Origin of the sequence: Sphingopyxis sp. A083 (assembly GCF_001468495.1) — a bacterium.
Taxonomy (GTDB): Bacteria; Pseudomonadota; Alphaproteobacteria; order Sphingomonadales; family Sphingomonadaceae; genus Sphingopyxis; species Sphingopyxis terrae.
In genome coordinates this window covers 109,527-223,660 of sequence record NZ_LNSK01000005.1, presented here as the reverse complement: position 1 = coordinate 223,660, position 114,134 = coordinate 109,527, and the positions used below count along the sequence as shown (strand labels likewise).

The 114,134-nt window shown below is 64.4% G+C and carries 109 protein-coding genes, 1 tRNA gene and 1 pseudogene (2 of these 111 cut by a window edge); 75 read left to right on the top strand and 36 right to left on the bottom strand.

Features of this window, described 5'->3' with window-relative positions; all coding sequences use genetic code 11:
* On the top strand, positions 1–116 hold the final stretch of the coding sequence (leuC, locus tag ATE59_RS11620; RefSeq protein WP_058812534.1) for a 3-isopropylmalate dehydratase large subunit. It extends 1,312 nt beyond the left edge of the window; the window shows 116 of its 1,428 coding nt (coding positions 1,313–1,428); its start codon lies off the left edge, out of view; the stop codon is at positions 114–116.
* Here leuC and leuD read toward each other — a convergent pair.
* Positions 113–691: a 3-isopropylmalate dehydratase small subunit gene (gene leuD / locus ATE59_RS11615; protein WP_058812533.1), complete on the bottom strand. Its 579-nt coding sequence runs from the start codon at positions 689–691 to the stop codon at positions 113–115. The genes leuC and leuD overlap by 4 nt on opposite strands.
* Positions 692–822: 131 nt before the next feature.
* On the opposite strand from leuD, the gene ATE59_RS11610 reads away from it, so the two are divergent.
* Both ATE59_RS11610 and ATE59_RS11605 read left to right on the top strand, forming a co-directional pair.
* On the top strand, positions 823–1,329 hold the full coding sequence (locus ATE59_RS11610; RefSeq protein WP_003049460.1) for a MarR family winged helix-turn-helix transcriptional regulator: 507 nt from the start codon (positions 823–825) through the stop codon (positions 1,327–1,329).
* A 74-nt stretch (positions 1,330–1,403) separates the two neighbouring features.
* Positions 1,404–1,979, top strand: a complete 576-nt coding sequence (locus tag ATE59_RS11605) for an NADPH-dependent FMN reductase (RefSeq protein WP_058812532.1) — start codon at positions 1,404–1,406, stop codon at positions 1,977–1,979.
* 2 nt (positions 1,980–1,981) lie between these two features.
* On the opposite strand, the gene ATE59_RS11600 is transcribed toward ATE59_RS11605, so the two are convergent.
* Entirely contained in the window at positions 1,982–2,419 is a 438-nt protein-coding gene (locus tag ATE59_RS11600; protein ID WP_058812531.1) for a MarR family winged helix-turn-helix transcriptional regulator, read from the bottom strand.
* 417 nt (positions 2,420–2,836) lie between these two features.
* Between ATE59_RS11600 and ATE59_RS11595 the strand changes: the two genes are divergently transcribed.
* The 6 genes from ATE59_RS11595 (at position 2,837) to ATE59_RS11570 (ending at position 9,719) form a co-directional block, all read left to right on the top strand.
* Positions 2,837–4,471 carry a long-chain-fatty-acid--CoA ligase gene (locus tag ATE59_RS11595; RefSeq protein WP_058812572.1) on the top strand — a complete coding sequence of 545 codons (1,635 nt, stop codon included), beginning with the start codon at positions 2,837–2,839 and terminating at the stop codon, positions 4,469–4,471.
* A 123-nt stretch (positions 4,472–4,594) separates the two neighbouring features.
* On the top strand, positions 4,595–5,722 hold the full coding sequence (locus tag ATE59_RS11590) for an alpha/beta hydrolase (protein ID WP_058812530.1): 1,128 nt from the start codon (positions 4,595–4,597) through the stop codon (positions 5,720–5,722).
* Positions 5,723–6,703 carry a phosphotransferase family protein gene (locus ATE59_RS11585; protein WP_058812529.1) on the top strand — a complete coding sequence of 327 codons (981 nt, stop codon included), beginning with the start codon at positions 5,723–5,725 and terminating at the stop codon, positions 6,701–6,703.
* Complete coding sequence (gene eno, locus ATE59_RS11580) at positions 6,700–7,998, top strand: phosphopyruvate hydratase (RefSeq protein ID WP_058812528.1); 1,299 nt, start codon at positions 6,700–6,702, stop codon at positions 7,996–7,998. Before ATE59_RS11585 ends, eno begins: the two co-directional genes overlap by 4 nt.
* The gene (locus tag ATE59_RS11575; protein WP_058812527.1) at positions 7,995–8,915 is read left to right on the top strand and encodes an NAD(P)-dependent oxidoreductase; all 921 of its coding nucleotides are present in this window, start codon (positions 7,995–7,997) and stop codon (positions 8,913–8,915) included. The genes eno and ATE59_RS11575 overlap by 4 nt, the downstream gene beginning before the upstream one ends.
* Positions 8,916–9,026: 111 nt before the next feature.
* Positions 9,027–9,719, top strand: a complete 693-nt coding sequence (locus tag ATE59_RS11570; RefSeq protein ID WP_058812526.1) for an alpha/beta fold hydrolase — start codon at positions 9,027–9,029, stop codon at positions 9,717–9,719.
* A gap of 88 nt (positions 9,720–9,807) precedes the next feature.
* On the opposite strand, the gene ATE59_RS11565 is transcribed toward ATE59_RS11570, so the two are convergent.
* Positions 9,808–10,965 carry a 5-methyltetrahydropteroyltriglutamate--homocysteine methyltransferase gene (locus ATE59_RS11565; protein ID WP_443029279.1) on the bottom strand — a complete coding sequence of 386 codons (1,158 nt, stop codon included), beginning with the start codon at positions 10,963–10,965 and terminating at the stop codon, positions 9,808–9,810.
* On the opposite strand from ATE59_RS11565, the gene ATE59_RS11560 reads away from it, so the two are divergent.
* Positions 10,946–12,511, top strand: a complete 1,566-nt coding sequence (locus tag ATE59_RS11560; RefSeq protein ID WP_058812524.1) for a long-chain-fatty-acid--CoA ligase — start codon at positions 10,946–10,948, stop codon at positions 12,509–12,511. The two genes, ATE59_RS11565 and ATE59_RS11560, sit on opposite strands and share 20 nt — an antisense overlap.
* A gap of 21 nt (positions 12,512–12,532) precedes the next feature.
* Here ATE59_RS11560 and ATE59_RS11555 read toward each other — a convergent pair whose 3' ends face one another.
* Positions 12,533–13,030, bottom strand: coding sequence for a DUF3237 domain-containing protein (locus ATE59_RS11555; protein WP_003049493.1), 498 nt, complete (start codon positions 13,028–13,030; stop codon positions 12,533–12,535).
* Between the two features lie 125 nt (positions 13,031–13,155).
* Here ATE59_RS11555 and ATE59_RS11550 point away from each other — a divergent pair, with 125 nt between their 5' ends.
* From ATE59_RS11550 to ATE59_RS11540, 3 genes are read left to right on the top strand one after another with little or no spacing between them, the layout of a single operon-like run.
* Positions 13,156–15,399, top strand: coding sequence for a TonB-dependent receptor (locus tag ATE59_RS11550; RefSeq protein ID WP_003049496.1), 2,244 nt, complete (start codon positions 13,156–13,158; stop codon positions 15,397–15,399).
* A gap of 13 nt (positions 15,400–15,412) precedes the next feature.
* A complete protein-coding gene (locus ATE59_RS11545; protein ID WP_058812523.1) occupies positions 15,413–15,910 on the top strand; it encodes a nuclear transport factor 2 family protein in 498 nt (165 codons plus the stop codon).
* Positions 15,907–16,617, top strand: a complete 711-nt coding sequence (locus ATE59_RS11540) for a glutathione S-transferase N-terminal domain-containing protein (RefSeq protein ID WP_003049501.1) — start codon at positions 15,907–15,909, stop codon at positions 16,615–16,617. Before ATE59_RS11545 ends, ATE59_RS11540 begins: the two co-directional genes overlap by 4 nt.
* 60 nt (positions 16,618–16,677) lie before the next feature.
* Here ATE59_RS11540 and ATE59_RS11535 read toward each other — a convergent pair whose 3' ends face one another.
* The gene (locus ATE59_RS11535; RefSeq protein ID WP_058812522.1) at positions 16,678–17,445 is read right to left on the bottom strand and encodes an SDR family NAD(P)-dependent oxidoreductase; all 768 of its coding nucleotides are present in this window, start codon (positions 17,443–17,445) and stop codon (positions 16,678–16,680) included.
* A 104-nt stretch (positions 17,446–17,549) separates the two neighbouring features.
* Here ATE59_RS11535 and ATE59_RS11530 point away from each other — a divergent pair, with 104 nt between their 5' ends.
* The 7 genes from ATE59_RS11530 to ATE59_RS11500 are packed head-to-tail and all read left to right on the top strand — an operon-like array spanning position 17,550 to position 22,996.
* On the top strand, positions 17,550–18,845 hold the full coding sequence (locus tag ATE59_RS11530) for a spinster family MFS transporter (protein WP_058812521.1): 1,296 nt from the start codon (positions 17,550–17,552) through the stop codon (positions 18,843–18,845).
* Complete coding sequence (locus ATE59_RS11525) at positions 18,842–19,729, top strand: SDR family NAD(P)-dependent oxidoreductase (RefSeq protein WP_058812520.1); 888 nt, start codon at positions 18,842–18,844, stop codon at positions 19,727–19,729. The genes ATE59_RS11530 and ATE59_RS11525 overlap by 4 nt, the downstream gene beginning before the upstream one ends.
* A gap of 10 nt (positions 19,730–19,739) precedes the next feature.
* Positions 19,740–20,135: a nuclear transport factor 2 family protein gene (locus ATE59_RS11520; RefSeq protein ID WP_058812519.1), complete on the top strand. Its 396-nt coding sequence runs from the start codon at positions 19,740–19,742 to the stop codon at positions 20,133–20,135.
* 12 nt (positions 20,136–20,147) lie between these two features.
* Positions 20,148–20,795, top strand: a complete 648-nt coding sequence (locus tag ATE59_RS11515; RefSeq protein ID WP_058812518.1) for a carboxymuconolactone decarboxylase family protein — start codon at positions 20,148–20,150, stop codon at positions 20,793–20,795.
* Positions 20,792–21,706 (top strand): SMP-30/gluconolactonase/LRE family protein, encoded by a 915-nt coding sequence (locus tag ATE59_RS11510; protein WP_058812517.1) that lies wholly within the window; start codon positions 20,792–20,794, stop codon positions 21,704–21,706. The genes ATE59_RS11515 and ATE59_RS11510 overlap by 4 nt, the downstream gene beginning before the upstream one ends.
* Positions 21,707–21,759: 53 nt before the next feature.
* The gene (locus ATE59_RS11505; protein ID WP_231737311.1) at positions 21,760–22,383 is read left to right on the top strand and encodes a glutathione S-transferase family protein; all 624 of its coding nucleotides are present in this window, start codon (positions 21,760–21,762) and stop codon (positions 22,381–22,383) included.
* Positions 22,384–22,402: 19 nt separating this feature from the next.
* Positions 22,403–22,996 carry a VOC family protein gene (locus tag ATE59_RS11500; RefSeq protein ID WP_058812516.1) on the top strand — a complete coding sequence of 198 codons (594 nt, stop codon included), beginning with the start codon at positions 22,403–22,405 and terminating at the stop codon, positions 22,994–22,996.
* 63 nt (positions 22,997–23,059) lie between these two features.
* Here the strand turns inward: ATE59_RS11500 and ATE59_RS11495 are convergent, their stop codons facing one another.
* From ATE59_RS11495 to ATE59_RS11485, 3 genes are all read right to left on the bottom strand, one after another.
* Positions 23,060–23,530 carry a hypothetical protein gene (locus tag ATE59_RS11495; protein WP_058812515.1) on the bottom strand — a complete coding sequence of 157 codons (471 nt, stop codon included), beginning with the start codon at positions 23,528–23,530 and terminating at the stop codon, positions 23,060–23,062.
* Between the two features lie 164 nt (positions 23,531–23,694).
* The gene (gene bfr / locus ATE59_RS11490; protein WP_003049525.1) at positions 23,695–24,177 is read right to left on the bottom strand and encodes a bacterioferritin; all 483 of its coding nucleotides are present in this window, start codon (positions 24,175–24,177) and stop codon (positions 23,695–23,697) included.
* Positions 24,178–24,276: 99 nt separating this feature from the next.
* Entirely contained in the window at positions 24,277–24,450 is a 174-nt protein-coding gene (locus ATE59_RS11485) for a (2Fe-2S)-binding protein (protein ID WP_003049527.1), read from the bottom strand.
* 197 nt (positions 24,451–24,647) lie between these two features.
* Between ATE59_RS11485 and purS the strand changes: the two genes are divergently transcribed.
* Positions 24,648–24,878 carry a phosphoribosylformylglycinamidine synthase subunit PurS gene (gene purS / locus ATE59_RS11480; RefSeq protein ID WP_058812514.1) on the top strand — a complete coding sequence of 77 codons (231 nt, stop codon included), beginning with the start codon at positions 24,648–24,650 and terminating at the stop codon, positions 24,876–24,878.
* Positions 24,879–24,900: 22 nt separating this feature from the next.
* Complete coding sequence (purQ, locus tag ATE59_RS11475; protein ID WP_058812513.1) at positions 24,901–25,566, top strand: phosphoribosylformylglycinamidine synthase subunit PurQ; 666 nt, start codon at positions 24,901–24,903, stop codon at positions 25,564–25,566.
* Here the strand turns inward: purQ and ATE59_RS11470 are convergent.
* Positions 25,528–25,917 (bottom strand): hypothetical protein, encoded by a 390-nt coding sequence (locus ATE59_RS11470; RefSeq protein ID WP_058812512.1) that lies wholly within the window; start codon positions 25,915–25,917, stop codon positions 25,528–25,530. The two genes, purQ and ATE59_RS11470, sit on opposite strands and share 39 nt — an antisense overlap.
* 5 nt (positions 25,918–25,922) lie before the next feature.
* Complete coding sequence (locus ATE59_RS11465; protein ID WP_058812511.1) at positions 25,923–26,669, bottom strand: queuosine precursor transporter; 747 nt, start codon at positions 26,667–26,669, stop codon at positions 25,923–25,925.
* Positions 26,670–26,741: 72 nt separating this feature from the next.
* On the opposite strand from ATE59_RS11465, the gene ATE59_RS11460 reads away from it, so the two are divergent.
* A tRNA-Arg gene (locus ATE59_RS11460) sits at positions 26,742–26,818 on the top strand.
* Here the strand turns inward: ATE59_RS11460 and ATE59_RS18390 are convergent.
* The 6 genes from ATE59_RS18390 to ATE59_RS11425 form a co-directional block, all read right to left on the bottom strand.
* Positions 26,777–28,432 (bottom strand): recombinase family protein, encoded by a 1,656-nt coding sequence (locus ATE59_RS18390; protein WP_443029280.1) that lies wholly within the window; start codon positions 28,430–28,432, stop codon positions 26,777–26,779. The two genes, ATE59_RS11460 and ATE59_RS18390, sit on opposite strands and share 42 nt — an antisense overlap.
* 174 nt (positions 28,433–28,606) lie before the next feature.
* Positions 28,607–29,047 (bottom strand): recombinase family protein, encoded by a 441-nt coding sequence (locus ATE59_RS11440; protein WP_003042433.1) that lies wholly within the window; start codon positions 29,045–29,047, stop codon positions 28,607–28,609.
* A gap of 3 nt (positions 29,048–29,050) precedes the next feature.
* Positions 29,051–29,251 carry a hypothetical protein gene (locus tag ATE59_RS17850; RefSeq protein WP_156000995.1) on the bottom strand — a complete coding sequence of 67 codons (201 nt, stop codon included), beginning with the start codon at positions 29,249–29,251 and terminating at the stop codon, positions 29,051–29,053.
* 125 nt (positions 29,252–29,376) lie between these two features.
* Positions 29,377–31,170: a hypothetical protein gene (locus ATE59_RS11435; protein WP_003042436.1), complete on the bottom strand. Its 1,794-nt coding sequence runs from the start codon at positions 31,168–31,170 to the stop codon at positions 29,377–29,379.
* On the bottom strand, positions 31,167–31,499 hold the full coding sequence (locus tag ATE59_RS11430) for a hypothetical protein (protein WP_003042439.1): 333 nt from the start codon (positions 31,497–31,499) through the stop codon (positions 31,167–31,169). The genes ATE59_RS11435 and ATE59_RS11430 overlap by 4 nt, the downstream gene beginning before the upstream one ends.
* Positions 31,499–32,188, bottom strand: a complete 690-nt coding sequence (locus ATE59_RS11425) for a hypothetical protein (protein ID WP_003042443.1) — start codon at positions 32,186–32,188, stop codon at positions 31,499–31,501. Before ATE59_RS11425 ends, ATE59_RS11430 begins: the two co-directional genes overlap by 1 nt.
* 334 nt (positions 32,189–32,522) lie before the next feature.
* Between ATE59_RS11425 and ATE59_RS11420 the strand changes: the two genes are divergently transcribed.
* Entirely contained in the window at positions 32,523–34,997 is a 2,475-nt protein-coding gene (locus tag ATE59_RS11420; RefSeq protein WP_040589534.1) for a MobA/MobL family protein, read from the top strand.
* Between the two features lie 60 nt (positions 34,998–35,057).
* On the opposite strand, the gene ATE59_RS17845 is transcribed toward ATE59_RS11420, so the two are convergent.
* Positions 35,058–35,363, bottom strand: coding sequence for a hypothetical protein (locus tag ATE59_RS17845; protein WP_156000999.1), 306 nt, complete (start codon positions 35,361–35,363; stop codon positions 35,058–35,060).
* A gap of 581 nt (positions 35,364–35,944) precedes the next feature.
* Between ATE59_RS17845 and ATE59_RS11415 the strand changes: the two genes are divergently transcribed.
* The 8 genes from ATE59_RS11415 (at position 35,945) to ATE59_RS11380 (ending at position 46,148) form a co-directional block, all read left to right on the top strand.
* Positions 35,945–36,232: a helix-turn-helix domain-containing protein gene (locus ATE59_RS11415; protein ID WP_003042447.1), complete on the top strand. Its 288-nt coding sequence runs from the start codon at positions 35,945–35,947 to the stop codon at positions 36,230–36,232.
* A gap of 109 nt (positions 36,233–36,341) precedes the next feature.
* Positions 36,342–36,602: a hypothetical protein gene (locus tag ATE59_RS11410; protein WP_003042449.1), complete on the top strand. Its 261-nt coding sequence runs from the start codon at positions 36,342–36,344 to the stop codon at positions 36,600–36,602.
* Between the two features lie 560 nt (positions 36,603–37,162).
* A complete protein-coding gene (locus ATE59_RS11405) occupies positions 37,163–38,317 on the top strand; it encodes an HlyD family secretion protein (protein WP_003042451.1) in 1,155 nt (384 codons plus the stop codon).
* Positions 38,318–38,339: 22 nt separating this feature from the next.
* Positions 38,340–40,505, top strand: coding sequence for a peptidase domain-containing ABC transporter (locus tag ATE59_RS11400; RefSeq protein ID WP_003042454.1), 2,166 nt, complete (start codon positions 38,340–38,342; stop codon positions 40,503–40,505).
* Positions 40,502–43,318, top strand: coding sequence for a M16 family metallopeptidase (locus ATE59_RS11395; RefSeq protein WP_003042456.1), 2,817 nt, complete (start codon positions 40,502–40,504; stop codon positions 43,316–43,318). The genes ATE59_RS11400 and ATE59_RS11395 overlap by 4 nt, the downstream gene beginning before the upstream one ends.
* A gap of 150 nt (positions 43,319–43,468) precedes the next feature.
* Positions 43,469–44,446: a 3'-5' exonuclease gene (locus ATE59_RS11390; RefSeq protein WP_156001003.1), complete on the top strand. Its 978-nt coding sequence runs from the start codon at positions 43,469–43,471 to the stop codon at positions 44,444–44,446.
* A gap of 267 nt (positions 44,447–44,713) precedes the next feature.
* Positions 44,714–45,178: a hypothetical protein gene (locus tag ATE59_RS11385; protein ID WP_003042461.1), complete on the top strand. Its 465-nt coding sequence runs from the start codon at positions 44,714–44,716 to the stop codon at positions 45,176–45,178.
* A gap of 121 nt (positions 45,179–45,299) precedes the next feature.
* Positions 45,300–46,148: a hypothetical protein gene (locus ATE59_RS11380; RefSeq protein ID WP_003042464.1), complete on the top strand. Its 849-nt coding sequence runs from the start codon at positions 45,300–45,302 to the stop codon at positions 46,146–46,148.
* A 101-nt stretch (positions 46,149–46,249) separates the two neighbouring features.
* Here ATE59_RS11380 and ATE59_RS17840 read toward each other — a convergent pair whose 3' ends face one another.
* A complete protein-coding gene (locus tag ATE59_RS17840; protein WP_156001005.1) occupies positions 46,250–46,516 on the bottom strand; it encodes a hypothetical protein in 267 nt (88 codons plus the stop codon).
* 542 nt (positions 46,517–47,058) lie between these two features.
* Between ATE59_RS17840 and ATE59_RS17835 the strand changes: the two genes are divergently transcribed.
* The 12 genes from ATE59_RS17835 (at position 47,059) to ATE59_RS11330 (ending at position 64,292) form a co-directional block, all read left to right on the top strand.
* Positions 47,059–47,760 (top strand): hypothetical protein, encoded by a 702-nt coding sequence (locus tag ATE59_RS17835; protein ID WP_156416778.1) that lies wholly within the window; start codon positions 47,059–47,061, stop codon positions 47,758–47,760.
* A 160-nt stretch (positions 47,761–47,920) separates the two neighbouring features.
* Positions 47,921–48,682, top strand: coding sequence for a hypothetical protein (locus ATE59_RS17830; protein WP_156001009.1), 762 nt, complete (start codon positions 47,921–47,923; stop codon positions 48,680–48,682).
* Between the two features lie 127 nt (positions 48,683–48,809).
* Positions 48,810–49,283, top strand: coding sequence for a hypothetical protein (locus ATE59_RS17825; RefSeq protein WP_156001011.1), 474 nt, complete (start codon positions 48,810–48,812; stop codon positions 49,281–49,283).
* 365 nt (positions 49,284–49,648) lie between these two features.
* The gene (locus tag ATE59_RS11370) at positions 49,649–51,457 is read left to right on the top strand and encodes an ATP-dependent nuclease (protein WP_156001013.1); all 1,809 of its coding nucleotides are present in this window, start codon (positions 49,649–49,651) and stop codon (positions 51,455–51,457) included.
* On the top strand, positions 51,454–53,217 hold the full coding sequence (locus ATE59_RS11365; protein WP_003042472.1) for a UvrD-helicase domain-containing protein: 1,764 nt from the start codon (positions 51,454–51,456) through the stop codon (positions 53,215–53,217). The genes ATE59_RS11370 and ATE59_RS11365 overlap by 4 nt, the downstream gene beginning before the upstream one ends.
* A 763-nt stretch (positions 53,218–53,980) precedes the next feature.
* Complete coding sequence (locus ATE59_RS11360) at positions 53,981–56,281, top strand: TonB-dependent receptor (protein WP_058812510.1); 2,301 nt, start codon at positions 53,981–53,983, stop codon at positions 56,279–56,281.
* 23 nt (positions 56,282–56,304) lie between these two features.
* Entirely contained in the window at positions 56,305–57,945 is a 1,641-nt protein-coding gene (locus tag ATE59_RS11355; protein ID WP_058812509.1) for a carboxylesterase/lipase family protein, read from the top strand.
* The gene (locus ATE59_RS11350; protein WP_058812508.1) at positions 57,942–59,501 is read left to right on the top strand and encodes an AMP-binding protein; all 1,560 of its coding nucleotides are present in this window, start codon (positions 57,942–57,944) and stop codon (positions 59,499–59,501) included. The genes ATE59_RS11355 and ATE59_RS11350 overlap by 4 nt, the downstream gene beginning before the upstream one ends.
* A gap of 48 nt (positions 59,502–59,549) precedes the next feature.
* The gene (locus ATE59_RS11345; RefSeq protein WP_003038903.1) at positions 59,550–60,242 is read left to right on the top strand and encodes a TetR/AcrR family transcriptional regulator; all 693 of its coding nucleotides are present in this window, start codon (positions 59,550–59,552) and stop codon (positions 60,240–60,242) included.
* Positions 60,243–60,335: 93 nt separating this feature from the next.
* Complete coding sequence (locus ATE59_RS11340) at positions 60,336–61,235, top strand: SDR family NAD(P)-dependent oxidoreductase (protein ID WP_058812507.1); 900 nt, start codon at positions 60,336–60,338, stop codon at positions 61,233–61,235.
* A gap of 70 nt (positions 61,236–61,305) precedes the next feature.
* Complete coding sequence (locus tag ATE59_RS11335) at positions 61,306–62,970, top strand: MFS transporter (RefSeq protein WP_058812506.1); 1,665 nt, start codon at positions 61,306–61,308, stop codon at positions 62,968–62,970.
* Positions 62,967–64,292, top strand: a complete 1,326-nt coding sequence (locus ATE59_RS11330) for a glycoside hydrolase family 1 protein (RefSeq protein ID WP_058812505.1) — start codon at positions 62,967–62,969, stop codon at positions 64,290–64,292. Before ATE59_RS11335 ends, ATE59_RS11330 begins: the two co-directional genes overlap by 4 nt.
* 276 nt (positions 64,293–64,568) lie before the next feature.
* On the opposite strand, the gene ATE59_RS11325 is transcribed toward ATE59_RS11330, so the two are convergent.
* Positions 64,569–65,864, bottom strand: a complete 1,296-nt coding sequence (locus ATE59_RS11325) for a PA domain-containing protein (RefSeq protein WP_058812570.1) — start codon at positions 65,862–65,864, stop codon at positions 64,569–64,571.
* 168 nt (positions 65,865–66,032) lie between these two features.
* Here ATE59_RS11325 and ATE59_RS11320 point away from each other — a divergent pair, with 168 nt between their 5' ends.
* On the top strand, positions 66,033–67,637 hold the full coding sequence (locus ATE59_RS11320; protein WP_058812504.1) for a carboxylesterase/lipase family protein: 1,605 nt from the start codon (positions 66,033–66,035) through the stop codon (positions 67,635–67,637).
* 89 nt (positions 67,638–67,726) lie between these two features.
* On the opposite strand, the gene ATE59_RS11315 is transcribed toward ATE59_RS11320, so the two are convergent.
* Positions 67,727–68,053 (bottom strand): DUF423 domain-containing protein, encoded by a 327-nt coding sequence (locus ATE59_RS11315; RefSeq protein ID WP_003038888.1) that lies wholly within the window; start codon positions 68,051–68,053, stop codon positions 67,727–67,729.
* 83 nt (positions 68,054–68,136) lie between these two features.
* On the opposite strand from ATE59_RS11315, the gene ATE59_RS11310 reads away from it, so the two are divergent.
* From ATE59_RS11310 to ATE59_RS18335, 6 genes are all read left to right on the top strand, one after another.
* Positions 68,137–69,351: a glycosyltransferase family 4 protein gene (locus ATE59_RS11310; RefSeq protein WP_058812503.1), complete on the top strand. Its 1,215-nt coding sequence runs from the start codon at positions 68,137–68,139 to the stop codon at positions 69,349–69,351.
* 9 nt (positions 69,352–69,360) lie between these two features.
* A complete protein-coding gene (locus ATE59_RS11305; protein WP_058812502.1) occupies positions 69,361–69,912 on the top strand; it encodes a sigma-70 family RNA polymerase sigma factor in 552 nt (183 codons plus the stop codon).
* Complete coding sequence (locus ATE59_RS11300; protein WP_058812501.1) at positions 69,905–70,624, top strand: anti-sigma factor family protein; 720 nt, start codon at positions 69,905–69,907, stop codon at positions 70,622–70,624. The genes ATE59_RS11305 and ATE59_RS11300 overlap by 8 nt, the downstream gene beginning before the upstream one ends.
* 152 nt (positions 70,625–70,776) lie before the next feature.
* On the top strand, positions 70,777–71,340 hold the full coding sequence (gene ahpC / locus ATE59_RS11295; protein WP_003038877.1) for an alkyl hydroperoxide reductase subunit C: 564 nt from the start codon (positions 70,777–70,779) through the stop codon (positions 71,338–71,340).
* Positions 71,341–71,476: 136 nt separating this feature from the next.
* Positions 71,477–73,060: an alkyl hydroperoxide reductase subunit F gene (gene ahpF / locus ATE59_RS11290; protein ID WP_058812500.1), complete on the top strand. Its 1,584-nt coding sequence runs from the start codon at positions 71,477–71,479 to the stop codon at positions 73,058–73,060.
* A gap of 94 nt (positions 73,061–73,154) precedes the next feature.
* Positions 73,155–73,283 (top strand): hypothetical protein, encoded by a 129-nt coding sequence (locus ATE59_RS18335; RefSeq protein WP_255266001.1) that lies wholly within the window; start codon positions 73,155–73,157, stop codon positions 73,281–73,283.
* Here the strand turns inward: ATE59_RS18335 and ATE59_RS11285 are convergent.
* A complete protein-coding gene (locus ATE59_RS11285) occupies positions 73,280–74,188 on the bottom strand; it encodes an AraC family transcriptional regulator (protein WP_058812499.1) in 909 nt (302 codons plus the stop codon). The two genes, ATE59_RS18335 and ATE59_RS11285, sit on opposite strands and share 4 nt — an antisense overlap.
* A gap of 96 nt (positions 74,189–74,284) precedes the next feature.
* Between ATE59_RS11285 and ATE59_RS11280 the strand changes: the two genes are divergently transcribed.
* Complete coding sequence (locus ATE59_RS11280; RefSeq protein ID WP_058812569.1) at positions 74,285–75,028, top strand: SDR family NAD(P)-dependent oxidoreductase; 744 nt, start codon at positions 74,285–74,287, stop codon at positions 75,026–75,028.
* A 119-nt stretch (positions 75,029–75,147) separates the two neighbouring features.
* On the opposite strand, the gene glpD is transcribed toward ATE59_RS11280, so the two are convergent.
* Positions 75,148–76,668: a glycerol-3-phosphate dehydrogenase gene (gene glpD / locus ATE59_RS11275; RefSeq protein WP_058812498.1), complete on the bottom strand. Its 1,521-nt coding sequence runs from the start codon at positions 76,666–76,668 to the stop codon at positions 75,148–75,150.
* A 187-nt stretch (positions 76,669–76,855) separates the two neighbouring features.
* Here glpD and zwf point away from each other — a divergent pair, with 187 nt between their 5' ends.
* From zwf to ATE59_RS11220, 11 genes are all read left to right on the top strand, one after another.
* Positions 76,856–78,259, top strand: coding sequence for a glucose-6-phosphate dehydrogenase (gene zwf / locus ATE59_RS11270; protein WP_058812568.1), 1,404 nt, complete (start codon positions 76,856–76,858; stop codon positions 78,257–78,259).
* A gap of 96 nt (positions 78,260–78,355) precedes the next feature.
* Positions 78,356–80,197, top strand: a complete 1,842-nt coding sequence (gene edd / locus ATE59_RS11265; protein ID WP_058812497.1) for a phosphogluconate dehydratase — start codon at positions 78,356–78,358, stop codon at positions 80,195–80,197.
* A 171-nt stretch (positions 80,198–80,368) separates the two neighbouring features.
* Positions 80,369–80,989: a bifunctional 4-hydroxy-2-oxoglutarate aldolase/2-dehydro-3-deoxy-phosphogluconate aldolase gene (gene eda / locus ATE59_RS11260; protein ID WP_058812496.1), complete on the top strand. Its 621-nt coding sequence runs from the start codon at positions 80,369–80,371 to the stop codon at positions 80,987–80,989.
* Positions 80,990–81,191: 202 nt separating this feature from the next.
* Complete coding sequence (locus tag ATE59_RS11255; RefSeq protein WP_231737308.1) at positions 81,192–82,739, top strand: HAD-IB family hydrolase; 1,548 nt, start codon at positions 81,192–81,194, stop codon at positions 82,737–82,739.
* A 109-nt stretch (positions 82,740–82,848) separates the two neighbouring features.
* Positions 82,849–85,200, top strand: coding sequence for a glycerol-3-phosphate 1-O-acyltransferase (locus tag ATE59_RS11250; protein ID WP_003038848.1), 2,352 nt, complete (start codon positions 82,849–82,851; stop codon positions 85,198–85,200).
* A 140-nt stretch (positions 85,201–85,340) separates the two neighbouring features.
* The gene (locus tag ATE59_RS11245) at positions 85,341–86,909 is read left to right on the top strand and encodes a wax ester/triacylglycerol synthase family O-acyltransferase (RefSeq protein ID WP_231737305.1); all 1,569 of its coding nucleotides are present in this window, start codon (positions 85,341–85,343) and stop codon (positions 86,907–86,909) included.
* A 21-nt stretch (positions 86,910–86,930) separates the two neighbouring features.
* Positions 86,931–88,379, top strand: coding sequence for a DUF3336 domain-containing protein (locus tag ATE59_RS11240; RefSeq protein WP_231737302.1), 1,449 nt, complete (start codon positions 86,931–86,933; stop codon positions 88,377–88,379).
* Entirely contained in the window at positions 88,376–89,227 is an 852-nt protein-coding gene (locus ATE59_RS11235) for an alpha/beta hydrolase (protein WP_003038842.1), read from the top strand. The genes ATE59_RS11240 and ATE59_RS11235 overlap by 4 nt, the downstream gene beginning before the upstream one ends.
* Before the next feature lie 109 nt (positions 89,228–89,336).
* On the top strand, positions 89,337–90,272 hold the full coding sequence (locus ATE59_RS11230) for an alpha/beta fold hydrolase (protein ID WP_003038839.1): 936 nt from the start codon (positions 89,337–89,339) through the stop codon (positions 90,270–90,272).
* 147 nt (positions 90,273–90,419) lie between these two features.
* Positions 90,420–91,421, top strand: a complete 1,002-nt coding sequence (locus ATE59_RS11225) for an NAD(P)H-dependent glycerol-3-phosphate dehydrogenase (protein WP_058812493.1) — start codon at positions 90,420–90,422, stop codon at positions 91,419–91,421.
* Positions 91,422–91,571: 150 nt separating this feature from the next.
* Positions 91,572–91,910 carry a hypothetical protein gene (locus ATE59_RS11220; RefSeq protein ID WP_003038837.1) on the top strand — a complete coding sequence of 113 codons (339 nt, stop codon included), beginning with the start codon at positions 91,572–91,574 and terminating at the stop codon, positions 91,908–91,910.
* 160 nt (positions 91,911–92,070) lie between these two features.
* Here ATE59_RS11220 and ATE59_RS11215 read toward each other — a convergent pair.
* Positions 92,071–92,601: pseudogene (locus ATE59_RS11215) on the bottom strand (TlpA family protein disulfide reductase); the annotation flags it as partial.
* Here ATE59_RS11215 and argH point away from each other — a divergent pair.
* The 7 genes from argH (at position 92,573) to ATE59_RS11185 (ending at position 98,575) form a co-directional block, all read left to right on the top strand.
* Entirely contained in the window at positions 92,573–93,970 is a 1,398-nt protein-coding gene (gene argH, locus ATE59_RS11210) for an argininosuccinate lyase (protein ID WP_231737298.1), read from the top strand. The pseudogene ATE59_RS11215 and the gene argH overlap by 29 nt on opposite strands.
* Before the next feature lie 3 nt (positions 93,971–93,973).
* On the top strand, positions 93,974–94,234 hold the full coding sequence (locus ATE59_RS11205) for a hypothetical protein (protein ID WP_003038829.1): 261 nt from the start codon (positions 93,974–93,976) through the stop codon (positions 94,232–94,234).
* Positions 94,235–94,250: 16 nt separating this feature from the next.
* Positions 94,251–95,510, top strand: coding sequence for a diaminopimelate decarboxylase (gene lysA / locus ATE59_RS11200; RefSeq protein WP_003038827.1), 1,260 nt, complete (start codon positions 94,251–94,253; stop codon positions 95,508–95,510).
* A gap of 153 nt (positions 95,511–95,663) precedes the next feature.
* On the top strand, positions 95,664–96,440 hold the full coding sequence (locus ATE59_RS11195) for a precorrin-2 dehydrogenase/sirohydrochlorin ferrochelatase family protein (RefSeq protein ID WP_058812490.1): 777 nt from the start codon (positions 95,664–95,666) through the stop codon (positions 96,438–96,440).
* A 74-nt stretch (positions 96,441–96,514) separates the two neighbouring features.
* Entirely contained in the window at positions 96,515–96,661 is a 147-nt protein-coding gene (locus tag ATE59_RS18010; protein ID WP_162928309.1) for a hypothetical protein, read from the top strand.
* Positions 96,662–96,711: 50 nt separating this feature from the next.
* Positions 96,712–97,710 (top strand): HEAT repeat domain-containing protein, encoded by a 999-nt coding sequence (locus tag ATE59_RS11190; RefSeq protein WP_058812489.1) that lies wholly within the window; start codon positions 96,712–96,714, stop codon positions 97,708–97,710.
* Entirely contained in the window at positions 97,676–98,575 is a 900-nt protein-coding gene (locus ATE59_RS11185; protein ID WP_156416777.1) for a transposase, read from the top strand. Before ATE59_RS11190 ends, ATE59_RS11185 begins: the two co-directional genes overlap by 35 nt.
* A gap of 17 nt (positions 98,576–98,592) precedes the next feature.
* Here ATE59_RS11185 and ATE59_RS11180 read toward each other — a convergent pair whose 3' ends face one another.
* The 9 genes from ATE59_RS11180 to ATE59_RS11140 form a co-directional block, all read right to left on the bottom strand.
* The gene (locus tag ATE59_RS11180; RefSeq protein ID WP_003038820.1) at positions 98,593–98,883 is read right to left on the bottom strand and encodes a putative quinol monooxygenase; all 291 of its coding nucleotides are present in this window, start codon (positions 98,881–98,883) and stop codon (positions 98,593–98,595) included.
* Between the two features lie 50 nt (positions 98,884–98,933).
* Entirely contained in the window at positions 98,934–99,518 is a 585-nt protein-coding gene (locus ATE59_RS11175; protein ID WP_058812488.1) for a carboxymuconolactone decarboxylase family protein, read from the bottom strand.
* Between the two features lies 1 nt (position 99,519).
* The gene (locus tag ATE59_RS11170; protein ID WP_003038814.1) at positions 99,520–100,701 is read right to left on the bottom strand and encodes an acetyl-CoA C-acyltransferase; all 1,182 of its coding nucleotides are present in this window, start codon (positions 100,699–100,701) and stop codon (positions 99,520–99,522) included.
* Positions 100,702–100,771: 70 nt separating this feature from the next.
* Positions 100,772–101,230: a MaoC family dehydratase gene (locus tag ATE59_RS11165; RefSeq protein ID WP_082657397.1), complete on the bottom strand. Its 459-nt coding sequence runs from the start codon at positions 101,228–101,230 to the stop codon at positions 100,772–100,774.
* Positions 101,231–101,325: 95 nt separating this feature from the next.
* Positions 101,326–102,477, bottom strand: coding sequence for a mechanosensitive ion channel family protein (locus ATE59_RS11160; RefSeq protein ID WP_058812565.1), 1,152 nt, complete (start codon positions 102,475–102,477; stop codon positions 101,326–101,328).
* 33 nt (positions 102,478–102,510) lie between these two features.
* A complete protein-coding gene (locus ATE59_RS11155) occupies positions 102,511–103,533 on the bottom strand; it encodes a DNA topoisomerase IB (RefSeq protein WP_058812487.1) in 1,023 nt (340 codons plus the stop codon).
* A gap of 58 nt (positions 103,534–103,591) precedes the next feature.
* Positions 103,592–104,719: an acyltransferase family protein gene (locus ATE59_RS11150; protein ID WP_058812486.1), complete on the bottom strand. Its 1,128-nt coding sequence runs from the start codon at positions 104,717–104,719 to the stop codon at positions 103,592–103,594.
* Positions 104,716–106,074 (bottom strand): putative O-glycosylation ligase, exosortase A system-associated, encoded by a 1,359-nt coding sequence (locus tag ATE59_RS11145; RefSeq protein ID WP_058812485.1) that lies wholly within the window; start codon positions 106,072–106,074, stop codon positions 104,716–104,718. Before ATE59_RS11145 ends, ATE59_RS11150 begins: the two co-directional genes overlap by 4 nt.
* Complete coding sequence (locus tag ATE59_RS11140; RefSeq protein WP_003038799.1) at positions 106,067–106,252, bottom strand: hypothetical protein; 186 nt, start codon at positions 106,250–106,252, stop codon at positions 106,067–106,069. The genes ATE59_RS11145 and ATE59_RS11140 overlap by 8 nt, the downstream gene beginning before the upstream one ends.
* 104 nt (positions 106,253–106,356) lie before the next feature.
* Between ATE59_RS11140 and ATE59_RS11135 the strand changes: the two genes are divergently transcribed.
* The 3 genes from ATE59_RS11135 to lepA all read left to right on the top strand — a co-directional run bounded on the left by ATE59_RS11135 (position 106,357) and on the right by lepA (position 110,750).
* Entirely contained in the window at positions 106,357–107,580 is a 1,224-nt protein-coding gene (locus tag ATE59_RS11135; protein ID WP_058812564.1) for a TIGR04063 family PEP-CTERM/XrtA system glycosyltransferase, read from the top strand.
* Between the two features lie 45 nt (positions 107,581–107,625).
* Positions 107,626–108,552 (top strand): hypothetical protein, encoded by a 927-nt coding sequence (locus ATE59_RS11130; protein ID WP_058812484.1) that lies wholly within the window; start codon positions 107,626–107,628, stop codon positions 108,550–108,552.
* A gap of 374 nt (positions 108,553–108,926) precedes the next feature.
* On the top strand, positions 108,927–110,750 hold the full coding sequence (lepA, locus tag ATE59_RS11120; RefSeq protein WP_058812482.1) for a translation elongation factor 4: 1,824 nt from the start codon (positions 108,927–108,929) through the stop codon (positions 110,748–110,750).
* Between the two features lie 9 nt (positions 110,751–110,759).
* Here the strand turns inward: lepA and ATE59_RS11115 are convergent, their stop codons facing one another.
* Positions 110,760–111,110, bottom strand: coding sequence for a helix-turn-helix domain-containing protein (locus ATE59_RS11115; protein ID WP_003038791.1), 351 nt, complete (start codon positions 111,108–111,110; stop codon positions 110,760–110,762).
* Between the two features lie 179 nt (positions 111,111–111,289).
* On the opposite strand from ATE59_RS11115, the gene ATE59_RS11110 reads away from it, so the two are divergent.
* Positions 111,290–111,916 (top strand): GNAT family N-acetyltransferase, encoded by a 627-nt coding sequence (locus tag ATE59_RS11110; protein WP_058812481.1) that lies wholly within the window; start codon positions 111,290–111,292, stop codon positions 111,914–111,916.
* A 240-nt stretch (positions 111,917–112,156) separates the two neighbouring features.
* Here ATE59_RS11110 and ATE59_RS11105 read toward each other — a convergent pair whose 3' ends face one another.
* The 3 genes from ATE59_RS11105 to ATE59_RS11095 form a co-directional block, all read right to left on the bottom strand.
* Positions 112,157–112,432 carry a hypothetical protein gene (locus ATE59_RS11105; RefSeq protein WP_003038787.1) on the bottom strand — a complete coding sequence of 92 codons (276 nt, stop codon included), beginning with the start codon at positions 112,430–112,432 and terminating at the stop codon, positions 112,157–112,159.
* A 184-nt stretch (positions 112,433–112,616) separates the two neighbouring features.
* The gene (gene sciP, locus ATE59_RS11100; protein ID WP_003038785.1) at positions 112,617–112,916 is read right to left on the bottom strand and encodes a CtrA inhibitor SciP; all 300 of its coding nucleotides are present in this window, start codon (positions 112,914–112,916) and stop codon (positions 112,617–112,619) included.
* 2 nt (positions 112,917–112,918) lie between these two features.
* On the bottom strand, positions 112,919–113,302 hold the full coding sequence (locus tag ATE59_RS11095) for a hypothetical protein (protein ID WP_003038783.1): 384 nt from the start codon (positions 113,300–113,302) through the stop codon (positions 112,919–112,921).
* 144 nt (positions 113,303–113,446) lie between these two features.
* Here ATE59_RS11095 and mnmA point away from each other — a divergent pair, with 144 nt between their 5' ends.
* Positions 113,447–114,134: the 5' portion of a tRNA 2-thiouridine(34) synthase MnmA gene (mnmA, locus tag ATE59_RS11090; RefSeq protein WP_040589047.1), read on the top strand. 455 nt of this gene lie beyond the right edge of the window; 688 of the gene's 1,143 nt are visible here — the first part of the coding sequence; the start codon lies at positions 113,447–113,449; its stop codon lies beyond the right edge, outside the window.

The window sequence follows — 114,134 nt, the reverse complement described above, 5'->3', positions numbered from 1 at the left end:
ATAGGCAGGGGCGCGGCGGCCGCACCCATCTGATGAGCCCCGCGCTCGCGGCGGCGAGCGCGATTGCCGGTTGCATCGCCGATCCGGCGATCCTGACCGATGAAGGATCGGGCTAGGCCGCCGTTTCGAAGCGGGTGATCGCGGCCTCGTGCCGCAAGGTGCGCGCGATGTCGTCGCGTCCGTCCAGCAGCGTGCGGCGATCGTCGGGGTCGATGGCAAAATCGATGCCTTCACCCGACGCCAGCGTGAGACGCTGCTCGACGAGGTCGACGGTCATCGGCGCGAATTGCGCGAGCGCGACCTCGTCGCGGAGCCGGTCGCAGATTGCGGCGGGCAGCCGGATCAGCAGCAGGCCGTTTTTGCGCGCATTGTTCGAAAAAATATCGCCGAAGCTCGGCGCGATCACGCAGCGGATGCCGAAGTCGCGGAGTGCCCACACCGCATGTTCGCGCGACGAGCCGCAGCCGAAATTGCGGTCGGCGATCAATATCTGCGCGCCGCGGGTTGCGCCGCGGTTCAGGACGAAATCCTCACGCTCCACGCCATCGGGCGTGTAGCGCAATTCCTGGAACAGATGCCGCCCCAGTCCGGTTCGCGACAAGGCTTTCATGAAGCGCGCCGGAATGACCATGTCGGTATCGAGGTTGGCGATCGGCAGCGGCGCCGCCACGGCAGTCAGCCGGTCGAACATCCGATTATCCTTTCCATAACTTAGAAAGCTAAGTATATGGGTTGCCCCTCCCTGTCCAATGATATTGGTATATCGAAGCATATTGCCGGGCAAATCATAGGCCCCTAAGGTTCGGGAAAAGGGGAAGAGAATTGGCGAAGAAGACCCAGACGTTTCGGCATCCGGCTGAATATTACACCAATCCCGAAAACAGCATCGGCTATCTGGCGCGCATCGTCTTCCGCTCCTTTTCGCGGCTGCTCGAGCGCGGGACGCTGACCTATGATGTGTCGGCGGGGCAATGGCGGTTCCTGCGCCAGCTGTGGCGCGAGGACGGCATTACCCAGCGCGAGCTCAGCGAGCGTGTCGGCATGCGCGAACCGACGACGGTGGTCGCGCTCAAGGGGCTGGAGAAGGCGGGCTTCATCACCCGCAAGAAGACGTCGGACGACCGGCGCAAGACCTTCATCCATCTGACCCCGCACGCCCGCAAGCTCGAGCTGATCCTCGCGCCGATGAATGCCGAGGTCCATGAAATCGCGACCCGCGGCATGACCGATGAAGAGGTCGAAACGCTGCAGGCGCTCATGCGCCGCGTGATCGAGAATCTGGCCGACGAAACCGCCAAGCTGTCGACGCTGTCCGACATCAAGGCCTGACCCCTTTCGCAACGGGCTTGCGGACGTCCGCGATAATAGGTTAGTATTCTAATTATTATCGCGGGGAGGGTAAATTGCCGAAAATTGCGGTTGTCGTCGGAAGCACGCGCGAAGGATCGTTCAACCGGGCGCTGGGCAGGCTCGCCATTCGCGCGCTCGAGGCAGAAGGGGCCGAGGTCACCGACGTCGATCTCGCCGGCTACGACCTGCCGCTCTATTCGGCCGCGATCGAATCCGGCGCCTTTCCCGCCGATGCCGAGCGGCTGAAACGGGTCTTTGCGGCGCAAGACGGGCTGTTGTTCGTCTCGCCCGAATATAATGGCTCGGTATCGCCGCTGCTCAAAAATGCGATCGATTGGGCGTCGCGGCCGACCGGCGACGAGGGGCTTGTCGCGCTCGTCGCCTATCGCGGCAAGGCGGCGGCGATCATGTCGGCCTCGGTCAGCCCGTTCGGCGGGTTGCGCGGCCTGATCCATCTGCGCCAGATCCTGTCGACGGTGCAGGCGCTCGTGATTCCCGAACAGGTGCTGATCCCCAACGCGCATGCCGCTTTCGACGAGAGCGGCGCGTTGAAGGACGCGCTGCCCGCATCGCTGGTCGACATGACGGCGATGCGGCTCGCCAAGGTGGCGGCCGCGCTCGCCGCCTGACCCTAGACCGGGCGGCGTTCCTTGTTGTCGCCCCAGTCGGCCTCGAGCGTCGCGAGCAAGGCGTCGAAGCGGTCATGGCCAAGCCGATCGGCCAGCTGGTCGGCGAGCTGATCCATCGCGCGCTGCGCGTCCTGACGCATCCGGGCGCCCGTTTCGGTGAGCGAGACGATCATGTGCCGCCGGTCGTCGGGATCGGGCGCCAGTTCGACCATGCCCAGCTTGACCATCTGGTTGATCGTGCTGTGAATCGCCTGCCGCGAGACGCCCAGATTGCGCGCGATGTCCGACGGGCGCACGATGCCGCTGACGATATTCGTCATCACCATCGATTGCGGGCGGCTGATGTCGGGCCAGCCGCGATCGTGCAGCCGCGCCTGCAGTCCTTCGTCGAGCCAGCAGAAGCGTTGGAACAGAGCGATGATAAGCTGGTTGGTGCGCATGGAGTGACGCGATATTCCCCGTTTTCGGCGGCACGCCGATGGCGCGCACGCTAGGGTCAGGACCCATTGATTCCACGATCGAGGCGGCGAAATGGCGAAGATATCGGGTTCGGGCGGGTGCAGCGGGTAGCATCGCTACTCGCAAGGCCGCGCGGGCCTGAGATCGAAGCCATTTCGGCGTCCCTGCGGGATTTGACCGATTTTGCCCACGGCGTCGTCGAAAAGTTTCGAAATATATTCATATTCCTTCGCCTTTTCTCCTCGCCCTGAGCAAAATCGCTTCAAACCTCGAACGCGGAATTAATGGGTCCTGACCCTAGAAGAAGCGCGGGGGCTAGGCAAGGCGGGGTTGAGCGTGTAAAGACAAAATACTTAGTATACTATGTTTTTGGGATGAGCGAGGAAGAGGCGCCGCCGATGGACGGATTGATGCAGAATGTCCCGCTGACGGTCGACCGCATTTTCGACCATGCGGCGGCCTGGCACGGCGCGCGCGAAGTCGTGTCGCGCGACGCCGAAGGACGCGTCACCCGGTCGACCTATGCCGCGATCCACGCCGATGCAAAGCGGGTGTCGAACGCGCTGGTGGCCGCCGGGATCAAGCCGGGCGACCGCGTTGCGACGATGGGGTGGAATGGCGCGCGGCACCTGGCCGCCTGGTATGGCGCGGCGGGGATCGGGGCGGTGCTTCACACGCTCAATCCGCGGCTGTTCATGGAGCAGATCGCCTATATCGCCAATCATGCCGCTGACCGGTTGCTGATTGCCGATCCGGCGGTGGCCGATCTGGTCGGCGAATTGCTGGCGCAGGTGCCGTCGATCGAGCAGGTGATCTTTTTCTGCGATCGCGCTGCGCTGCCGCAAACACACTATCCCGCGCTGGCGTTCGACGACTGGATCGCGGGCTATCCCGCCGAACATGACTGGGGCGGGTTCGACGAAAACAGCGCCTGCGGCCTGTGCTACACCAGCGGGACGACGGGCAATCCCAAGGGCGTGCTCTATTCGCACCGCTCCAACTATATCCACATGCTGATGACGCTGCAGCGCGATGCGCTGGCCTTGTCGGCGCGCGACACGGTGCTGCTCGTCGTGCCGATGTATCATGCCAATGCGTGGGGCGTCGTCTATTCGGCGCCCGCGGTCGGTGCGAAGCTGGTGCTGCCCGGACAGCGGATGGACGGCGAATCCATCTATAATCTGATCGAGGAGGAGGGCGTGACCTATTCGGCCGCGGTGCCGACGGTGTGGCAGATGCTGCTCCAATATATGCAGGAAAATGGCAAGCGCTTCACGACGCTGGAACGCGTCACGATCGGCGGGTCGGCGTGCCCCGAATCGCTGATCCGCACCTTCCGCGACGATTATGGCGTCGATGTCATCCAGGGGTGGGGGATGACCGAAACGTCGCCGCTCGGCACCGTGTCGGTCCCCAATGCCTCGGTCGCGGCGAAGGGGGACGACGCGCAGATGGCGTACAAGCTCAAGCAGGGGCGGTTGCTGTGCGGGCTGGAGATGAAGCTGGTCGATGATGCCGGCCACCGCCTGCCGCACGATGGCAAGACGCCGGGGCGGCTGATGATCAAGGGGCCGACGATCGCGCGCGGCTATTTCGGCGGGGAAGGCGGCGATGTGCTCGACGATGAGGGCTTTTTCGATACCGGCGATGTCAGCACGATCGACGGCGAAGGCTATATGCAGATTACCGACCGCGCGAAGGATGTGGTCAAATCGGGCGGTGAGTGGATCAGTTCGATCGAGATAGAGAATATCGCGACCGGCCATCCCGCGGTTGCCATCGCCGCGGTCGTCGGCATCGCGCATCCCAAATGGGACGAACGGCCGATCCTGCTCTGCGAGCTCAAGCCGGGCGCGCAGGCGCGCGCCGACGATATTCGCAGCTATCTGGATGGCAAGATCGCCAAATGGTGGATGCCCGACGATATAGTGTTCGTCGACGCCATCCCGCTCGGCCCGACGGGCAAGATCGACAAGAAGGCGATCCGCGCCGGGCTGGAGGGGTATGAACTGCCCTTCGAGGTGAGCCGTTAATATGTTTCCCACGCTCGTCATCCCGGACTTGATCCGGGATCCATTCTCGCGACGCTGGTTAAATGGATCCCGGATCAAGTCCGGGATGACGATTATGAGATATAACAGGCAGGAGAGAGACTGATGGACCCGAACGGGATTGCAGGACTGGACGCACAATTCATCGGCCGCACGTCGCCGACCGCGCCGCGGATTCAGGCGGGCGGCCATCCCTGTCAGGGCATCTATTGGACCGAGGCGGGCAAGCGGCCCAAGGTCGCGATCATCGCCACCCATTATAATGTCGATTTTTCCGAACATTATATCGCGCCCTATTTTGCCCGCGCCGGTTTCGGCTTTCTTGGCTGGAATACGCGCTATCGCGGGTTCGAGGACCAGTTCCTGCTCGAACATGCCATCCTCGACATCGGGGTCGGGATGAAGTGGCTGAAAGAAGAGGCCGGGGTCGAACAGATTGTGATCCTCGGCAATTCGGGCGGCGGCTCGCTGATGGGCGCCTATCAGGCGGAAGCAATCGCGCCGACCTTGACCGACCGGCTGCCGTCGATCGGCCAGGATGCGCTGGCGCAGCTCATCAAGGGCGATCTCTATATCAGCTTCAACGCCCACCAGGGACGTCCCGAAGTGCTGACCGACTGGATGGACGCGTCGGTGATCGACGAGAATGATCCGACGCTGACCGATCCCGAGCTCGACCCGTTCAATCCCGACAATGGCCCGCCCTATTCGGACGCCTTCATCGAAAAATATCGCGCCGGCCAGCGCGCGCGCAACCAGCGCATCACCGACTGGGCAAAGGCCGAACTCGCGCGGCTAAACGCGGCGGGAATCCCCGACCGCATCTTTCCGATGTTCCGGTGCTGGGGCGATATTCGCTGCGTCGATCCGGCGATCGACCCGTCGGACCGCAAGCCCAACTGGTGCTATCGCGGCGACCCGGCAATCGCCAACCGCACCCCCAGCATCGGCCGCGCCAATACGATCAAGACCTGGCTCAACATGTGGAGCCTCGAAACATCGCCGTGCCAGGGGCAGCCGCACCTCGCCAAGCATGACACCCCCGCGCTGGTGGTGCAGGGGCTCGCCGACACCGGCGTTTTCCCCAGCGATGCGCGCAAGATTTTCGACTTCCTCGGCACCGCCGACAAAAGGCTCGAACTGATCCCCGGCGCGCATTATTTCGAGGATTCGATCGAGGAACGGCAAAATGCCGCCGATCTGGTCAGCGGCTGGATCCGGGAGAAGCTGTAAGTGGACACGGCGACCGCCGATATCATTGCAGGATTGCGCGCGGCCGGGCTGGCGGGCGAGGGGGAGGTCGTCCTCGAGCCATTGACCGGCGGCGTGTCCTGCGACGTGTGGCGGGTCGACGGCCCGGCGGGGCCGATCGTGGTCAAGCGGCCGCTCGAACAATTGCGTGTCGCCGCCGAATGGCACGCGCCGGTTGAGCGCGGCGCGAGCGAAGTGCGCTGGTTGCGCCGGGCGCGCGGCGTCGATCCGCATCTGGTGCCCGAGGTGCTGGCCGAATTGCCCGGCCACGGCTTCGCGATGCGCTTCCTGCCGGATTGTCCGGTGTGGAAGGATGAATTGATCGCGGGCCGCGTCAATCCGGCGTTCGCGGCGGCTGTCGGTCGCGGCATCGTGGCGGTCCACGCCGCGACCGCGAACAGCGCCGCCGACCGCGACGCCTTTCCGACCGATGCGATGTTCCGCGCGCTGCGCGTCGATCCCTTTCTGCTGTTCGTGGCGCAAAAGGATGCCGAGCTTGCGTCGGCGCTCTACGCGCTCGCCGACGACCTCTCGTCGCGCAAGGTGGCGCTTGTTCACGGCGACGTCAGCCCCAAGAATATCCTCGTCAGCGCAGCCGGGCCGGTTTTCCTCGACGCCGAATGCGCGGTCTATGGCGACCCGGCGTTCGATCTTGCCTTTTGCACCACGCACCTGCTGTTGAAGGCGGTGTGGCTGGGCAACGGACGGCTCGGTGAGGCGGCGACGGCGCTGGTCGAGGCCTATCGCGCCGGCATCGATTGGGAAGATGCCGACGCGCTGGCGCTGCGCGCCGGAAAGCTGACCGCTGCGCTGCTGCTCGCGCGGGTCGAGGGCAAATCCCCGGCGCCCTATCTGACCGATCCCCATCACAAACAAATCGTGCGCGATCAGGCGCGCGCGTTGCTGCTCGCGCCGACGCCCATCGATGCGCTCGTCGCAAACTGGAAAAGGACCAAGGAATGACGTCGCCTATCGCTTCGGTTACCGGGCGCCAGCTTTGGGATTCGCGTGGCCGCCCCACGGTCGAGGCCGAAGTTACCCTCGAATCGGGCGCGGTTGGTCGCGCCATCGCGCCAGCCGGGGCCTCGCGCGGCGCGCATGAGGCGATCGACCTGCGCGACGGCGGCCCGGCCTTCGGCGGCTATGGCGTCAATGGCGCGGTTGCCGGGATCGGGGCCGAGATCGCGCCCGCGCTGATCGGCATGGATGCGGGCGATCAGGCGGCGGTCGACAAGGCGCTGTGCGCTCTGGACGGCACCCCGAACAAGGCGCGGCTGGGCGCGAACGCCGTCGTTGCGGTGTCGATGGCGGTGCTGCACGCCGCCGCCGCCGACGCGCGGCTGCCGCTGTGGCGCTACCTCGCGGGCGACACGAAAGTCCGCATCCCGCTGCCTGAAATCCAGATCTTCGGCGGCGGCGCCCACGCCGGGCGGCGCACCGACGTGCAGGATTTCATGATCATGTGCCCCGCGGCGGGCAGCTTTCGCCGCGCGCTCGAAATCACCGACGATGTGTATCGCACCGCGGGTAGGCTGATGGAAGCCAAGGGGCCGCTGTCGGGGGTCGCCGACGAAGGCGGCTGGTGGCCGAATTTCGCCTCGAACGAGGATGCGCTCGATACGCTGACCAAGGCGATCGAGGCCAGCGGGCACCGCGCCGGCGAAGACGTCTTCATCTCGCTCGACATTGCGGCGAACGAACTCGGCGATGCGTCGGGCTACAGCCTCGCGCTCGACGAGGGGCGGTTGACGAGCGAGGACATGGCGGCGCGCATCGTCGAATGGGCGGGGCGCTATCCGATCCTGTCGATCGAAGATCCGGCGGGGCAGGATGACTGGACCGCGATGGCGGCGGTCACCGCGGCTATCGGCGACCGGGTGCAAATCATCGGCGACGATGTGCTCGTCACCAATGCGGCGCGCGTCGAGCGCGCGGGCGATGCAGCGGTGTGCAATGCGGCGCTGATCAAGGTGAACCAGGTCGGCACCGTCACCGAAGCGAAGGCCGCGCTCGACGCCGCGGTCGCGCGCGGCTGGGGCGCGATCGTCTCGGCACGCTCGGGCGAGAGCGAGGACGTCACGATCGCGCATCTGGCGACCGGCTGGGACGCGGGGCAATTGAAGGTCGGCAGCTTTACCCGCTCCGAGCGGATGGCGAAGTGGAACGAGATGCTGCGGATCGAGGAAGCGATGGGCGCCGATGCCGAATTTGCCGGCTTTTCGGCCTTTGCGGGGTCGATCGGGCGGGTCGCGGCATGATCGTTCTCCACGCCCGCCCAAGCCCCGGCTTCCGCGCGGCGGTCGATGCCATCTTCGGCGCGGGCGTTGTTACCCATGTCGATGAAGCCGCACCGCTCGACGCGGTGGCTGGCGAGATCACCGCGCTGCTCCATGTGCTGACCCCCGTTACGGCCGATTTCATCGCTTCGGCGCCCGGGCTCAAGTTGATCCAGAAACTCGGGGTGGGCGTCAACACGATTGCGCTCGACGCGGCGCGCGAGCATGGCGTCGCGGTGTGCAACATGCCCGGCACCAACAGCCAGGCAGTCGCCGAAATGGCGCTGTCGCTGATGATGGCGGTGCTGCGCCGCACCTGTTTCTTCGATGCGCGAACGCGCGCGGGAGAAGGATGGACCGCCGATCCGTCCGAACTCGATTCGGTGGGGGAGGTCGGCGGGCGCACTGTGGGGCTTGTCGGGTTCGGCAATTCGGCGCAGCTGCTCGCGCCCGTCCTCGCCGCGCTGGGGGCGCGGGTCGTCTATACGGCGCGGAGCGAGCGCGACGGGCCTTATGAATTTCTGCCGCTTGGCCAGTTGCTCGCGGAGAGCGATATCGTCTCGCTGCACATGCCGCTCACCGAAGAGACGCGCGCCAGCATCGACCCGTTCGCGATGAAGCAGGGTGCGATACTCGTGAACACCGCGCGCGGCGAACTGGTCGATGAGGAGCGGCTGGTCGCGGCGCTGACCGCGGGCCATCTGCGCGGCGCGGGGCTCGACGTGTTTGCGGAGGAGCCGTTGCCGCGCGGGAATCAGCTGCTCGGCCTGCCCAATGCGGTGCTCGCGCCGCATATCGCATGGCTTACGCCCGAGACGCTCGTGCGCAGCCTGACGGTGGCGCATGAGAATTGCCGCCGGCTGGGGGCGGGCGAAGCGCTGCTGCATCAGGTGGTATGAAATATTTCGTCATTGCGAGCGAAGCGAAGCAATCCAGCGCGGTTTACGCCTGCTATGGATTGCCGCGTCGCCTTCGGCTCCTCGCAATGACGACGCTTTAGGATTGACCCCATGACTCTTCCGATCGTCCTCATCACCGGCCAGCTGTTGACCGATGCCGTGTGGCAGCCACTCCTTGATGCCTGGACCGACCGCGAGGTGATTGTCGCCGACAACCGCAGCGACGATACGATCGCGGGCTTCGCGCAGCGGCTGCTCGACAATAGCCCCCCGAAATTCACGCTGGTCGCACACGCCATGGGCGGCTTCGTTGCCTTCGAGGTGATGCGCCGGGCGCCCGAGCGGGTTGCGAAGCTGGCGCTGATCTCGACGCTCGCCTCGGCCGATGGTCCAGCGCAGACGGCGCGGCGGCAGGGCTATATCGATCTCGTCGAGAATGGGCAGTTCGATCAGGTGGTCGAGGAGCGCATCCCGATCCTGTTTCCCGAAGAAAAGCGCAGCGACGCGCGCCTGCTCGGCATTGCGCGGAAGATGGCGGCGGACACTGGTGCCGACACCTTCCTCGCCCAGCAGCGCGCGATCATGGCGCGCATCGACAGCCGCCCACTCCTCGGCGAGATTGCGGTGCCGACCTTGCTGATCTGGGGTGATAAGGACGGCATCACGAGCCGCGCGCACCATGACGAGATATTGGACGCGATTCCGGGCGCGAAGCTCGAGGTCATCGCGGGGGCAGGGCATCTGCCGATGGTCGAGGCACCGGAGTTGGTGGTGCCGTTGTTGGCGGATTTCATCGACCAATAATTTCCTGTCATCCCCGCGAAAGCGGGGACCCAGAGCGTGCGTCAACTGAGCTAGCCCCTGGGTCCCCGCTTTCGCGGGGATGACAATATTACTTCAGCTCCGCCCTAACCAGCGCCGCCCCGTCGACCATCGCCTTTAGCTTGGCCTGGCTATGGTCGCGGCTGTGATATTTCATCCCGCAATCAGGCGCGATCCACAGCCGTTCGGCGTCGACATAGCGCAGCGCCTCGCGGATGCGTCCTGCGACCACCTCGGGCGTCTCGACCTCGGGGATCGACAGATCGAGCACCCCATACATGATCGTCTTGGTCGGCAGTTCGGCGAGGATCGCGGGGTCGAGCCCCGGCTGCGCCGCCTCGATCGAAATCACGTCGATCGCCGACGCTTCGAGTTCGGCTAGGAAATCATAAGCTTTGGGCTTCGGCCCCGTTGCCCCCGCGCTGTGGTGCACCATCGCATAGCCGAAGCAGATGTGGAGCGCGGTCGTGCCGCCGACGCCATCGAGCGCGCGGTTGATCGCCTCGATCGCATAGGCGTTCGCCTCGGCGGCGCGCGCCTGCAGATAGGGTTCGTCGAGCTGGACGACATCGACGCCGGCCGCGAAGAGGTCCTTCACCTCGGCATTGACCGCATCGGCATAGTCCATCGCGAGCGATCTGAGGTCGGGATAATAGCCATTCTCGGCCTGCTGCGTCATCGTGAAGGGGCCGGGCAGGGTCAGCTTGACCGGCTTGGTCGAATGGCGACGGAGAAAGGCGGCGTCCTGCGCCTCGATCGGCGCCACGCGGCGGATCGGGCCCGAGACGAGCGGCACCGGATTGGCGTTGCCGGTGCGGTCGATCGCGGTGCCATGCTGTTCGGTGTCGATCCCCGACAGCGCGGTCGCGAGCCGGTTCGAATAGCTTTCGCGGCGCATCTCGCCGTCGCCGACGATGTCGATGCCTAGCTCTTCCTGATCGCGGATCGCCATCAAGGTCGCGGCTTCCTGCGCATCCGCCAGCCAGGGTTCGGGGATGCGCCACAAAGTCTCGGCACGCACGCGCGGCGGCAGGCTGGCCTTCAATCGTTCGCGGTCGATCAGCCAATCGGGTTGGGGGTAGCTTCCGACGATCGTTGTCGGCAGGATGGGGTGATCGAACAAGGCGGATCCTCTCGCTTTTTTGCTGGCCAAGTATTTGCTTAGTATTCTATCTAATTCAAGATCAAAGTGACGATGGGAGAGCGAAATGATCGATCTGGAGGCCATTCGGACGCTGGCCGATATTCCGGCGGCGCAGGCGCGCGCGCGTGGGCGGGCGGTCGCGGTCAAATATGGAGATCGCGAAACGAGCTTTGCCGAGCTTGATGCGCGGTCGAACCGGGTCGCGAACGCGCTGCTGGCGTCGGGGGTCGCGCCCGGCGACCGGGTTTCGGTGCTGACCAAGAACCACGACGCCTGGTATCCGCTCTTCTTCGGTACCGCGCGTGCGCGCGCCTGCCTCGCGCCGATCAACTGCCGCCTCGCCGCGGGCGAGATTGGTTTCATTTTGGGCGACGCCGCCCCGAAGCTGCTCTTCGTGGGCGAGGATTTCTTCGACACCGCGCTGGCCGCGGTCGCCGGGCTCGCCGACAAGCCGCGGTTGGTGGCGCTTTATGGCGCGCACCCGGACTTTGAAGGCTTCGACGCCTGGCTCGGCGATGCGGCCGCGACCCCGCCCGCCGACGCGCCGCAACTCGCCGACGATGTGCTGCAACTTTACACGAGCGGCACCACCGGGCGGCCAAAGGGTGTGGTGCTCGCCAACAAGAATTACCGCCGCTTCCTCGAAATGGCGACCGAGGTCGACGGCTTCGCCTATAGCGAGGACGAAACGGTGATGATCGTGATGCCGCTGTTCCATGTTGCCGGGACCAATGTCAGCTTTTCGGGGCTGGCGCAGGGCGGGCGGCTGGTGCTGGTCAAGGATTTCGCCGCGGACGATGCGGTGCGGATGCTGACCGAGGAACGCGTTGCGCACGCCTTCCTCGCGCCCGCGATGATCCAGATGATGCTGCAACAGCCCGCCGCAGCGACAGGCGACTATTCGGCGTTGCGGTCGATCGCCTATGGCGCCTCGCCGATCGCGGAGGATGTGCTGCGCCGCGCGCGCACGACCTTCGGCTGCGATTTCGTGCAATTCTATGGCATGACCGAAAGCTCGGGCGGCGGCTCCTACCTCTCGCCCGCCGCGCACGACCTGCCCGGCAAACTTACCTCGTGCGGTCAGCCCTGGCCGCAGACCGAGATGGCGATCCTCGATGGCGAGGGGCGGCCGCTCGGCGACGGTGAGATCGGCGAGATCGCGATCCGCGGCGACATTGTGATGAAGGAATATTGGAACCGCGCCGAGGCGACCGCCGAAACCGTGATCGGCGGCTGGCTGCACACCGGCGACGTCGGCTATCGCGACGCCGACGGCTTTTACTTCGTCCACGACCGGATCAAGGACATGATCGTGTCGGGCGGCGAGAATGTCTATCCGGCCGAGGTCGAAAGCGCGATCATGGGCTGCCCCGGTGTCGCCGATGTCGCGGTCATCGGCGTGCCCGACGACAAATGGGGCGAGGCGGTCAAGGCGCTGATCGTCCCCGCGCCCGGCGCCACGGTCGAGCCCGCCGATGTCATCGCATGGGCGCGCGAGCGCATCGCTGCCTACAAGGCGCCGAAGAGCGTCGAGACGATCGACGCGCTGCCGCGCAACCCGTCGGGCAAGGTGCTGCGCCGCGAACTGCGCGCGCCTTATTGGGAAGGCCGCGACCGCGCTGTGGGCTAGGGCCCCGACTCTAGGGGCGCCCTACAATATTTCGTGGATCACATGGCGCACGCCGAAGTCGGTGCGCTCTCCCACGCCGACGGCGAGCAGGCCGTTGAGCCAGTCGTATCGGGGACTCGCGGTCTCGAACACGGGCGCGATTCGCAGATAATAAAGTGCGGGATCGACATCGGGCGCGGCAGGGTCGGCGAAGGCGGCGCGGACGTCGTCGGGGATCAGGCTGCGCCCCGTATAGCTGAGGTAGATGAGCGCGCCGTCGTCGGTCTGCCACACCGCGCGCGCGTCGAAGGTGCCGACCGACGCCGCCTCGCCCAGCCGCCCGCTGCGCGACCAATTGCCGCCACCCGGAAGAACGATGCCGTTGATTCGCGGTCCGAAAAATCGTCCGCCGGTGATATAGCCGAGCCGCTGGTCGCCGAACGGCGAGGCGCCGATCCCGATCAGGCCGCCCCCCACCTCGAACTCCACGGTGCACAAGGGGCGGCTCGCAAGCGCGCTCTGGCGATTTTCGTCGGGCATAATCGGGAATCCTCTCTTGAAACTCTGGACAAGTATAAAACCATTAGTATACTAAGGGTCAATCAGATTGACGGATCGGACGAAGAAACCGGTACCGTTGCACTAGGCTCTATGGGAGGGTGAAGATGAAGGCTCGACATTCGAATCTGCTCGCCGGCGTCGCGACGCTTGCGATGCTGGCCACCGCCGCGCCGGCGATGGCACAAACCGCCGACGATGGCGCCGAAACGGCCGCCGGGGCAAGCGGCAGCGGCAATGAAATCATCGTGACGGCGCAAAAGCGCGCCCAGAACATCCAGGATGTTCCGATCTCGATGGAAGTCGTCAGCGGCCAGCGACTCGACGATTTCAACTCGAACGACATCAAGGCGGTGATGAATTACACGCCGAACGTCTTCGTCCAGTCGACCGCGGGCAATGACGTGATCTACATTCGCGGCTTCGGCTCGCCGCCGGCGAACTTCGCGTTCGACCAGTCGGTCTCGCTCTATGTCGACGGCGTCTACGCCGGCCGGTCGCGTCAGGCGCAGGCACCCTTCTTCGACCTCGCGCGCGTCGAGGTGCTGCGTGGTCCGCAGGGCGCCCTGTTCGGCAAGAACACCGCCGCGGGCGCGGTCAGCGTCGTGTCGGCGGGGCCGACCGACCGCTTCGAAGGCAAGCTGACCGCCAATTATAACTTCGATTTCAAGGGCACCGATTTCTCGGGCTATCTGTCGGGGCCGCTGACCGACACGCTGAGCGCGCGCCTTGCGATGAAGGTGCTCAACCAGCAGGGTTATATCCGCAATCTCGCGACCGATCATGACGATCCGGAGATCAAGCAGCAGCTTCTCCGCCTGACGATGAAATGGGAACCGTCGGCCAATTTCGATTACACCGCGAAGGTCGAATATGCGAACCGCGATGTCGTGGGCGGCATCACCGTGTCGAGCCCGCTGACCAGCGCGCAGGATCCGCACCTCACGCGCTATCTCGACAAGTCGGCGCTCGGCGATGAAGGGACGAAGACCAAGTCGGTCATGATATCGGGAACCGGCAACATCGCGATCGGCGACTATACGCTGACGTCGGTGACGGGTTACAGCTGGTTCAACGCCAATATCGTCAACGGTTTCGATCAGACGATCCCGGGCGGCGGCGGCGCGTTTACCAACAATTCGGTCTACAACAGCTTCCCCGAGCGCTTCGAGCAATTCTCGCAGGAAATCCGCCTGCTGTCGCCGACCGGCCGCACCTTCGACTTCATCGTCGGCGCTTATTATGACCATGGCAAATACCGGCTCGACCAGCTGCAGGGCTTCAATATCGCCGACCTGTTCGGTTCGCCCTATTTCGGCCGCATCGACAGCCGCTTCAACCAGACCTCGGAAAGCTGGTCGCTCTTCGGACAGGGTACGCTGAACCTTGCCGACACCTTCCGCGTGATCGGCAGCCTGCGCTACAGCCACACGAGCAAGGACGCCGATTTCGCTTCGCGGCTGGTCTATGGCCCGTTCGCGATCCGCCCGATCTCGAGCGCGGACGGTTCGCTCAGCGAAGGCAATGTCGATCCGTCGGTCACGGTGCAGTTCGACGTCGCGCCGCGCATCATGCTCTATGCGACCTATGGCCGCGGTTCGAAGTCGGGCGGCTTTGTGTCGAATACCTTGGGCACAACGGACGCGACCTTCGCATTCAAGCCCGAGCGCTCGACCAACTATGAAGCGGGCGTCAAATCGACGCTGTTCGACGGCAAGGTCGTCGCCAACGTCTCGGTCTATGACACCCAGTTCAAGAATCTGCAGGTTTCGGTCTATCAGCCGGCAAGCTCCAGCTATCTGACCGGCAACGCCGCGAGCGCGACGTCGAAGGGCATCGAAGGATCGCTTGCGCTCTATCTGTCGCCCAACCTCGATATCACCGCATCGGGTGCGTATCAGGACATCAAATACGACGATTATCCGGGGGCTGCCTGCCTTGCGTCGCAGCCGAGCACCTGCACGCCGGCGACCAACAATCTCGCCGGCTATCGTCTCGCCTACACGTCGAAATGGACCGGCAATGTTTCGGCGCACGGCCGCGTGCCGCTGGGCGACGATCTGAAGCTCGACATTACGGGCGTTGCGGCGGGCCGCTCGAAATATTTCGACTCGGACAATCAGAGCCCGATTTTCGGCATCCAGAAAGGCTATGTGAAGCTCGACTTGCGTGTGCAGCTTTCGGATGCGGACGAGCGCTGGTTCCTGGCCTTCGTCGGCAAGAATCTGACCAACGAGCTGACGACGGGCAGCGCGTTCAACCTGCCGGCGCCGATCACCGCGGTTCCGCGCGCGATTCTCTACCTCGAACCGCCGCGCAACCTGTCGATCGAAGCCGGCTTCAAATTCTAGCAGTCCCACTAGAATGCCGACGGACGCGACCGCTATCGACGCTTTCCTTGACCGGGAAGCGGCGGTGGCGGTCGTGACCGCTTATGCCGCCGCACTCGATGCGCGCGACTGGGGCGCCTACCGCGCGCTGCTCAGGGACCGGATCGCGATCGACTATGGCGCGATCGGGTCGATCGTCGCGACAATCGATGCCGATGAATGGACGCGCCGCTGCGGCGCGCTCGAGGGTTTCGACGCGACCGCGCACCGGTTGCACAATTTGCGCGCCGAGATCGAGGGCGATCGCGCCGTGGTGACGGGTATCGTCGATGCCGCGCACTTCATTGCCGTCGATGGCGTCGCGCTGATGGGCGACCTGGTCGGTCATTACACCCACCATCTGATCCGCGACAGGCGATGGCGGATCGCGGGTGTCACGCTCACCGTTGCGGGCTACCCGGCGGGGAAGCCCGCCTTCGACGCCGCATTTGCCGCCGCCCGCGCCCGTTTTGCCGAAAGAGGAATTGCATGATCGAGGTTTATTTCACCCCCACGCCCAACGGGCACAAGGTTTCGATCATGCTCGAAGAGACGGGCTTGCCGCACCGCCTGCTCAAGATGGATGTGCTCGCGGGCGATCATCTGACCCCCGACTTTCGGCGCATCAATCCCAACGGACGCTTGCCCGCGATCGTCGACCATGAACCGATCGGCGGCGGGGCGCCGCTGCCTGTCTTCGAAAGCGGCGCGATCCTGCTTTATCTTGCCGAAAAGAGCGGCAAGTTCCTGCCCGAAAATCCGCGCCGTCGCAGCCAGGCGCAGCAATGGCTGATGTGGCAGATGGCCAGCTTCGGGCCGATGCAGGGGCAGGCGCATCATTTCATCCGCTACGCACCCGAAGGCCAGACCTACCCGACCGAGCGCTACCGGAACGAGACGGTTCGCCTGCTCCACGTTCTGAACGGACGGCTGTCCGAGGCGGACTATCTGGCGGAGGAATATAGCATCGCCGACATGGCGGCCTGGCCCTGGGCGCGCGCGGTGCAGTTGATCGGACTGACGCTCGACGATTATCCCGCCGTTGCCGACTGGTTCGCGCGCGTGGGCGAGCGGCCGGCGGTGATTGCCGGGACCGACGTCAAAAATGCCGCCAATCTTGCGAGCGCGCGGCCGGTGCTGACCGAGGAGCAATGGTCGAACCTGTTCGGCAAGAATATGCTCGCCGCACCGACGCGCTGACCTCCTGCGCCATTGCGAAGAGCGAAGCGACGCGGCTTCGCCCGCAATGACGAGCGTGGATCAGACCGTATCGGCATGACCCCACTGATATTCGATCTTTCCGGCGAGCCGCCGCACCGCGAGCCAGTCGCCCCCGGCCAGGCCGTCGTCCTCGATCAGCGCGATGACGCCGCCCGCGATATCCTTGGGTTCGCACGCTTCATTATTGGCGAGCACCTGCTCCATCCACTCCGATTTGCCGCCCGCGCCCGTGGTGTCGAGGATCGGCGTATCGACAAGGCCCGGCAGCATCCCCGCGACGCGGACGTTGCATTCGGCCTTCAGCGGCGCGCAGCAGCGCGTGAACATCATCACTGCCGCTTTGGTCGTCGCATACATCGCATCGTAGAATCCGGTGCCGAGCGCGACGGTCGACACGGTGTTGACGATCACCCCGCCGCCGCGGCGGCGCATCGCCTGCACGGCGATCTGCGTCGCGGCGATCAGCGAGGTCACATTGACGTCGATGATCCAGCGGATGCGCGCCGCGTCGACGTCGGGAAATTGCGGCAGTCCCGATACGACCCCGGCATTGTTGTGGAGAATGTCGACGTCGCCATGCGCCGCGAACCAGGCTTCGGTCGCGGCGATGTCGGACAGGTCTAGGCGGTGGACCGTCGCCCGCGCGCCCGCCGCCTCGACGCGACCCGCCGTTTCGCGCAGGTCGATATCGTTGACGTCGACAAGTGCGATCGCGGCGGCACCGCGCTCGGCAAGCGCGACGGCGGTGGCGCGGCCGATGCCGCTCGCGGCGCCGGTAACGATGGCGGTTTTACCCTTGATATCCATTGCTCTCTCCCGTTCGATGTCGCCTTACCGTAAAGCACATTGACAGATAAACTTAAATACCTAAGTATTTTGACCCGACAAGAATCACATGTTTGGGGAGAGCCATGACGCAAGCCACCGCCCTTGATGCGGGCGCCGCGCCGGCCGACCGTTCGATCGCCGTCCGCCGCAATTTTGCGCTCGCGATGCTGTTCCTGGTTGGCACGATCAACTTCGTCGACCGTCAACTGCTGTCGGTGCTCGTCGAACCGATCCGCGCCGATATGCAGTTCAGCGATACGCAGTTCGGCTTGCTCACCGGCCTTGCCTTCGCGCTCTTCTATGCGGCGATGGGCGTCCCCGTCGCGATGATCGCCGATCGCTGGAACCGGGTGAAGCTGATCGGTATCGCCTGCGTGGTGTGGAGCGGCTTCACCGCCGCGTGCGGCATGGTGTCGAACTTCTGGCAACTGGCGCTGATGCGCTTCGGCGTCGGCGCGGGCGAGGCGGGGGGCACCGCCCCGTCGCTGTCGGTGATCGCCGATTATTACCCGCCAGATCGCCGTCCGCTGGCGATCGGCCTCTTCACGCTGAACGGTCCGTTCGGCGTGTTCGTCGGCGCCGCCTTCGGCGCCTGGGCGGCGGCCAACATCGGCTGGCGCAATGCCTTCCTGGTCATCGGCGTCGTTGGCGTCCTTGTCGCGCCGCTCTTGATCTGGCTGGTCCGCGAACCCGCGCGCGGCGCCATGGACAAGCAGCAGACGGCCGACGAAGCGCTGCCCTTTCGGCAGAGCCTTGCGATGTTCGTGCGCCGCCGGTCGCTGCGCATGGTGATGGTCGGCAGCGGCCTTGCCGCCTTCGTCAGCTATGGCATGCTCAACTGGATCCCGGCCTTCCTGATGCGGACGCAGGGCATGCCGCTCGATGCGATGGCGACCTGGTTCGCGCCCGCCGCCGGCATTACCTTCGGGATTGGCATCCTTGGCGGCGGCTGGCTGGTCAGCCACGTCGCGAAGCGATCGCCGCGCGCCTATGGATCGATCCCCGCTTTGGCCACCGCCGTCCTGATCCCGAGCTTCGCCGCGGCGCTCCTCGTCGATAGCTGGCAAGTGTCGCTTGCGCTGTTGATGATCCCGATGGCGGCCTGCACCGCCTATGTCGCCCCGGCGCTGGCGCTGGTGCAGAATCTGACCCCGCCGCGCAGCCGCGCAACGGCCGCGGCGGTGCTGATGCTGATGTTCAACATCGTCGGCCTCGGCCTCGGTCCGCTGTTCATCGGCGTGGTGAGCGATCACCTCAAGCCGGCCTATGGCGACGAGAGTCTGCGCTGGGCGCTGCTAGCCATTCTTCCCTTCGCCGTCGCCGCAGGGCTGGCCCAGTTCGCGATGACGCGCCACCTCGATCAGGATTTCGCCGAATGACCGATGTTGCAGGCAAGACGGCGTTCGTCACCGGCGGCGCCAGCGGGCTTGGCCTCGCGACGGCGCGGGCGCTGGCGGACAGGGGGGCGCGGCTGGTCCTCGCCGATATCGACGGAGCGGGCGCGGAAGCGGCGGCGGACAGCCTGCGCGCTGCGGGGGCCGAGGCGATCGGGTTGCAGCTCGACGTGACCGACGAGGCAAGCTGGGCCGATGCCGGTGCTGCCGCGCAGGCTTTCGGCCCGGTACGCATCCTGTTCAGCAATGCCGGTGTGGGCGGCGGTTCGGGCCCGTTCGAGGATTATGACACTGACGTCTGGCGCTGGAACTATGCCGTCAACGCCCATGCGCATCTTTATGCCTGCCGCACCTTCCTCGGTGCGATGAAGGCATCGGGCGAGGCGAGCCACCTCGTCATCACATCGTCGATGGTTGCGATCGTGCCGCCGCCGATCTCGGTCGCCTATATCAGTTCGAAATATGCGACGCTCGGCATCGCGATGGCGCTGCGCAACGAGCTTGCGGGCACCTGCGTCGATATTTCGGTCCTGATGCCGGGGATGTCGGCGACGCGCATTGTCGAAGCGACGCGCGATCTGCGCCCGGCGCAGGTCGAGGTCGGCCGCGCGGCGGCGACCAGTCAGGCCATGCAAGGCGTGCTTGCGGGCGGGATGGACCCGGCGAAGATCGGCGCGCGGGTTGTCCGGGCGATCGAGAATGGCGACTATTGGATTTTCACCCATCCCGAATGGAAGGCGATGGCCGAACTGGTGACGCGCGACATGCTGACTGCCTTCGGCGAATCCGCCGATCCGGATTACAAGGGCGACGATATCGACGGGCTGATCGCGGCCAATGGCGGCCGGATGTTCGGCGCGCGGATTTGAGGAGAGACTGATGAACGAACAGGACGACATTCGTGCGATGGCGACGCGCTTTTTCGACGCGATCGAGCAGGGCGATATCGAAACGATGCAGAACAGTTTCACGCCCGATGCCGAGATATGGCACAATACCGACGAACTGATCGTGACCCCGGCGCAGACGGCGCAGACGCTGACCGGGATGGTCGCGCGCATCAAGGACCGCGAATATGCCGACCGACGCCTGACCACCTTTCCGGGGGGATTCGTCCAGCAGCATGTGCTGAAGGGGCGCCGCGTTCACGACGACGGCCCGGTGCGCCTGCCGTGCGCCATCATCTGCGAGGTAGAAAACGGCCGGATCACGCGCCTCGACGAATATTTCGACAGCGCGCACGTCGCCGAATTCCGCAAATTTGCCAACGCCTGAGGAGTCCCTTTCATGCCCGTCTTGCGCCAGGTGCCCCGGTCCGAAGTGACCGACGAGATCGTTCTCGCTTATTATCAGCGCCTGTTCGGCGACCGCGACCCGGTGGCCGAACCCGGTACCGCGACCGGCACGCCGGGCGATTGGTGGACCGTCTATGCGCTGTCGCCCGACATCTTCAAACATGCGGTCGACGGTTTCGCGGTCTATCGCAATCCGGCGCGTTCGATCGACCCGGTGCTGCGCGAGCTTGGGCAGACGCGCGCGGGCTGGGTGAAGGGCAGTCAGTTCGTCTTTTCGCAGCATTGCAAGTCACTGCGCGGTCTGGGGGTCAGCGAAGAGAAGATCGCATCGATCGCCCATTGGCAGGTCGCCGACTGCTATAACGATCAGGAACGCGCCGTCCTCGCCTATGCCGATTGCCTCAGCCAGGCGAACGGCCGCGTCCCGACGGCGGTGTTCGACAAGCTCAAGACCTTCTGGAACGACGAGCAGATTTTCGAATTCACTTACATCACCTGCCTTTATGACATGCACGCGGTCATCACCCGCGCGCTGCGCATGGAATTCGACGCGCGCGAAGATCCGATCGTCGAGGTCGCGGCCCCCGAAGGCTTCGATGCCGCCGACTTCCTGAGCGCGCCGCGATCGAAACCCGAATGAGCGACTTCGGCGCGCCCGAGGTCGTCGCCACCGGCCTGCGCTTTCCCGAAGGGCCGGTGCCGATGCCCGACGGGTCGGTGCTGCTCGTCGAGATTGCGCGCGGCACGCTGACCCGCGTCGCCCCGGACGGAAGCCTGTCGGTCGTGGCCGAGCCTGGCGGCGGGCCCAATGGCGTGGCGATCGGTCCTGATGGCGCTGCCTATGTCTGCAACAATGGCGGGTTCCAGTGGACCCGGGCGGGGCCGCTGCTCTTTCCCGGTCATGCCGCGCACGACGCCGCCTGCGGCTCGATCCAGCGGGTCGACCTCGCCAGCGGGGCAGTGACGACGCTCTACGACAGTTTCGAGGGCGAGCGGCTGAAGGGGCCCAACGACATCGTCTTCGACCGCTCGGGCGGTTTCTGGTTCACCGACCATGGTCAGGTGCGCGGCAGCGGCCGCGATCATGGCGCCATCTACTACGCCGGCATCGACGGCTCCTCGATCACGCGCCAGCGCGCCGAGATGATCGGTCCGAACGGCATCGGCCTCTCCCCCGACGGCGGAACGCTCTATGTCAGCGAAACCATGACCGCGCGCGTCTGGGCGATGGAGGTGGTGGCACCGGGCCAGCTCGCGCCGCCGCCGCCGTGGGCGCCGGGGCGGTTCGTCGGCACGCCGCCCGCCTTCCGCCTGCTCGACAGCCTTGCGGTCGAGGAAAGCGGCCGCATCTGCGTCGGCACAATGGTCGAAGGCGGCATCACCATCTTCGATCCCGATGGCGGCGGGTCGGAGTTTCTGCCGCTTCCCGATATCGGCGTGACCAACATCGCGTTTGGCGGGGCCGATCGGCGCGACGCCTATATCACCGCCTCGACCACCGGGGCGCTCTACCGCGTCCGCTGGCCGCGCCCCGGACTGGCTCCCGTATAATCGTCAATTAAGTTGACGGTTATACGGGAAGCTGCTAGAAGGATCATGAGAGGATGGCCATGAAATTCTACAATAGCGTCGGCCCCAATCCCCGTGTCGTGAAACTGTTCATGGCGGAAAAGGGGATCGAGTTGCCGCAGGTCGAGGTCGATCTGCGCGGCGGTGAAAACCGGCGCCCTCCCTATAACAGCAGCGTGAACCCGGCGGGGCAGACCCCGGCGCTCGAGCTCGACGACGGCACGGTGCTGACCGAGATTACCGCGATCTGCGAATATCTGGAGGAGCGCTTTCCCGATCCGGCGCTGATCGGCACGACGGCCGAAGAGCGCGCGGTGACGCGGATGTGGACGCGGCGCGTCGACCTAAAGATTTGCGAACCGCTGACCAACGGCTTTCGCTTTGCGGAGGGGCTACCGCTGTTCGAACCGCGCATGCGCTGTCTGCCCGAAGCCGCGGCGGGGCTGAAGGCGGTGGCGCAGGACGGGCTCAAATGGCTCGATCCGCTCATCGCCGATCGCGCGTTCATCGCTGGCGACCGGCTGACGCTCGCCGACATCATGCTCTTCGCTTTCCTCGATTTCGGCGCAAGCGTCGGTCAGCCGCTCGACCCCGAAAACAAGAATATCCTGCGCTGGTACCAGGGCATGAAGGCCCGGCCCGGCGCCAATTCGAACTGAGACGCAAAGGAGACGGATAATGGCAGAAGCAAACAAGGAATTCGAATTTTGCGGGGTCAACCACCTCGCGCTTGTGTGCAAGGACATGGCCAGGACGGTCGAATTCTACCGCGACATCCTGGGCATGCCGCTGACCAAGACGATCGACCTGCCGGGCAATCGCGGCCAGCATTTCTTCTTCGATATCGGCAACGGCGACAGCCTGGCCTTCTTCTGGTTCGACGGTGCGCCCGAAGCGGTGCCGGGAATCTCGGCGCCCGAAGCGCTGCCGACGCAGGGCAATTTCATGTCGGCGCACGGATCGATGAACCATATCGCGATCAACGTGCCCGCCGAGCGCTTCGATGAATATTACGACCGCCTCGTCGAAAAGGGCGTCAAGGTCACCAAGATCCTGAACCACGACAATTCGCCGACGCAATCGTCGGACGAGATGAACGACGATGTGTTCGTCCGTTCGGTCTATTTCTTCGACCCCGACGGCGTGTGCCTCGAATTTGCGGCCTGGACCAAGGTGTTCGACGACAGCGACGTCGCGCACGACCCGGTCCGTGCGGACGGAACGAAGGTCGAAGGCATGATCACCGCACGCAAGCCGGTTCCCGCCGAATAAGCCGAAATAGCGAAACACTCCTCGGGCCCGGCCGCTGCGCCGGGCCCATTTTGTGCCCGAGCGCTAATCATTCGGCGCGCGGCGCGGCGCCTTGGCGCGGAGGAAATTGCCGAGCGCGACGAACAGCATTTCGCGCGCGTCGCCGCCCAGCATTTCGGCGCTGAGCCAGTCGAACGCCGCGCGGTCGTCGCGACCGGCGGCACCGACCAGCGCCGCGAGCAACGCTTCGTCGAAGCTGGCTCGCGGGCAGCAGGGCGGGGCGACCGCGAAGGGGTCGGGCCAGCAATGACCGATCGCCTCCACGACGAGACGGTAGCGGCGCGCCGCGAGGATGTTGCCGCAGCGCCGTTCGAGTTCGGGCATCGGGTCGCGCTCGCTGCGATGGCACAGCACGCAATAGCGCAGCGCGAGGACCGCCTGCGCCGCATCGACCGGCAGGTCGCGCACGAACGGCTGTTCGGTCAGGCGGCGGACGAGCGTGCTGGTTTCCATCATTCCTCCCATCGACGGCCCAAATCCGCGGCGCATCGGCATGCAGCCCGGTTCCTCCGAAAAAGATGCCGGCTGCCGCAGGGCCGCAGCAGCCGGCAGGAGGGGACTGCGTAAACAGTGCTATTGATAATCAGTCGCAAAAACAAGCGAAAAATGAGGCGCCCGCAGGCGCCCCCAAAAATCCTCGGATTTTGGCCGGTCCGGCGTCAGTCGTCGCCGGCGGGCTTCGACTGGAGCTGGACGTAATTTTCCATTCCCATGCGCTCGATCATCTCGAACTGCTTTTCCAGCTCGTCGACATGATGCTCTTCGCTTTCCAGAATGTCGGCGAACAGATCGCGGCTGACATAGTCGCGCACGCTTTCGCTATGCGCGATCGCGTCCTTGAGCAGCGGGATCGCTTCTTCCTCGAGCGCGAGGTCGGCCTTGAGGATCTCTTCGACCGTTTCGCCGACGCGCAGCCGTCCGAGCAGCTGGAAATTGGGCAGGCCGCCCAGAAACAGGATGCGGTCGGCCAGCTTGTCGGCGTGCTTCATCTCGTCGATCGATTCCTCGCGCTCGAAATGCGCAAGGCGCGCGACGCCCCAATTGTCGAGCATGCGATAGTGCAGCCAATATTGATTGATTGCCGTCAGCTCGTTCTTGAGCGCTTCGTTGAGAAAATCGATGACCTTGGGGTCGCCCTTCATTGTCCGTCCTGTCCTTGTCGGGTGGGGTAAGAAGACAGGATTATAGGCGCCCGGACCCGTTCAGGCCAAGCCGAAAAGTGGCGGAAATCTTGGAAAAATTCAGGCGGTCGCAGTAATGTCGCTGATGATATTGCGAGCGAAAGGCAGGCATTGGCCGCATTTGGGTTTGCGACCCAGTTGCGCATAGGCGGCCTTGGCGCAGCGCAACTGGCCGTCCTTTGCGACGTCGCGCAAATCGCGTTCCCTTATTGCGTTGCAGACACAGACGACCATGTGCGAATCCTTCTCAACAAGGCTGATCTAGGGATGGTGCGAGGGATTCGCAACAGGAAAGTTGCGAGCGGTTCGCATTTCCCTGATGCGGCCGATTTGCCGCGCTGGCCCCTTGCCCGCGCGGCGATTCGCGGGCATAGGCGCGCCCATCCTCCCCGGCCCGAACCCGCCCGGCCGAAACATGAAGGTACGCGCCCATGAAAGTGAATGTCTATGTGACGCTCAAACCCGGGGTGCTCGACCCACAGGGCAAGGCGATCCATCATGCGCTCGAAGGGCTGGGCTTCGGCGGCGTGGCCGATGTGCGCGCCGGACGCTTCATCGAACTCGACGTGGCCGACGGCACCAGCGATGCCGATCTCGACGCGATGTGCGCAAAGCTGCTCGCCAACACGGTGATCGAAAACTACCGCATCGAACGCGCCTGACCGCCGCGAAGGAGCCTTGCTCATGAAGACCGCCGTCATCGTCTTTCCCGGCTCCAACTGCGATCGCGACATGGCCGTCGCGCTCGAAACCGTGACCGGCGTCAAGCCCGCGATGGTTTGGCACCGCGAGACGGCGCTTCCGGACGGCACCGATTTCATCGCGCTGCCTGGCGGCTTTTCCTATGGCGATTATCTGCGCTCGGGCGCGATGGCGGCGCGGTCGCCGATCCTGCGCGCCGTCGCCGACGCCGCGGCGCGCGGCGTGCCGGTGCTGGGCGTGTGCAACGGCTTTCAGGTGTTGACCGAGGCACAGTTGTTGCCCGGCGCGCTGATGCGCAACGCGGGCCTCAACTTCGTCTGCCGCACGGTGCCGTTGACCGTTGCCAACAGCCAGTCGCTGTTCACCGCCGCCTATGGCGCGGACGAGACGATCCATATTCCGATCGCGCATCATGACGGCAATTATTTCGCCGACGCCGACACGCTCGACCGGATCGAGGGCGAGGGGCGCGTCGCTTTTCGCTATGCCGACAGCGTCAACGGTTCGGCGCGCGCCATCGCCGGCGTGCTCAACGATGCGGGCAATGTGCTCGGCATGATGCCGCACCCCGAACGCGCGATCGACCGCGCGCATGGCGGCACCGACGGGCTACGCCTGTTCGAGGCCGCGCTCGGCGTTCTCGCCTGATATGACCGCTTGCGCTGGCGCGTCGGCGCGCGGCTCCAGCCAGCGGCCGACGATCAGCAGCATCGTCGGCCAGAACATCGTGTTCCAGATATCGTGCCAGTGCGCCGCGTCGGGCTGGATCGCCGAGCGGCCGATCTCGGCCTGAAGGTCGAGCCATTCGCCGCCGCACGCCATGACAAGTACCGCAACCCAGGCGATCAGTCCGCCACCGCGCCGCCGCCAGACCAGCCGCACCGCCAGAAACAGCGCCAGCCCGAAATAGATATGCAGCGCATCCTTGCCGAGCCCGACCGAGGAGACGATCGACAGCTTGTGCTCCTCGAACAGCGCGGCGAGCAGGGTCAGCGTCACGCGGGTCAGACCTTGGCGCGGAAGGGGGTAAAATCGGTTCCCTCGTCAAACACGTCGACGCCCTCGCGGCGCTTGAGCGTGCCGACCACCAGATAGGTGACGGGGGTCAGCGCCGCCTCCCAGGCGGTTTTGATGAACCATTGCGACAGCACGACCTGATAAAGCTGCTCGGGCGGCCAGCCGGCGAGTCCGTAAAAGGCGAGCGGGTAGAAGATCAGGCTGTCGAGCCCCTGGCCGACGATCGTCGACCCGATGGTGCGCATCCACAGATGCCGGCCCTCGGTCCACAGCTTCATGCGCGCGAGGACATAGCTGTTGGCGAATTCGCCGACCCAGAAGGCGGTCATCGAGGCGATGACGATGCGCCAGCTGTTGCCGAACACGAATTCATAGGCTGCTTGCCCCGGCCAGTCGCGCGCCGGCGGCAGCGCGACGACGACCCATGCCATGAACGCCATGAAGACGAGCGCGGCGAACCCGGTCCAGATCACCCGGCGCGCCCGCGCATAGCCATAAACCTCGGTCAGGACGTCGCCGATGATATAGCTGATCGGAAAGAAGAGCACGCCAGCGCCAAAGGCCCATTCGGTGCCCCAGGGCAGGGTGACATAGCTCGGCTTCGATGCCCCGATGATGTTGCTGAGCAGCAGGATCGCGACAAAGGCCGCCATCACCAGATCATAATAGCGGAACTGGTGCACGCTGGCGGCGCGGACGTGCGCGGGATGGGCGGGCGGCGGAGACTCGGTCATCGCCGCATTGCTTAACCGGCTTTGCAGCCCTCGCAAACCACGCTATTCGCGCGATCCACAGCCTTGGTGCACGCGCCCGTAGCTCAGCTGGATAGAGCACCCGCCTTCTAAGCGGGTGGTCGCAGGTTCGAATCCTGCCGGGCGCACCATTTCCGTTCAGCTTTGGGCACTGGGGCCGTAGGCGTCTGCGAAGCGATCACTGCGCGCTCGAGAGCAGCGTTTCGCCCCATGATGCGGATTTCACGATCACCGACCTCCACTTGGTCCACCAGCAGGTGGACGTATTCTCGACGCACCTTTTTGTCGGGGCCGCGTAGCTTGCGATTCAGCAACTCGCCAAACTCTGCAACCACAGCAGGCGTTATCCGGCGATCGCTCGCGTCCAGTTGGCGTTCGAGCACGACAATGTCAGCTTTCGCGCTGACGCGCTGAGCGCGGATATTGGCCAACTCGGTCGCAACCTGTGGGTCATCGGGGCTGAGAACCTCGTTGCGCACGAGCTTGATGACTCGGGCACTCTCGCCCTCAAGCTGGGTCAACCGAGCGCGAAGACGCTTGAGGTCGGTCTCACGCTCAGCGACTGCTGTCGCTGAGCGATCGAGCCACGTCTGGAGCAAAGCGCTCAGTCGCTCAGGTTGAGTCAGATGCTCGGACACCGCGTTGACTACAATGTCATCGAGCGCTTCCATCGGAATGCGGCGGCCTGGGCAGGCGTCGGGCCCCTGTTTCACGCGCGCCGAACATGCGTAATAGCGATACCGACCGGACTTGCCGGTGCTGGTCATCATCCCGGCGCCGCAGCCATCGCCACCGCAGCCGCACGTGGCGCGCTCGGTTAGAAGATTGGTATTGGTCTTGACCGCGGCCTCTCCCATGCGAGGATCGCGATCGGCCATCTGTTTGCGGACGGCGTAGAATACGTCCTCGCTGACGACTGGAGGCACCGGGATCGGCACCCATTCGTTCTCGGGCCGGGCTTCGCCTGTGCGCGAATTGCGTCGGTTGAAGAGGACGTAACCGATGTAGGCGGTGTTCGTGAGAATTCCGTGGACGTTAGAGACACTAAAGCGCTTCCCCCGCAGCCGCTCGCCACGATCGTTGAGCAACTGTGCCAGCACCGTGAGGCCGATCGGACCTTCTGGAGTGCCATTGTGATAGGTGTCAAAGATCCACCGAATGAGATCGACTGTTTCGGGGTCATGCTCGAGCCTCTTGCGGTCCTTGCCCCCGTCCTGCGGCACAACGAACGTCCGGAAGCCGAGCGGTGGCGTCTGACCGTTCCAGTAGCCCCGCACCGCATTGGCGAGCATTGCGCGGCGCACATGCTTGGCGTTCTCGGCTGAATGATATTCGTCAAATATCGCCAACATCGCAACGGCCATATCGGAGGCGGGGTCGTCTCCGAAGTTCTGGGTGATCGAGAGGATTCTTACGCCGCGGCGCTTCAGGCGCTCGCGATATTGCATGAAGTCGAGCGCATTTCGGAAGCCGCGCGACAAGGAGTGAACGAGGACGATATCTGCCGGCCGGCCCTCGCTATCGACCATCGCAATCATTTCGCGGAAGGCGCGACGCTCGTCCGTGGTGGCACTGCCGGACTCGGAGAAGACCCGCACCCGCGTTGCCCCATTTTCCTCAATCCAGCGATCGGCGGTCGCGATCTGATCGGGGAGCGAAATATCGTTCTTCTCCTGCCGCGTGGTCGACACACGGGCATAAACGACGACCCGCTTGCCCTCAAACGATGTCCCTGCCGCTACCATGGCTCATTTCCTTTCGAGCAGGGCGGCGAATTCGCCGCCGAAAAGCCGGTCGATTAGTGCGACTTCGGCATCCAGTATCGCCCTCCGGTTCCGCTTCGTTTCACCTGTGGCCAGCACTGGCGATGATGGCGTCATTGCACCAACATTCCGTCCGGGCCACTCAGTGGGGGCCGGTCACTTGGGATTCTCCGCAGATTGATATTCATCAAATATCGCCATCATCGCAATGGCCATATCGGAGGCGGGGTCGTCTCCGAAGTTCTGGGCGATCGAGAGGATCCTGACGCCGCGGCGCTTCAGGCGTTCGCGATATAGCATGAAGTCGGTCGCATTTCGGAAGCCGCGCGACAAGGAGTGAACGAGGACGATATCTGCCGGCCGGCCCTCGCTATCGACCATCGCAATCATTTCGCGGAAGGCACGACGCTCGTCCGTGATGGCGCTGCCGGCCTCGGAGAAAACGCGCACCCGCGTTGCCCCATTTTCCTCAATCCAGCGATCGGCGGTCGCGATCTGATCGGGGAGCGAGATGTCGTTCTTCTGCTGCCGCGTGGTCGATACCCTCGCATAGACGACGACGCGCTTGCCCTCGAACGATGCCCCTGCTGCTATCATGATTCATTCCCTTTCGAACAGGGCGGCAATCTCGCACCCGAACAGCCGGTCGATCAGTGCGACCTCGGCATCCAATGTTGACCATGAATCGCCGAGGGCCGTCGTGACAAGCCTCTCTGTGCTTTTTGTTCGCGCGGCAGCCATCGAAGACAACGACTGCGTCGTGGCCGATGGTTGGTGAGAAGAGGAAGAAGACTGACCCATGCGTCGGTCGTGCCGATGTCAAGGTTCTGGCTCAGCGGGGGGCACTCGCGAATCTGGCGCAAGTGCTTCGCTGATCGCGGATGCTGTATGGCTAGCTGCCGCCGATTAGAGCGGCACCCAGACTGTTACGGCTTCTTCTTCGTGCGGAGTAGTCGCGCCCACATTGGATCCGTTGATAGTGGCGATACGCGCTGCCCTTCAAACTGAGCGCCCATAGAGGCCGCGGTAAAAGGCGTCATTCCAATCAGAGATCCCGGAAGCGGCGATTTTCGATTGTGGCCAATTGCTCCGTGATGCGCCTTGATCCCGTGTTGTTTGGCGAGCTTGGCCAAGATTTCTGGTGGTGTCCCTGAGGGGCGTTGCCGTAAGGGAAGCGAATTGCCGTGCAGCGCTTTGCTGTGTTCGCGCACAGCCACTTTCTCAAGCTTAAGATACTGTGCGATATCGTCGCCGACATCATCGAGCCACAGATGCGCCTGACTGCGCGCAGAATAACCGAGCTCGCCGGGTTTCGGCAGCCCGCCTATCTCCGCGAGAGCTTTCTCTTGAAGCGAAAGACCAGACTTGGCGCCTAAATGGTTGTCAATCGTCAACGGCTCGATCTGCTTGGGGAGCCACTCCTCAAACCGAAACTCCTTCTTTTCTGCCTTCGACAGAACCTCGCCCAGCAATGCCTTGGCGGCGGGCCGACTCGCTTCGGCGGTCCAGCGGAACCGGATGGCTGTGATGGCGCGGGCCACGGGGTTCGCCTTACGGAAGTTAGTCGCAACGGGCAATTGGGGGCCGGAAGGTCGGTAACACCGATTCCATTCGCGGGCGGTTTCGGCTATCTCGAGCAGCCGCACCGCGGCGTTAAGCCGCCAGGCGACCCCCCAGAATATGCTGGTTCGCCGCGGTTGGATCGAGCTTCCTTTCCCCTTGCGGGGTTCGGGCAGAAATTGCGGGTGCGCTGCAAAACCGGCGCGCAGGGAATTCGCCTCAACTTCCGTTGAGGGTGCAATATCGATGCCCTCTAGCTCGCCTGCGACGAGCGCAATATGCGACGCTGCTGTCTGCACCCACGCCTCCATGGCTGGGATGTCTTCAGCCTCGATAATGCTATCTGGCAGCCCGAGTGCCAGCGTTTGGAACGGGGCGTAGCTGATGGCGCGACTGGCGGCGACCGTCTTCCCCGGTCCGAAACTGGTGCCGACGCGGTCGAGCAGCTTCTTGGTGGTGAGTTCGGTTTCGCCATCGAACGCACACTCGACGAGGCCGGCATGGTTCATGGCCGTGCGGGCCAGCTCCGCATACAAAACGGCTGTATGGAATGGAGGGAGATAATCAGCTTCCTCATCACGCCACATCTTGCGCACCATTTTGGGCCAAGGGTAACTGACAATGTCAGGGTCATATGTGAGTGCCGCTTTGAAGTTCTTGGCCAGAACCAGCCGGAACAAGTCGGGGTCGTGCCGACGCAGCTCATCAAACCATAGGGCGAGATCACGGGGTGGGTGACCGATCAGAGTCATCAAATAGCGCGATGACGGGCAGATGCCATGGCAGTTTGAAACGAGATACGGATTGTCACCGATCGGATCGCCCGCGTCGCTTGGCCGGACGAGGCTTTGCCGCCATATGCCAGCGAGCAGTTCCTGGACGGTCATGCCCACGTCCAAGATGGGCAGCATGTTAGGCGGCAGTTGCGAGTCATCGAGCAGATGGCGATGAGCTATACGGGCCATGCCTGTCCCGTCTGTATCAGGTTTGGTGGTTGCGTTCATGATAGCTCGGCTCGAAGCAAACGGGGCCGATCTGTCACCACCTCGCCGAAGCGGCTCCCAATAGTCCCAACCGCGACGCACGGCGCAGCCGGCATCAATCGCGGGGTCGATGCCCGCCTGCTGCACGTTGTTTATGAGGTCGGAGATATAGCTCATGTGGTGCTCGATTCTCCGTCTATATGGAGCAGAGAAGGTAAATTCCGGATTTCGGCGCGCAGGGCTTTCAGCTCCTGTCCGATGATCGCGTCTTGATCTGCAAGCCATTGCTCCTGCGCCCCGAGCAAGGCTTCAAGATTGGCAGCATGCGTCGCGATGTAGTCCCAAATCTTAGACGCATCTTGTTGGTTGGTTTCCAGTTCGGCTTCGGCTCGCTGGATGACCTCGATTTCGATCTCGATAATCTCGACGAGGTGGGCGTAGTCGCTGAACCGCTGGTAACGGTCGCCGACGCTGATGTCGCGGGGCTGGTCAAGGATATCCGTCATCACACCGTCTCTTCGCCAAGGACCGGCGCGCCAGCATCGTCGTCATTCTGGTCGGTCGGGTTCAGGCTTGTCGCCGAAGGCAGCACCTCGTCGGCGAGCCGCGGGTTGCCGCCGTGCCTGGCAATCCAATCATGCGCCTCGCCGCGATTCATCCGAACCGGCGGTTCGACATCTTGCGCCGCGGTGATGCGCGTGATGAGAAAGCCCTGGCCGCGGGTCGGCGGCTTCTTACGCCAGGTTTCATGCTCGGGATGCTCGCGCTGCCAAGCCGCGAACGATGCGTTCTCTGACGCATAGTCGCGCCTAGCGCGCTCAAGAAGAAACGTGTCGCCCTTGACGGTCCAGTCGGAGAGGTTTGCCGCAACCGCGGCAACCTCGATCGCGAGGTTGGAGGCTCCCGGCATCCCTTCGGCGAACGGCGCAAGCGCCTGCACATAGTCTTGGAACGGAAGCCCACGCAGGTACACGCGCGCTGATGCCATTTCCCCGTTATAGCCCGCCTCTCGATCGAGCCAGGCAAGCGACATCCGGTGCCATGTCTCACTCTTCGTGGTAGACGAGAGCAGGCGCCCCTTGGCCGTCCGGGCGGCGCGCTTTAAGCTCGCGAGCTTTTCCTCCAGCTTCTTCTGGGCGGCGAGTGCTTCCTCATACTCGCGCCGGCGGCGCATCTCTTCGCGGTCATAATCCAAGTCATTTCTCCTCGTTCGTGATCGAACGGGAGGGGTATGGATAGTGCAACGCCGCCGCTCAGCGGGGGGCACTCGCATCCGCTATGAAATCGCTGCGCCGGAGATCGGCCATGACTGCGCAATTGTTGACGTGCTCACTCAACATAATTCCCGGATGTTCAGCATCCGAATGGAGTGCTCCCCGCCGAAGAAGTGGCCGCGGAGTGACAGATCGAAATTGAGCACAGGAAGAGAAGTAGGGGGGTGGGAGTGCGAAAGAAACGTTGACCGGGGTCAACAGGCCCATGGCTTTCGTCCCACCCCCCTCTTTCAAGTGAGCAAAATGGCGCAAAGCATGCAGTTGATCGGCGAAGATGGCGTAATGGCCCAAGCCGATGCGCGGGCCTTCGCCATGCTCATGGCGCCGAACCGCACCGCGCGCCGATTGATGGCAGCGGACCGCACGATCGCAGGCGCGATCAATCGCGTTGCCACGATGCGGCGCAGGCGCGAGGCCGGGGCCGAAAGAGCTTACGCCATCGCTGACCGAGCGTTGCAGCGCGAGCTTGCCGAAAGCATTGCACCGGGTTGGGGGCGCACGTTTCGGGTAAAGATGCAAAGCCCGCCATTCAGATCGGCATCCGACCGTAAAATCAGCAGATCGAAAATGGCGCCTTCCGCTGCTCGCCCGCTACGTCGATATCAAACCCCGCTGATCGATGCTCGCGGCCGTGTCGCGCTTTATATGAACGTCACCTACAAGGGCTTCAACTCGAAGGGTTGGCGTTCCGGCCTTGCCGCAACCCACGTTGAGTATATTTTTCGCGATGGGTCGCTCGAAGAGGGCGATGTTCAGTTGGCCCATCCGATCAGCAACATGGGTGAGAGCGTCGAAGAAATCGAAGCGGCCTGGCGCATGCTGGAGGCCGTCGAGGAAGGCTATCGGGCCAACGCCAAGGTCCAGTATCGTGTGGTGCTGAACTTGCCGCATGAACTGAGTGCCGGGCAGCGCCGTTCGTTCGTATACGAGTTCTGCGAACGAACTTTTGGTCGGCTCGGTTTGGCCTACGCTGCCGCTCTCCATGTGCCGGACGAATTGAGCGATCAGCGCAATGTTCACGCCCATATCGTGTTTTCGACCCGGCCCTGCGAACGCACCGAATCCTATCAGTGGGACGTCGCGGAGGAGAAGGTCAACGGTCTTACCGACAAGGCGGGCCTGTTCCGGCTGCGCGCACTCTGCGCGGCGCATATGAATCAAGCCTGTCGCCACGCGGGCCTAGCAACACGCTTCACGCATCTCAGCTATCAGGCGCGCGGTTTGAATGCCCAGCGCCAGGAGCGGGTGGGGCCGCAACGCATGGCGGCATTTGACCGCGGCGAAACAGTCGCGGTGATCGAAAGCAACGCTCGCATTGTGACGCTCAATGAGTTGGGCGTCGCGACCGACAGCACCGCCAAAAAACTTGTCCTAGCCGAGCGTGAAACCGCGCTGCTGGCGCGTAGCGTCGAGATCGCGGCGAGACGGCGCAATCTTGCCGCGCAGCGCGATACGCTCGCCGAACTTACGAGACGTATTCGCGCCGTCACTATTCCCTCGCGTCGCCGCCCCTTACCGGACGTCGCAATCGTCCGCGACATTGCGTCGGGCGCTGCCAGTATTCGAACGGCAATTCAGGCACGGGCCGATCATTACGTGCCAAAGGGCCGCGCCGACGTGCAGAGCATCGCGGCCACCATCAGACGGATGATGGCGCACCGGAATTTGTTGGAAGCGCGCCGCACAGGGCTGGACCAAGCGGTGGAGCAGCTTAGGGCTTTGCGGCGGCGGCTGGATCAGAAACGGCTGGCCACCGCGGCTGCTACCGCAGTTGCGGCCAACGAAGCAGGTCGCGCGGTTTTGCTCGGGGCGAAAGTTGCGCCATATCAGACTGGCAAGCTCGGACTTGAGTTGGATTTATCGCGGCTCGATGCTTCCGAGGCCGCACGTGTGCAGGCTATGGATGACAATGCCCGCCGCGCGGCGCTCTCGGAGCGCCATCGCAATGATCGTCGACGTGCTGCAGATATTGCAGCGGCAGCGGCAGCGGAGGCCCAACAGGCGCAGCACCAGCGAGCATGGATTGATTTCGTGGAGGAGCTCCGCCTGAGGCGGCGCTACATTGCGATCAAGGACGGAAAGCCGGTGTGGCGTCCCGCAATGCTTGGCCGCCATGGACTTGAACCCTCCGCAATCCTGCCGACAGAACTCGAGCGTGATATTCAGGAAATTCTGCAGCGGCAGAGTAGTGAAATCTCCCAGATTTCTCAATATTGCGCGTCGTCACCGGGCAGCATCCGCAAGGTCGGAACTAAGTGGGCGGTCACTGAAAGCGCACCGCCGCAAATTCGCGACCTTGTAAGAGCTTGGGAAGAAGAACCCATGGTCCAGGCGGCACTAGAACGTCTGGCGAATATGCCACCTCAACCCCAACTTAATCCGGTCGCCACAACCTTGCCGTCACGTGCACCATCTAATGAAATGTCTGCAGTCACACCTGATCGATCAACGACGGGCAGCGCGGGAATTCCTGGGGACGGACGTCCTTCTGCAGCTGAACGGTCCAGTAGCCCTCCAACGCCGCCGCAAAGCCTGTCGCCCTACGAACTGATGCTGGTCGCCGCGGCCGAAGCGCGTGCGAAGCACGATGCACGATGGCGCCGTTCACGGCGCCTCGATATGCCGGATACGTTGATTGCGCTGGGTTCGTCGGGCGAACGAAAGCCTGGTCCTAAAGGGCCGAGAAAGGGCCTCCGCCCATTTCCGCCTGACATAGATTTCGGGCGGTAAACAACCGGACCTCATTGACCGTGCGCTATGACCAGAGCCGCTAATTGGGGGGGGGGGGGCTCATTCAGGAATTGCTGCTGCTCGTCCCGTGGCTCTACTCTCGGCGATTGCCTGTTCGCGGGCGTCGCAAAGTTTGATCGCCGAAATTTTGAGTCCCCAGACACCCCTATGAAGAGCTGGGCAGAAGCACTCTAGATCGTCCCCTTCCAGATACCACACAGCGATGGGGCAACTGGTGCAAGCGGCTTCTGGCTCATGGATCGCATAGCGCGGGTTATCACTCTCCCGGTCGGCCTCCAGCATTTTGAGCGTGGGACTGACGTGATCGCTCGAAAGCGGTGCGAATGATCCGCGGTCAATGGTCATTACTTGCCGTCCAACTCCTCGGTGTCCGCGTGCTTATCGGCAATCGAACTTAAAAGTCCGTTTCCCATTCTGACGGTTCACGCATGTGACCGGGATGGAAAAGCGGCCGCGACCGCGTGTTCTGCAACTGAGCGATGGCTAGGAAACAGGGCGTCGCGCCACGACGATCATCGGCTACATCCCCAGAATGTTTCGCGATTACTATTCGCAACCGATGCCGTCCCATACAACCGTTGGTGTGCAATCGAAGGATTGACCGACGGGGACGACCCCGGCGGATAGAGCAAGCCTAAATATCCTTGCGGTTCTCATCATTCGGGCCATGGCTCTTCAACGCCCCAGTCGCCCCAGAAGCAATAGTTTTGCGGCCGCCCGTCGGTCGATATCCCATGGGGCTGGACTTGTTCGACCAAGGTCGCCCCACCAGCGGCGCGGTTCGACGAAGATGTTGAGACAGGTCGACGATAGCGTGTTTCAAAGTCAACCCTCGGTGGAATCGGGCGAAGCGGCCATTATCCGACTTCCAGTCGCTGTTAATTTTCTGTTAATGATAATCGGGGTCGCTCCTCTGGGGAAAAAACATGTCAAAAATCGTCTCGCGCGACGCCTATCTGGCGCTCGCGAAAATCATAGAGGATGCTCGCCGCGATGCCGGTCTCACACAAACAGAATTGGGCGCGCGCATGGGGGTCGGGCAAAAGTTCATATCGATGATCGAAATCGGAGGACGACGAGTCGATGCTCTCGAACTGCTGGCATTTGAGCGCGCGCTTGGATTGGAGAAATTCGCGCTTTTGAAACGCGTATTGATGTGCGGGGATCGTCGAAAAGCTCAGAGCTCCACGGAAATTCGATCCAAAATGGCGTAAATATAGAGGGTAGATTAAAATGTTCTATTGACTCGGTTTGAGACTCCCTTAGCCTCCACGGCATCGTCAGGGAACTGCCTGTCGGTGCAACTGCGAAAGGGAGCAGCGCATGTCCTATGTAAATGATCAGGCACAGTTTTCGCCCGCTGGCGAAATCCAGGAATTGAGCTTCGATGAGATCGAACAGGTCGATGGCGCCAAGGCCACGGTATCGACAGTACTCGCCGTGGGGGCAGCTATCACCGGCGGCGCAGCGCTCGTACTGGCTGCTCCTGCAATTGTCGGAGTGACGGGAACCGCCGCTGCGGTATATGGTGCGACCTCTGCCGTTATGGCTCTTGGGTCGGCGCTCGCGGCCCTGAGCGAATAATTTGCGTGAAGCTGGGAGTGGCTGCGCCACTCCCAGTATAGCTTGGAGCTTGGTATGGCAAAAATAGTTGTAAAGAGTTTCTTTCGCGCACAGGAGTTTAATTCGAGATTTGAATTTAACCCCATGTCGTTTGACGCTTTATTCCTTTTTTTGATTTCCGCTTTTTCGGTTTTTGTTTATCCAATGGAACTCCCTGTAGAGAGCCCCATCTTAATAAAGGGGATTATGGTTAGCATAGGGTCTATATTTGTATTGGGCTTGATTTGCTCCATATCCGCCTTGCCGCGATCCGGAAAAAGTGAAAAGTTGAATGATGGAAATATCGTGGTCGCCAATTTCAAATATTATATATTGCTGTGCTTTGGACTCATCATTCTGTCATTTTTCATTCAAAGACTTATTTCTTAGGCTATTCGCCCCCTGATCGCCGCAAGATGCTTCGATGCACTTAATCCTCTTTGTTTCATGAATTGGTGGTTCGGGATTTTTCGTTGTTCCGTCTAGAGGTTCTATCCCAACGAGCCGAACATCTTTCGGGGGACGTTTCTATAGCGGTGCCAGTGCCGTGGCAGAGCATCGGCTATCTGCTGTTTGGCGGCGTAGCGGTTGCCGTCGCCTTCCTGTCGCTTGCGAGCTATTCGCGTGTCGAAACCGTCACCGGCACGATTACGCCCGACAAGGGCGTTGCGACGATCCTTCCAACACGCAGCGGCGTCATTTCATCCTTATCGGTCCGCGATGGACAGACGGTCGAAGCAGGCGCCGAACTCGCGTCGATCCGCGCCGAGGAAGACAGCGCGAGCGGCGTTTCGACGGCCGCGCAGATAGCGGCGGCCGTTGCCAATCAGGACGCCAGCCTTGCCGCGCAAATGACTGCCGCCAATGCCGCGTCGGACGCTCAGCTTCGCCAGCTGGCTGCGCAGCGTTCTGGCCTCACCGCCGAGATCGCCCAGCTCCAATCGCAAATCGGCCTGCAACGCGACCTGATCGAATCCGCGCAGAAGGATTATGACCGCGCCAGCAAAATCGCTGCGCGCGGTTTCATCAGTCAGCGCGACTTGCAGGTGCGCGAAGAGACATTGCTCGCCCGGCGGCAAGGCTTGTCGCAATTGACCCAATCGCTCGCGACGAAACAGTCCGCCCTAGCGGAAGCAGAACGTAGCGCGGCACAGGTGAGCGCGCAGGCGCAGGCGCAACATGCCGGCATCGCGGCAAGCCGAGCCGAGGTTGCCCAGCAAGCGGCGACCACGGCGGGATCGCGCGCCTATGTCTTGCGCGCACCTGTCGCGGGTAAGATCACGGCGCTCACCGCACGCATTGGACAGCCCGCCAGCACCCAGACTCCGCTGATGACCATTGTGCCGGCGGGGTCGGTGCTGCGCGCCGAACTGGCGGTGCCGAGTGCCGCGATCGGCTTCGTCAAGCCGGGGCAGACGGTGCGCCTGTCGGTCGATGCTTTTCCCTATCAGCGTTTCGGGACGGTGAAGGGGAAGGTGCTGACCGTCGCGACGAGTTCGATCGGCGTAGACGGTCCGGGCGGGACAACGATCCCCGTTTACCCCGTCATGGTTGCGCTCGACCGGGCGGCGGTATCCGCATTCGGCCGCGATGAACCCTTGGTGTCAGGAATGACGCTTTCCGCCCGCATCGTGACCGAGAAGCAATCGCTCCTCGAATGGCTGTTTGAGCCGTTGTTCGCCGTGCAGCGGCGATAGGCTGGGCACGGGGGCAAATATCATGCTCGATCTTGGATTCCTGACCCGCGCGCGGGTGCGCCTCGTGCGCCAGACCGAGATCGCCGAATGCGGCCTTGCATCACTGACGATGGTCGCCAATTACCACGGCCTCGACATCGACCTTGGCAGCATGCGCCGCCGCTTCGCGCCGAGCTTGCGCGGTGCAGCGCTCCGTTCGCTGATCGGGATCGCCGACAAGATCGGGCTGACGCCGCGCGCGGTTAAGCTGCCGCTTGAACAACTCGCCAACCTCCACGTCCCTTGCATCCTGCATTGGGATATGAACCATTATGTCGTGCTCGAACGGGTGAAGGGCGATCGGGCTCTGATACACAACCCCGACGGGCGTTCGAGGTGGATGCCGATGGCCGAGGTGTCCGACCACTTCACCGGCGTCGCGCTTGAGCTTCGTCCGAGCGATAACTTCGAGACCGGCAAGCAGCGCGAACGGCTCAAACTGTCGCAGCTCTGGCGGCGCATGACGGGCATGAAGCGCGCGCTCGCACAGGTGCTCGTGCTCAGCCTCGTCCTGCAAGCCTTCGTGCTCGCCTCGCCCTATTATATGCAGATCGCGATCGACAATGCGCTGCCCGCGCTCGACAACGACCTGCTGACCGTGCTCGCACTCGGCTTCGCTCTGTTCACACTGATCAACGTAGGCGCGACGCTACTGCGTTCGTTCGTGCTGCTCGTCGCGGGCACGTCGCTCGGGTTCGGGCTTGCCTCGAACATTGCGCGACGCCTGTTCCGCTTACCGATCGACTGGTTCGAGAAGCGGCACACGGGCGATATCCTCTCGCGCTTCCAGTCGATCCTTCCGATCCAGAATATGCTGACCCAAGGCGCGGTCGCCGCGATCGTCGATGGCGGGATGGCGATTCTGACGCTCGCGCTGATGGTCTGGTATAGCCCGCTGCTCGCCTTCGTCGCGCTGGTGGCCTTCGCGCTCTACGGCCTGGTCCGGTTTGTTTCCTTCGCCTTCGAACGCGAAGCGCAGGAAGCCGCGATCATCACCGGTGGCAAGGAGCAGACGACGCTGATCGAAACGCTGCGCGGGATGACGACGCTGCGCCTGTTCGGCCGCGAGACCTTGCGCCATGCCCTCTGGCAGACGCGGCTCACCGATGCCGTGAACGCCGACGTGCGCGTCGCGCGCATTGCCATCTGGCAGCAAACCGCGAATATCCTGATCTTCGGGATCGAGAATATCGTCACCATCTGGCTCGCGATCGGCTTCGTGATCGAGGGCGCGGGCTTTAGCGTCGGCATGGTCTTCGCCTATATGGCTTACAAGACCCAGTTCATTCAGAAGGCGGCGGCACTGATCGACCAAGGCATCGCCTTCAAGATGCTCGGGCTGCATCTTGAACGCCTGTCGGACATAGCCTTGTCTGACGAAGACAAGAGCTTCGGTGCCAGCGCCGACATCGAGACGCCCCTTAAGGGCCGGATCGAACTGCGGGACGTCTTTTACCGATACGCCCCGAGCGATCCGCTCGTCCTCGAAGGCGTCAATCTCACCGTCGAGCCCGGCGAGCATGTCGCGATAACCGGCCCTTCTGGCGGCGGCAAATCGACGCTCGTCAAGCTGCTGCTCGGACTTGTCGAGCCCGATAATGGCGATGTCGTCGTCGATGGCCTTCCGCTCGCGCGCTTCGGCTACAAGAGCTTCCACGGCCAGGTCGCGGCAGTTTTGCAGGAAGATAGCCTGTTCGCGGGCACGCTCGCCGACAATATCGCGCTGTTCGACGAGGCGGTCGATATGGAGCGGGTGGTCGCCTCCGCCGTTGCGGCGTCGATCCATGATGATATCGCGAAAATGCCGATGCAATATGAAACGCTGGTCGGAGATATGGGTTCGACACTTTCCGGCGGTCAGAAGCAGCGTGTGCTGCTCGCACGCGCGCTCTACCGGCAGCCCAAAATCCTCGTCATGGACGAGGGCACCGCGCATTTGGACGCGGCGCACGAGCAAGCCGTCAACGCCGCCATCGGCGCGATGGGTATTACCCGCATCATCATTGCGCACCGCAAGGAAACGATCGAGATTGCCGAGCGCATTCTCGTGATGGTCGCAGGCCAGCTTCACGAAATCCCGAGAGAGCAACTTGCCCCCCGACCCGCTTTGCCGGAGCAAAGCGACACCAGCGAAGGACCGTCCGAATGAAATATATGAGCCGCGCGACACTCGCCGCACTACTGCTGCTGAGCCAGCCTGCATTCGCTGACGAGGCTCCCCAGCGGCAGGACGATAAATGGGTCCAGGATTATACGGGTCGGCAAGCCGATCCCGCCGTCCGCTTCGGAACACTTCCGAACGGCCTGCGCTATGCGATCATGCGCAACACCACGCCGGCTGACGGTGTTGCGATGCGGATGCGGATCGGCTCGGGGTCGATCGAGGAACGCGACGAGGAACGCGGCCTTGCCCATTTCCTCGAACATATGGCGTTCCGCGGCAGCACCAATGTTCCCGACGGCGAGGTCGTGCGCATGTTGCAGCGCCTCGGACTCCAGTTCGGTCCCGACACCAATGCCGCCACGTCGCAAGAGCAAACGGTGTATATGTTCAACTTCCCCAAGGCCGACGCTGCCTCGCTCGACACGGGGCTTATGCTGTTCCGGGAGATTGGCGGACGCCTCAAGCTCGACGACACGCTCGTCGAGGCCGAAAAGGGTGTGATCCTGTCCGAAGAGCGGCTGCGCGACACGCCGCCTTATCGCGCTCTCAAGGCCAACCTCGGCAATGCGCTCGCCGGAACGCGCGCTGTCCAACGCTGGCCGATCGGCACCATCGAGACGATCAAGGCGGCGACCGGTGAGCGCTTGCGGCGCTATTACAACGCCAACTATCGTCCCGACAATGCGACGCTGATCGTCGTCGGCAACATCGACCCGGCAAAGGTCGAGACGGAGATCAAGGCGCGCTTCGCCGACTGGCGACCGGCAGGGACCGGGGACGATATCGATCTCGGCACGCCCGCCCCCAAAGGATCGGCCGCCGAGCATGTCGAAGCGGGCACGCAAGACCTTGTGACGCTGAGCTGGATCGGACCGGTTGATCGTCGGGCGTTTACCGAAGCGGTCGAGCGCGAGCGCTTCATCCAGCTTGTCGGATTGACGGTGCTCAACAATCGCCTCGCCGACCGGGCTGCCAAGCCCGGAAGCCCGTTCGTCGCGGGACAGGCGGCGCAGGTTCCCGCTCTCGTCGGCACGGCATCGCTCACCCAGATTGCGATCGTCGGCGCGCCGGACAAGTGGCGCGAGGCGGTCGATGCCGTCGCCGAGGAGCAACGCCGGCTCGTCGAGACAGGGATCGGTGCGGCCGAACTCGAACGTGCGAAGACGGTGCTTGGCACCTATTTCGAGACGCTGGCGTCGCAGGCGGCGACGCGCGAAAATGCCAAACTCGCCGATACGCTGCTCCAGACCGTGAACGAAAGCGCCCTGTTCACCAGCCCGGCGCAAGACCTGGTGCTCGTCAGGGATGTCCTTTCCAAGCTGACGGCCGACGAAGCGACCACCGCGCTGCGCGCTGCCTTCGTGGGCAAAGGACCGATATTGTTCCGGTCCGCGCAAACAGGACCGGCTACCGTCCCGGTCCTGAGCGCTGGTCTTGCCCAGGCCTATGCCCGCCCGCTTGCGGCGCAGGCGCAACAGGCCGCGATCGTCTGGCCCTATACGGATTTCGGCAAAGCCGGCACGGTCTTGTCGCGGAGCGAGGATGAACAGCTTGGCACGACGCTCGTGACCTTCGCCAACGGCGCGCGCCTCCTCGTCAAGCGCACCCCGTTCGAGGAAGGCAAGATCAGAGTTGCTGCCTGGTTCGGCGCCGGCCGCAAAGGCGCGCCCGCTGAACTCGCGCGCGCCCTTTGGGCGGTCGATCTTTTCTCGGTCGGCGGGACCGGCAAGCTCTCCACCGGCGATGTCACCCAATGGGCGCAGACGAGCGGCAAGTCGATCGCCATCGCTGCCACTGCTGATCGCGGCGGCTTTGCGCTGACCGGCACCACCCGTCCTGCCGATTTCGAGAGTCAGATGGAACTTCTCGCCGCCTTCGCCAGCGATCCGGGGTTCCGGCCCGAGCTTGGCGAGAAGATAGCCGCGGTCGCACCAATGGTTGCGGGACAGGTCGAGGCCAATGCCGGTGCCATGTTCAACCTCGAAGTCGATCGCGTCACGACCGGGGGCGATACGCGCTTCGCCTCGCTGCCTGCCCCGGCGGACCTTTCAGCCACCAAGGCCGACGATGTGGTGACGCTGCTGCGCCCCGCGCTCGCCGGTCCGGCCGACGTGACGATCGTCGGGGACATCAGCGTTGATGACGCAATTGCAGCGACCGCGAAGACCTTTGGCGCGCTCAAAGTGGAGAATCGTCCGGCAAGCACCGATGTGCACATTGCACCACTTGCCGCGCGCAACACCCCTTATGTCGTGACCCACAGCGGCCGCGCCGATCAGGCCTTCTATGGCGTCTATTGGCCGATGCCCGATTATCAGGCCGACCCCGCGCTCAGCTACACCGCCGATGTCGCGTCGGCCATCCTCCAGTCGCGTCTCGTCGATACAGTGCGCGAGAAGATCGGGATTACATATTCGCCGCAGGTCTCGTCGCTCGCTTCGCTGCAATTGCCGGGACAAGGCTATATCGGCGCGGCCATCGAGACGCCCGAGGCGAACTTTACCGCTTTCCGCGCGATTCTCGATCAGGAACTTGCCGCTATGGCTGCCAAGCCGGTGAGCGACGACGAATTCGAGCGCGCGCTTCAGCCCTTGATCGAAAGCGCGACGAAGCGGCTCGAAAACAATGAATATTGGATCGGCCGTCTTCCGCTTATTCTCCGCAATCCCGCGTTGAAGCAGTCGGTGACGGATGAAGTTTCTGGCTTGCAAGCGGTGTCGGCTGCCAAGGTTCAGGATATGATCCGCCGCTTCGTCACAGTCAAAAAGCCGCTCGTTGTAATCTCCAAGGCAAAATGACGAATTGCTCCGCTGCGTTCGATGGACGAACGCAGCGGAGCAATGACCCGGAGCGCCAGCCCCGCTGCCTTCGGATGATCGGCGCAGCGTGCTATCTGCTCTGAACTGAAGCCTTGTATCGCCTTATGGCGGATCACGCATGTGACCGGGATGGAAAAGCTGCCGCGACCGCGTCTCCTGCAGCCGGGTGAAGAGGGGAGGAAAAGCCTCGCCTCCGCTCGGCGGGTAGCAAACAGGAGAAAATCCATGACCATCGATAACGACGCCGCCTCGTTCGAGGCGGCGCTGCGGCTCTGCGCGTCGTGCGCGGATGTCTGCATCCTTCGGCGCGTGCGGCCGATTGCCGAACTTGTGAACGACGGACCGCCGATTGGACGGACGCGGCGCATTGCGATCGTCGATACCGAAACGACCTCGGTCGATGTCCAGACCGCCGAGGTCATCGAAATCGCTGCTGCCGTGGTGCTGGTCGACGACGCCGGTGAAATCCGCGCCATCGAGACAGCGCTTCGCGGCCTCCGCGATCCCGGCATTCCGATCCCGGCCCAGGTGCAGCGGCTGACCGGCATATCTGACGACAACGTGGCGGGACGGGCGCTGAATGTGCCGCGCTGGGAAGCACTGCTCGGCGGGTCTGACCTGATTGTCGCGCACAACGCGGCCTATGATGCTCCCATTGTTGAACGCCTGTTGCCCGGGATCAAGGGGCATGCCTGGGCCTGTTCGATGCGCGAAATCGATTGGGCGGCGCATGGGTTCGATGGCGCAAAACTCGGTCACCTCCTCATGCAGATCGGTCACTTCAGCACCGGGCACCGGGCGGACGCCGATGTGATCAGTCTCGCGCATCTGCTGACCTATCGTCCGGACGGCGCGCGCCCGCTGATCGCGGAGCTGCTTGCGCGGGCAGCGCAGCCGTCGCTGCGGATCGAGGCAACGGGCGCGCCGTTCGACAAGCGCCATCTCCTCAAGGCGCACGGCTATCGCTGGGACGCGCGCGAGAAGGTATGGTGGCGCGAGATCGCCGAAGCTGCGCATGAGACCGAGGTTCTATGGCTTTCGCGCGATGCGGAACTCCGCGCAACGCCGCGCGTGACCCAACTCAGCTGGCACACTCGTTATCGGTAAGGGGACGGCCTCGCTGCTCAGGTCGCGCGAGCAGCGAGGCCAGCGGGCGTTCAAATCCACAACGCTCGCATGAACAGGAGGTCGCAACCTCGCCGTTCCCACAGCCGCTTAGCCTCCAATTTTCAAAATCCGGTAAATCAACAGCCTGCGGCCATTGCTGGCGCCTGCAGGCGCAAGCCTCCGCCGATGCGGCGGGATTGAGCACCGTGAGAGAGCGGAAAAAGGCTCCGGCCAAAGCGGCCGTCACCCAAGAGTAAGGAATACAGCATGAACGACACCATGATGCAGGCGCTGCAGCAGGAGAAACACGCCTGGGCTCTGCGCCACGAAATGGGCTTCCCGGCGGACCACAAGCTAACGCCGTCAATCGAATTCGGCACCGGCGGCGCGATCGACGGGTGCATCGTGCGTGAACTGGTTCTCCGCGCGATGGAGTGTGACCAGGACATTATTTATGCTGGTTCGGCACATGTCGGCATGTCCGGGCCGCGTGAATATCTGGCAGTTATGCGCAACCAGCATTTGATCCACATCTTTCGATGCCGACCCTGGTCGGGCGACAGCAATGCGCCGGTCATCCTCGTGTCGGAATGCGGGAAAGTCACGATCCGGCTCGGCAGTGATGGCGCGTTCGAGTGTCTGGCGGGAGCGCCCTCCGACATCGCGGTCGGACATTGTCGAGCCTTGGCTCGCATCGAACACGTCGCCGCCGAGACGCGCTCTCGGATCTAGACGCACACGTCCCAGCCGCGCGCCAGCGACAAATAATCGGGGCCGGTGCCGGCACCCAACATTCTCAACCCACTTAACATCGCGGCAGGCCGAGCCTGCCGCGCATTCCAAGGAAATTTCTATGAAATACGAACCCCGTATCGGCGTTGAACGCCGACCGCGCAGCTATATCGTGCTCGACGTCGAGTCCGCCGTCATCGATGAAAGCGGTCATCGCCGTTACCAGGCCACAGAGCGATATAGCCCCGGCAACGACAACAACCAGCCCGCGCGCCGCGGCTATACCCGCAGCGAAGATCCGCTGACTTGCCCGCGCTGGGTGTTCCAGACCATCGTCACCGCGTCTGTCATGGTGCTGACCGAGCATGCCGACGGTAATCTGGACATCGCGCAGTTCGTTACCTTGAGCCAGCCGGACCATGACGAGCGCGCAATCGTGGCCGGCCTGTTCCAGTTGCTGCAGACCTGGCCAGACGCCGAGCTCGTGACGTGGGCGGGGATGGTGCACGACATTCCGCTGATCATGATGGCGGCCTACAAGCATGGCCTGACCCTTCCCCGCAGCTGGCGCTGGCTGTCGTTCGGCGGCAACGATCCTGCTCGCCACCTGGACTTCGCTCGCATCGTGACCGGGGGGTTCAAGATGAAGCCGATCCATCTGGCCGAGGTGTTGGCAGCGCTCGATATCCCGGCCAAGATGACGGCGCCGGCGTTTGCAGTCACGGGACTCATTTATGCGGGCGCGTGGGACTCCGTGCAGGAAGCCTGTGAATGCGATACCATTGGCGTTTCGTTGCTACTCGCACGCTGGCGGCGGTGCCATGATGGTCGCGCCGATATCAATGTCGCGACGGATCGCCTCCTTCGCCGGATAATCGAATTGCGCGAGGGGCGTGGCTATGTCGCAGAACTGCAAGCGCGGCGACGACGGTTTCTGTGGGAATCGGTCCGCCGGGTTTTGGCGGCCTAGGTCAAAGCACCTTCGAGACGGTCACGCTCAGATCTCATGAACCTAAAGGCTTCTCCTGCGGTTGAGGTATTCAGGCTTGGGGGGGTGGCTCTTCGGAGCGCTCAGCATCGCGCCATCGAAGGCCGCAAGTTGCTCCCCAAGCACTGAATCGTCGCCGAGCCATTATCGGCAAGAGAAGGAAATGCGGCACTCAGGTCGCCGAAAAATCTCTGCGTCTTGTAAAGCTGAATGTAGTCCTTCGTGTATTTATTGCTACTACTAAGCCGGCCATAGGTCGCTCTAGGCGGCGCGATGTCGGTCACGGCTGCTGCCGGCGCTGCTTGTTCGCCGCTCGATTTGGCCGAACCATTCGCCTCTTTCTTTGCCACTTGCGTCTCCCTTAAACGTGTTCCGGATCATCGAGGGACGACGTCGAGAGCGGCCCCCTTAGCCCTTTGGGTAACCGCTTTGCGGCGGCTGTCAACGACGGCGCGTAGAACCTGCGCAAATGATCGACATGTAAATTGCAGCCATTTTGGAGTTATTATCGTCAACCTTATTTACTGTTCTCGCCGGTGTTTTTGGAAAAGGCGCAGAAATGCGACGTTGCAGCGCGGTTAATATTCTGTTCGCTCCGATCTCCGGACCAATGCATAATGAAAATCAGCAAGAAATTGCGGTTGCATGATTGGCGGGTTGTGGCATCAACCGTATGTCGGGGTAGGGAATCTCGGCTGATTCCACATGCTTATCGTCAGGCTAAGTCTGGCGATTGTTAGCGTGTGCCTGAGGGGCGGGGGCGGTGCGATGCAAGTAATTCTGCGGGTCCTGTTGTGAAGAGCAAGGCCGCCACGTCCGCCTTGGTAGCAGTGCCGCCAGCGGCGCCTAAACTTGTTTGGAAAAGCGGCGATGATCGCAAAGGATTGACGGTATGAGGCGGCGCGACCTGATAGGGGCGATGGCCGCATGCGGCTTGCTTGCGGCTTGCGGCAGTGAGCCCGGATCATCCGGGGCGGCAGGAAAAGGCACTAATACGCTACGTTACAAGATGACGGTTGAGGTGGACACCCCTCATGGCATCAAGAGCGGATACGCAATCCGCGAACTAACAAGGCGGAGGCCTTCTGACTCCCTAGGAATTGGTCAAGATCGTGGGTCAACGAAATTGCGTGGTGATGCCGTGGTCGTTCGCCTTCCCGATAATAGGGAAGTATTCGCATTGTTAACTGGTGTGTCTGGAGATGTGAACTACTCAACACAAATTATCTACTGGTCTGAATTGTGGGGAAAGCCGGAAGGGGCTTCGTTGGAGCTTTACCCAGCGATACCGAGGATGGACAGTTTAGACAGCGGAAATGCGCTGCCCATGCTGGTCCGCTTCGCAGTCCAGAACGATTCGCGAACGGTTGAGCAATTGAGACCCGAGGAGTTTGAAAGAGTATTTGGTGCTGGGGTGAAGATAAGGAGAATTTCGGTCAGCATAACTGCCGATCCAGTCACCAATTTCCTGGAGAATCACCTAGAAGGTCTGGGCATTAATAAGAACGAGAGTCTTGACGGGGATTTTCGACCTACGACCAGACCAACTTTGGCTCAGAAGCTTGGGTATAACGATTTTACTAGGGAGCAATAGAGATGAATAGGGATCTGTTTATCACTATTCTCTCTATGGACTCATATAATCGAGGCTATGGACAATCTATCAGAGAGGATAAGCTTCGGGGTAGTCGGGTCGGGGAGGAAATTGGTCACGTTGCAGCTGCTAACTGTCGCGTGGCTGGAGGATTTGGTGCATGATTTCCCGCCGAGGCTTCGCCTGCTCGATAGCGTTGATTTTGCCGCTTCTGGGAATGTCTGCCTGTGACCAGCCAATCGACGCTGGCCAGTTTGCATCATTTTATGAACCTTATCGTTTTCGTCTTGTCATCAACGTGGAAACGCCGGACGGTCCTAGGGTTGGCAGTGGAGTCATCGAAGTAAGATGGTCGGATTCCAGCTTCAAGGTAATCGGAGAAGCTGTACCCATTGATTTGCCGAACGGAGAGACATTGTTCGTTCTGCTCCAATCGCGAGGCGACGTCGATTGGGCAAGCAAGTCGGTGACTTGGATTCCGGAGGATTTGCGTAAGTCGTGGGCCATGCCCAAATCCGAAGGCGGTCCACCTGCAAGCGAACGCGGTAAATTCTTCTGGCACAATGTGGCCGCCTTCCGTGGCACAGTTCCAGTCCCGAGAACGAGGAAGTTGCCGTCATCAGTTGTAGAAAACTATCCTCTGATTGTGCGTTTTGCGGACGCAAACGATCCTTCGACAATAGCAGAAGTTGACCCAGATAAATTTTCTAAAAGTCTTGGTTCTGGATACAGTCTTGTGAGTATAATTGCGACGTTTACGGATGCTCCAGTTTCTACAGGGATTCGCAAACGCCTTCCATGGATTGATGATTATGATCGTCGAGACGCTCGTCTGAATGGAAGTACGAGCGTAGCGATTGCGACTAACGACTTGGCCGACAATCTTGGTGCTGGCGCGTTTAGTGTAGGAACTCCCCAATGAACCGCAAAGTTTTTCTGTCGATATTGGCGATGGATGCCTATGCGCAGATATTCCATATCGTATGACGAGTATCCATTCAACATCTTGTGAATTCGTCATTGTTTGCCCCCAACGATAATTGCCTCAGGTGACTTATGCGCCTCAACCTCCCGGCGACTTTGTGCTGCATCATGTGCCGGCCGATGGAGGGTATTCTGAAAAGCAATCCGACATTAACGTCGCCCTGTCTGTCATCTGCGACGGAGAGGATGACGTTTACGATGGCGCATTCTTGCTTTCGGCGGATTCCGATCAAGTGGCGACAGCAAAATTCTTCAAAGCTCGCTTGGAAGAAAAGGGCAAAAGGCTTTTTGCAGCGATCCCACCCGGTCAGACCTATCCGCCTGACTACAAAGGGCTTGGCGTCCCGCGTCGAAACATCTCGCTTCCAATGATCGAACGATGTGTAATGGGCGCACAGGTCGAAGGTGCTAATGGACTTATCAATCGCCCGCCGGAATACGACCCTCCGGCCGATTGGGTTCATCCAGATGATCGCCCGAAAGGGAAGCCGCCTAAAATCCCGGCTGGGACCAAGTGGCGCACCGTCGCCAAGGGCTAAATTCAAACTAATACAACTACCGTAGCGACGGCGCACTGGCGCAAGCTTGAGGAGCGCGTGGGCACGGGTGTGGGCAATCCCTTTCCGCTGGTTCTTGTTAGTCTTCCCTACGATATGGTCTCTTTTGGGGGCGGGCAGGAGCTTCTCGCCGAAGCCGCGATGCTCGAGCAGACACACCCTGAGACGGCGGATGGCCTGAACGGCTGGCGGTTGACCGCACCGCACCCGGTCGGGGTTGGGAAGGTTTGCGAATGGCGCGCAGTTGAGTTGTGGCGACTTTGGTGAACGTGCTTGTCTTGCTGCCGCTCCTAATTCATTCACATAGCATCGGGGCGTCACGTCGCCGTCGAGCGGTCGGGGTGAGGATGATGCGGGTAGCGCGGATCGTAATTCAGAATTTTCGCACCTTCGCGTCGCTTGACGTGAATGTCGCTGATGATCTGTGCTGCATCATCGGCGAGAACAACACCGGCAAGACTGCTATCCTGCGCGCGATCCAGATTTGTCTCGACAATATGTTGCCGTCGAGTTTCCGGTCATTGCTGCGCGAGGACATCCACTCCGCGATCGATATCGCCGAGCCGAGCCAAGTTCTGATCGGCATTGAGCTGACTGGGTTTGAGGGCAGGGTGAACGAGGAGGCACTGGTCAGCACCTGGAAGACGGCCGCGGATCGTGCGCGCATATTCTACCGCTTCCGCCCGCGCCCGGCTGTCCGGGAGCAGCTTGCGAGTGGTGACGTCATACCCGGCACTTTGACCCTTGAGGACTATCAATGGGAAATCCGCGGCGGCGGTGATCCTGCGATCGACCTCACCGAGATTGCCTGGAATGACGAGGGGATCGGCGAGTCCGTGCGCTTTGCTGACCTGCAATCCTACCTACTCGTCCAACTCCCCGCGCTCCGCGATGTCGAGAATGATCTACGCAATCCACGCCAGTCACCGCTTATCCGCTTGATCGAGGCGTTCGAGATCGATGCGGCTGAGCAGGATGCCCTGATTGCCATGCTTGACCAGGCCAATCATGCAATCGCGAACTCGCCGACGATCGCCGAGATAGCAGGAGCAATCGACACGCGCTTCAAAGATGTCTCCGGCCCCGCGTTCGAGATGGACGCCACGCTCGGTCTATCCGCCGCGACCTTCCGCGCGATTATTCGCAACCTGAAAATCATCTTGTCGGACTTGTCGCTTACGTCGTTCGAACCCGGCCGAAACGGTCTTGGCATGAACAATATCCTCTACATCGCGATCCTGATGGAATATCTCCAGCGGCGGATCGCACTCAACCGATCGGCCGGCCAACTGATCCTGATCGAGGAACCCGAAGCGCATCTCCATCCTCAGTTGCAATTCTCGCTGATCGCGGCGTTGCGCGCGATCGGCGTGCAGACAATCCTGACCAGTCACAGCACGCAGGTGACCTCACAAGTACCGCTGAGCAGCATCATATCCCTCACCAAGCGAAATGACGCGACCATTGCTGCTGGCAATCTTGCGCTTAATGCGGCGCTGAGCGCGCCAGAGATTGCCGATCTCGAACGCTATCTTGACGCAACAAAGAGCGCATTGCTCTACGCCCGCAAGGTCATGCTGGTTGAAGGACCAGCCGAGATGTTCCTGATCCCGGCACTGATCGAGCAGGTGCACGACGTGAAGCTCGAGCGGCTCGGCATTTCGGTTATCGCAATTCATGGCGTCCATTTCGGCGTCTATGCCAAGCTGTTCCGCGCTGGCTCCCTTGAAAAAAAATGCGCCATCGTGGCCGATGCTGATATGAAGCCTTCCGACGCAGAAGACTTCGATCCGGAAACCGACGCGCCCGACCTCGTGGCGCTGCAAGGCGATTTTGTGTCCACATTCGCGGGCGCTACGACTTTTGAACGCGAGTTGGTATCGGTCGGGCGTCTGCCGATGCTGATTGAGACCGTTCGTGCTCTCGGCGCGCCGCAAATCCTCGCGCAAATGGAGAATGGGCTTGAAAGGCTTGCGCTCGGGGGAATGGGCATCGCTGACGAAACGGCACTGCGCGTTGAACTGGGCCGTATTACGCTCAACACCGCCAAGCGTTTTGGCAAGGCCCGTTTCGCGCAGATAGCATCGCGCTACGCTAATCTTGCGACCGATCTGCCGCCTTACATTGAGCAGGCCTATGAGTGGCTCATCGAATGATCGGGCTGACACCCGAACAGCGCGAGGCGGTCGAACATGACGGCAATCTGTTGCTCACGGCTTGCCCGGGCAGCGGCAAGACGCGCGTCATTCTCGCTAAGCTGCTGGCGCTGGCCGATCAGGTGGTGGGCACATCCCAGTTCATCGGCTGCATCACCTATACTAATGCGGCGGTCGACGAGATCGAGGCCCGGTTGCGCACCTATGGCAACAATGTGATCGCAGACCGCTGTGAAATTTCGACGATTCACGCATTCTGCCTGCAATTCATCCTGCGTCCCTATAGCTGGCTCATTCCCGAAGTGCCGACATCGTTTCAAGTGCTGTCCCGCGAGAACAGCTTGTTCGAACAGATCGTAACGGCGGTCGAGGATGCGTTCGGCCGCATGCCAGCCGGACAGGTGTTCGAGGATTATGAATCGCTTCGCATTGACGTGAACGGCGAACCCTGCGGTTCGGGTATAGAGACGGGCATCGTCACTGCCGAATCCGCCGCTCTCTATTGGGAGTGGGTCCGCGCGCACGGATACCTCGATTTCGCGATGATCCTCTACTATTCATGGAAGATTATCGAACAGCATCCGTTCGTCGGACGCGGTATCGCGAGTCGTTTTGCTTGGCTGCTGATCGACGAATTCCAGGACACCACCGACATCCAAATCGCCATCTTCGGTGCTCTCCGAAATTTTCTCCACACCCGTTTCTTTCTTGTTGGTGACCAGAACCAGTCGATCATGCGCTTCGCCGGCGCTCGTCCCGAACTCGCAGAACAGTTCGGCGATCAGATCGACGCGCACCGAGATACATCGCTGACCGGCAACTTCAGATGCGGGACGGCGATAGTCAGCGCTGCATCAACACTCATTCCGACCGTTCCGGGTATGCAGTCGGCGGGCGATGCAGCCCAGCTCGAAGCGCAAGTAAACTATGTCCATGTCGCCCGGCCGATCGACGCCATCACAGATTATTTCCTGCCCGCCCTCCAGGATGCCGGCATCCCGCTCGGCAAGGCCGCGATCCTTGCGCCATGGTGGACGCATCTCATCCCCGTCGCTCGTGTTCTCCGCGAATTCAACGTTCCGGTCTTCGGTCCAGGTGCGCGCCCGTATAAGCGTCGGCGTCTGCTTGCCGGACTTGCCGAGCAACTTGGAGCCTGCGCCGAGGCGGGCAATTACCTCGGGGTTCCTGGGGTCGAGCGGGCACTGTTCCGGCTCATCGGTGATCTCACCGGGAACTCGCGCTACGATATGTTCAGCTATCAAGGGCGTCGCGTGGCGCTTGGCATGATCTATCTTGCTCGTGAGCTTGCCGACCAGCATCTGGGCGGTGTCCCTTGGCTGCGCGCCCTCGCCCGCGAGGCTGGTGACTATCTCGAGCACGAGGAATGGTTGCCGGCCAGCGCCAAACAGCCGCTGATCGATTCCGCCGAGGAAATGCTGTCCGATATGCAGGCCAGCAAGGTCGATCTTGCAAACCTGCTGATCTCCGATATGGGGCTGTTCGCCAATCCCGAGCATGCGCTCAAGCTGATCACGCTGCACAATTCCAAGGGGCGCGAATTTGACGGGGTCGCTCTGATCTGCATGAACTATGGCAGCATCCCGCATTTCTCGACATCAACGCAGGAGGCGTATGACGAGGCGCGACGGCTATTCTATGTTGGCTTGACCCGCGCCAAACGCATCCTTGTCATCGCATCCGATCAGTCTCACTGGAAGAACACACCAACCCCGTTTATCTCGGAGGCAGGCCTTGGATGAGCGCCTGCCCTGAGCCGAGCGGTCCCCGCGCCGGAAGGTCCATGCGAGTGTGGTCTAAATTTGACCGACAGGTAACAACAAAGCGCTTGTGGGCGTTGGCCAAGCAGCCCTCATAACGCTCTTGCAAGCAGAATTTCCCAACGATCTGAGTGCCCATCGCTTTGACGTCGGGTGCGCCATTTTCCGTTGCTCTTTATGGTGCGACATTGCCGCTCGCGGTCGGCTACGACATTTTCGTTCCGACCGGAAACGACCGATTGCGGACATCTTCTTCATCGTCATCCCGGACTTGATCCGGGATCCATTCACTCAGCGTCGGAATAATGGATCCCGGATCCAGTCCGGGATGACGACTGAGGTGAGCCCAGCGTGTATATGTGTTCCCCGGTGAAGGCCGGGGCCCATGGCTTTACGGCACCGACGTCAGCGTTCGACGCTCTGGACCCCGGCTTTCGCCGGGGTACACAAAGCGGCTCACCGCAACGCCCGCTCTCCACCCCGTTCGAGACATTCAGGCGCCGCCGCCAGTAGGGGGTCCCCCCGGCCTGGCGGGCATTAGCGACGCGGCATTGATCATCCTCGCTACGCCGGGCGCGCCAATCCCTTCCCATATTCAGGTATCGCAACGGCGCTCGCCCGCCTCACCGTGCGGCATTTCATTTATTCACGCACATGTGAGTGAGTGTTGACATCGCAGCGGACCGCGGTCATAAATCCGCGGCAGAGACGGCTTCGATAAGGCCGTCCAGGAGGGAGAGGTTTCATGAAGGCACCGTTGCTCGTGTCCGCTTCGGCGGTCGCCCTGTTCGCGCTACCCGTTGCTGCCCAGGCCCAGTCGTCCGACGCGCCGCCGCCCGCCGACGAGGCGGCACGGGACGGCGCGCGGCCCAGCGAAGATATCATCGTCACCGCGACGCGCCGTAGCGAGCGGCTGCAAGACGTGCCGCTCAGCGTCACGGCGTTCGGCCAGCGCGAGCTCGATGATCTGGGCATCGTCGGCTATGAAGGTATCGCGCAGAATACGCCCGGCATCGTCGTCAACCGGCCGACGCAGAATTTCAACAATTTCACTGCCCGCGGCATCAACACCAACGGCTATTCGGCGGGGCTGCAGAGTGCGGTCGCCATCTATGTCGACGAACTGCCGATCTCGGCGAACGGCAATTCGACCATCCTCGATCCCAATCTCTACGATGTCGAGCGCGTCGAGTTTCTGCGCGGGCCGCAGGGGACGCTGTTCGGATCGAACTCGCTCGCGGGTGCGATGCGGATCATCACCAAGAGCCCCGACCTCAATGCGTTTGCCGCCTCGGCGAGCGTCGATCTGGGGCTGACGGGATCGAGCGCGCTGCGCCAGCGCTACAATGCGATGGTCAACGTGCCGATCATGCAGGACGAAATGGGTCTTCGCATCACCGGCTATTATCGCAACGAGGACGGCTGGGTCGACAATATCGGCACCGGGATCAAGGATTCGAACAGCCTTGAAGCCTATGGCGGCCGCGCGATCCTGCTGATGCGGCCGAGCGACCGGATGAAGGTAAAGCTGCTCATTTCCTATGAGAACAGCAAGCCCGCCGATTCGGGCCTGATCAATCCGACGCTTGGCAAGTTCGTGCGCAATTCGGACCGGCCCGACCTGTTTCAGGGCAAGCTCACCAACTATAATCTCACGGTCAATTACGAGTTTGATTTCGCCGAGCTGATCAGTTCGACGACGCTGTCGACCTATGATGCGTCCTTCTATGTCGACCTGGCCGGCACCTATGCGCAGGCTTTTCCCTTCGCGCTCGACGCCTATGGCTATGACGATCTGTTCGTTCAGGAAACGCGGCTCGTCTCGCGCGGCGACGGGCCGTTCCAGTGGGTCGCGGGCTTCTTCTATTATGATAAGCGCCGGAGCGTCGATTTCGCCTACCGGTCGAGCCCCGAATATCTGGCGGCGAAGAATATCGTCGGGCTGCCCGACGAATATTATCAGCGCTTCAACAGCTATACCGACCAGAGCGAGGTCGCGGGCTTCGGCGAGCTGACCTACAAGTTCAGCGACAAATTCTGGATCACCGGCGGGCTGCGCTACGGCAATACGCAGGTGCAAAGCTTCACCCGCGGCGGCGGCTACAACAGCAATTACCTGACCATCGCCTATTGCCTTTCCTTCCCGGCGGCGTGCGGCTTTTATGTGCCGCCGCTTGCGATCACCTCGATCCCCTATGCCGAGGGGCTGAAGGTTTCGGACGACCGCCTGTCGTGGAAGGCGAGCGCGTCGTGGAAGCCGAGCGAGGATCTGACGACCTATGTCACGGTATCGACCGGCTTCCGTACCCCGGTTGTCAATGCGCGCGCCGGGCTGGTGAGCACGATCGATCCCAATGATATCGTCATCCCCAGCGGCGCCCGTTCGGACAGCGTGACCAACTATGAGGCTGGGCTGAAGGGCCGGTGGCTGGGCGGCGATCTGACCGCCAATCTTGCCGCCTACTATATCGACTGGAAGAATATCCAGGTCCAGGCGAACCGCGTGTCGGATTCGATCCAGTTCGCGACCAATATCGGCGGCGCCGAAAGCTATGGTCTGGAGTTCGAGATCATGGCGCGGCCCATCCAGGGCCTCAGCCTCGCGGTCAACGGATCGTTCAACGAGGCGAAGGTGACCAAGCTGACGGCGGTCGAGGCGGCCATTTCGGGCGCCGAAGTCGGCACCCGGCTGGCCTCGCCCCATTTCCAGGGCTCGGCGACGCTGCGCTATGATTTCCAGATGGCCGGCAGCAACAGCGGCTTCGGCGCGGTGAACGTGTCGCATGCGGGGTCATTCCCCAACCAGTTCCCGAACGTGCCGGGCAAGCCCAATGTGGTCAGCCCGACGTTCGATTATACCGAGGCCTGGACCAACGTGAACCTTTACGCGGGGGTCAAGCTCGGCGCGCTCGGGCTGACCGCCTATGTCGAAAATCTCTTCAACGACAGTTCGATCACCTACGTCCATCCCGAAGCCTTCCTCGACGGTCGCTACGCCCGGATGCGCCCGCGCACCGTCGGCGTTCGCGCGGACTATCGCTTCTGATCGGCCGGAGCAGGAGAGACATCATGCCCCGCTTGCGGATCTGCGCGCTCGCGCTCTCGCTTCTTCTCCCGGCCCCGATCGCGGCGGCGGCGGACGCCGATCCGGTGGTCGCGGCCCCCGCGGGTAGCGTGCGCGGCGTTGTGGAACGCGACGTCCGCATATTCCGCGGCATTCCCTATGCCCAGGCCCCCGTCGGGGAGCGCCGCTGGCGCCCCCCGGCGGCGGCGGCGGACTGGGACGGGGTACGCGACGCGAGTCAGTTTGGTGCCGCGTGCATGCAGCCCAAGCCGCGCGCCGGGAATATCTATGCGGGAAGCTTGCCCGCGATGAGCGAGGATTGCCTGTCGCTCAACGTCTGGGCGCCCGAAAATGCGAAAAATGCGCCGGTGTTCGTGTGGATACACGGCGGATCGCTGATGTCGGGATCGGGCGCCGAACCGCTTTATGACGGCAGCGCGCTGGCGCGGCGCGGGATTGTCGTGGTGACGATCAACTATCGGCTCGGCATGTTCGGCTATTTCGCGCACCCGGCGCTCAGCGCAGAGGCGCCCGATCATGTGTCGGGCAATTACGGCCTGCTCGACCAGATTGCGGCGCTGCAATGGGTGAAACGCAACATCGGCGCCTTCGGGGGCAATGCGGCAAATGTCACCGTCGCGGGCGAATCGGCCGGTGCGCTCAGCGTCATGTATCTGATGACGGCACCCGCTGCGCGCGGCCTGTTCGCCAAGGCGGTGGCACAGAGCGCCTATATGGTGTCGGCACCCGCACTGCGCGACCGGGTCAACGGCATGGTTCCGGCCGAAGAGCAGGGGAGTGATCTGGCCGCCAAGCTTGGGGCGACCGACCTTGCGGCGCTGCGGGCGCTGCCCGCCGAGACGATCGCCGACAAGGTGCCGACGACGGGCTATTTCCCCTTTCCGGCGATCGACGGCAAGACGGTGCCGCGCCAGCTCGTCGACAGCTTCGATCGCGGCGAACAGGCGCCGGTGCCGATATTGGCGGGTTTCAACAGCGGCGAAATCCGGTCGCTGCGCTTTCTCCTGCCGAAGCCGCCGGTCGATGCGGCCGCTTATGAGGCGGCGGTTCGCGCTGGCTATGGCGAGTTCGCCGACATGTTCCTCGCGCGCTATCCGGCCAAGACCATCGACGAAAGCATGCTCGCGGCGACGCGCGATGCGATGTACGGCTGGACCGCCGAGCGGCTGGTTTCCGACCAGGCGGCGGCGGGCAAGGGCGCCTATTTCTATCTCTTCGATCATGGCTATCCCGCGACCCAGGAGTGGAATCTCCACGCCTTTCACGCGTCCGAACTGCCCTATGTATTCGGCACCGCGTCGCGGACCCCGCCGTTGTGGCCGAAAATTCCCGACACGCTGGCCGAGCGCAAGCTCAGCGAAGCGATGGGCGATTATTGGGCGAGCTTCGCCGCGACCGGCAAGCCGCAGGCCAAGGGTTGGCCGGACTGGCCCGACTATGCCGACGATCGCGGCTTTCTGCATTTCGCGGACACACCGCGCGCTGGCCATAATCTCTTCCCCGGCACCGCGGCGCTGCACGAGGCGGTGGTCTGCCGCCGCCGCGCGGCGGGCGATATAGCGTGGAACTGGAACGTCGGCATTATCGCGCCGCCGCTGCCGCCGAAGGCCGAGGGGTGCCAATGATCGACGGTTCGATGCAGTCCTATGCCCTGACGCTCGACAAATTCCTCTCCCATGCCGCGAAATGGCATCCCGGCGCCGAAGTGGTGTCGGCGGGACTGGACGGCGGCGTGCGGCGCATTGCCTATGCGGCGCTTCGCGACCGTGCGCTGCGCGTTTCAGCGGCGCTGGCGGCGCTCGGGATCGCAAAGGGCGCGCGCGTCGCGACGCTGGCCTGGAATACGCAGGGCCATGTCGAGGCGTGGTACGGCATTATGGGGATGGGCGCGATCTGTCACACGCTCAACCCGCGCCTGACCCCGGCGCAGCTCGGGTCGATGCTGCGCCAGTCGGAAGCGTCGGTGCTGCTGGCGAGCGCCGACCTTCTGGGTCTGGCACGCGACGCGACGCGCGGCCTCGGCGCGCCGCCGCGCATCCTGCTGCTCGACGAAGCCGAAGGGGAGGATGCGCTCGAGCTGCATATCGCAGGGGCTTCCGCCGACGTTCCGTGGGGCGATTTCGACGAGAACACGCCCTCGGGGCTGTGCTTTACATCGGGCAGCACGGGCGCGCCCAAGGGCGTCACCTATACGCATCGTGGTTGCTATCTTCACACGATGCGCCAGCTTCAGGCCGACGTCCTCGGCATTACCGCGCGCGATGCGGTGATGCCCGTCGTGCCGATGTTCCATGCCAATGCGTGGGGAATTCCCTTCACCGCGCCCGCTGTCGGCGCCAAGCTGGTGCTGCCCGGACGGCACAGCGACGGCGCGCATCTTGCCCGGCTGATCCGGGCCGAAGGCGTTACCGCGGCGGTCGGCGTGCCGACGGTGTGGCTGGGGCTGGTCGAGCATCTGGAGGCCGAGGGCGGCGAGGTGCCGACGCTCGAGCGTATCCTGGTCGGCGGGTCGTCGATGCCCCCGGCGCTGATGGACCGGATCGAACGGCGGCTGGGTGTCGAGGTGCAGACGAGCTGGGGCATGACGGAGTTGTCGCCGCTGGGGACGGCGGCGCTGCCGGGCGACCCGGCACGGCGACCGGATCTGTCGGGGCGCCCCGCGATGGGCATCGACCTGCTGCTGACCGACGGCGATGGGCGGGCGCTCGCCGAGCAGCGCGGTGCCGAGGGGCATTTGCGCGTGCGCGGCGGTTCGGTCGTCGAACGCTATTTCGGGCAGAGCGAGCCGGCGACCGATGCCGATGGCTGGTTCGACACCGGCGACCTCGCGCGGATCGACGCTGGGGGCAATCTGACCATCACCGGGCGCGCCAAGGATCTGATCAAATCGGGCGGCGAGTGGATTAATCCCGCCGAGATCGAGGCGATCGTCGCAGGGCTGCCGCAAGTGTCGCTCGCCGCGGTGATCGGACGCAGCGATCCGAAATGGGGCGAGCGGCCGATCCTGCTCGTCGAAACCTGCGACGATGCGATCAGCGACGCCGATCTTCTGGGTTCGCTCGATGGCCGCGTCGCATCCTGGTGGGTTCCCGATGCCGTCGTGCGTCTGGCCGCGATGCCGCTCGCGCCGACGGGCAAGATCGACAAAATGCAATTGCGGGCGGAATATGGACAGGTGTAGGCCCACGCGGTCGCACCCGATTGAACGAAGCCCCGGAAGGAAGTGAATTTGGCGTCGAAGGCAAAGACTGCGGCAAAGCGGCCATCGAAGGCGGAGCAGCGCGCCGAAATGATGGAGCAGATTCTCGACGTCGCCGAACTTCTGTTTTCGAAGCATGGCTTTCACGGCGTCACGCTGAAGGATGTCGCAAAGCAGGTCGGCGTCCACCACACGCTGCTGAACTATTATTTCGACGACAAGCAGACGCTGTTCGATGCCGTTTTCGCGCGCCGCGCCGTCGTTACGATCGACCGGCGGATGCAGGCACTCGACGATTATGAGCGCGCAGCCGCGGGCAAGCCGACAGTCGAGGGTGCGCTGCACGCCTTTCTCGACACCGACCTCGACCTCTATATCCAGGGCGGCGAGGGGTGGAAGAATTACGGGGCCTTTGGCGCACAGGCGTCGAACAGCCCCGAAGGCGCCGAATTCATGGACAAATATTTCGATCCCGTGGTCTTGCGGCTGATCGACATATTGAAAAAGGCGCTGCCCGACGCGGCCGAGGAAGATATTTTCTGGGGCTATCACTTCGTCACCGGCGCGCTGATGCTCACGCTCGCGCGGACCGGGCGTATCGATAAATTGTCGCACGGCCTGTGCCTGTCGGACGATTATGAAGCGGTAAAGCACCGGATGGCGCGTTTCATGGCGGCGGGTTTCCGCGAAATTTGCGAGCAGCGAAAGCAGGATAGGGGCTGACAGGCCGATACGCCGCAGTTCGATGGGGATTCGCGGTACGCATAACTAAATTCACTCACTAGTGAGTTATGATTTGAAAGCGAGAGGGCGGCGATGAAGAGGGACTTGCAGGACCGGGTGGCGATCGTGACCGGAGCGGGCGGCGGGCTGGGCCGCGCCCACGCGCTGATGCTGGCGCGGCACGGCGCGCGCGTCGTCGTCAACGATCGCGACGCCGCCGCCGCCGAAGCCGTGACAGCCGAGATCGTCGCATCGGGCGGGCAGGCGATCGCGGCGCCCGCTTCGGTCACCGACACCGCTGAGGTCGCGGCGATGGTCGATGATGCGACCGCCGCATGGGGCGGCATCGACATATTGATCAACAATGCCGGCATCCTGCGCGACAAGAGCTTTGCGAAGATGGACATCGATGATTTCCGTCTGGTCGTCGACGTCCACCTGATGGGCGCCGCCATCTGTTCGAAGGCGGTGTGGGACCAGATGCGCGCGCGGCGCTTCGGACGCATCGTGATGACGACCTCTTCGTCGGGGCTCTACGGCAATTTTGGCCAAGCCAATTACAGCGCTGCAAAGATGGCACTCGTCGGCCTGATGCAGACGCTCGCGCTCGAAGGCGAGCGACACAATATCCGGGTCAATTGTCTGGCGCCGACCGCGGCGACGGCGATGACCGACGGCGTGCTCGCGCCCGAAGCGCTGGCGCGGCTGGCGCCCGAGGCGGTGAGCCCCGGGCTGCTCGCGCTGGTCGGCGATACCGCGCCGACGCGCGCCATCCTCTGTGCGGGGGCCGGGCATTTCGCGAGCGCGCATGTCACGCTGACCGACGGGCTGTTCGTGGGCCGCGGCGAGGATGCGGCCGCGCGCGTGGTTTCGGAATGGGACCGCATCACCGATCGCCGCGGCGAGGTCGTGCCGGCCCATGGCTTCACGCAGGCCGAGCGCGAACTGGCGAATGCGGGTTTCACGGCGCCGACGATGGCGGTGCAACGCTGACAATCCCCGGGGCGTGGCGGACGGGCCGGTCAAGAGCCCGCCGTCGCTGCCGGGATGAAGGGAGAAGGATATGACGACCGACAGCCAGGCCGCGCCCGAAGCGGGCAAGGGCCAGAATGAGAAGCTGGTGATCGCCGCTTCGTCGCTGGGGACAGTGTTCGAATGGTATGACTTCTATCTCTATGGCCTGCTCGCCACGGCGCTTTCGCATCACTTCTTTTCGGGGGTGAACGAAACGACGGGCTTCATCCTTGCGCTGATGGCGTTTGCCGCGGGGTTTGCGGTGCGGCCGTTCGGCGCGCTCGTCTTCGGCCGCGTCGGCGACATCGTCGGCCGCAAGAATACCTTCCTCGTCACCATGGCGATCATGGGACTGTCGACCTTCGCGGTCGGCTTTCTGCCCGGCTATGACACGATCGGGGTAGCGGCACCGATCATCCTGATGCTGCTGCGTCTGTTGCAGGGACTGGCGATCGGCGGCGAATATGGCGGCGCCGCCGTCTATATCGCCGAACATGCCCCGCCCGGAAAACGCGGCCTCTACACCAGCTTCATCCAGACGACGGCGATGATCGGGCTGATCCTGGCGTCGACCTTTGTCGTGTCGCTGCGATTGTTCATGGATGCCGATACCTTCAACGCCTGGGGCTGGCGGCTTCCCTTCATCTTTTCGATCGTGCTGCTGTCGGTCGCGCTGTGGATACGCCTGCAGCTTGAGGAAAGCCCGGTGTTCCAGCGGATGAAGGCGGCCGGCGCGACGTCGAAGGCGCCGCTGAAGGAGGCCTTTGGCGAATGGCGCAATTTGAAGATCGTGCTCATTGCGCTGTTCGGGGCGGTGGCGGGGCAGGCGGTGATTGGCTTTGCCGCGCACCTTTATCCGCTCTTCTACCTCGAACGTATCGCGCGGGTGGACGGCGCGACCGCCAATTTCCTGGTCGCGACGGCGCTCCTCATCATCATTCCAAGCTTCGTCTTCTTCGGCTGGCTCAGCGACCGTATCGGCCGCAAACCGATCATGATGACCGCCTGCGTGATCGCGGTGTTCGTCTATTTCCCGCTCTACAAGGCGCTCGTCGTTGCCGCGAATCCCGCGATGGCCGCGGCGGTCGAACGCGCGCCGGTCACGGTCATTGCCGATGCCGGCGAATGCTCGTTCCAGTTCGACCCGATCGGCAAGAACAGCTTTGACCAATCGAGTTGCGACATCGCCAAATCCTATCTGGCAAAGAACGGCATCAACTATGCCAATCGCGATGCGCCGGCGGGAAGCGCCGCGTCGGTGCGCGTCGGCGACCGCGTGATCGCCGTCGCCGACCCGGTGGGGCTCGACAAGGATGCTCGGGCGGCGGTGGTCGCCGCCTTCGGGCGCGAGGCGAAAACGGCGCTCGATGCGGCGGGCTATCCCGACAAAGCCGATCCGGCGCAGGTCAACAAGACGAAGGTGATTCTGATCCTCTGCGTCTTCGGGCTGCTCGCGACGATGGTCTATGGCCCGCTCGCCGCGCTGCTCGTCGAGCTGTTCCCGGCGCGCATCCGTTACAGTTCGCTGTCGCTGCCCTATCATATCGGAAACGGCTGGATCGGCGGCTTCATGCCGACGATCGGCTTCGCAATGGTCGCGGCGACGGGCAATATCTATCAGGGGCTGTGGTATGCGGTCATCATTGCGGCGGTGACCGCGGTCGTCGGCATCCTGTTCCTGCCCGAAACCTACAAGCGCGACATCGAGGCATGAGCGGGGGCGATGCCATTGCGCGCCGCGCGCTGATCCAGGGGGCGGTCGGCGCCGCCGCTGCGCCGGTGCTGCTTGGCAACGCCCCGGCGCCGGCGCGGCACAAGCCCGCGCCGAAGGGCTTTCTGTGGGGCGCGGCCATCTCGGCGCACCAGAGCGAAGGGAATAACACCAACAGCGACGCCTGGCTTGCCGAAAATATCGAACCGACGCTGTTCAAGGAGCGGTCGGGTGACGCGTGCGACAGCTATCACCGCTACGATCAGGATTTCGCGCTCGCGCAGCAACTCGGGTTGAACTGCTACCGGCTTGGCATCGAATGGGCGCGGATCGAGCCGAGTGAGGGGCATTTCTCGAACGCCGAACTCGACCATTATGCCCGGGTGCTGACTGCCTGCCGCGCGCGGGGGCTCGCGCCAGTGGTGACGCTGAGCCACTTCACCGTGCCGCTGTGGTTCGCGAAGCGCGGCGGGTTCGAGGTCGCCGACGCGCCGCAGCTCTTCGCGCGCTATTGCGCCAAGGTCGCCGAGCGGCTCGGCGGGCTGATGCATCTCGTGACCACCTTCAACGAAGCCAATATCGGCTTGCTCGTATCGCTGTTTCCCCAGTCGGAAGCCGGTGCGGAGCTGCAACGGGCGGCGCAGGCGGCCGCGGTCGCCGCAACCGGATCGCCCAAATTCTCGCGCCTCGCCTTCGCCGATCCCGCGGTTACCACCCCGCTGATGCAGGAGGCGCATCGTCGGGCCTATGCCGCGATCAAGGTAGCACGGCCCGAACTGCCGGTCGGCATCACGCTCACGACGCAGGATATCCAGTCGGCGGGCGCGCCGTCGCTCGTCGCCGATTATGAGCGGCGGCTCTACGGCAACTGGATCGATGTCGCCCGCGACCACGCCGACTTCTTCGGGGTGCAATGCTACACGCGGCTCGTCTTCGACGAAAAGGGCATGGTGCCGCCCCCGAAGGACACCGAAAAGACGCTGTCGGGTTATGAATTTTATCCGCAGGCCTTGGCGAATACGATCCGCTGGGCGCACCGGACGATCGGCAAGCCCATCTATGTCACCGAAAGCGGGGTCGCCGTCGCCGACGATGCGCGCCGCATCGCCTTCATCGACGCGGCGCTCGACGGGGTCCGCGCCTGTCTCAACGAAGGCATTGCCGTCCACAGCTATATCTACTGGTCGCTGCTCGACAATTTCGAATGGACGTCGGGCTATGCGGTACCCTTCGGGCTGGCCGCGGTCGATCGCGACACTTTCGTCCGCGCCCCGCGACCCAGCGCGCATCACTTCGGCGCGATCGCGCGCGCGAACCGGATCTAGGGTCAGGACCCATTAATTCCACGATCGAGGCGTCGAAATGGCGAAGATATCGGTCCTTTGCGGGTGCAGCGGGTAGCATCGCTACCCGCAAGACCGCGCGGGCCCGAGATCGAAGCCATTTCGACGTCCCTGCGGGATTTGACCGATTTTGCCCATGGCAGCGTCGAAAAGACTTGAAATATCAACATATTCCTTCGCCGTTTCTCCTCGCCCTGAGCAAAATCGCTTCAAACCTCGATCGTGGAATCAATGGGTCCTGACCCTAGAATCCTGACACTAGCCCGGCGCGGCCGCGGCAAGGAGCAGCTTCCGGAAGGCGGCGGTCGTCGCCGCGACCGCACCCGCATCGACGCAGCGCGCATCGTCGCCTTCTACATGATGGAAACGATGGACGCCGAAAATGCCTGCGACCGATGGGTAGCCTGCGGCGATGATCGCGGTGAGTTCGCCGGCCGACAATTTGTCGCTGGGGTAAGGGCTTTCAAGTCCGGCAAAGCCCGCGAACAGGCGCCGCGCCGTCGCAAGCAGCGGGGGGCTGACGACCAGATAGCGCTGCGAATCGGTGCCAGCCAGCGGGGCGAGGCCGAACAGGCCTTCGTGCCAGTCACGCGCCGCGAGGTTGGCGCCAAGGTGGAGCCAGAAATGCGTCGCGTCGGGCTTGGGGGCCACCGCCTTCAGCGCCTCCTCGGCGCCCAGATTTTCATATTCATGGCCGCTGTTGCACAGGAAAGCGAGGTTGTGGTCGGGGAGCAGCGCCGGGATGCCGCGGGCCAGGTCCAGCCATGCGGCAATGCCGCCGCCGCGCTCGCCTGCACAGTCGGTCCAGCCCGAACGCGGCGTCGATACGACCACCCACTTCGCCTTGCCGCGGTGGAGGCGCCCGATGACGTTGAAGGCGCTCCGCCGTCCACCCTCGCCGGTCAGGCGCACCGTCGCCGCGGCATGGCGCATCGCTGCCTCCCAAAAAGGTACGGCGTCGGCAGGCGCGAGCAGACCGACCGGACCCACGAACATCGGCGCGCGGCCATCGGCATTGAGCGCGATGATCTTGCCCGTCGGCCCGTTGGTGACGATCACCGCCGCCTTGGCGCCCGCCGCGAAGGCGGTCTCGACGGGCGCGCGGACCGGCTTGGCGAGCGCCGACGACCAGCGGCCATAGGGCAGGTCGACGAGCGCGATCGCGCCCGCCAACGGCGCGTCGGCGCGGCCCTGCGCATCGACGCGCACCAGCGGCCCCGTCACGCCCCCGGCGGCGGTCGGCGTCACGATCGGCTGCGGCATCAGCGCGGCGCGGATGTCGCCGACGACCATGTCGCACGCTCCGGCGTCGAAATGGGGAACAGAGATGGCCGGCTTTTCGACCGCGTAGCCCGCACGCGCGAGCTGATCGGCGAGCCAGTGGCCGCACGCATTGTCGCCGGCGCCGCCTGCGCGCTTGTTGCCGAAACCGATATAGGCGGCGAGGTCGCTCGCGATCGTGTCGCTCGTCGCCGCAGCCGCGTGCGCGGCGCCGGCGGCGACGGGAAGGGCGGTTGCGGCGGCGATGAAATGGCGCCTTGTCGGATCGGTCATCGGCTCTCCCTTGCGGCTGTTCCGCCGCCATTGCTTGGCCGCGTTGCCATGTGATGCGAGGCCGGCGCCCGTCAATGACGATCGGCCGCTTGATATTCACTCACAAGTGAGTGTAAGTTCTTCGCCGGACGATGGCAAGCATCGCCGCCGGGAAGAGGAAATGCGCTGATGGGCCTGTCGCCGCTTGGAAAGATCGTCATCAGCCTGTGCGCGGTCCTTGGTTTGTCGGGGGCCGCACCCGCCCCCCGCGAGGCGCCGACGGCGACCGTCGGCGAAGGACGCGTCGCTGGCACATGGCAGGACGATGTGCGCATATTCCGCGGCTTGCCCTATGCTGCGCCGCCCGTCGGCGAGCGGCGGTGGCAGCCGCCCGAAGCGCCGCCATCCTGGTCGGGCTTGCGACAGGCGGCCGAGTTCGGACCCGACTGCGTCCAGCCCGCCTATCCCGCCGACAGCGTCTATTTCGAAGCGCCCCGCCCCCAGAGCGAGGATTGCCTGACGCTCAACATCTGGGCGCCGGCGGAGGCGAAGAAGGCGCCGGTGATCGTGTGGATTCACGGCGGATCGCTGCAATTCGGCGGCAGCGCGAGCCGGATGTACGACGGGCGCGAATTCGCCCGGCGCGGGATCGTCTTCGTGTCGATCAACTATCGCCTCGGCGTCTTCGGCTGGTTTGCGCACCCGGGGCTGAGCGCCGAGTCGCCGCAAAATGTCTCGGGTAATTACGGCCTGCTCGACCAGATGGCGGCGCTCCGCTGGGTCCAGCGCAATATTGCGGCCTTCGGCGGCGATCCCGCCAATGTGACCGCGATGGGAGAATCGGCCGGGGCGCTCAGCGTCTCCTATCTTCTCGCCAGCCCGAAAGCCCGCGGCCTGTTCGCGAAGGCGATCGTCCAGAGCACCAATATGCGCGCGATGCCGCGCCTGCGCGAAGCGGCGTTCGGTCTGCCATCCGCCGAAGCGAGCGGGCAGGCTTTGGGCGAAGCGCTGGGCGCTGCCGACATCGCCGCGCTGCGCGCCGTCGATCCCGATGCTTTGCTGGCGGCGGCGGTGCGCGCCCGTTTCCCGGCGCAGCCGGTCGTCGATGGCGTGGTCGTCCCCGACCAGCTCGTCAACATCCTCGACCGCGGCGCGCAGATGAAGGTGCCGCTGCTCGCCGGCTTCAACAGCGGCGAGGTGCGATCGCAGCGGCGGCTCGTGCCGGCCATGCCGGGCGACCCGGCGGACTATGCGGCGGCGGCCGCGAAGCGTTACGGCGATCTCGCCGCCGCCTATCTCAAACTGTATCCGGCGTCGGGCGGGACGGAGAGCATGCTCGCCGCGACGCGCGACACCATCTACGGCTGGGCGACCGAACGTCTGGTCCGCGCGCAGACCGCGGCCGGAGCGCCGGCTTATCTTTACGTCTTCGATCATTGCTACCCGGCGGCCCGCGCGCGCGATCTTTGCGCCTTTCATGCGAGCGAACTACCGTTCGTCTTCGGCCTCGCCGGGCGCCCGGTCGCGGGGTCCCGCAACTGGCCGGCAGCGGAGGGGAAGGCCGAGGAGCGGCTCGCGGAGCAGATGATTGACTATTGGACCAGCTTTGCCGCGACCGGAAAGCCGGTCGCGCCTTCGGCAGCCCGCTGGCGTCCCTACGGCGGCCAGGAATATGCCATGCGCTTCGCCGATCGTCCGCTACCCGAACGCAATCCCTTTCCCGGCAGCTTCGAATTTCACGAAGACCGCATGCAGCGCCAGCGTGCCGACGGGCTGCAATGGTTCATACCCTAGCGCCATAGCCGAAGGGGGCTGCGGCTCGCCCCCTCGATCGACGCGCCGATACCGGCACGCCCGTCAAGGGCTGGTTTGTCGCCTGACGATCAGCCGCGCCAGTAGAGCCACGCGGCCCACAGCCAGCCGGCGATCAGCAGGGTGCCGCCCACGGGTGTCACCGCGCCCAGCCAGCGCGGTCCGCCGAGCGCCATCGCATAGAGGGTGACGGCAAAAAGCCCGCCGCCGATCAGCAGCATGATCGCCGGGCCCCGTGCGGTCCCCATGATCGCGAGCGCCGCAACCGCGTGGACCAGTTGATACAGGCCGCCGGTGCGCAGCCAGTCGGCCTCCTGCGGTCCCGCCGCGCCATGCGCCCCGAAGGCACCCGCCGCGACCGCCAGTGCCGCCGAAATCGCCGCGAACAGTCCGATCATCTCCGTCTCTCCTTTGTAGCCATAATCTTAGCGCGCCGAGCGCGCCGATGGAATAAGCCGCGCCGCGGGGGCGTAAACCGGGCATGAAGCATGATCTGGAATCGAGCCGGGTCGCGGGGCGTTCGCCCGCCGGCCGGCCGCTGCGCATCGCGCTCTTCTCGGGCAATTACGACTGCGTGCGCGACGGCGCCAATCGGGCGCTCAACCGCCTCGTCGCCTATCTGCTCGATCGCGCGGGCATGGCGGTCCGCATCTATTCGCCGACCGCGCCGACGAAGGCGTTCGAATCGGTCGGCGATATTGTCTCGGTGCGCTCGGCGAGCATCCCGGGGCGCCCCGAATATCGCCTCGCGCTTGGCTTCACGGGCGCCGCCCGCGCCGATCTCGAGGCGTTTGCCCCCGATATCGTCCATCTCTCGGCGCCCGATATCTTGGGCCGCCAGGCGCAAAAATATGCGCGGGCCGCGGGCATTCCGGTGGTCGCGAGCCTCCACACGCGCTTCGAAACCTACCCCGAATATTATCATCTCGGCTTTCTGCGCCGGCCGATGGAGGCCTATCTGCGGCGCTTCTACGGCGATGCCGATCATATCCTTCTGCCGACGCCGCCGATCCTCGACGAATTCGCGGCGCTCTACGGCCGCGACAATGTGTCGATCTGGTCGCGCGGGGTCGACCGTACCGCCTTTCATCCCGCGCTGCGCAGCAACGCCTTTCGCGCCCGGCTCGGCTATGCACCCGGCGATGTGGTGCCGCTTTTCTTCGGGCGGCTGGTGCTCGAAAAGGGGCTCGGCGTCTTTGCCGACGCGATCGAGGCGCTCCGCGCGCGCGGCTATAATGTGCGCCCGATGATCGTCGGCGAAGGACCGGCGCGCGACTGGCTCGCGCGGCGGCTGCCCAATGTCGCCTTCCTCGGCCATCTGGCCGGCGCCGACCTTGGCTGCGCGGTGGCGAGCGCCGACATATTGGTCAATCCCAGCGTGACCGAGGCTTTCGGCAACGTCAATCTGGAGGCGATGGCATCGGGGATCGGGGTCGTGTCGGCCGACGTCCCCAGCGCCTCGTCGCTGATCGTGCATGGCGGCACCGGCCTGCTGGTCCCGCCGCACGACGCCGCGGCCTATGCCGATGCGATCGCGCAGCTTATCGACGAACCCGCGCAGCTCGCGGTGCTGCGCCGCGCCGCCGCGACCGCCGCGGACCGCTATTGCTGGGACGATATTCTCGCCGGGGTCGCGGCGCTCTATGGCCGGCTCGCCGGAACCGCTACTGTCGCGGCACTGGCGAGAGTCGCCTGAGGAGTTTCGATGCGCAAGGGCCGCGACGCCGATCCCGATATCGACGGCGATCTCGCCGCGATGCGGCGTTATGCGCGCTCGCTCGCGCGCGACGATCAGGATGCCGACGATGTGGTCCAGGATGCGCTGCTGCGCGCGATCGAACGGCGCGATACCTTTCGGGCCGGGGGCAATCGCCGCGGCTGGCTGCTCGCGATCGTCCACAATGTCTTCGTATCGGGCACCCGGCGCCGCGCGGCCGAGGCGCGGCGCAACGATCGTTTCGCCGATACGCTGGCGACGCAGGCCGACGCGGCGCAGGAACATCATGCGCGGCTGCGCGAAATCGCGCACAGTTTCGCCGCGCTTCCCGACCATCATCGCGCGGTGCTGCACCTGACCGCGGTCGAGGGCCTCAGCTATCAGCAATGCGCCGACCTTCTGGCCGTCCCGATCGGAACGGTGATGTCGCGCGTTGCGCGCGCGCGCGCGGCGCTCCGCGATCTCGAAAATGGACGCGAGGACACGGACGGACGGCGCCGCGCCGCGCCGCTGCGACTGGTTGGAGGACAGGATGACTGACGGGCCGAACGAAAGCGAACTCACCGCCTATGTCGACGGGCAACTCGATGTCGAAGGGCGTTTCGCCGTCGAGGATCATCTGCGCCGTCACCCCGACCTCGCCGCACGCGTGATGGGCGATCTCGGCGCACGCAGCGCCTTGCAGCTTCTGGCGCAGGACAAGCGCGCGATGCCCGCCGCGGTCGCGGCGCTCGGCCGCGATCTGGCAGAGCCGGCCCGGCGCTGGGGTCGCTGGATGTCGGTCGGCGGCACCTCGGTCGCCGCAGCGGTTGTCGCGCTGCTGTTCGTCGCAACCCAGGGACCGCCCGCCTATGTCGATTATGCGATCTCGTCGCACCGCATCGCGATGATGCGCGCCGGGCTCGATTCGCAGGCCGAAACGCCGCATTACGACGCGCGCGAGATTGCGAGCACTACCAATATCGCGATCCCCAGCGTGCCGAAGAGCTGGAAGATCACCGACGTTCAGCTTTTCCCGACCGAGCGCGGCCCGGCCCTGCTCGTCGCGGTCCGCACCCAGGCGGGCGATCCGCTGTCGCTCTTTGCGCTGCACCAGCGTTCGGGGGCGCCCGAACGCCCCGACGCGGTGCGCGAAGGCGCGCAATCGGTGGCCTATTGGCGCCGCGGCGACATGTCCTATGCGCTGGTCGGCAACACCGGGCCGGGCGCAATCGACGCGACGGCGGAGAAGCTGGCGCGCAGCTGGTCCTGACGATGATGCAGGCAGCGCGACATGTGTTCGAAAGATTGACAATTCAAGGCGTTTTTGATCGATAAAATCGATCATGGCGGCGCGGATTTCCAATTTCCGCACTGCAACATAAATCGCTAGGGGAGGGCTCCACAAACAAAAGGAGGCTCTCCATGTCCGTGCTCAACACCACCATCAAGCCCTTCAACGCGACCGCGTACAAGGACGGCAAGTTCGTCGACATCAGCGACGAAACCGTCAAGGGCAAGTGGGCCGTCTTCTTCTTCTATCCGGCTGACTTCACCTTCGTCTGCCCGACCGAGCTCGAAGACCTCGCCGACATCTATCCGACGCTGCAGAACATGGGCGTCGAAGTGTTCGCGGTGTCGACCGACACGCATTTCTGCCACAAGGCGTGGCACGACACCTCGCCGGCGATCGGCAAGATCAATTACTATATGGTCGGCGACCAGAACCACAATCTGTCGAACAATTTCGAAGTTCTGCGCCAGGGCGTCGGCCTTGCCGACCGCGGCACCTTCGTGCTCGACCCGCAGGGTGAAATCCAGCTTCTGGAAATCACCCCCGAAGGCGTGGGCCGCAACGCCGCCGAACTGCTCCGCAAGATCAAGGCGCTGCAATATTGGGTCAGCCACCCCGGCGAAGTCTGCCCCGCCAAGTGGGAAGAAGGCGCCGAAACGCTCGCGCCCTCGCTCGACCTCGTCGGCAAGATCTAAGGTATAATCGTCCGTGTGTCCCCGCGAAGGCGGGGACCCAGAGCGTTAGGTCGCTACACTTGCGCTCTACAGCCCTGGGCTCCCGCCTTCGCTGGAGCACACGGATTTTCTTTGAAACCAGGCAGGAACTTTCCCCATGCTCGACGCCAATATGAAGCAACAGCTTCAGGGCCTTCTCACGAACCTTCGTGAACCGATCGAACTGCTCTCGTCACTCGGCGACGATGCGAAGTCGGCCGAGCTGGCGGCGCTCCTCGATGATATCGCCGCGCTGTCGGACAAGGTCAGCGTGACGCGCACCGACGATGATGCGCGCCGGCCCAGCTTCCTGATCCGCCGCGCGAGCGACGCCAATGTCGCGGTGCGCTTCGCGGGCATCCCGCTCGGCCATGAATTCACCTCGCTCGTTCTCGCGCTGCTCCAGGTCGGCGGCCACCCGCCGAAGGTGAGCGCCGAGGTGCTCGAGCAAGTGGCGGCGCTCGATGGCGACTTCCACTTCGAAACATATTTTTCGCTGTCGTGCCAGAATTGCCCCGACATCGTGCAGGCATTGAACCTGATGAGCGTGGTCAACCCGCGCATCACCCACACCGCGATCGACGGCGGGCTGTTCCAGGCCGAGGTCGAGGAGCGCAAGATCATGGCGGTGCCGACGATCTTCCTGAATGGGCAGAATTTCGGTCAGGGCCGCATGGAGCTCGAACAGATCCTCGCGAAGCTCGACACCGGTGTCGAAGCAAAGGCGGCCGAAAAGATCGCTGCCAAGGACGCGTTCGACGTGCTCGTTGTCGGCGGCGGCCCCGCGGGCGCCGCGGCCGCGATCTACGCGGCACGCAAGGGCATCCGCACCGGCATCGCCGCCGAACGCTTCGGCGGACAGGTGCTCGACACGATGGCGATCGAGAATTTCATTTCAGTCCAGCACACCGAAGGGCCGAAGCTCGTCGCGCAATTGGAGAGCCACGTCAAAGACTATGACGTCGACATCATGAACCTGCAGCGCGCCGAAAAGCTGATCCCGGCAAAGACCGAGGGCGGGTTGCACGAAGTCGTGCTTGCCAACGGTGCGTCGCTCAAGGCGCGCACCGTGATCCTCTCGACCGGTGCGCGCTGGCGCCAGCTCGGCGTGCCGGGCGAGGATGCCTATCGCAACAAGGGCGTCGCCTATTGCCCGCACTGCGACGGCCCGCTTTACAAGGGCAAGCGCGTCGCGGTGATCGGCGGCGGCAATTCGGGCGTTGAGGCGGCGATCGACCTTGCCGGCATCGTCGCGCACGTCACCCTGATCGAATATGACAGCCAGCTCCGCGCCGACGCCGTTCTTCAGCGCAAGCTCACGAGCCTGCCCAACGTCAAGATCATCACCTCGGCGCTGACCACCGAAGTGCTCGGCGACGGCGAAAAGGTGACGGGGCTTGCCTATAAGGACCGCAATTCGGACGAACTGCATCAGGTCGAACTCGAAGGCATCTTCGTTCAGATCGGCCTCGTGCCGAACACAGAATGGCTCAAGGACAGCGTCACCCTGTCGCGCCACGGAGAGGTCGAGGTCGACCATCGCGGCGAGACGAGCCAGCGCGGCATCTTCGCCGCGGGCGATTGCACGACCGTCCCCTACAAGCAGATCGTGATCGCGATGGGCGAAGGATCGAAGGCGGCTCTGTCGGCTTTCGACTACATGATCCGCCTGCCGGTGGGTGCGGAAGCCGAGGCGGCGTAAGGCCATATTTTCGTCATGCCGGACTTGATCCGGCATCCATTCGCGGCGCAAGCTCGCATGGACTCCGGATCAGGTCCGGGGTGACGAGAGAAGAATGACCGACAAGAAGAAACCCCCCGCGCCAATTCCGCTCTGCCGTTTCGAGGAACTGGCCGAGCGCGAGAACAGGCTGCGCGACGAAGCGGCGCGCAAGGCCGCAAAGCCGACGCGCAAACCGCGCTAGCCGGCCGTCATTGCAAAGCGCCGCGGCGGCACGCCCACCGCGCGCGCAAAGGCGGTGCTGAACGCGCTCGCCGACCCATAGCCCACACGCTCGGCGATTTCGTCGATCTTGCCCGCGCGGCGGCGCAACATGTCCTTGGCCAGGCTCATGCGCCAGCTTTGTACATACTCCATCGGCGGCACGCCGACGGTGCGCGCGAAACGGTCGAAGAAGGCCGATCGCGACAGCGCCGCCGCCTTCGCCAGCGCCGCGACGGTCCAGGGGTGCGCGGGGGCATCGTGGATGCAGCGGATCGCGCTCGCCAGCCGCGGGTCGCCGAGGCCGCGTAGCATCCCCGGCGGCGCCTCGTCACCGCCCGCGGCCCGCAGCGCCTCGACCAGCAGTATCTCGACCAGCCGCGCGAGCACCAGATCGCGCCCCGGCCTGTCGCCGCCCGCTTCGCTGCGCACCATCTGCACCAGCGCCGCCAGCCGCTCGGCCCCGCGCAGATGGATCAGGGCGGGAAGCTGCGATACCAGCAGGCCGGCGTCGGGCGAGGTAAAGGCGAAATAGCCGCCGAGCATCCGGACATCGGGCTCACCGTCGGGCTCGCCATGCCGCATCTCGCCCGAAAAGCCGGTGGTGTCATGGGGATCGATCATGACCGGATCGCAGGTAGCCCCTGCGTCGATGGCCGACATGGTGAAGCCCGGCGTCGCAGGCAACAGCACGAAATCGCCGGCAATCAGCGTGACCGGATCGGCGCCATCGACCGTCAGTCGGCAGCGACCTTGCAGCACCGTGCAAAAGCTCGGGTCGCCGAAGGATGAATAGCGCACCGCCCACTGCCCGCGTCCGCCAATCCCTTTCGCGAAGACCGTGCTGGGGCGCAGCAGCGCGATAAGATCGGAGAGTGGGTCGGCCATATCCGGACTATCTGTAATAAATTGCGGATTTCACATTATAGATCGTATCGCGTTCTCTGCCTAGATCCTTTTCATCCCCTGATGAAAGGAAGAATGATGAAACGGATTTTGATCACCGGCTGCTCGTCGGGCTATGGCCTCGAAACCGCACGCCATTTTCATGCGGGCGGCTGGGCCGTGATCGCGACGATGCGCAACCCGGCCGCCGCGCCGCTCGAACCTTCGGCGCGGCTTCGCCTGCTGCCGCTCGATGTGACCGATGACGACAGCATCGCCGCCGCCATCGCCGCCGCCGGGCCGATCGACGTTCTCGTCAACAATGCGGGGATCGGCCTGTTCGGCGCGCTCGAACATTCGCCGCTGCGGCGCATCCGCGACGTCTATGCCACCAACAGCCTCGGCACTATCGCCATGACGCAGGCGGTGATCCCGCAGATGCGCGAACGCCGGTCGGGAACGATCGTCAACGTCACCTCGTCGGCAACGCTTGCCGCTTTCCCTTATGCCGCCGCCTATACGGGCAGCAAGACCGCGATCCAGGGCTTCACCGGCAGCCTCGCGCACGAACTCGAACCGCTGGGTATCGGGGTGAAACTCGTCGAGCCGGGCTATGGCCCCACCACCGCCTTTAGCGCGAACACCGATGTCGCGCTCGCCGACGTGCTGCCCGAACCCTATGGCAGCCATGCTGCGCCGATCCTTGCGGGCATGGCGCAGCCCGCGCTCTTCACGACCGAGGCCGACGTCGCCGCGGCGGTGTGGGACGCGGTGCACGACCGGACGGGCCGCAGCCATTTTCCGGCGGGCGCCGATGCGTTGGCGATCGCCGCGGGGGCCTAGAGCATTTTCCAGTCAGGTGGAATTACCTGACGCTTCAGAAAATGCGGAAAAACTGGAATCTAAAGCGGTTATCGATCCGATACAATCGGATCGATAACCGCTTTAGATATGGCGGGCGCTTACTCGGGAAGCGCGGGCTTGACGGCGATACCGTCCAGAAAGCCATCGAGCCGCTTGATGTCCTCGGCGGTGAAATGCAGCCCCAGCTTGCTACGCCGCCACAAAATGTCGTCGCTCGTCTGCGCCCATTCGCGGTCGATCATCCAGCGGATTTCGGCGGCCGACAGCCCGTGCGCGATCTCGCCGCCCAGATCGTCCCAGCTTTCGGCCGTACCGAGCCACGCCCGCGCGTCGGTGCCATAGGCCTTGACGATGCGGTCGACCGTCGCGGCTGAGAGGAAGGGGTGAACAAGCCGATAGTCGGCCTTCAGCGCCGCCGCGCCGTCGGTCCGAAAATCGCCGCCGGGGAGCGGCGCGCCGGCGGTCCAGCGCGCCCCGGTCAGCGCGGCGACATGCGCCGCCAGATCGTCGACCGCATCTTCGGCGACATGGCGGTAGCTGGTGATCTTGCCGCCATAGATGGTGAGCAGCGGTGCGCCTTCTTCCAGGTCAAGGTCGATGCGGTATCCGCGCGTTGCCGCCTCGGCCTTGCCCGATCCGTCCTCGACCAGCGGCCGCACCCCCGAATAGGTCCACACGACATCGTCGGGGCCGATCTGCGCGGCGAAATACTGGTTCGCTCCCTCGCACAGATAGGCGATTTCCTCGGCGCTCGCATGCACGTCGGCCAGCGATCCTTCATGATCCTGATCGGTCGTCCCGATCAGCGTGAAATCGCGCTCATAGGGGATGGCGAAAAAGATGCGTCCGTCGGGAAGCTGGAAGAAATAGGCGAAATCATGGTCGAACAGCTTGCGCACCACGATGTGCGATCCGCGCACCAGCCGCATCTGATAATCGGGCGGCGCGGCGGCGCGGCGCAGCAGGTCGAGCACGGCGGGGCCGGCGGCGTTGACAAGACTGCGGCCCGTAAAGCGATAGGCTTGGCCGTTCGCACCCGTCGCCTCGACCACCCATAACCCGTCCTCGACGCGCATCAGGTCGGCGCGGGTGCGCGTCTTGATCCGCGCCCCGCGGTCGGCGGCGTCGCGCGCGTTCAGCGTCACCAGCCGCGCATCGTCGACCCAGCCGTCCGAATATTCGAAACCCTTGGCATATTGCGGCTGCAGCGGCGCGCCCGCCGGATGCCGCGCCAGGTCGATCGACCGCGTCGGCGGCAATTTCCGGCGTCCGCCGATATGGTCATAGAGGAACAGGCCGAGCCGCAGCAGCCAACGCGGGCGCAGACCGTCGCGATAGGGGAGGACAAAGCGCATCGGCCAGATGATGTGCGGCGCGATGCCCCACAATATCTCGCGCTCGGCCAGCGCCTCGCGCACCAGGCCGAATTCATAATGCTCGAGGTAGCGCAGCCCGCCGTGGATCAGCTTGGTCGAGGCCGAGGAGGTGCCCTGCGCCAGATCGCCCTGTTCGATCAGCAGCACCCGCGCCCCGCGCCCCGCGGCATCGCGCGCGACGCCGGCCCCATTGACGCCGCCGCCGATCACGATGACATCATAGGGGATGGGCGCGTCGGTCATGGCGCGTTCCTATGCCAGATGCGGGCGGCTTGCCAATGGCGATGCAAAGCTATGCGGCTTACGTATGCGCGTTGCAATCGCCAGGGGCTTTCGCCACCGTCCCTGTCCGTTATCCAAGGGGATATTTGTGAGCGTCAAAGTCGAAACATTGGTGCTGTTCGGGGCGACGGGCGATCTTGCCCATCGCATGCTCTTCCCCTCGCTCTACAATCTGCACATGGACGGGCTGCTCGACGATTCGATGACGATCGTCGCCTCGGGCCGCTCGCAGATGGACCGGGCAGGGGCGCACGCGATGGTGCGCGCCGCGCTCGACGACCATCTCGCGGGCGATCGCATCGACGAAAGGGTGATCGCCGCCTTCTTGGACCGGATCGACTATTGTGCGGTCGATGCAGGTGCGGGGACGGGGTACGACCGGCTGGCCGAAATGCTCGGTGACCGGATGAACCGTCCGATCGGCGCCTATCTGTCGACCCCGCCGTCGATGTTCGGCCCGATCGCGCAGGGTCTTGCCGCCGCCGGGATCGCCTGCGCCGAATGCCGGATCGCGATGGAAAAGCCCATCGGCCACGATCTCGCCTCGTCGCGTGCGGTCAACGAACAGGTCGGCAGCGCCTTTGCCGAGGATCGCGTTTTCCGCATCGACCATTATCTGGGCAAGGAAACGGTCCAGAACCTACTCGCGCTGCGTTTCGCGAATATGCTGTTCGAACCCCTGTGGAACGCGCAGGCGATCGACCATGTCCAGATCACCGTGGCGGAAACCGTCGGCCTCGAAGGCCGCGTCTCCTATTATGATGGCGTCGGTGCATTGAAGGATATGGTGCAGAACCATATGCTCCAGCTTCTCGCGATCATCGCGATGGAGCCGCCGGCGAGCGTCTCGGCGACCGCGGTGCGCGATGAAAAGGTCAAGCTGCTGCGGTCCTTGCGCAAGATGCGCGCCGACGATGTCAAGGCGCACAGCGTCAAGGGTCAGTACACGAGCGGCGCGGTGAACGGCGCGGCGGTTGCGGGCTATGCCGACGAGCTTGGCCATCCGTCGAACACCGAAACCTTCGTTGCGCTCAAGGCCTATATCGACAATTGGCGCTGGAAGGGCGTGCCCTTTTACCTGCGCACCGGCAAACGGATGCCGCAGCGCAAGTCGGAAGTGCTGATCCAGTTCAAGCCGGTGCCGCATAACATCTTCGCGCGCGTCGGCGCGGGCCGGCTCGACGCCAACAGCATGATCATCAACCTGCAGCCCGAAGAGAATATCCGGGTCAAGGTGATGGCGAAGCAGCCGGGGCTCGACCGCGACGGGGTGAAGCTCAAAGAGGTCACGCTCGACGTGTCGCTCTCGCACAGTTTCGAGGGCGAGCGGCGGCGCATCGCCTATGAACGGCTGCTGCTCGACTTCATCGAGGGCGATCAGACGCTGTTCGTACGCCGCGACGAGGTCGAGGCGCAGTGGGAATGGGTCGATTCGATCCGCGATGCCTGGGCGTCGGTCGATCTGGCGCCGCAGACGTACACCGCGGGAAGCTGGGGCCCGTCGAGCGCGATCGCGCTCATCGAACGCGACGGAGCGAGCTGGCATGACTAGTTTTTTTGATCGTCATCCCGGCGAAGGCCGGGATCTCGACCTCGCATTTTGCTGCAACGGTGAGACCCCGGCCTTCGCCGGGGTGACGAGGTAAATATGACCACCCTCCACCCCACGATCGCCGCCGTCACCGACCGCATCACCCGCCGCAGCGCCCAGCGCCGTGCCGCCTACCTCGATCTGATGCAGCGCCAGCGCGAGGCCGGAACCAACCGCGGCAATCTGTCGTGCGGCAACCTTGCGCATGGCTTCGCGGCGTCGGGCGAGGACAAGCCCGCGATCCGCGCGGGCGCCGAGATGAATATCGGCATCGTCACCGCCTATAATGACATGCTGTCGGCGCATCAGCCCTATGGCCGCTACCCCGAACAGATCAAGATTTTCGCGCGTGAAGCCGGTGCGACGGCGCAGGTCGCGGGCGGCGTTCCCGCAATGTGCGACGGGGTGACGCAGGGACAGGCGGGCATGGACCTGTCGCTGTTCAGCCGCGACAACATCGCGCAGGGCACCGCGATTGCGCTCAGCCACGCGATGTTCGAAGGCGCGCTGCTGCTCGGCATCTGCGACAAGATCGTTCCCGGCCTGCTCATCGGCGCGCTGCGCTTCGGCCATCTGCCCACGATCCTCATTCCGGCCGGGCCGATGCCGTCGGGCCTCGCGAACAAGGAAAAGGTCCGCGTCCGTCAGCTATATGCCGAGGGCAAGGTCGGCCGCGACGCGCTGCTCGAGGCGGAGGCGGCCAGCTATCATGGCGCGGGCACCTGTACCTTCTATGGCACCGCCAATTCCAACCAGATGATGATGGAATTGATGGGGCTGCACATTCCCGGCAGCGCCTTCGTCAATCCGGGCACCAAGCTGCGGCAGGAACTGACGCGTGCCGCGACGCACCGGCTGACCGAAATCGGCTGGACCGGCGACGATTATCGCCCGCTCGCGCGCTGCGTCGATGAAAAGGCAATCGTCAATGCCGCGATCGGCCTGCTCGCGACCGGCGGTTCGACCAACCATGCCATTCACCTGCCGGCGATCGCGCGCGCGGCGGGGATTATCATCGACTGGCAGGATTTCGACGAGCTGAGCCGCGCCGTGCCGCTGCTCGCGCGCGTCTATCCGAATGGCGCGGGCGATGTGAACAATTTCCACGCCGCGGGCGGGATCGGCTATGTCGTGCGCGAACTGCTCGGCGCCGGACTGCTCCACGGAGATGTGCTCACGGTGGGCGGGTCAATGGCCGATTATTCGGGACAGCCGGTGCTGGTCGACGATGCGCTTCATTGGGAGGCCGCACCCGAAACGTCGCGCGACGATACGATGCTGCGTCCCGTTTCCGCACCTTTTTCGCCCGACGGGGGCATGCGGCTGCTGTCGGGCAATCTTGGCCGCGCGATCATCAAGACGAGCGCGGTTGCCCCGGATCGCTGGACGATCGAAGCCCCGGCGTGCCTCTTCGACGATCAGGATCAGGTGCTCGCTGCATTCAAGGCGGGCGAACTCGACCGCGACTGCGTCGTCGTCGTGCGCTTCCAGGGGCCGCGCGCCAACGGCATGCCCGAACTCCACAAGCTCACCCCCGCGCTCGGCGTGCTGCAGGACCGCGGCTACCGCGTCGCGCTGCTCACCGACGGCCGCATGTCGGGGGCGAGCGGCAAGGTGCCTGCGGTGATCCACCTCTCGCCCGAGGCGCTGCCCGGCCCCGACGGGATCAGCGGCCCGCTCGCCTGTTTGCAGGACGGCGACATGGTGCGCGTCTGCGCGGTAAAGGGCGAGGTGACGGCGCTCGTTGATCCTGCTGAATGGGCCGCGCGGACGCCCGCCATCGCCCCGCCGCCCGCACTCGGCGTCGGGCGCGAGCTGTTCGCGCTGTTCCGTCACCACGCCGACGAAGCCGAAAAGGGCGGCTCGGCGATGTTGGCGGCGATGGAAACAGTCGTCTGAGTTGCAACCGTTCGCCCTGAGGAGCCGCTGAGCTCGTCGAAGCGGCATCTCGAAGGGCCTCGCCGGCGCTTCGAGACGCGACCGAGCCTTCGTCAAGCTCAGTCCCGGTCGCTCCTCAGCACGAACGGAAACATTTCAATACGCCGCATCGGCGCCGGTGAAGGAAACAGAATGTCCGACAAGTCCATCGAACAGATCATGGCGCTAGCCCCCGTCATCCCGGTGATCGTCATCGACCGCGTCGAGGACGCCGTCCCGATGGCCGAGGCGCTCGTCGCGGGCGGTCTGCCGGTTCTCGAGGTCACGCTGCGCACCCCTGCCGCGCTCGCTGCGATCGAGGCGATGAAGGCGGTGCCGGGCGCGGTCGTCGGCGCCGGTACCGTCCTCGATCCCGCGATGCTGGCGGGCGCGATCCATGCGGGCGCCGAATTCATCGTTTCGCCGGGGCTGACCGACAATCTCGGCAAGGCGGCGGTCGCGAGCGGCATTCCCTTCCTCCCCGGCACCGCCAATGCCGGCGACATCATGCGCGGCATGGATCTTGGCCTCTCGCATTTCAAATTCTTCCCTGCCGCGACGAGCGGCGGCATCCCTGCGCTCAAGGCGCTCGCGGGGCCGTTCGGGCAGGCGCGCTTCTGCCCCACCGGCGGCATCACCGCCGCGACAGCACCCGAATGGCTGGCGCTGGACCCGGTGCTGTGCGTCGGCGGCAGCTGGGTCGTCCCCGCGGGGCCGCTCGATCCGGCCCGGATCGAGACACTCGCGCGCGAGGCGTCGGCGCTCAAACCCTGATTGTCACCCCGGCGAAGGCCGGGATCTCGCCGGTGCGCAACGATGCCGGGTTGAGACCCCGGCCTTCGCCGGGATGACGAAATTGGGACGGGCGCTCACTCTTTCGCGCCATTGATTAACCCCATTTTACCTGTCATCGTGCAGGGATAAGGCGGTACAGCCGCCAGTGGGGGAGATGCGCGTGCCAAGGCCGCAGCCGCATTTGGAAGAAGTTCTCGCGTCCGAACCCGGATCGCATATCGCCGCGCTCTTCGATTTCGACGGAACGATCATCGCCGGCTATTCGGCGACCGCGATGCTGCGCGAAAAGCTGCAGCGCCGCGAAATGTCGGTCGAGGAGATCGCCGAGACCGCCAATGTCATCGCGCAGCACAGCCTTGGCGCGATCGGCTTTTCGGGGCTGATGAGCGGCGCCGCCAAATTCATGAAGGGCGTCGAAGAGGAAAGCTTCGTCCAGTTCGGCGAAGAACTCTACAAAAAGCATATCGCGCGCAAAATCTATCCCGAGACGCGCGCGATCATTGAGGCGCATCAGGCCAAGGGACACCGCGTCGCGATCATCTCGTCGGCGACGATCTACCAGATCGAACCGACTGCGCGCGACCTTGGCATATCCGACATCAAATGCTCGGCCTATGAAATCGAAGATGGCGTGTTTACGGGCGACATCATCCGCCCGCTCTGCTTCGGCGAGGGCAAGGTGATCGCCGCCGAGGAGCTTGCCGCCGAATATGGCCTCGACCTCGATCAGAGCTATTTCTATTCGGACAGCGACGACGACATCGAACTGCTCGAACGCGTCGGCAAACCGCGGCCGCTCAATCCCAATATGAAATTGAAGGCAATCGCCGACGAGCGCAATTGGCCGGTGCAGCGCTTCGCGAGCCGCGGCACGCCGTCGTGGGTCGACTATACGCGCACCATCTACGCCACCGGCTCGCTGATCGGCGCCTTCGCCGCCGGCTTGCCGATCTGGGCGCTGACGCGTTCACAGCGCGAGGCGGTCAACTTCTCGATGGGGCTGTTCGGCGATTTCGCCACCGCGATCACCGGCGTCGAGCTCGAGGTCGAGGACGAACGCCACCTGTGGTCCTCGCGCCCGTGCATCTTCATCTTCAACCATCAGAGCAAGGCGGACGTGATGATCCTCGCCAAGCTCATCCGCCGCGACATGGGCGGGGTGGGCAAGAAAGAGATCAAGGACATCCCCATATTGGGGAAGCTGATGGAATGGGGCGGCACCGTCTTCGTTGACCGCGCCGACGGCAAGAGCGCGATCAAGGCGATGGAACCGCTGGTCGAGGCCATTCAAAAGGAAGGCAAGTCGATCTGCATCGCCCCCGAAGGGACGCGCAGCCTGACGCCGAAGCTCGAGCCTTTCAAAAAGGGCGCCTTCCACCTCGCGATGCAGGCGGGCGTGCCGATCGTCCCGATCGTCATCCACAATGCGACCGACGTCGCGCCGAAGAACGAATTCGTGATGCGCCCCGCGACGGTGCGCGTCACCGTCCTGCCGCCGGTCGATACGTCCGATTGGCAGGTGAAGACGCTGAACGCCCATGTCCGCGACGTGCGCAACATGTTCCTGCGCACCCTCGGTCAGCCAGAGGAAAGCGTCGGCGAGTCGGTGGCGGCGGAAACGAAACCCAAACCGAAACCAAGGCCGAAGAAAGCGGCTGAGAAGAAGCCGGCGCCCAAGGAAAAGGCGGTCGCGAAGAAATCCTCCCCCCGAAAGGGAAGGAAAGCCTAACGCATGCCTCACATCGTCATTGCGAGCGAAGCGAAGCAATCCAGGGCGGGTTACGCCACGCTGGATTGCTGCGTCGCTTCGCTCCTCGCAATGACGGTGGTTTAAGGCCATGGCCGACGGCACGCCCCGCAGCGAATTCGTCGCGGAGCAGCTGGCCGACCGGCTTTACATCATCGACGCGCGCAACCGGATCGAGCGGCAGATTTTGCTCGACTGGATCCATGCGACCTCGGTCGATCCGGGCGGGGAAGGGGCACCGATGTGGGTCAGCCTCGCGATCGCCGACGACGATCATGCCCTCGACCTCGACGCGCTCAAGGCGCGGCTGGCGGGTGATCCTGCGCGCAGGGTGGTGCCGCTGCGCGTCGCGTGGCGCATCCCCGGTTTCGAGCGCGATCGCGCGCTGAAATTCCGGCATCTGATCTTCGGCGACCCGCGCCGGCCGGGGCCGCTGCGCGCGCGGTTCATCCTGTGGCGCGATCGGCGCCGGGCGCAGATCCTCGTCGGCGAAGCGGCAACGCAGACCGAGCTGAAGGCGCGCTATCTCGCGCAGACCGGCGGCGGTGACGGCTGCGAGGAGGGGAGCAGCGAATTTGCGGGCTTCGTCGCGCGGCAGGCGGGGCTCGCGCTCGACGTCGCCGAACGCGGCATCCGCGGCAGCCGCTACAAGGTGCCGCGCTTCGTTGCCGACTCGCTGCGTACCAACCCCAAATTCCGCGCCGCGCTTGCCGATCTTGCCGGCCAGCTCGGCCGTCCCGTCGCCGATCTCTACCGCGAGGCGCGCCCGCTGATGAAGGAGGTTATCGCGACCCCCAGTGCGCTGTTCCTCGACCTGCGCGCGCGGCTCGACCGGATGATGTTCGGCGGCTATGCGCCCGAGATGGAGGTCGACGCGGCCGAGCTTGCAAAGCTGCGCTCGGTGCTGCGCGAACATCCGACCGCGATCCTGTTCACGCATAAAACCTATATCGACGGCGCGACCCCCAGCCGCCTCGCCTATGAAAATGACCTGCCGATGCTGCACAGCTTCGGCGGCGCCAATCTCGACTTCGCGATCATGGGCCAGTTCTTCCGCCGGTCGGGAATGATCTTCATTCGTCGCAGCTTTCAGGATCAACCGGTCTACAAGCTGGTGCTGCGCCACTACATCGCCTGGCTGCTCGCCAAGCGCTTCCCGCTGTCCTGGGCCTTCGAAGGGACGCGCTCGCGCCTCGGCAAGCTGATGCCGCCCAAATATGGCCTGATGAAATATGTCCTCGACGCCGCGCATGCGACCGGGACGCAGGGGGTACATTTCGTGCCCTTCGTCACCAGTTTCGACCTGATCCGCGATGTCGAGGAATATGCCGCCGAACAGACCGGACGGACCAAGAAACCCGAAAGCCTCGCCTGGTTCATCGGCTATATGAAGAGCCTCAAGGAACCGTCGGGGCGCATCCGTCTCGACATCGGCGATCCCGTCGTCATTCCGGAGGCCCCGGCCCCCGACGACCGGCGCGCGCTGGAGCGTATCGCCTTCGCCGTCGCGGTCGAGGCGAACCGCGTCACCCCGCTTACCGTCACCTCGGTCATGTGCCTCATCCTGCTCGGCACCGCGCCGCGCGGCGTGACCGAGGCAGAGATGATCGCAACGATCGCGCGCATCACCGCCTGGGCGCGCGAGCGCGGCATCCGCCTCAGCCGCGAGCTCGAAGGCGGCGACGCCGCGGCGCTCGCGGCGACGCTCGACACGCTCGTCGAGGGCGGCCTGCTCACGCGGTTCGAGGCCGGCAGCGAGACCGTCTATTCGATCGACCCCGCCAAGCATCCGATGGCGAGCTATTATCGCAACATCATCGCGCATCATTTCCTCGACCGCGCGATGATCGAGCTGGCGCTGTTCGAGCTGCGCGATGCCGACAGCAAGGATTCGACCGCCGCCTTCTGGGCGCGGATCGACCGGCTGCGCGATCTGTTCAAATTCGAATTCTTCTACCCGCCGCGCGGCGAACATCTGGCCGCGCTGGAGGCCGAACTTGCGCGCATCGATCCCGCCTGGGCCAAACGGCTGGCGAGCGGCGACCGCGGCGTGGCGCAGCTCATTCGCCGCTGTCAGCCGATGGTCGGCCATGCGATCCTGCTACCCTTTGCCGAGGCCTATTCGGTCGTCGCCGACATTCTGGCGCGCGCGCGCCCCGGCGATCCGGTCGATGAAAAGGCGCTGCTCGATGCCGCGCTGATCGAGGGGCGGCAGGCCTGGCTCTTGCGCCGGATCAGCAGCGAAGCGTCGATCGGAAAATTGCTCTTCGCGAACGCCCTGTCGCAGATGCGCCACATGGGGCTGGCGGAAACCGCGACCCCCGACGGATTGCGCGCGCGCCGCGCGCTGCTCGTGGAACTCCGCGGGCTCGCCAACGTCATGGAATCGATGCGGCTCGCCACGCTCGCGCTCGCCGACCGATTGCCGGGGACGGGAGAATGACATGACACCGCCTTCGTCATGGCGAGGAGCCGCAGGCGGCGCGGCAATCTCCAGCCTTTGCCCCGGCGCCCGGCTGGTGACGGGAGATTGCTTCGCTCCGCTCGCAAGGACGGGATCATCGATGTTGGATGGAGGTTCGCATGCTTAAGCAACTCAGCGCCCAGGACGCCCAGTTCCTCTATACCCAGACCGCGAACAATCTGACGCATATCATGGGTATCTATATCTACGATCCGTCGACGGCGCCGGGCGGCTTCGTGCGGTTCAAGGACATCATCGCGCACGTCCAGTCGCGCGTCGACACATCGCCGCTGTTCAAACGTCGGCTCCACCGGCTGCCGCTTGATCTCGATCACCCCTATTGGGTCGAGGACGAACATTTCGACATCGAAGCGCATATGAGCCACGCGCGCCTGCCCGAACCCGGCGACTGGCGGCAATTCTGCATCGCGGTCGCGCGCTATTTCTCGAAGCCGATGGATATGAACCGGCCGCTTTGGGACATTTACATCATCGAGGGGCTCGACCGTATCCCCGGCATCCCGAAGGGCAGCTTCGCGATGCTCCACCGCGTCCATCACGCCGCGGTCGACGGCGCATCGGGCGCGCATGCCTTCATCGCGATGAGCGACATCGACGCCAAGGGGACGCCGGCAATCCCCGGCGCGCCGGTCGAGGATCTCGGGCGCGCGCCGTCGAGCGCGGAGGTCGCCACGCGCGCCTGGACCGCGTCGATGCAATCGCCGGTCAAGTTCATGAACGCGCTGCTCAAGGTGTCGCCCTCGCTGATGACCGCGGCGCGCAAGTCGATGCTCAGCGATCAGGGGATGACCGCAGGCGTCCCCGAAACGCGCTTCAACGCACCCGTCGGCCCGCACAAGATGTTCGACGCCACCCGGGTTGCGCTCGCCGACATCGCGAAGGTGCGGGCAAAGGTGCCCGGCGCCACGGTCAACGACGTCATCCTTGCGACCTGCGCGGGCGCGCTGCGCAAATATCTTCAGGCGCATGGCGAGCTGCCCAAGGAAAGCGTCGTCGCGGTCGCCCCGATCAACCGGCGCGGCAAGGGCGGCAAGGCCGACAGCCCCGGAAACCAGGTGACCGCGATGAGCGTGCCGCTGCGCACCGACATCGCCGATCCGCTGAAGCGCCTCGCTGCGATCCGCGACTATACGGTGGAGGCAAAGGAGGCAAAGGCGGGCGTCAGCGCCCGGATCATGACCGACCTGTCGCAGCATATTCCGGGCGCGACGATGGCGGCGGTCGCGCGCATCCTGACGAGCGAGCGCTTCGCGGTGCGCGGCACCAATCTTTTTATCTCGAACGTGCCGGGCGCGCAGGTTCCGCTCTATCTCGCGGGGGCGCAGCTTGTGCAGCAATATGGCGCGGGCCCGCTCGCCAACAATATGGGGCTGTTCATCGCGACACCCAGCTATAACGGTCAGGTCGGCTTCTCGATCATCTCCGAACGCGCGATCATGCCCGACATCGCCTTCTTTCGTAAGTGCATCGACGAGAGTTTCGCCGACTTGCTCGCCGCGCAGCCCAAGCCCGAAAAGGCGGCTGCCGGGCCCAAAGCCGCTACGGCAAAGCCGAAAGCGGCGGCAAAGCCCGCGGCCAAGGCAAAGCCGACGGCGAAACCTGCCACAAAGGGCAGGGCGAAACCGGTTGCCAAAGCCGCCGCTAGCGGCAAGAATCGCAAAAAATAGGCGATGTTGCAGGACCACCGAATGATCTTTTCCCCGACGCTCAGCGTGGACGCCGATCTGGCGAAGGCGCCCGACTATGCTGCCTGGACCAGAGCGGCGATTGCTGCCGACGGCAAATCGGGGATGCAGGCGTGGCGCGACGCCGACGAAAGCAAGCATTTCGACTATCGCGCGATCCGCGCCCGCCTCGAACGGCTGCGCAAGCTGTCGGCGGCGGGCGATGTGAAGGGGCTGCTCTTCGTGCTCAACGAAGGCATCCACGGCAATATCGACGGCATGGGCCACGAACGTCTGTATCAAAAGGCGCGCTTCGGCACCAAAAGGCTGATCGAGGATTATGTGGCAGAGGTCGTCTCCGCGCTCGGCAAGATCGCCGCGGCGCGCAGCATCCCGCGCGACGAAAAGCGCGATTTCTTCCGCCGCGCCCAACATTGCTACGGCCGCTCGGCGCTGCTGCTGTCGGGGTCGGGCAGCTTTCTCTATTTCCATGTCGGCGTCGTGAAAGCGCTTTGGGAAGAAGGCGTGCTGCCGACGATCCTCGCGGGATCGAGCGGCGGGTCGATCGTCGCCGCGGTCGTCTGCACGCGCAAGGATGCCGAAGTCGGCGCCTTTCTGGCCAGCGACAAGCTCGCCAGCGCCGACCGCGATCCCGAAGTGCGCCGCCTCGCCCCTGATGAGGTCGCCGCGCGCCTCGCCGAACTCATTCCCGATCTGACCTTTCAGGAAGCCTATGAAGTCAGCGGCCGGCATCTCAACGTGTCGGTCGCGCCGGCCGAAAAATATCAGAACGGCCGCCTCCTCAACGCGATCACTGCGCCCAATGTGCTGATCCGCGAAGCGGTGCTTGCCTCCTGCGCGGTGCCCGGCGTCTTTCCGCCGGTCATGTTGATGGCGCGCGACGAGGCGGGCAAGCGCGTGCCCTATCAGCCCGACCGGCGCTGGGTCGACGGGTCGGTGACGCACGACATTCCGACCAAGCGGCTCGAACGCCTCTACGGCGTCAACCATCATATCGTCAGCCAGGCGAACCCGCTCGCGCTGCCTTTCGCGACCGACACGCGCAAGCAGATGGCGCCGATCGAGGCCATTCAGCATGCGTCGATGGCGACCTTCAAGGCGTGGCTCAACGCCAATATGGTGATCTTCCAGAAGCCCCTCGAACTGGTGCCGCCGCTCAACAGCCTCGCCAATATGGCGCGCTCGCTGATCAATCAGGAATATACCGGCGACATCAACATCATCCGGCCGCCCAAATTCTGGTCGCCGACGAAGATTTTGTCCGATCTGTCGCAGGACGATATCGACGAACTGATCGACACCGGCATGCGCACCGCCTGGCCGAAGATCGAGATGGTGCGCACCCAGACCGCGATCAGCCGCGCGCTCGACGCCATCCTCGCGCGCATCGACAAGGGCGGCGACGACGGCCCCGGCCACCGCAGCGCGGCGCTCAAAAAGCCGGTCCGGTGAGCGGCGCGGGGGTGATGCTGCCGCCGGGATCGGCGGGCGCCGGCGCGATGCTGCACGTCACCCATTGGCTTCCCGCCGCGGCGCCCAAGGCCGTGATCCTCCTCGCGCACGGCTATGCCGAGCACGCCGGGCGTTACGCCCATGTGGCAAAACGGCTCACCGACGCCGGCTATGCCGTCTATGCGGTCGACCATTGGGGCCATGGCAAGTCGGATGGCGAGGGGGGCTATGTCCCGCGCTTTTCGGCCTTCACCGACGGCATGGCCGAACTGCTGACGCTCGTCGAGGTCAACCATCCGGGCGCGCCGCGCCTGCTGCTCGGACACAGCATGGGCGGCCTGATCGCGACGCTGTTCCTGATCGATCGGCAGGACGCCTTTGTCGCCGCCGCGCTGTCGGGTCCGGCGATTGTCCCCGGTGCGCCGCCCTCGCGCTTCACCGTCTGGATCAGCCGCTTTCTGTCGCGCTTTTTTCCGCGCCTCGGCGTATTGGCGCTCGATCCGAACGGGGTCAGCCGCGATCCGGCGGTGGTCGCCGCCTATCTTGCCGATCCGCTCGTCTATACGGGCAAGATCGGCGCGCGGCTCGGCAAGGAATTCATGGACGCGATGGCGGCCGCGCAGGCAGGCGCACCGAAAATCAGGCTGCCGATCCTGCTCCAGCACGGCGACCATGACAGCCTCGCCTCGGTGGCGGGGTCGCACTATCTGTTCGACCATGTCGCCTCGACCGACAAGCGCCTCGAAATCTATCCCGGCCTGTTCCACGAAATCTATAACGAGCCCGAACGCGATGCGGTGCTGGACGATCTGATCGGCTGGTTTGACGCGCATGTTCCGCGGCCATAGCCAAAGTCCGTTCGTGCTGAGCTTGTCGAAGCACCGTCCTTCTGGTGAACGCCGAAAGAAAGAACGGCCCTTCGACAAGCTCAGGGCGAACGGAAGAGGGAATTAGACAATGAAAATCCTTCTCATCCTCCTCTTCGCACCCCTGATCGCGCTCGCGATCTTCTATTTCGTCTTCCCCGGCCGCCTCGTCGCGATCGGTCGCGCGCTGCTCCGGCGGCGCGGCGGCACGGTGCAGAAAAGCGTCACCGTCGACGGCCGCGCCTGGCCCTATCTGGAGGGCGGCGATCGCACGAAGCCGACGCTGCTGCTCGTCCACGGCTTTTCGGGCGACAAGGATAATTGGTCGTTTCTCGCCCCCTTTCTGACGCGCGACTATCACGTCGTCGCACCCGACCTTCCCGGCTTTGGCGAGAATGAACGCAACCCCGATCTTGCGTATGACATCGAAGCGCAGACCGCGCGGCTGAAGGCATTCGTCGATGCGCTCGGACTGCGGCAGCCGCATATCGCGGGCAACAGCATGGGCGGCTGGATCGCGCTGCGCTACGCGCTCGACTTTCCCGATGCGCTCGCCAGCCTGATCCTGATCGACAATGCCGGGGTCGCGGGCGCGAACGAGAGCGACCTTCAGAAACAGGCCGCGAACGAGGATTATAACCCGCTCGTCCTGGCGGGTATCGAGGATGCCGACCGCCTCGTCGCGATGGTCGTCCACAAACCGCCCTTCGTGCCGTCGCGGATCAAGCCGGTGCTCTATGCCGACGCGCTCAAATATCGCGATCAGCTCGATACCGCCTTCTGGGTTATTGCGACCGAGATGCGCGACCGGCCGCTCAACGACCGGCTGGGCGAGGTGACGGTGCCGACGCTGATTATCTGGGGCCGCCACGACCGGCTGATCGACGTCAGCTGCGTCGCCGTGCTCGAAGCGGGCATCGCGAACAGCCGCGCGCATGTGCTCGATCATGTCGGCCATGTCCCGATGGTCGAGGACCCGAAGGCCACCGCCGCGCTGATGAAGGATTTTCTCGGGCCGCTCGATTAGCCGCCGATTACGTCGGACTTGATCCGCCGGTCAAACCATGCGTCATTGCGAACCCGGCAAAGCCGGGTGAAGCAATCCAGACTGGTTCGGGCCAGCACTGGATTGCGTCGCTTCGCTCGCAATGACGAGCAGGGAGAAGGAGGGGCTATGCGCCTGAAAGTGGGCCTCCTCGGCGGGGGGAGCTGGGGGACGACGGTCGCCGCGACGGTATCGCGCAACGCGCCGATCATCTTGTGGGCGCGCGACGCCGAAACGGTCGACGGCATCAACCGCGATCAGGAAAACCGCAAATATCTGCCCGGCATCCGCCTGCCCACGGCGCTGCGCGCGACGGCCGATCTCGGCGAAGCGGTGGCGGGCGCCGACGTCCTCGTCATGGGCGTGCCGTCGCACAGCTTTCGCGCGGTGCTGGAGGAAGCCCGCGATCATCTGCGCCCCTGGGTGCCGGTGATCAGCCTGACCAAGGGACTCGAACTCGCGACCGGCAAGCGGATGACCGAGGTAATCGAAGAGGTGCTGCCCGGCCATCCCGTCGGCGTGCTCACCGGCCCCAATCTCGCGCGCGAGATCATGAGCGGCCAGGCGGCGGCGAGCGTACTGTCGATGGAGGATGAAATCGTCGTGCGCGCGCTGCACCCGCTTTTCCATTCGGGGCTGTTCCGCGTCTATACCAACACCGACCTGCTCGGTTGCGAACTCGGCGGGGTGCTCAAGAATATCATCGCGATTGCGGTCGGCATGGGCGACGGGCTCGGCGCGGGCGACAATACGCGCGCCGGGCTGATGACGCGCGGGCTGGCCGAAATCACCCGGCTCGGCGTTGCGATGGGCGGGCGCCCCGAAACCTTCGCGGGTCTGACCGGCATGGGCGACCTGATCGCGACCTGCACCAGCCCGCTGTCGCGCAACCGCCACGTCGGGGTCGAACTCGGCAAGGGGCGCCATATCGACGCGATCATCGCCGACATGCACATGGTCGCCGAAGGCGTGAAAAGCGCGCCCACGGTGATGGCGCTCGCCGATCGCCACGGTATCGCGATGCCGATCGCGCGCGACGTCTTCGACGTGACGCAGGGCAAACGGACCGCGCAGGACGTGTTCCGCGGGCTGCTCAAATCGAGCGTCGGTGACGAAGCGCATCCGGGGTAGGGGCGTCGGACGGAGGCGCCGCCTCGCTTGCGGGGACGGCCGTGGACGATTCCGCCGCGAGGCGTGTCGAATCCTCGTCGGTCCGTGAAGAAAAGCCGGTTCTCTTTCGTTCTTTCTCCTGACCAGCAGGGTCCACCAAGGAGACGAACGATGAAAAAATGGACGACTTTGGCGGCGCTTATGGCTCTTCCGGCCGGTGCCGCAATGGCGACGGTTCCCTATGGATCGATGCCGCCGGGTTTCGATCGCCCCCCGGTTCGCAGCGTGCCGATTGCCGGTGTCTACAATAAATATTGGTACAATTATCGCACCGATATTCTTGAGGCTGAAAAGGAGCTCAAGAGCGACTTGGGCCGCGCAACCGACCGCGAGGATCGCTGGGATGCATGGGACGAATGGGCGACCGAAGTCGTCGACGCCGACAAGGATTATACCAAGGTGATGCGCAAGAAGGGCTATCCTGTGGGGCGCGTCTCGATCGAAGGCTGATTGTCGAAACGATTATGTCTCAAAAGACGGCGGGCGCTACGCGTCCGCCGTCTTCATTCTATACCCCGCCTTCGGCCAGGAGCGCCTTCGCTTCCTCGCCCTGCCAGTCGATGGCGCCGACCACGCGCCACAGTTCGCGCCCGTTCGCATCGTAGAGGATGCTCGTCGGCAGCGCGGTATTCGCTGCGTCCAACAAGGTGTTCTGCGGATCGAGATAGGGTTGCAGCGCCTTCAGCCCCGCCTTCTGGAACCAGGGATCGACGACCGCGGCACCCTGCAGATCCTGCGCCACCGCGACGACCGTCAGCTTGCCTGCCTTTTGCGCGGCAAGCGCATCGAGCGTCGGCATTTCGGCGACGCAGGGCGCACACCAGGTCGCCCACAGATTGACCAGCAGCGGCTTGCCGCGAAACGACGCGACGGTCACCGGGACGTCGTCGGGGCCGCGAAAGGCGGCGGCCGGCCCGGCTTTGCCGGCGTTGCCGCGCTCGACGACATGCTGAAAGGTGGCGGGGTCGCGGCCATGCGCCGCTTCGCCGGGCGAAATATTTGCTTGCCCTGCACCTGCTTGCTCCGAGGCCTCCTTTTGCCTATCGCACCCCGCGACGGAACCGGCGATCAGCAGGGCCAGCACGGCAAGACGAAGATTTGGAACGCGGCGGATGGCGAATACTCCCGATAGCAACAGCATGTGGGGCGGCCGCTTCGGTGGCGGACCTGCGGCGATCATGCAAGAGATAAACGCCTCGATCCCCGTCGACAAACGCTTGTGGGAAGAGGATATCGCCGCCAGCCGTGCGCATGCCGCGATGCTCGGCGCGCAGGGGATCATCGCCGCCGCCGACGCGGCAACCATCGATCGCGGGCTGGCGCAGATCGCCGAAGAGTTCGCCGCGAACGGTGTGCCGGTCGATCTCGCGCTCGAAGATATTCACATGACGGTCGAATCGCGCCTCAAGGAACTGGTCGGCGAAGCGGCCGGGCGGCTTCACACCGCGCGCTCGCGCAACGATCAGGTCGCGACCGATTTTCGCCTCTGGGTGCGCACCGCGTGCGACCGTATCGATGCCGGGCTGAAGGCGCTTCAGGGTGCCCTGCTCGCGCGCGCCGACGAACATGCGGGCAGCATCATGCCCGGTTTCACGCATCTGCAGGTCGCGCAGCCGGTGACGCTCGGCCACCATCTGCTCGCCTATGTCGAGATGTTCGCCCGCGATCGCGGCCGCTTCGCCGACGCGCGCGCGCGGCTCAACGAATCGCCGCTCGGCGCCGCGGCGCTGGCGGGCACCAGCTTCCCGCTCGACCGCGCTGCGACCGCAGCGGCGCTCGGTTTCGACCGGCCGATGGCGAACAGCATCGACGCCGTATCGGACCGCGATTTCGCGCTCGAATTTTGCGCCGCCGCCTCGATTGCCGCGATTCACCTCTCGCGCCTTGCCGAAGAGATCGTGATCTGGGCCAGCCAGCCCTTCGGTTTCGTCAGCCTGCCCGACGCCTGGTCGACGGGCAGCTCGATCATGCCGCAAAAGCGCAATCCCGATGCCGCCGAACTGGTGCGTGGCCGCGCCGGCCTGCTGCTCGGTGCGTTCCAGCGGCTTTCAGTGATCGTGAAGGGGCTGCCGCTCACCTATTCGAAGGATTTGCAGGACGACAAGGAAACGGTGTTCGGTGCCTTCGACGCGCTCGCGCTGTCGCTTGCCGCGATGACCGGCATGGTCGATACGCTGGCCTTTCGCACCGACCGGATGCGCGCGCTCGCCGCATCGGGCTTTTCGACTGCGACCGATCTGGCCGACTGGCTGGCGCGCGAGGCGGGGGTGCCGTTCCGCGAGGCGCACCATATCGTTGGTGCCTGCGTGAAACGATCGGAAGAGCTTGGCGTTGAATTGTCGGCGCTTCCGGCGGACGAAGCGGCGGCGATCCATGCCGCGGTCACGCCCGCCGCGCTCGCGGCGCTGACGGTCGAGGCGTCGGTCGCCAGCCGCATGAGCTATGGCGGCACCGCGCCCGAACGGGTAAGGCAGGCCGTTGCCGCGGCGCGCGCGGCGCTGGAGATTTAGGTGATGGCAAAGATCCGCACGACGATTTTGCTGGCCGCTTCGGGCGCTGCGCTCGTGACGCTTGGCGCGTGCGGCAAGAAGGAAGATCTGAAGCCGGTGGCGGGTTCGGCCCCGCCCGCGCTGCCCATCGGGGCACAGCGCCAGCCGACCACGGAGGAGCTCACGACGCCTGACGCGCAGGCCCGGCCCGCGCGCAGCGACGACCTTCTTAAACGATCCGAAAAGCGCGAACCCGACGATTTCGACTTGCCGCCTCCGGGCTGAGTTCAGGACCTTTTCCATGGATCATTTTGCTTATCGTGACGGCGTTCTCTACGCCGAAGACATCCCCCTGCCGCGCATTGCCGAGGAAATCGGCACCCCCGTCTATGTCTATTCGCGCGCGACGCTCGAACGCCATGCGCAGGTGTTTCGCGACGCGCTCGCCGATATTCCGCGCAAGCACATTGCCTTCGCGATCAAGTGCAACCCCAACCTCGGCGTGCTGCGTGTCCTCGCGCGGCAGGGCTATGGCGCCGACGTCGTGTCGGGCGGCGAGCTCGAACGCGCGATCGCGTCGGGGATGGCGCCCGAAGACATCGTCTTTTCGGGCGTCGGAAAGACGCGCGCCGAGCTGGCGCTCGGTCTCGACCGCGGCATCGGCCAGTTCAATATCGAACATGAACCCGAAGGCGTCGCGCTCGCAGAGATCGCAGCGCGGAAGGAAATGACCGCGCAGGCGGTGCTGCGCGTCAATCCCGATGTCGATGCGGGCACCCACGCCAAGATTTCGACCGGCAAGGCCGAAAACAAGTTCGGCGTCGGCATCGACGTTGCGCCCGAAATTTTCGACCGGCTCGCGCGGCTGCCTGGCCTCAAGCTGCGCGGCATTGCGCTCCACATCGGCAGCCAGCTCACCAGCCTCGACCCGCTGGAGGCGGCGTTCGTCCGCGTCGGGCGGCTGATCGCCGATTTGCGCGCTGCGGGGCACGACATCACCCATGTCGACCTCGGCGGCGGGCTCGGGGTTCCCTACAAGGAGGGCGACAACCCGCCGAGCCCCGCCGATTATGGCGCGATGGTCGCGCGCGTCACCCGCGACTGGGACGTCACCTTGATGTTCGAACCCGGGCGCGTCATCGCGGGCAACGCCGGCGTGCTGCTCACCGAAGTGCTGTGGGTCAAGCCGGGGGCGCAGAGCGATTTCGTCATCGTCGATGCGGCGATGAACGATCTGGCACGTCCGGCGCTCTACGACGCATGGCACGATTTCCAGGCGGTGCGCCCGAGCGGCGAGACGATGACCGCCTCGATCGTCGGCCCGGTGTGCGAAACCGGCGACACCTTCGCGCGCGACCGCGTGATCGACAAGGTTGCGGCGGGCGATCTCGCCGTTTTCCGCACCGCGGGCGCCTATGGCGCGACGATGGCGTCGACCTACAACAGCCGCAGCCTGGTTCCCGAAGTGCTCGTCGATGGCGACCGCTATATTGTCGTTGCCGACCGTATCGCCGCCGGCACGATCATGGCCGCCGAACGCGTCCCCGACTGGATCGACTGAACAAGATTGCGTTCGGCAAGAATTCCATCGAAATTATGTGTGTCCCCGCGAAAGCGGGGATCCATCTCCTGCCGCTTGGAATTGGCACTTGCCGGAGATGGGCTCCCGCCTTCGCGGGAGCACAGGGTTTGCAATGGTTGAAGGATATTGCCGATGCACCAGCTTCCTCTCTTCCTGAACCTTGCCGGCCGCACGGTCGTTCTGGTCGGGGAGGGGGAGGCTGCCGATGCGAAGGCGCGGCTGATTGCGCGCGCCGGCGGGCGGATCGTGCCGCAGTGGGAAGACGGCGCGGCGATTGCCTTTGTTGCGCTGGACGAGGGCGCCGAAGAGGCGGCGGCGGAGTTGCGCGCGCGCGGCCTCCTCGTCAATGTCGTCGATCGGCCCGATCTTTGCGATTTCACCACCCCCGCGATCGTTGACCGCGCGCCGGTAACGATCGCGGTCGGCACCGGCGGTGCGTCGGCCGGGCTCGCCAAGGCGGTGCGCCAGCGGATCGAGGCGTTGCTGCCCGCCACCCTCGGCAATCTTGCGACCGCGCTGTTCGCCGCGCGCGGCGCGATGAAGGCGCGCTGGCCGGACGCCGCCGACCGCCGCCGCGCGATCGATACCGCGCTGGCACCCGGGGGCGCGCTCGACCCGGTTGCCGGGCCGGACGAACAGACCGTCGCTGCCTGGCTCGCCGCCGATCATGTGGCGGCACCCGCGCGGCTGGAGGTGATCGCGCTCGCCAGCGACGATCCCGACGATCTGACGCTGCGCGCCGCGCGCCTGCTGGGCGAGGCCGATCATATCTTCCACCCCGCTGCGACGCCGCCCGCGATCCTGGCTCGCGCGCGCGCCGATGCGGTGCGTCACGTTACCGAAACGCCGCCTGCCGATCCGCCACCCGGCCTGTCGCTCTGGCTCGCACCGGCGATTACGCGAAGTTAATTGGGCTTCGCTCCGGCGCCTTCCTAGCCCTGTCGCCGGCGGCATCGACGCCGCCGTTTCAGACAGGAGGGATTATGGAATTTCCGCCCATTGCCATCGACGCGCTGCCGCTGCTCGACACCGCGGTCGGCCTGTACGGATCGACGATCGGTCCCGACACGACGACCGACGGGTCGGTGTTCGACATCGCCGTGACCATTGCAACCATCGTGCGCGGTTGACCGTGCGCCGACGCGGAGCACTGCCTCTGCGTCGGCCCGGATCGCACGCCATGTCGCGCCACGATCATTTCCCCCGCCACGACCCCGCACGCTGCGAGGCAGCCCGCGAGGCCACCGATGCTCTGGCGGAGGACTGGCGCGCCGAAGACACCTGCCCCGGCGGCCTGATCGCCGCGATGGACGCGCTCGCGGATGCGCCGCCTGCCGCCGCGATCGACGCGCTGCTGCCCTGGCTCGCCGATATCGGCTGGCTCCGCGCGCGGCTCGCCGCGGCGCTGACGCTGATCGCCGCCGATCCCTTCGCGCGGCCGCCGCTGCGCCTCGTCGGCGGCGGCGACGGGCCTTGCGGGTTGGTACTCGCCGAGCGCGGCGCGATCCGCCTGTCGCTGCTGCTTCAGCCTTTCACTGCGGGCGCGGCCGATCCCGTGACCGCCAGCTTCCGTGCCGGGGCTGCCGCGATCCGTATCCTGGCGGGCGGCAGCGCCCGGCTGCGTCGGCACCGCATCGTCGGCGCGGCTGCTCGGCCGGCCTTCACCGCGGCGGGGGCGGGATGCTGCGAAAGCGATCCGCCGCAACCGCTGTCGAAAGACATGATCCTGCGCCTCGACACCGCGCGCGAGGCGATAACGCTCGTCGGTGCGAGCGGCGACCTGTTGCTGCTCGACCTCGCGGTCCACCCGCCGTCATCGCTCCCCGTGCAAACCTATGACATTGCGAGCGGCCGGCTGGTCCATGTCGCCAGCGCCCGCAGCGACGCCAGTTTTCGGCAGATGGCGCTCGCGCTGCTCGGCGCCTTCGGCCGCCGCGACGCCGCGCCGCTCTTTGTCGAGGCGACGCGTGATGACGATTTCGCCGCGCGCTGGTCGGCGATGCGCCAGCTTGTCGCGCTCGATCCGGCGGCCGCCCGCGCGCCGCTCGCCGCAATGGCCGCCGCCGACCCGCACCCCGAAGTTCGCGCCGCCGCCAGCGCTTCGCTCGCGCTCTACCCGTCCCTCTGCGCCGCCCAGGATGCCCATGCCCCAGACGATCGCCCCGCCGCCGACGCCTGAATATGATCTCGAAGAGGTCGCCGCGGGGCTCGACGAAAGCGGCGTTGATCTGGGCGATCCTGCCAGCGTCGATCGCTGCGCCGCGCTGCTCGGCGGCCTTGCACGCAACCGCGATTTCCTCGCCGACCGCCTCGTCGCCGACCTCAAGGCGGCGCACGCGGGCCAACTCGCGGCGAACCGCTATTCGGCGCAGGTGGTCCTGCTCCACCGCAGCCGCCGCGGCCACTTCCTGCGCGCCAACATCTGGCCCTCGGCAAGCGACGAGGCCTATCGCACCAGCGGCGCGCGCGCCTTCTCCTATGGCGTGCCGCACGACCATAATTTCCACTTTCTCACCGCCGGCTATTGGGGTCCGGGCTATGTCAGCGATTATTATGATTATGACGCCGAGGCGGTCGATGGCCGCCGCGGCGAGCCGCTGAACCTGCGCTTCGTCGAACGCAGCAGCTTGGGCGAGGGGCGGATGCTCCTCTACCGCGCCCACCGCGACGTCCACAGCCAGCTTCCGCCCGAACGGCTTTCGGTCAGCCTCAACATCATGGACGAGGGCGAGCAAGTCCCGTGGCGCGACCAATATCTGGTCGATCTAGGCACCGACGCCGCGCGGTGGGGCACGATCGCCAGCCGGCCGACGCTTACACCCACCGAAGCGCTGCTCCGCTGCGCGGTGCATCTGACCGACAACGCCCGCGACATCGCCGACCATATGGCGGTCAGCCATCCGGTGCCGCGGGTGCGCGCCAGCGCCATCGCCGCGCTCGCCGCCGTCGCAGACGGGACGGGACGAACGGCGGCGCTCGAACGCGGCCTGCGCGACGCCGATGCGCGGGTCAGGGACGATTGCGAACGATGGCTGACGCTTTAGGCCCGCAGATTAGGCCCTCAAACCCCCGGCAGGCTCTCGATTTCGGGCGCCCCGGCAAGGCAGGGGCCGAGTTTCGCGCCGAGGGTGCGGAAATGGTCCGACGCGCGGTGTGCGGCGACCGCGGCCTCGTCGTCATAGCATTCGAGCACCTTGTAAACGCCGGCTTCGGCGGTGCGGAACAGCTTGTAAAAGCTGTTGCCCGGCTCGTTCGCGCGCACCGCGGGGGCCAGCTCCGCAAACACGGCTTCGAATTCCGCTTCCTTGCCCGGCTGCACGCGCAGCGTGGCGATAACGCCGATTCCACTCATATCGTCTCTCCCCAGAAAATAGTCAGGCTCAAATGGCCGGGCTCCAATGGTCAGGCGCGCAGGTCGGGATCGACGTCCCAGCCCGCTTCGACCTGGATGCCGAAGCTGTTGAGCATCATCGAAACCTGCGTGTACTGGCCGACGGTCATCACCAGATCCATGCGCCCCTTGTCGCCGAGCGGCGCCAGCGCCGCCCAGGTCGCGTCGGCAACGAAATGGTCCGCGGTCAGCTCGTCGGTCGCACGCAGCATCGCGCGGTCGATGTCGCTCCAGCCCGCCGCGTCGGGTCCGGCCTTGATCCGCTCGATCTCGTCTTCGGTCAGGCCGCAGTCGAGCCCGATGCGCTTGTGCTGCGTCCATTCATAGCCCGACCGGCAATTATAGCCGGTGCGCAGGATAACGAGCTCGCGATCCCGCGGGGCAAGCGCATTGCGCTTCGACAGGATATAATTGCCCCAGCCGAGGAACGCGGTCAGCGCCTTGGGCGCCTGCGCCAGCGTGCGGAAGATGTTGAGAATCCTGCCGCCGCCCACCTTGCCGCCATCGGAGGCAAGAAAGGGTTCAAGCGCTGCGCGCTGGTCGGCATCGAGCCGGTCCAAATCGACCGGCTCGATGCGCGGAGCATTCAGACGCAAATCAGAAGACCTCGAACAGGCCTGCTGCGCCCTGGCCGCCACCGATGCACATGGTGACGACGGCATATTTGACGCCGCGGCGCTTGCCTTCGAGCAGCGCGTGGCCGACGCAGCGCGCGCCGGTCATGCCGAAGGGGTGGCCGATCGAGATCGAACCGCCGTTGACATTGAGCAGGTCGTTCGGAATGCCGAGCTTGTCGCGGCAATAGAGCACCTGCACGGCAAAGGCTTCGTTGAGTTCCCAAAGGCCGATGTCGTCCATCTTGAGCTCGAAGCGTTCGAGCAGCTTCGGGATGGCGAAAACGGGGCCGATGCCCATTTCGTCGGGCTCGGTGCCGGCAACGGCCATGCCGACATAGCGGCCCAGCGGCTGAAGCCCGCGCTTTTCAGCGACCTTGGCCTCCATGACGACACAGGCCGACGATCCGTCCGAAAGCTGGCTGGCGTTGCCCGCCGTGATCGTGTGGCCTTCGCCCATCACCGGCTTCAGGCTCTGCAGCCCTTCCAGCGTGGTGTCGGGACGGTTGCACTCGTCCTTGTCGGCGACGACGTCCTTGAAGGTGACTTCCTTCGTTTCCTTGTTCACCACCGCCATCGTCGCCTTGCAGGGGACGATTTCGTCGTCGAACTTGCCGGCGGCCTGGGCCGCGGCGGTGCGCTGCTGCGACTGGAGCGAATATTCATCCTGCGCTTCACGGCTGATGTTGTAACGCTTTGCAACGACTTCTGCCGTGCCGATCATCGGCATGTAGATGTCCTTGTGCATCGCCAGCAGTTCCTGGTCGGCCTCGAAGAAGGTCTTGCCGCTGCCGCTGACCTTCGAGATGCTTTCGACGCCCCCGGCGACGCAGATGTCCTGGCGGTCGACGATGATCTGCTTCGCGGCGGTCGCGATCGTCATCAGGCCCGACGAGCACTGGCGGTCGATCGACATGCCGGGAACGGTGACGGGGAGGCCGGCGCGCAGGCCGATCAGGCGCGCGACGTTCATCGTCTGCGATCCCTGCTGCATCGCGGCGCCGAACAGGACGTCGTCGATCTCGCCCCCTTCAACCCCGGCGCGCTCGACCGCGGCGGCGACCGAATAGGCGCCCAGCGTCGGCGAGGTCGTGTTGTTGAACGATCCGCGCGCCGCCTTGGTCAGCGGGGTGCGGGCGGTGGAAACGATGACGGCGTCACGCATGATAAACTTCCTTCTGCTTGGTTCCGGTTGTCTTTTCGGGGGAGGTTCGGCCGGAATGCCGGTTTATATGTCAGACGAAGAACTGGCTGATCCATTCGGCCATCAGCGCGGGCTTTTCCTCGCCCTCGATCTCGACCGTGAATTCCAGCGTCTGCTGCCACTGGCCCGGACGCTTTTCGTCGAGCTCGAGCAGCTTGAAATGGCCGCGCACGCGCTTGCCCGAGCGCACGGGGGCAAGGAAGCGCACTTTGTTGCCGCCATAGTTGACGCCCATCTTGACGCCCGCGGGGCGCGGGCAGTCGGATTTGGCCATCAGCATGGGGAAAAGCGAGAGGGTCAGAAAGCCGTGCGCAATGGTACCGCCGAAGGGCGTCAGCTTCGCCTTTTCTTCGTTGATATGGATGAACTGATGATCGCCGGTCGCGTCGGCGAACTTGTTGATCATCTCCTGATCGACCAGCACCCATTCCGACGTGCCGAGCGGCTTGCCGACCAGTTCCTTCATTTCCTGCGGCGTCATCGCGCTCATCCTTTATCCCCTCTATGTCTGTCGAGGGGCGCGTTCTAGGCCCGCGGGGCGGGGTAGCACAAGGGCCTAGGGCTTTGCGCTACGGCGCCGTAGCGTCAGGACTGGGCGGGCTTCGGCGTCTTCATCGTGACGCTTTCGGCATAGGGGAGAATCATCGTCCCGTCGGGCGCCGCGGTGAAGGTCGTCTGCGTCGGATAGGCGAAGTCGTAGCCGGCGTTGGTCATCTCTTCGAAGACGCGGATGCCGATCGCGGTGCGGGCCGCGATGACCTCGTTATAGTCGGCGCTCGGAATGTCGGCGACCAGCTCGAAGTCGAGGCTGGAGGCGCCGAAGCCGATGAAACTCGACCGGACGAACTCATGCCCCTCGGCCTCGACCTGCGCCTTCAGCAGGTCGGGCAGCGCGCGCAGCATCGCGGGCGTGGTCTGATAGATGACACCGATCGCGAACTGGACGCGGCGGCGTTCGAGATGGGCATAGTTGGTGATTTCCTTCGACAGCAAATTGGTGTTGGAAATCACCAGCAGCTCGCCGTTGACCGACCGTAGATGCGTGCTTTTGAGCCCGATGCGCTCGACGGTGGCGACGCTATTGTCATATTTGATCGCTTCGCCGACGCGGAACGGGCGGTCGAAGATGATCGACAGCGACGCGAACAGGTCGGAAAAAATGCCCTGCGCGGCAAGGCCGATCGCGATGCCGCCAATGCCCAGGCCGGCGATCAGGCCGGTGACATTGACCCCCATATTGTCGAGGATGACGATCGCCGCGACCGCGAACAGCGCGATGCTGATGAGCAGGCGGATGATACCCATCGCGTTGACCAGCGTCTCGTTATGCCCCTCCGCGGCGCGGCGCTGGATCAGCCCGAGGACGATTTCGCGCGCCCAGATCGCCACCTGCAGCACCACCGCGACGGTGAAGACGAACTGGATGATCTGCAGGACGACAAGGGGCGGGTTGGCCGACGCCGCGACCAGCCGGATCGCGACGATCGCCAGCACCAGCGACTTGGTCTTGTGGATCACCCGCCCGACAATGTCGGTCAGCGTGAATTGCCCCGGCGCCGACTGCGCTTTCTTGAGCGCGAAGCCGCGGATCAGCGACAGCGCGAAATAGATGACGAGCCCTGCGCCGATCGCGATGCCGATCTGCAACCAGTGCGTATCGACCCATGCGACGCTGCTGGTCCACCAGGCGCGGATCTGCGCGGCGGGGTTGGCGGTCGCGGTGGCAAGGAAAGGCAAAGTCACGTCGGTCCTCTTGGTCTGGTCGGTCGGTCAGGCGGAACGGAGCAGCGCGCCGGCATCGGGCGCGCGCTCCAGATAGGTCAAAAATCCGCGTTCGTAACGCGAAAGATATTTGGTCGCGCGCGGCAGGCGCCCCGCGGCCGTGGCGAAATCGCCGCGATCTTGCGCGGCGGCGATCATGGCGGGGTGGACATAGGCGCGCCGTGCGACCGCGGGCGTGTTGCCGAGCCGGTCGGCGACGCGCGTCAGCATCGCCTTGAGCGAGGGCGGTTCGGTGGCGTCGTACAGACAGGCGAATGCCTCGACGCTCGCCCACCAGGTGCGGAAATGCTTGGCGCTGAAATCGGCGCCCATCGCCTCGCGGATATAGGCGTTGACCTCGTCGGAGCCCACCGCGCATGGGCCGTCCGCATCCTCATATTGGAAAAGATGCTGGCCGGGCAGGTCCTGCAACCGGCGCACCAGGGTCGCCAGGCTGCGGTCGCTGATCGTCACCTCGCGCCGCGCGCCGCCCTTGGCACGGTAGCGGAGCCGGAGGCGCTGCCCCTCCAGTCGCGCGTGACGCCGGCGCAGCGTCGTCGCGCCGAAGCTCTTGTTCGCGGCGACATATTGTTCGTTGCCGACGCGCAGCGCGGCGAGGTCGAGCAGGCGGACGACCGCCGCGACGACGCGGTCCGCGCACAGCGATCGGCGGCGCAAATCGCTTTCCAGCCGCGCACGGAGCAGCGGCAGCGCTTGGCCGAAGGCGGCGCAGCGATCATATTTGTCGGCTTCGCGCGCGGCGCGGAAATCGGGGTGATAGCGATATTGCTTGCGCCCGCGCGCGTCGTAGCCGGTCGCAAGGATATGGCCGTTCGCGGCGGGGCAGAACCAGGCATCCTCATAGGCGGGGGGCAGGGCGATCGCGTTGAGGCGCTCGATTTCGGCGCGGTCGCGGATCGCCTTGCCCGCGGCGTCGCGATAGCGCCAGCCCGATGCGGTCCGTTCGCGGCGGATGCCGGGCAGGCTGTCGTCGACATGGATCAGGCGGGGGGCGGCACGCGGCGACGGCATGCCTTGTTAAGCGTCCCGGCCGGGCGATGGTTCCCTCCGCCGGCGCAACGGGCGGGCGTCAGCCCTGGCGGGTTTGCGCTTGCTGCCCGGCCGCCAGCCGCGACAAGAGAGCGTCGCCGCCGCGCTGGACGATGCGCCGCGCCGGGACTTCCAGCCAGCGGTGGAGCAGATGCGAGACGGCGAGTGTCAGCGCCACGAAAGCGGCGACCTTGGCCGGCGCGACCATCGCCGGATCATCGACAAGGACCAGCTTGAACAGGATCCACAGGAAGAAGTGCGACAGATAGACAGCATAGCTGATGTCGCCGAGCCACTGGGCGAGCCGCCCCGACAGCAGCGGGCGCGGCGCGAGCGACGCCTGGAGCGCGATGATGACGACCGCCGCCATCGCCAGCGGGATCGCGGCAGGCTGGGGCAGGCCGGCGAACAGGATCAGCGCCGCGAGCAGCGCGAAGATCGCCGCCGTCACATATATGACCCGGCTCCCGTCGGCGCGCGCGCGCTGCGTCGTCCACCACTGGCAGAGCGCCACCCCGATGAAGAATTCGGCGAGGCAGCGGACGAGGCCGGTCGCCGCGATATCGTCGCCGATCCCCGCGCGCCCCGTCGCGGCGAACCAGCCGCCGAGAGCCGCCGCGAGCAGCAGCGCGAACAGCGGAAAGCTCCACCGCCCAGCGGGCAAGCGCGCCGCCCAGCCGCCCGTCGCGGCGAGCAGCAGATAGGCCGCCCATTCGGTCGAGATCGACCAGGCCGGGTCGTTCCAGCGCAGATCGGCGGTGAAGCCCCAATTCTGGACCAGCAGCGCGTGCGCGGGCAGCGCGGCAAAGCCGTAATGCGGCCCCGGATCGCGCCCGCTGGCGAGCAGCGCGAGCGCGAACAGCGCCATCGCCGCCAAGATCGCGAGATGCAGCGGAAAGATGCGCGCGATGCGGCGGACCAGAAAGCGCGGCGCGGCGCGCGTCCCCTCGGCAACGAACGCCGGGCCGTAATTCCACCACAGCACGAAGCCCGACAGGACGAAGAAGAGATCGACCGCAAGATAGCCGTGCGCGAAACCGTCGATGACCGCGCCGGGCAGATAGCCCGCCATGCCGCCCCGGATATGGTAGAACAGCACCGCGAGCGCGGCAAAGCCGCGCACCCCGGTCAACGTCGGCAGCATGCGGGGCTTTTGCACCGCGATCATGCGGCAAATCCCTGCGCGCGCGGCCGCATCCAGTTGCGTCCCGATTCCTGCTCGCGGCGGCGGCAATAGGTCGACAGCCCGATTTCGAGCGCCAGCATCATGTAGATGAAGGGCTGGAACGCGATACCGACGAACAGCGACCCGACCATATAGACGATATGGCCGTGCTGGAGCGCGGTCGCGAGCGGTGCGATCCATTGCTCCTCGGCGCGGCGTGTCTTGAGGTAACGGCGGCGCACCCGCTCCATCTGGACGATGCCGGTGATGTGGAGCAGCAGCCACAGCAGCGTGCCGGGATAGCCCTGTTCGCCCAGCATTTCGAAATAGGCCGAATGATAGGCGCGCGATTGTTCGTCATGGATCACCGGATCGCCCGCGCCGGGACGACCCGCATCGGCGTTCGACCCGGTAGTTTCGACGCGCAGACGGTTCTGCATATAGGCCTCGAACCCGCCGCCGAACGGATGGTCCTTCGCATAGTCCCACGTCCACGCCCACACCGCGACGCGCGTCGATGCCGACTGGTCGGTGCGATAATCCTGCAGCGTTTCCATGCGCTGCGTATAGCTTTGCGGCAGGAAGGGGATCGCCGCGGCGACGAGCAGCACCGCCCCCATGATATACAGCAGCCGGTGCTTGACTGCGCGCAGCGACAGCAGCGCCAGCACGCCCAGGCAGATCAGCCCGGTGCGCGCCTGCGTTCCCACCGGCAGCAGCATGCAGGCGAAGCAGAGCGCGAAGCAGAAGAGCGAAACGCGCCAGTCGGGCGGAAAGACGGTGCCGTGGCGGCGGAACCACAGGATCGCGGGGATGATCGACACCGCGACCGTCGACATGGTGCTGCCTTCGTACAGGCCGTAATTTTCGGACAGCAGCAGTTGCAATTCGCCATAGCCGCCGCCGCCCGCGGCGGTCTTGATCCCGCCGGCGATCGCGATCGTCGCGGCCGACAGCAGCATGAAGAGCAGCAGCGATTCGATGCGCAGCTTCGTGCGCAGCGTCAGCGGCAGGAAGATCGCCCAGACGAGCGCCTTCCACACCCATCCCCATTTATCGAGCGCCTCGACCGGAAAGTCGGCGCCCATCGTCGTCATCCAGCAATAAAAGAGCAGGATTAGCATCAACGTCTGCCGCCCCGACCAGCGGGTGTCACGCTTGTCGTCGAAGGCGAGCCAGCCGATGATCGCAAGGATGAAGACGATCAGCGAGATCGGAATCGAATTGATCAGGAAATAGCTGAGCCGCTGCGGCGCGACGATGTCGATGTAGCAAAAGCACAGCACGAACAGGAACGGCTTGCGAAAGCCGACCCCGATGAAGGAGAACAGAAAGGCGACGAAGGCAAGGTCACGCATCGGATCGGCGATCCTCCGCGGCCTCGGCCGCCATCGCCGCCATGCGTTCGGCGTCGCGCTGTTGCTGCCACAGCATGCGCGGGCCGACCTCGCGGTCAAGGTCGTCGCGGTGCAGCAGGCGCCAGAGGGCGATCGCCATCAGCACATGCGTCAGGGCAATCGCAAAATTGTCGATCATCGGCGGCGCACCTGGCTTCCCCTGCGGCCCGTGGGCCCGTTTCGGCGGCTTTACCCGATCGGGGTTGACGCGGCGTTAAGGCTTGTATGGCAAAGGCTTGGCCGATGACCCGGATCCTGCACGTCCTTGACCATAGCCTGCCGGCGCACAGCGGCTACACCTTTCGCACCCGGGCGCTGATGAAGGCGCAGGCGGCGAAGGGATGGGCGGTTGCCGGGGTGACGGGGGTCCGCCATCCCGACCCCGGACCGCCCGTCGAAACCGTCGACGGGCTGACTTTCTATCGCACGCCGCCGATCGCGCCCGCGCGCTCGCCGTGGCGCGAATGGCGCGAAATCGGCGCGCTGGCGGACCGTGTCGCGGCGCTGGTCGACGAATGGCGCCCCGATCTGCTCCACGCGCACTCGCCCGTTCTCGACGGGCTCGCGGCGCTGCGCGTCGGCAAACGGCTCGGAATTCCGGTGATCTACGAAATTCGCGCCTTCTGGGAGGATGCTGCGGTCGGCAACGGCACGGGCCGCGAGGGCAGCGCGCGCTATTTTCTGACCCGTCAGCTCGAAAGTCATGCCGTCCGCGCCGCCGATGCTGTCGCGGTGATCTGCGAAGGACTGCGCGGCGACCTGATCGCGCGCGGGGTGGATCCCGCCAAGATCGTCGTGTCGCCCAACGGCGTCGACCTTGACCTGTTCGGCGACCCGCCGCCGCGCGACGATGCGCTCGCCGTCGATCTCGGCCTCATGCCGGGCGAAGCCGTGATCGGCTTCATCGGCAGCTTCTATGATTATGAGGGGATCGACGATCTGATCGCCGCGATGCCCGCGCTCGTCGCTGCCGAACCCGGCGCGCGGCTGCTGCTCGTCGGCGGCGGGCCGATGGAGGCGGCGCTCAAGGCCCAGGCGGCGGCGTCGCCCGTCGCCGACCGCATCCTGTTCGTCGGCCGGGTGCCGCATCAGGCGGTCGAGCGCTATTATTCGCTGATCGACATCCTGGCCTATCCGCGCAAGAAAATGCGGCTTACCGATCTCGTCACGCCGCTGAAGCCGCTCGAAGCGATGGCGCAGGGCAAGCTCGTCGCCGCATCCGATGTCGGCGGCCACCGTGAACTGATCGCCGACGGTGTCACGGGCACGCTGTTCGCGCCCGACGATCCACCGGCAATCGCCGCGGCGCTTGCCGGGCTACTGCGCGATCGCGACATCTGGGACGAACGCCGCCGGACCGCGCGGGCGTTCGTCGAGGCCGATCGTAACTGGTCGTCAAACATTTTGCGTTACGAGCCCGTTTACCAGAGATTGTTGCGCCGCGGCGCTGCATCGCTCGCGGCTTGATGTTATAGGACAGGCTCCTCTGCGGGAGCGACGGATTTGGACGATATGGACGATAGCGCCGACGGCTCCGACAAGGTTTCGCATCGCAAGGCCCGCGCCGCCGCCTGGATGCGCGCGCTCCGCCCGGCGATGCCGGCGGTCATCGGCGCCGCGGCGCTGACCTTCCTCTTCGCCGCGGTCATGCCGATGGCGTGGGTGTTCGGCATTGGCTGGAACCTCTATCTCGACCGTCTGTCGGACCTGTTCGTGCCGCCGGTCGGCAATGGCGCCCGTCTCGCGCTGGCGCTCGGCATGGCGCTTGTCGCCGCGCTGGTTGCGGCCTTTGTCGCGCTTCTGATCGCCGAGCCCGAGGCGTCGGGCCTCGCCGCGCTCGGGCGCCGCCTGCGCCGCCGCCAGGAGGCTGTCGACGATGATATTCCGGTGCGCCGCCGCGCCGACCTCCATCCCGACGATCTGCCGCGCGCGCCGCTGCGCGCCGGACGCGACCTTCCCGAACAGGGGCTGGGGCCGGTCGATGCGGCGCCCGAGGTCGCGGCGGACTATCTTCCCGAATATGAACCCGACGCGCTCGCCGGTGCCGATGTCGTCGAGGATGCGGACGCTGTCGAGATCGTCGAAGCGGCCGTGGCACCCTATACGCCGCGCGCAGCCGACGCTGCGCCGGACGAAGGGGATGAACTGATCCTCGCCGATCTTGCGCCCGTCGAGGTTGAAACGCCCGGTGACGAACCCTGGCTTCAGCCCGCGAAGGTTGCCGGACCGGCGATGCCCGATCCCGCCGACAAATCGCTCGGCGCGATGGTTGCGCGCTTCGAGGCAGGGCTCGCCCGGCGCCGCGAAACCAGGACAGCGACTGCCGCAGTCCCGGTGCCCGATGTCGCCGCCAACGAAGATGCCGACGAAGAAATCGACTTCGCGCTCGAAGCCGCGCTCAGCACTTTGCATCGCCTGAACCGCGGCACGACGGGCTGAACCGCCGCACCCGGCGGCCTGAAATCGCTTTCCTACATTGTTCCGGCATGCCAGCCTCGCCGCATGCCTTCCGTGCCATCCCTTCCTGCGCGACCCTCGCGGCGGCGGCCACTTTGCGCCCGGCGCGCTGCCGCAGCGTGTCCGCTCCGCAACAACCGGCCCGGTGCAATCGCGCGTGAAGTTGCGCAGTTTTCCGCCATTTTTCGAATGGCACCGCGCCGCGGGCATCGCCCGGTCCTGCGGCGCCTTCGGGACGCCGCAAATGCTGCAATCGCGCGTGAAGTTACACGCTTTTCTGCGCCTTTCGCGCCGGTTGCCGTGCGCGGCTGCGCGGCGGTGCTGACAGCGCGCAATTCCCCTGCTAACGGCGCGCGATGACGACTCCTCTCTCGCATATCCGTAATTTCTCGATCATCGCGCATATCGACCATGGCAAGTCGACGCTCGCCGACCGGCTGATCCAGTTCACCGGTGGGCTGACCGAGCGCGAAATGTCCGCGCAGGTTCTCGACAATATGGACATCGAGAAAGAGCGCGGGATCACGATCAAGGCGCAGACCGTTCGCCTGACGTACAAGGCGCACGACGGCGAAACCTATCAGCTCAATCTGATGGACACGCCCGGCCACGTCGACTTCGCCTATGAAGTCTCGCGCAGCCTGGCGGCGTGCGAGGGCGCGCTGCTCGTCGTCGACGCGGCGCAGGGGGTCGAGGCGCAGACGCTCGCCAATGTCTATCAGTCGATCGAGCATGACCATGAAATCGTGCCGGTCATCAACAAGATCGACCTGCCCGCCGCCGACACCGACAAGGTGAAGGCGGAGATCGAGGATATCATCGGCCTGCCTGCCGACGATGCGGTTCTGGCCAGCGCCAAGTCGGGGATCGGCATCGAGGAAACGCTCGAAGCCATCGTCGCCAGGATTCCGCCGCCGAAGGGCGACGCCGCGGCGCCGCTCGTCGCGATGCTCGTCGACAGCTGGTACGACCCCTATCTCGGCGTCGTGATCCTGGTTCGCGTCGTCGACGGGGTGCTGAAAAAGGGGCAGCAGATCAAGTTCATGCAGGCGGGGACCACGCACCTGATCGACCGCGTCGGCTGTTTCACCCCGAAGCGGACCGACCTTGTCGAGATCGGTCCGGGCGAGATCGGTTTCATCACCGCACAGATCAAGGACGTTGCGCAGGCGCGTGTCGGCGATACGGTCACCGACGCCAAAAGGCCCGCCGCGGCGCCGCTGCCGGGGTTCAAGGAAGTTCAGCCGGTCGTCTTCTGCGGCCTCTTCCCGACCGATGCCAATGATTTCGAGAAACTGCGCGAAAGCATCCAGAAGCTGCGGCTCAACGATGCGTCGTTCAGTTTCGAAATGGAGACGAGCGCCGCGTTGGGCTTCGGCTTCCGCTGCGGCTTTCTGGGTCTTCTGCACCTCGAGATCATTCAGGAGCGGCTGACCCGCGAATATGACCTCGACCTCATCACCACCGCGCCGTCGGTGGTCTACAAGCTCAAGCTCACCCGGTCGAAGGAAGGCGGCCCGACCGAGATGGAGCTACACAATCCGGCCGACATGCCCGATCCGAACCGGATCGAGGAGATAGAGGAGCCGTGGATCGAGGCGGTTATCTATGTCCCCGACGAATATCTGGGTTCGATCCTCAAACTCTGTCAGGACCGCCGCGGCATCCAGAAGAATCTGACCTATGTCGGCGGCCGCGCACAGATCACCTATGAATTGCCGCTCAACGAAGTGGTGTTCGATTTCTACGACCGGCTGAAGAGCATTTCGCGCGGCTATGCCTCGTTCGACTATCACCAGATCGGTCACCGCCCCGGCGATCTCGTCAAGATGAGCATCCTCGTCAACAACGAGCCGGTCGATGCGCTGTCGATGATCGTCCACCGCGGCAGCGCCGAGGCGCGCGGACGCGGGATGTGCGAGCGGCTCAAGGATCTGATCCCGCGCCACATGTTCAAGATCCCGATCCAGGCGGCGATCGGCGGCAAGGTGATCGCGCGCGAAACCATCGCGGCGCTGCGCAAGGATGTGACCGCCAAATGCTATGGCGGCGACGCGACCCGCAAGAAAAAGCTCCTCGAAAAGCAGAAGGAGGGCAAGAAGCGGATGCGCGAATATGGCAACGTCAACATCCCGCAGGAGGCGTTCATCGCGGCGCTGCGGATGGGCGACGACGCCTGACGGCGCGCGCTACATCTCGATGATGATCTTGACCTTCGCCGGTGTCGTGCCGGCGGCCTCGGCGATCTCGCGGCGCGCCTGCGCGACCAGCTCGCCGAGATGTGCCGACTGAGGCGGACCGCCGAGGCCGTTCAGATCTGCAAGCGGGGTGCCGAGCACATCGGCGAGCCGGCGCAGCCGCGCCGGCTTGGGGCGCGACCGGTCCTGCTCCCAATAGCAGACCGACGTCACCGCAACGCCAAGCTGGCGGGCAATATCCCGCTGCGTCAGCTGCCGCGCCTTGCGCAACCGCACCAGCCGCCCGCCGAGCGTTTCGGGAAAGGCGGCGCCCCCGGCGGAATCGAGGGTATTGAAATCCATTATCTGCACGACCCGGCCATTTCGTTTTTTGGCCGTTCCGAATATCAAAGCGCGCGGCGGGCTACTTTCAACTTTTCACGCAAAAATAAGGGGCTGCGCACTTCGGGCCGCAGCGATTGTCTTTCGGCCCGGGCGGCGATAGCTTGCGGGCAACGACGACAGCCGGGAAAGGACGAAGCGTGCACGCTCCCGCAAGGCCGATCGACGACATCGTCGTGCACAGCGCGCTGAACGACGGAACCGCGGTGTGCCTGCGGACGATCCGGCCCGACGATGCGGGCCTGCTCCGCGCCGGAATCCAGAAACTCTCAGCCGAATCGCGCTATCTGCGCTTCTTTTCGCCCGCGCCGGCCATGCCCGATGCGGTGATCGAGCGGCTGGTCGACGTCGACGGCCACGACCATATCGCCTGGGGCGCGATTTGCACCGAATGCGAGGGCGAACCGGCGATCGGTGCGGTTCATGCCGTGCGGCACAAGGCAGGCGCCGGTGGGGACGAGATGCGCGTCGGCGAATATTCGATCGCGATCCTTGACGCCTTCCACGGCCAGGGACTTGCCCGGATGATGACCGCGGCACTGCTCGTCGATTGTCTCGCCGAAGGGCTGACGACGCTCGACGTGAACATCCTGTCCGAAAATCACGCCGCACTGGGACTGATCAAGGCGATGGGCGGCACACGCAAGGAGGAATCGCGCGGCGTTGCGGAATATGTGATCGACGTCGCGGCGGCGCTGGAGGCGCTGCGCAGCGACGCGGGCGCACGCGGGGTTCAGGATGTGCTGAAGCAGCTCGGTGCCGGATAGGCCGGTGGTCCTCCCCGCCGCCGGGGGTCGCGACCGGCGGCGGGAAGGTGAAGAACGCGGGTGTCGGAGCCCCCGTGTCCCACGCACATCGCTCTAACGGCGCTGCCATGACGTCACCGTGACCGACGTCACAGGGGCGAATTTTTTAGATCACGAACAAGCGAAAGGGCGCCAGCGGCATGCGCTGGCGCCCTTTCCAGGCTGTCCGTGACCCGCGGGGGGCGCAGGTCGGGGACAGTCTTACTTCTTCTGCGTGTCGCCAACGCCGGTTTCCGACGGTGCGACCTCGCCATTGTCGTCCATGGCGTTGGCCTTTTCCTCGCCCATTTCTTCGACGCGGTCGGCCTTGTTCTCCATGGCTTCCTTGGCGGCGCCATCGGGCATGGTGTCGGCCTGAGCATCGATGGCGTCGGCCCGCGATTCGGCCTGATCCTCGACACTGTCGGCGGCGGGGCTCTGGCAAGCGCCGAGCGCGAGGGCCGAAGCGGCGGTGAGGGTAAGAGCAATCTTGCGCATTATAACAGTTCTCCCTTGTTACAGGGGGGGCAACGCCGCGCCGCTGGCATCGGTTGCAACAAAATTTGCAAGCCTATGCTTTCGCAATGCTATTTTTTGTTTTCACGCCGCTCCTGTCCCGCTCCGACGCAAAAAAAGGGGCGCCCGCAGGCGCCCCCTTCATCGTGTATCGCGCGCGATGCGATCAGAAGCGCTGCTGGCGCTCGTACAGATCGCGGTAGTGCTGGATACGCGTAACGCGCAGGCCCGGCATGCCGCTGCGGTCGATCGATCGCTGCCAGCCGGCAAACTCCTCGAGCGTCAGCGAATAGCGCTCACACGCTTCGTCCACGGTCAACAGGCCGCCATTGACGGCTGCGACCACTTCCGCCTTGCGGCGAACGACCCAGCGCGTGGTGTTCGCAGGCGGCAGACTGTCCAGCGTCAGCGGTTCCCCGAGGGGGCCGATGACCTGGGCGGGCCGGATTTTCTGATTCTCGATCATGCTCATTCCATAAAATCTTCGTCGTGGGGGATCGGCAAAGCCGACGTCCGTGCTTTTATAGAAGAGGGGTTCAACATCGGCTGAAACCCTCTGGTAAACGCGCCGTTCACAGTTTCGGGCAGCCCGTTCGCTTCGTCCGACAAGTCGAAGAAGCGCGCGGGGCGAACCACCTCGTCATCCAGTGCCTGCACCCCGCCGCCCAGCATTTCGCGCACCGCGCCGACCGCTGCGGCATGCGATTCGCCGATCTCGCGCTCACGCAGCAAGCGAACCGTCGGAAGCGCCGCCTGCCGCGCCCGCGACACGGCGAGCAATATGTCGAAGCCGGGCTTCGACAGGCTCGTCGCATCGGCCGGATGCGGAAGGTCGGAGGGAAGCAAGTTCATGCTGCCTGTCTAGCGCGTGCGGCCTAAGGTCCAGTAAATGCCCATTTCATCGCTTGTTAGCGAAGCTTAACCCCCGTCAATATCTTGACACTCGCCGCGGAAAAGCTGGCTTTTTGCCTGATCGCTCCCTAGATGGCGGGCATCATGGCAACCGTAATTTCACCCGCGGGCCTCGCCCAGGCCGACTTCCAGCTTGCCGGTCCGTTAAAGGATCGGCGAATCGTGGTCGCGATGTCGGGCGGAGTCGATTCGAGCGTCGTCGCCGCGCTTGCCGCACGGTCGGGCGCCGAGGTGATCGGCGTGACGCTGCAACTTTACGACCATGGCGCGAAGGCCAAGCGCGTCGGCGCTTGCTGCGCGGGGCAGGATATACGCGATGCGCGCGCGGTCGCCGACCGGCTTGGCTTCGCCCATTATGTCCACGACCATGAAAGCCGCTTTCGCGATACGGTGATCGACCAGTTCGCCGACGAATATCTCGCGGGCCGGACGCCGATCCCGTGCGTCCGCTGCAACATGGGTGTGAAATTCACCGATCTTTTCCAGCTCGCGCGCGATCTGGGCGCCGATTGCCTCGCGACCGGCCATTATGTGCGCCGCATGATGGGGCCGGCCGGTGCCGAGCTGCACCGGGCGGTCGATCCGGCCCGCGATCAGAGCTATTTCCTCTTTGCGACCACGCAGGAGCAACTCGACTTTCTTCGTTTCCCGCTCGGCGGGCTCGAAAAGAGCGTGGTGCGCGAAATCGCCCGCGATCTCGGCCTTGGCGTTGCGGGCAAACCCGACAGCCAGGACATTTGTTTCGTCCCCGACGGCGACTATGCGACGCTGG

Coding starts and splice junctions, on each gene's coding strand:
- leuD (WP_058812533.1), bottom strand. CDS start 691: ATGTTCGACCGGCTGACTGCCGTGGCGGCGCCGCTGCCGATCGCCAAC.
- ATE59_RS11245 (WP_231737305.1), top strand. CDS start 85,341: ATGCTTAAGCAACTCAGCGCCCAGGACGCCCAGTTCCTCTATACCCAG.
- ATE59_RS11545 (WP_058812523.1), top strand. CDS start 15,413: ATGCCGACGGACGCGACCGCTATCGACGCTTTCCTTGACCGGGAAGCG.
- ATE59_RS18335 (WP_255266001.1), top strand. CDS start 73,155: ATGACCGACAAGAAGAAACCCCCCGCGCCAATTCCGCTCTGCCGTTTC.
- ATE59_RS11115 (WP_003038791.1), bottom strand. CDS start 111,110: ATGGATTTCAATACCCTCGATTCCGCCGGGGGCGCCGCCTTTCCCGAA.
- ATE59_RS11310 (WP_058812503.1), top strand. CDS start 68,137: ATGAAGCATGATCTGGAATCGAGCCGGGTCGCGGGGCGTTCGCCCGCC.
- ATE59_RS11355 (WP_058812509.1), top strand. CDS start 56,305: ATGCCCCGCTTGCGGATCTGCGCGCTCGCGCTCTCGCTTCTTCTCCCG.
- sciP (WP_003038785.1), bottom strand. CDS start 112,916: ATGATCGAGAATCAGAAAATCCGGCCCGCCCAGGTCATCGGCCCCCTC.
- ATE59_RS11155 (WP_058812487.1), bottom strand. CDS start 103,533: ATGCCGTCGCCGCGTGCCGCCCCCCGCCTGATCCATGTCGACGACAGC.
- ATE59_RS11390 (WP_156001003.1), top strand. CDS start 43,469: ATGGAAAAGCTGCCGCGACCGCGTCTCCTGCAGCCGGGTGAAGAGGGG.
- ATE59_RS11505 (WP_231737311.1), top strand. CDS start 21,760: ATGGCCATGAAATTCTACAATAGCGTCGGCCCCAATCCCCGTGTCGTG.
- ATE59_RS18390 (WP_443029280.1), bottom strand. CDS start 28,432: ATGGTAGCGGCAGGGACATCGTTTGAGGGCAAGCGGGTCGTCGTTTAT.
- ATE59_RS11315 (WP_003038888.1), bottom strand. CDS start 68,053: ATGATCGGACTGTTCGCGGCGATTTCGGCGGCACTGGCGGTCGCGGCG.
- ATE59_RS11225 (WP_058812493.1), top strand. CDS start 90,420: ATGCGCCTGAAAGTGGGCCTCCTCGGCGGGGGGAGCTGGGGGACGACG.
- ATE59_RS11595 (WP_058812572.1), top strand. CDS start 2,837: ATGGACGGATTGATGCAGAATGTCCCGCTGACGGTCGACCGCATTTTC.
- ATE59_RS11280 (WP_058812569.1), top strand. CDS start 74,285: ATGAAACGGATTTTGATCACCGGCTGCTCGTCGGGCTATGGCCTCGAA.
- ATE59_RS11165 (WP_082657397.1), bottom strand. CDS start 101,230: ATGAGCGCGATGACGCCGCAGGAAATGAAGGAACTGGTCGGCAAGCCG.
- ATE59_RS11400 (WP_003042454.1), top strand. CDS start 38,340: ATGCTCGATCTTGGATTCCTGACCCGCGCGCGGGTGCGCCTCGTGCGC.
- ATE59_RS11385 (WP_003042461.1), top strand. CDS start 44,714: ATGAACGACACCATGATGCAGGCGCTGCAGCAGGAGAAACACGCCTGG.
- ATE59_RS11350 (WP_058812508.1), top strand. CDS start 57,942: ATGATCGACGGTTCGATGCAGTCCTATGCCCTGACGCTCGACAAATTC.
- glpD (WP_058812498.1), bottom strand. CDS start 76,668: ATGACCGACGCGCCCATCCCCTATGATGTCATCGTGATCGGCGGCGGC.
- lysA (WP_003038827.1), top strand. CDS start 94,251: ATGGATCATTTTGCTTATCGTGACGGCGTTCTCTACGCCGAAGACATC.
- ATE59_RS11370 (WP_156001013.1), top strand. CDS start 49,649: ATGATGCGGGTAGCGCGGATCGTAATTCAGAATTTTCGCACCTTCGCG.
- ATE59_RS11410 (WP_003042449.1), top strand. CDS start 36,342: ATGTCCTATGTAAATGATCAGGCACAGTTTTCGCCCGCTGGCGAAATC.
- ATE59_RS11430 (WP_003042439.1), bottom strand. CDS start 31,499: ATGACGGATATCCTTGACCAGCCCCGCGACATCAGCGTCGGCGACCGT.
- ATE59_RS11145 (WP_058812485.1), bottom strand. CDS start 106,074: ATGCGTGACCTTGCCTTCGTCGCCTTTCTGTTCTCCTTCATCGGGGTC.
- ATE59_RS11555 (WP_003049493.1), bottom strand. CDS start 13,030: ATGCCCGACGAAAATCGCCAGAGCGCGCTTGCGAGCCGCCCCTTGTGC.
- ATE59_RS11105 (WP_003038787.1), bottom strand. CDS start 112,432: ATGCGCAAGATTGCTCTTACCCTCACCGCCGCTTCGGCCCTCGCGCTC.
- lepA (WP_058812482.1), top strand. CDS start 108,927: ATGACGACTCCTCTCTCGCATATCCGTAATTTCTCGATCATCGCGCAT.
- ATE59_RS11230 (WP_003038839.1), top strand. CDS start 89,337: ATGAAAATCCTTCTCATCCTCCTCTTCGCACCCCTGATCGCGCTCGCG.
- argH (WP_231737298.1), top strand. CDS start 92,573: ATGGCGAATACTCCCGATAGCAACAGCATGTGGGGCGGCCGCTTCGGT.
- ATE59_RS11415 (WP_003042447.1), top strand. CDS start 35,945: ATGTCAAAAATCGTCTCGCGCGACGCCTATCTGGCGCTCGCGAAAATC.
- ATE59_RS11535 (WP_058812522.1), bottom strand. CDS start 17,445: ATGGATATCAAGGGTAAAACCGCCATCGTTACCGGCGCCGCGAGCGGC.
- ATE59_RS11365 (WP_003042472.1), top strand. CDS start 51,454: ATGATCGGGCTGACACCCGAACAGCGCGAGGCGGTCGAACATGACGGC.
- ATE59_RS11380 (WP_003042464.1), top strand. CDS start 45,300: ATGAAATACGAACCCCGTATCGGCGTTGAACGCCGACCGCGCAGCTAT.
- ATE59_RS11360 (WP_058812510.1), top strand. CDS start 53,981: ATGAAGGCACCGTTGCTCGTGTCCGCTTCGGCGGTCGCCCTGTTCGCG.
- ATE59_RS11590 (WP_058812530.1), top strand. CDS start 4,595: ATGGACCCGAACGGGATTGCAGGACTGGACGCACAATTCATCGGCCGC.
- ATE59_RS11320 (WP_058812504.1), top strand. CDS start 66,033: ATGGGCCTGTCGCCGCTTGGAAAGATCGTCATCAGCCTGTGCGCGGTC.
- purS (WP_058812514.1), top strand. CDS start 24,648: ATGAAAGTGAATGTCTATGTGACGCTCAAACCCGGGGTGCTCGACCCA.
- ATE59_RS11135 (WP_058812564.1), top strand. CDS start 106,357: ATGACCCGGATCCTGCACGTCCTTGACCATAGCCTGCCGGCGCACAGC.
- edd (WP_058812497.1), top strand. CDS start 78,356: ATGACCACCCTCCACCCCACGATCGCCGCCGTCACCGACCGCATCACC.
- ATE59_RS11395 (WP_003042456.1), top strand. CDS start 40,502: ATGAAATATATGAGCCGCGCGACACTCGCCGCACTACTGCTGCTGAGC.
- ATE59_RS11465 (WP_058812511.1), bottom strand. CDS start 26,669: ATGACCGAGTCTCCGCCGCCCGCCCATCCCGCGCACGTCCGCGCCGCC.
- ATE59_RS11305 (WP_058812502.1), top strand. CDS start 69,361: ATGCGCAAGGGCCGCGACGCCGATCCCGATATCGACGGCGATCTCGCC.
- ATE59_RS11600 (WP_058812531.1), bottom strand. CDS start 2,419: ATGCGCACCAACCAGCTTATCATCGCTCTGTTCCAACGCTTCTGCTGG.
- ATE59_RS11285 (WP_058812499.1), bottom strand. CDS start 74,188: ATGGCCGACCCACTCTCCGATCTTATCGCGCTGCTGCGCCCCAGCACG.
- ATE59_RS11530 (WP_058812521.1), top strand. CDS start 17,550: ATGACGCAAGCCACCGCCCTTGATGCGGGCGCCGCGCCGGCCGACCGT.
- ATE59_RS11495 (WP_058812515.1), bottom strand. CDS start 23,530: ATGCCGATGCGCCGCGGATTTGGGCCGTCGATGGGAGGAATGATGGAA.
- ahpC (WP_003038877.1), top strand. CDS start 70,777: ATGTCCGTGCTCAACACCACCATCAAGCCCTTCAACGCGACCGCGTAC.
- ATE59_RS11190 (WP_058812489.1), top strand. CDS start 96,712: ATGTCGCGCCACGATCATTTCCCCCGCCACGACCCCGCACGCTGCGAG.
- ATE59_RS11340 (WP_058812507.1), top strand. CDS start 60,336: ATGAAGAGGGACTTGCAGGACCGGGTGGCGATCGTGACCGGAGCGGGC.
- ATE59_RS17830 (WP_156001009.1), top strand. CDS start 47,921: ATGATTTCCCGCCGAGGCTTCGCCTGCTCGATAGCGTTGATTTTGCCG.
- ATE59_RS11560 (WP_058812524.1), top strand. CDS start 10,946: ATGATCGATCTGGAGGCCATTCGGACGCTGGCCGATATTCCGGCGGCG.
- ATE59_RS11540 (WP_003049501.1), top strand. CDS start 15,907: ATGATCGAGGTTTATTTCACCCCCACGCCCAACGGGCACAAGGTTTCG.
- ATE59_RS11520 (WP_058812519.1), top strand. CDS start 19,740: ATGAACGAACAGGACGACATTCGTGCGATGGCGACGCGCTTTTTCGAC.
- ATE59_RS11180 (WP_003038820.1), bottom strand. CDS start 98,883: ATGAGTGGAATCGGCGTTATCGCCACGCTGCGCGTGCAGCCGGGCAAG.
- ATE59_RS11420 (WP_040589534.1), top strand. CDS start 32,523: ATGCAGTTGATCGGCGAAGATGGCGTAATGGCCCAAGCCGATGCGCGG.
- ATE59_RS11485 (WP_003049527.1), bottom strand. CDS start 24,450: ATGGTCGTCTGTGTCTGCAACGCAATAAGGGAACGCGATTTGCGCGAC.
- ATE59_RS11300 (WP_058812501.1), top strand. CDS start 69,905: ATGACTGACGGGCCGAACGAAAGCGAACTCACCGCCTATGTCGACGGG.
- ATE59_RS17845 (WP_156000999.1), bottom strand. CDS start 35,363: ATGACCATTGACCGCGGATCATTCGCACCGCTTTCGAGCGATCACGTC.
- ATE59_RS11095 (WP_003038783.1), bottom strand. CDS start 113,302: ATGAACTTGCTTCCCTCCGACCTTCCGCATCCGGCCGATGCGACGAGC.
- purQ (WP_058812513.1), top strand. CDS start 24,901: ATGAAGACCGCCGTCATCGTCTTTCCCGGCTCCAACTGCGATCGCGAC.
- ATE59_RS11185 (WP_156416777.1), top strand. CDS start 97,676: ATGCCCCAGACGATCGCCCCGCCGCCGACGCCTGAATATGATCTCGAA.
- ATE59_RS11150 (WP_058812486.1), bottom strand. CDS start 104,719: ATGATCGCGGTGCAAAAGCCCCGCATGCTGCCGACGTTGACCGGGGTG.
- ATE59_RS11575 (WP_058812527.1), top strand. CDS start 7,995: ATGATCGTTCTCCACGCCCGCCCAAGCCCCGGCTTCCGCGCGGCGGTC.
- ATE59_RS11565 (WP_443029279.1), bottom strand. CDS start 10,965: ATGGCCTCCAGATCGATCATTTCGCTCTCCCATCGTCACTTTGATCTT.
- ATE59_RS11515 (WP_058812518.1), top strand. CDS start 20,148: ATGCCCGTCTTGCGCCAGGTGCCCCGGTCCGAAGTGACCGACGAGATC.
- ATE59_RS11440 (WP_003042433.1), bottom strand. CDS start 29,047: ATGATAGCAGCAGGGGCATCGTTCGAGGGCAAGCGCGTCGTCGTCTAT.
- ATE59_RS11330 (WP_058812505.1), top strand. CDS start 62,967: ATGAGCGGGGGCGATGCCATTGCGCGCCGCGCGCTGATCCAGGGGGCG.
- ATE59_RS18010 (WP_162928309.1), top strand. CDS start 96,515: ATGGAATTTCCGCCCATTGCCATCGACGCGCTGCCGCTGCTCGACACC.
- ATE59_RS11220 (WP_003038837.1), top strand. CDS start 91,572: ATGAAAAAATGGACGACTTTGGCGGCGCTTATGGCTCTTCCGGCCGGT.
- ATE59_RS11510 (WP_058812517.1), top strand. CDS start 20,792: ATGAGCGACTTCGGCGCGCCCGAGGTCGTCGCCACCGGCCTGCGCTTT.
- zwf (WP_058812568.1), top strand. CDS start 76,856: ATGCTCTTCCCCTCGCTCTACAATCTGCACATGGACGGGCTGCTCGAC.
- ATE59_RS17835 (WP_156416778.1), top strand. CDS start 47,059: ATGAGGCGGCGCGACCTGATAGGGGCGATGGCCGCATGCGGCTTGCTT.
- ATE59_RS11130 (WP_058812484.1), top strand. CDS start 107,626: ATGGACGATAGCGCCGACGGCTCCGACAAGGTTTCGCATCGCAAGGCC.
- ATE59_RS11435 (WP_003042436.1), bottom strand. CDS start 31,170: ATGAGCTATATCTCCGACCTCATAAACAACGTGCAGCAGGCGGGCATC.
- ATE59_RS17850 (WP_156000995.1), bottom strand. CDS start 29,251: ATGGGTCAGTCTTCTTCCTCTTCTCACCAACCATCGGCCACGACGCAG.
- eno (WP_058812528.1), top strand. CDS start 6,700: ATGACGTCGCCTATCGCTTCGGTTACCGGGCGCCAGCTTTGGGATTCG.
- ATE59_RS11250 (WP_003038848.1), top strand. CDS start 82,849: ATGGCCGACGGCACGCCCCGCAGCGAATTCGTCGCGGAGCAGCTGGCC.
- bfr (WP_003049525.1), bottom strand. CDS start 24,177: ATGAAGGGCGACCCCAAGGTCATCGATTTTCTCAACGAAGCGCTCAAG.
- ahpF (WP_058812500.1), top strand. CDS start 71,477: ATGCTCGACGCCAATATGAAGCAACAGCTTCAGGGCCTTCTCACGAAC.
- ATE59_RS11325 (WP_058812570.1), bottom strand. CDS start 65,864: ATGACCGATCCGACAAGGCGCCATTTCATCGCCGCCGCAACCGCCCTT.
- ATE59_RS11195 (WP_058812490.1), top strand. CDS start 95,664: ATGCACCAGCTTCCTCTCTTCCTGAACCTTGCCGGCCGCACGGTCGTT.
- ATE59_RS11570 (WP_058812526.1), top strand. CDS start 9,027: ATGACTCTTCCGATCGTCCTCATCACCGGCCAGCTGTTGACCGATGCC.
- ATE59_RS11170 (WP_003038814.1), bottom strand. CDS start 100,701: ATGCGTGACGCCGTCATCGTTTCCACCGCCCGCACCCCGCTGACCAAG.
- eda (WP_058812496.1), top strand. CDS start 80,369: ATGTCCGACAAGTCCATCGAACAGATCATGGCGCTAGCCCCCGTCATC.
- ATE59_RS11550 (WP_003049496.1), top strand. CDS start 13,156: ATGAAGGCTCGACATTCGAATCTGCTCGCCGGCGTCGCGACGCTTGCG.
- ATE59_RS11205 (WP_003038829.1), top strand. CDS start 93,974: ATGGCAAAGATCCGCACGACGATTTTGCTGGCCGCTTCGGGCGCTGCG.
- ATE59_RS11500 (WP_058812516.1), top strand. CDS start 22,403: ATGGCAGAAGCAAACAAGGAATTCGAATTTTGCGGGGTCAACCACCTC.
- ATE59_RS11335 (WP_058812506.1), top strand. CDS start 61,306: ATGACGACCGACAGCCAGGCCGCGCCCGAAGCGGGCAAGGGCCAGAAT.
- ATE59_RS11240 (WP_231737302.1), top strand. CDS start 86,931: ATGATCTTTTCCCCGACGCTCAGCGTGGACGCCGATCTGGCGAAGGCG.
- ATE59_RS11525 (WP_058812520.1), top strand. CDS start 18,842: ATGACCGATGTTGCAGGCAAGACGGCGTTCGTCACCGGCGGCGCCAGC.
- ATE59_RS11140 (WP_003038799.1), bottom strand. CDS start 106,252: ATGATCGACAATTTTGCGATTGCCCTGACGCATGTGCTGATGGCGATC.